The 111,745-nt window shown below is 60.7% G+C and carries 111 protein-coding genes, 1 tRNA gene and 1 pseudogene (2 of these 113 cut by a window edge); 61 read left to right on the top strand and 52 right to left on the bottom strand.

Annotated elements, in window-relative coordinates; translation table 11 throughout:
• The 19 genes and pseudogenes from ACHPFG_RS25360 to nadA all read left to right on the top strand — a co-directional run.
• Positions 1-39, top strand: the final stretch of a protein-coding gene (locus tag ACHPFG_RS25360; RefSeq protein ID WP_431700738.1) for a ribbon-helix-helix domain-containing protein. It extends 303 nt beyond the left edge of the window; 39 of the gene's 342 nt are visible here — the last part of the coding sequence; the start codon falls outside the window, past its left edge; its stop codon occupies positions 37-39.
• 179 nt (positions 40-218) lie between these two features.
• Positions 219-440 (top strand): FmdB family zinc ribbon protein, encoded by a 222-nt coding sequence (locus ACHPFG_RS25355; protein ID WP_010208103.1) that lies wholly within the window; start codon positions 219-221, stop codon positions 438-440.
• A 107-nt stretch (positions 441-547) separates the two neighbouring features.
• The gene (aspS, locus tag ACHPFG_RS25350) at positions 548-2,323 is read left to right on the top strand and encodes an aspartate--tRNA ligase (protein WP_131697891.1); all 1,776 of its coding nucleotides are present in this window, start codon (positions 548-550) and stop codon (positions 2,321-2,323) included.
• Between the two features lie 135 nt (positions 2,324-2,458).
• A complete protein-coding gene (locus ACHPFG_RS25345) occupies positions 2,459-3,205 on the top strand; it encodes a YebC/PmpR family DNA-binding transcriptional regulator (RefSeq protein ID WP_027605539.1) in 747 nt (248 codons plus the stop codon).
• A 157-nt stretch (positions 3,206-3,362) separates the two neighbouring features.
• Positions 3,363-3,887, top strand: coding sequence for a crossover junction endodeoxyribonuclease RuvC (ruvC, locus tag ACHPFG_RS25340; protein WP_024077147.1), 525 nt, complete (start codon positions 3,363-3,365; stop codon positions 3,885-3,887).
• A gap of 68 nt (positions 3,888-3,955) precedes the next feature.
• The gene (gene ruvA / locus ACHPFG_RS25335) at positions 3,956-4,567 is read left to right on the top strand and encodes a Holliday junction branch migration protein RuvA (RefSeq protein ID WP_003175802.1); all 612 of its coding nucleotides are present in this window, start codon (positions 3,956-3,958) and stop codon (positions 4,565-4,567) included.
• Positions 4,568-5,626, top strand: coding sequence for a Holliday junction branch migration DNA helicase RuvB (gene ruvB / locus ACHPFG_RS25330; protein WP_003193867.1), 1,059 nt, complete (start codon positions 4,568-4,570; stop codon positions 5,624-5,626). It abuts the gene before it with no gap.
• A 140-nt stretch (positions 5,627-5,766) separates the two neighbouring features.
• Positions 5,767-6,222, top strand: a complete 456-nt coding sequence (gene ybgC / locus ACHPFG_RS25325) for a tol-pal system-associated acyl-CoA thioesterase (RefSeq protein ID WP_032890914.1) — start codon at positions 5,767-5,769, stop codon at positions 6,220-6,222.
• Between the two features lies 1 nt (position 6,223).
• A complete protein-coding gene (gene tolQ, locus ACHPFG_RS25320; protein WP_053135845.1) occupies positions 6,224-6,919 on the top strand; it encodes a protein TolQ in 696 nt (231 codons plus the stop codon).
• A 23-nt stretch (positions 6,920-6,942) separates the two neighbouring features.
• The gene (gene tolR / locus ACHPFG_RS25315; RefSeq protein WP_162276129.1) at positions 6,943-7,395 is read left to right on the top strand and encodes a protein TolR; all 453 of its coding nucleotides are present in this window, start codon (positions 6,943-6,945) and stop codon (positions 7,393-7,395) included.
• Positions 7,395-8,468: a cell envelope integrity protein TolA gene (gene tolA / locus ACHPFG_RS25310; protein WP_053135848.1), complete on the top strand. Its 1,074-nt coding sequence runs from the start codon at positions 7,395-7,397 to the stop codon at positions 8,466-8,468. The genes tolR and tolA overlap by 1 nt, the downstream gene beginning before the upstream one ends.
• A 17-nt stretch (positions 8,469-8,485) precedes the next feature.
• Complete coding sequence (gene tolB / locus ACHPFG_RS25305) at positions 8,486-9,766, top strand: Tol-Pal system beta propeller repeat protein TolB (RefSeq protein ID WP_043293513.1); 1,281 nt, start codon at positions 8,486-8,488, stop codon at positions 9,764-9,766.
• 55 nt (positions 9,767-9,821) lie between these two features.
• Positions 9,822-10,322 (top strand): peptidoglycan-associated lipoprotein Pal, encoded by a 501-nt coding sequence (gene pal, locus ACHPFG_RS25300; protein WP_003209827.1) that lies wholly within the window; start codon positions 9,822-9,824, stop codon positions 10,320-10,322.
• Between the two features lie 6 nt (positions 10,323-10,328).
• Positions 10,329-11,177 (top strand): tol-pal system protein YbgF, encoded by an 849-nt coding sequence (gene ybgF, locus ACHPFG_RS25295; RefSeq protein ID WP_431700737.1) that lies wholly within the window; start codon positions 10,329-10,331, stop codon positions 11,175-11,177.
• 163 nt (positions 11,178-11,340) lie between these two features.
• Positions 11,341-11,988 carry a 7-carboxy-7-deazaguanine synthase QueE gene (gene queE / locus ACHPFG_RS25290; RefSeq protein ID WP_131697889.1) on the top strand — a complete coding sequence of 216 codons (648 nt, stop codon included), beginning with the start codon at positions 11,341-11,343 and terminating at the stop codon, positions 11,986-11,988.
• A 110-nt stretch (positions 11,989-12,098) separates the two neighbouring features.
• A tRNA-Lys gene (locus tag ACHPFG_RS25285) sits at positions 12,099-12,174 on the top strand.
• 191 nt (positions 12,175-12,365) lie between these two features.
• Positions 12,366-12,916: pseudogene (locus tag ACHPFG_RS25280) on the top strand (NAD(P)H-dependent oxidoreductase).
• Entirely contained in the window at positions 12,855-13,238 is a 384-nt protein-coding gene (locus ACHPFG_RS25275) for a MerR family transcriptional regulator (RefSeq protein ID WP_431700736.1), read from the top strand. The pseudogene ACHPFG_RS25280 and the gene ACHPFG_RS25275 overlap by 62 nt, the downstream one beginning before the upstream one ends.
• 281 nt (positions 13,239-13,519) lie before the next feature.
• Positions 13,520-14,578 (top strand): quinolinate synthase NadA, encoded by a 1,059-nt coding sequence (nadA, locus tag ACHPFG_RS25270; protein WP_065925901.1) that lies wholly within the window; start codon positions 13,520-13,522, stop codon positions 14,576-14,578.
• 75 nt (positions 14,579-14,653) lie between these two features.
• Here the strand turns inward: nadA and ACHPFG_RS25265 are convergent, their stop codons facing one another.
• From ACHPFG_RS25265 to gcvH, 6 genes are all read right to left on the bottom strand, one after another.
• Complete coding sequence (locus ACHPFG_RS25265; RefSeq protein WP_131697888.1) at positions 14,654-15,142, bottom strand: RDD family protein; 489 nt, start codon at positions 15,140-15,142, stop codon at positions 14,654-14,656.
• 94 nt (positions 15,143-15,236) lie between these two features.
• Positions 15,237-15,449 (bottom strand): cold-shock protein, encoded by a 213-nt coding sequence (locus ACHPFG_RS25260; RefSeq protein WP_002552288.1) that lies wholly within the window; start codon positions 15,447-15,449, stop codon positions 15,237-15,239.
• 393 nt (positions 15,450-15,842) lie between these two features.
• Positions 15,843-16,967 (bottom strand): glycine cleavage system aminomethyltransferase GcvT, encoded by a 1,125-nt coding sequence (gene gcvT, locus ACHPFG_RS25255; protein WP_431700735.1) that lies wholly within the window; start codon positions 16,965-16,967, stop codon positions 15,843-15,845.
• 39 nt (positions 16,968-17,006) lie between these two features.
• Positions 17,007-18,383 (bottom strand): L-serine ammonia-lyase, encoded by a 1,377-nt coding sequence (locus tag ACHPFG_RS25250; RefSeq protein WP_065947880.1) that lies wholly within the window; start codon positions 18,381-18,383, stop codon positions 17,007-17,009.
• Between the two features lie 157 nt (positions 18,384-18,540).
• The gene (gene gcvP / locus ACHPFG_RS25245; RefSeq protein WP_431700734.1) at positions 18,541-21,381 is read right to left on the bottom strand and encodes an aminomethyl-transferring glycine dehydrogenase; all 2,841 of its coding nucleotides are present in this window, start codon (positions 21,379-21,381) and stop codon (positions 18,541-18,543) included.
• Positions 21,382-21,391: 10 nt separating this feature from the next.
• Positions 21,392-21,775, bottom strand: coding sequence for a glycine cleavage system protein GcvH (gene gcvH / locus ACHPFG_RS25240; protein WP_005790845.1), 384 nt, complete (start codon positions 21,773-21,775; stop codon positions 21,392-21,394).
• A 346-nt stretch (positions 21,776-22,121) separates the two neighbouring features.
• Here gcvH and ACHPFG_RS25235 point away from each other — a divergent pair, with 346 nt between their 5' ends.
• The gene (locus ACHPFG_RS25235; protein WP_431700732.1) at positions 22,122-26,777 is read left to right on the top strand and encodes a hypothetical protein; all 4,656 of its coding nucleotides are present in this window, start codon (positions 22,122-22,124) and stop codon (positions 26,775-26,777) included.
• A 9-nt stretch (positions 26,778-26,786) separates the two neighbouring features.
• Here ACHPFG_RS25235 and ACHPFG_RS25230 read toward each other — a convergent pair whose 3' ends face one another.
• The 6 genes from ACHPFG_RS25230 to arcD (ACHPFG_RS25205) form a co-directional block, all read right to left on the bottom strand.
• Positions 26,787-28,295 carry a sigma-54-dependent transcriptional regulator gene (locus tag ACHPFG_RS25230; RefSeq protein WP_131697884.1) on the bottom strand — a complete coding sequence of 503 codons (1,509 nt, stop codon included), beginning with the start codon at positions 28,293-28,295 and terminating at the stop codon, positions 26,787-26,789.
• A gap of 116 nt (positions 28,296-28,411) precedes the next feature.
• The gene (locus ACHPFG_RS25225) at positions 28,412-28,774 is read right to left on the bottom strand and encodes a DUF5064 family protein (protein ID WP_431700731.1); all 363 of its coding nucleotides are present in this window, start codon (positions 28,772-28,774) and stop codon (positions 28,412-28,414) included.
• Positions 28,775-28,792: 18 nt separating this feature from the next.
• Complete coding sequence (arcC, locus tag ACHPFG_RS25220) at positions 28,793-29,722, bottom strand: carbamate kinase (RefSeq protein ID WP_131697882.1); 930 nt, start codon at positions 29,720-29,722, stop codon at positions 28,793-28,795.
• Between the two features lie 158 nt (positions 29,723-29,880).
• Positions 29,881-30,891 (bottom strand): ornithine carbamoyltransferase, encoded by a 1,011-nt coding sequence (locus ACHPFG_RS25215; protein WP_015885593.1) that lies wholly within the window; start codon positions 30,889-30,891, stop codon positions 29,881-29,883.
• A 12-nt stretch (positions 30,892-30,903) separates the two neighbouring features.
• Entirely contained in the window at positions 30,904-32,160 is a 1,257-nt protein-coding gene (arcA, locus tag ACHPFG_RS25210; RefSeq protein WP_431700729.1) for an arginine deiminase, read from the bottom strand.
• A 24-nt stretch (positions 32,161-32,184) separates the two neighbouring features.
• Complete coding sequence (arcD, locus tag ACHPFG_RS25205; RefSeq protein ID WP_431700728.1) at positions 32,185-33,612, bottom strand: arginine-ornithine antiporter; 1,428 nt, start codon at positions 33,610-33,612, stop codon at positions 32,185-32,187.
• Positions 33,613-34,054: 442 nt separating this feature from the next.
• Here arcD (ACHPFG_RS25205) and arcD (ACHPFG_RS25200) point away from each other — a divergent pair, with 442 nt between their 5' ends.
• Complete coding sequence (arcD, locus tag ACHPFG_RS25200) at positions 34,055-35,482, top strand: arginine-ornithine antiporter (RefSeq protein ID WP_431700726.1); 1,428 nt, start codon at positions 34,055-34,057, stop codon at positions 35,480-35,482.
• Between the two features lie 107 nt (positions 35,483-35,589).
• Here arcD (ACHPFG_RS25200) and ACHPFG_RS25195 read toward each other — a convergent pair whose 3' ends face one another.
• From ACHPFG_RS25195 to ACHPFG_RS25165, 7 genes are all read right to left on the bottom strand, one after another.
• Entirely contained in the window at positions 35,590-36,939 is a 1,350-nt protein-coding gene (locus ACHPFG_RS25195) for a CoA transferase (protein ID WP_431700725.1), read from the bottom strand.
• Between the two features lie 40 nt (positions 36,940-36,979).
• A complete protein-coding gene (locus tag ACHPFG_RS25190; protein WP_431700723.1) occupies positions 36,980-38,323 on the bottom strand; it encodes a sensor histidine kinase in 1,344 nt (447 codons plus the stop codon).
• Positions 38,324-38,391: 68 nt separating this feature from the next.
• Positions 38,392-38,856 (bottom strand): LTXXQ domain protein, encoded by a 465-nt coding sequence (locus ACHPFG_RS25185; RefSeq protein WP_431700722.1) that lies wholly within the window; start codon positions 38,854-38,856, stop codon positions 38,392-38,394.
• Positions 38,857-38,998: 142 nt separating this feature from the next.
• Positions 38,999-39,676 (bottom strand): response regulator transcription factor, encoded by a 678-nt coding sequence (locus ACHPFG_RS25180; RefSeq protein ID WP_049711772.1) that lies wholly within the window; start codon positions 39,674-39,676, stop codon positions 38,999-39,001.
• 7 nt (positions 39,677-39,683) lie between these two features.
• Positions 39,684-40,091, bottom strand: coding sequence for a translation initiation factor 2 (locus tag ACHPFG_RS25175; RefSeq protein WP_131697874.1), 408 nt, complete (start codon positions 40,089-40,091; stop codon positions 39,684-39,686).
• 106 nt (positions 40,092-40,197) lie between these two features.
• Positions 40,198-40,497, bottom strand: a complete 300-nt coding sequence (locus tag ACHPFG_RS25170; RefSeq protein ID WP_090400541.1) for a YciI family protein — start codon at positions 40,495-40,497, stop codon at positions 40,198-40,200.
• Position 40,498: 1 nt separating this feature from the next.
• Entirely contained in the window at positions 40,499-41,095 is a 597-nt protein-coding gene (locus ACHPFG_RS25165; RefSeq protein ID WP_090400540.1) for a septation protein A, read from the bottom strand.
• Positions 41,096-41,182: 87 nt separating this feature from the next.
• Here ACHPFG_RS25165 and ACHPFG_RS25160 point away from each other — a divergent pair, with 87 nt between their 5' ends.
• From ACHPFG_RS25160 to rluB, 5 genes are all read left to right on the top strand, one after another.
• The gene (locus tag ACHPFG_RS25160; protein WP_027605570.1) at positions 41,183-42,046 is read left to right on the top strand and encodes a PHP domain-containing protein; all 864 of its coding nucleotides are present in this window, start codon (positions 41,183-41,185) and stop codon (positions 42,044-42,046) included.
• A gap of 13 nt (positions 42,047-42,059) precedes the next feature.
• On the top strand, positions 42,060-42,689 hold the full coding sequence (locus ACHPFG_RS25155; RefSeq protein ID WP_027605571.1) for an L-threonylcarbamoyladenylate synthase: 630 nt from the start codon (positions 42,060-42,062) through the stop codon (positions 42,687-42,689).
• A gap of 120 nt (positions 42,690-42,809) precedes the next feature.
• A complete protein-coding gene (locus tag ACHPFG_RS25150; RefSeq protein WP_169898658.1) occupies positions 42,810-43,508 on the top strand; it encodes a segregation and condensation protein A in 699 nt (232 codons plus the stop codon).
• Positions 43,509-43,520: 12 nt separating this feature from the next.
• A complete protein-coding gene (gene scpB, locus ACHPFG_RS25145) occupies positions 43,521-44,441 on the top strand; it encodes an SMC-Scp complex subunit ScpB (RefSeq protein WP_131697873.1) in 921 nt (306 codons plus the stop codon).
• A gap of 206 nt (positions 44,442-44,647) precedes the next feature.
• Positions 44,648-45,895, top strand: a complete 1,248-nt coding sequence (gene rluB / locus ACHPFG_RS25140; RefSeq protein WP_092488924.1) for a 23S rRNA pseudouridine(2605) synthase RluB — start codon at positions 44,648-44,650, stop codon at positions 45,893-45,895.
• Between the two features lie 189 nt (positions 45,896-46,084).
• Here the strand turns inward: rluB and ACHPFG_RS25135 are convergent, their stop codons facing one another.
• Both ACHPFG_RS25135 and ACHPFG_RS25130 read right to left on the bottom strand, forming a co-directional pair.
• A complete protein-coding gene (locus ACHPFG_RS25135) occupies positions 46,085-47,044 on the bottom strand; it encodes a leucyl aminopeptidase (RefSeq protein WP_431700719.1) in 960 nt (319 codons plus the stop codon).
• A gap of 73 nt (positions 47,045-47,117) precedes the next feature.
• Positions 47,118-47,255: a hypothetical protein gene (locus tag ACHPFG_RS25130; protein WP_003175756.1), complete on the bottom strand. Its 138-nt coding sequence runs from the start codon at positions 47,253-47,255 to the stop codon at positions 47,118-47,120.
• 637 nt (positions 47,256-47,892) lie between these two features.
• Between ACHPFG_RS25130 and ACHPFG_RS25125 the strand changes: the two genes are divergently transcribed.
• Both ACHPFG_RS25125 and arfB read left to right on the top strand, forming a co-directional pair.
• The gene (locus ACHPFG_RS25125) at positions 47,893-49,320 is read left to right on the top strand and encodes an amino acid permease (protein WP_145337874.1); all 1,428 of its coding nucleotides are present in this window, start codon (positions 47,893-47,895) and stop codon (positions 49,318-49,320) included.
• Between the two features lie 68 nt (positions 49,321-49,388).
• Complete coding sequence (gene arfB / locus ACHPFG_RS25120; protein ID WP_431700718.1) at positions 49,389-49,802, top strand: alternative ribosome rescue aminoacyl-tRNA hydrolase ArfB; 414 nt, start codon at positions 49,389-49,391, stop codon at positions 49,800-49,802.
• Here arfB and ACHPFG_RS25115 read toward each other — a convergent pair.
• From ACHPFG_RS25115 to ACHPFG_RS25105, 3 genes are all read right to left on the bottom strand, one after another.
• Positions 49,799-50,995 carry an MFS transporter gene (locus ACHPFG_RS25115; protein ID WP_431700717.1) on the bottom strand — a complete coding sequence of 399 codons (1,197 nt, stop codon included), beginning with the start codon at positions 50,993-50,995 and terminating at the stop codon, positions 49,799-49,801. The genes arfB and ACHPFG_RS25115 overlap by 4 nt on opposite strands.
• A 104-nt stretch (positions 50,996-51,099) precedes the next feature.
• Positions 51,100-51,273, bottom strand: a complete 174-nt coding sequence (locus tag ACHPFG_RS25110) for a hypothetical protein (protein WP_172681534.1) — start codon at positions 51,271-51,273, stop codon at positions 51,100-51,102.
• 366 nt (positions 51,274-51,639) lie between these two features.
• Positions 51,640-51,951 (bottom strand): Mpo1-like protein, encoded by a 312-nt coding sequence (locus ACHPFG_RS25105; RefSeq protein ID WP_431703521.1) that lies wholly within the window; start codon positions 51,949-51,951, stop codon positions 51,640-51,642.
• Between the two features lie 163 nt (positions 51,952-52,114).
• On the opposite strand from ACHPFG_RS25105, the gene ACHPFG_RS25100 reads away from it, so the two are divergent.
• Positions 52,115-53,173, top strand: a complete 1,059-nt coding sequence (locus ACHPFG_RS25100) for an AraC family transcriptional regulator (protein ID WP_131697867.1) — start codon at positions 52,115-52,117, stop codon at positions 53,171-53,173.
• On the opposite strand, the gene ACHPFG_RS25095 is transcribed toward ACHPFG_RS25100, so the two are convergent.
• The 6 genes from ACHPFG_RS25095 to ACHPFG_RS25070 all read right to left on the bottom strand — a co-directional run bounded on the left by ACHPFG_RS25095 (position 53,130) and on the right by ACHPFG_RS25070 (position 60,613).
• Positions 53,130-54,584 carry a TrkH family potassium uptake protein gene (locus tag ACHPFG_RS25095; RefSeq protein WP_131697866.1) on the bottom strand — a complete coding sequence of 485 codons (1,455 nt, stop codon included), beginning with the start codon at positions 54,582-54,584 and terminating at the stop codon, positions 53,130-53,132. The two genes, ACHPFG_RS25100 and ACHPFG_RS25095, sit on opposite strands and share 44 nt — an antisense overlap.
• A 173-nt stretch (positions 54,585-54,757) precedes the next feature.
• Positions 54,758-56,101, bottom strand: coding sequence for an imelysin family protein (locus tag ACHPFG_RS25090; protein ID WP_281112800.1), 1,344 nt, complete (start codon positions 56,099-56,101; stop codon positions 54,758-54,760).
• A gap of 126 nt (positions 56,102-56,227) precedes the next feature.
• Positions 56,228-58,279: a putative bifunctional diguanylate cyclase/phosphodiesterase gene (locus tag ACHPFG_RS25085; RefSeq protein WP_431700716.1), complete on the bottom strand. Its 2,052-nt coding sequence runs from the start codon at positions 58,277-58,279 to the stop codon at positions 56,228-56,230.
• A gap of 550 nt (positions 58,280-58,829) precedes the next feature.
• Entirely contained in the window at positions 58,830-59,426 is a 597-nt protein-coding gene (locus tag ACHPFG_RS25080; protein WP_003212997.1) for a superoxide dismutase, read from the bottom strand.
• Positions 59,427-59,603: 177 nt separating this feature from the next.
• On the bottom strand, positions 59,604-60,206 hold the full coding sequence (locus ACHPFG_RS25075) for a LysE/ArgO family amino acid transporter (protein WP_131697863.1): 603 nt from the start codon (positions 60,204-60,206) through the stop codon (positions 59,604-59,606).
• A gap of 5 nt (positions 60,207-60,211) precedes the next feature.
• The gene (locus ACHPFG_RS25070) at positions 60,212-60,613 is read right to left on the bottom strand and encodes an ACT domain-containing protein (RefSeq protein ID WP_027605586.1); all 402 of its coding nucleotides are present in this window, start codon (positions 60,611-60,613) and stop codon (positions 60,212-60,214) included.
• A gap of 100 nt (positions 60,614-60,713) precedes the next feature.
• Between ACHPFG_RS25070 and ACHPFG_RS25065 the strand changes: the two genes are divergently transcribed.
• The 10 genes from ACHPFG_RS25065 to ACHPFG_RS25020 all read left to right on the top strand — a co-directional run bounded on the left by ACHPFG_RS25065 (position 60,714) and on the right by ACHPFG_RS25020 (position 71,808).
• Positions 60,714-61,607: a LysR family transcriptional regulator ArgP gene (locus ACHPFG_RS25065; RefSeq protein ID WP_131697862.1), complete on the top strand. Its 894-nt coding sequence runs from the start codon at positions 60,714-60,716 to the stop codon at positions 61,605-61,607.
• Positions 61,608-61,659: 52 nt separating this feature from the next.
• Positions 61,660-62,658, top strand: a complete 999-nt coding sequence (locus tag ACHPFG_RS25060; RefSeq protein ID WP_137212661.1) for an NAD-dependent epimerase/dehydratase family protein — start codon at positions 61,660-61,662, stop codon at positions 62,656-62,658.
• Between the two features lie 127 nt (positions 62,659-62,785).
• Positions 62,786-63,631, top strand: coding sequence for an ATPase (locus ACHPFG_RS25055; protein ID WP_431700715.1), 846 nt, complete (start codon positions 62,786-62,788; stop codon positions 63,629-63,631).
• Between the two features lie 152 nt (positions 63,632-63,783).
• On the top strand, positions 63,784-65,043 hold the full coding sequence (locus tag ACHPFG_RS25050) for an AGE family epimerase/isomerase (RefSeq protein WP_431700714.1): 1,260 nt from the start codon (positions 63,784-63,786) through the stop codon (positions 65,041-65,043).
• Between the two features lie 104 nt (positions 65,044-65,147).
• Positions 65,148-66,434, top strand: coding sequence for an ABC transporter substrate-binding protein (locus ACHPFG_RS25045; protein WP_131697858.1), 1,287 nt, complete (start codon positions 65,148-65,150; stop codon positions 66,432-66,434).
• A 79-nt stretch (positions 66,435-66,513) separates the two neighbouring features.
• On the top strand, positions 66,514-67,422 hold the full coding sequence (locus ACHPFG_RS25040) for a carbohydrate ABC transporter permease (RefSeq protein ID WP_003175732.1): 909 nt from the start codon (positions 66,514-66,516) through the stop codon (positions 67,420-67,422).
• Positions 67,415-68,260, top strand: a complete 846-nt coding sequence (locus tag ACHPFG_RS25035) for a carbohydrate ABC transporter permease (protein ID WP_034115702.1) — start codon at positions 67,415-67,417, stop codon at positions 68,258-68,260. The genes ACHPFG_RS25040 and ACHPFG_RS25035 overlap by 8 nt, the downstream gene beginning before the upstream one ends.
• 2 nt (positions 68,261-68,262) lie before the next feature.
• A complete protein-coding gene (locus ACHPFG_RS25030) occupies positions 68,263-69,423 on the top strand; it encodes an ABC transporter ATP-binding protein (protein WP_431700713.1) in 1,161 nt (386 codons plus the stop codon).
• Positions 69,424-69,510: 87 nt separating this feature from the next.
• Complete coding sequence (locus ACHPFG_RS25025) at positions 69,511-70,860, top strand: carbohydrate porin (protein ID WP_431700711.1); 1,350 nt, start codon at positions 69,511-69,513, stop codon at positions 70,858-70,860.
• Positions 70,861-70,962: 102 nt separating this feature from the next.
• Complete coding sequence (locus tag ACHPFG_RS25020) at positions 70,963-71,808, top strand: D-hexose-6-phosphate mutarotase (protein ID WP_431700710.1); 846 nt, start codon at positions 70,963-70,965, stop codon at positions 71,806-71,808.
• Between the two features lie 69 nt (positions 71,809-71,877).
• Here the strand turns inward: ACHPFG_RS25020 and ACHPFG_RS25015 are convergent, their stop codons facing one another.
• The gene (locus tag ACHPFG_RS25015) at positions 71,878-72,738 is read right to left on the bottom strand and encodes a MurR/RpiR family transcriptional regulator (RefSeq protein WP_169898656.1); all 861 of its coding nucleotides are present in this window, start codon (positions 72,736-72,738) and stop codon (positions 71,878-71,880) included.
• Positions 72,739-72,957: 219 nt separating this feature from the next.
• On the opposite strand from ACHPFG_RS25015, the gene zwf reads away from it, so the two are divergent.
• The 3 genes from zwf to ACHPFG_RS25000 are packed head-to-tail and all read left to right on the top strand — an operon-like array spanning position 72,958 to position 75,807.
• Entirely contained in the window at positions 72,958-74,424 is a 1,467-nt protein-coding gene (zwf, locus tag ACHPFG_RS25010; protein ID WP_431700709.1) for a glucose-6-phosphate dehydrogenase, read from the top strand.
• Positions 74,411-75,124 carry a 6-phosphogluconolactonase gene (gene pgl, locus ACHPFG_RS25005; RefSeq protein WP_431700708.1) on the top strand — a complete coding sequence of 238 codons (714 nt, stop codon included), beginning with the start codon at positions 74,411-74,413 and terminating at the stop codon, positions 75,122-75,124. Before zwf ends, pgl begins: the two co-directional genes overlap by 14 nt.
• A 17-nt stretch (positions 75,125-75,141) precedes the next feature.
• Positions 75,142-75,807, top strand: coding sequence for a bifunctional 4-hydroxy-2-oxoglutarate aldolase/2-dehydro-3-deoxy-phosphogluconate aldolase (locus ACHPFG_RS25000; RefSeq protein ID WP_026067364.1), 666 nt, complete (start codon positions 75,142-75,144; stop codon positions 75,805-75,807).
• A 101-nt stretch (positions 75,808-75,908) separates the two neighbouring features.
• Here the strand turns inward: ACHPFG_RS25000 and ACHPFG_RS24995 are convergent, their stop codons facing one another.
• Complete coding sequence (locus ACHPFG_RS24995; protein WP_431700707.1) at positions 75,909-77,084, bottom strand: aminotransferase class V-fold PLP-dependent enzyme; 1,176 nt, start codon at positions 77,082-77,084, stop codon at positions 75,909-75,911.
• A gap of 10 nt (positions 77,085-77,094) precedes the next feature.
• Positions 77,095-77,331, bottom strand: coding sequence for a DUF3820 family protein (locus ACHPFG_RS24990; RefSeq protein WP_017139191.1), 237 nt, complete (start codon positions 77,329-77,331; stop codon positions 77,095-77,097).
• Between the two features lie 206 nt (positions 77,332-77,537).
• Between ACHPFG_RS24990 and ACHPFG_RS24985 the strand changes: the two genes are divergently transcribed.
• Positions 77,538-78,005 (top strand): ferritin-like domain-containing protein, encoded by a 468-nt coding sequence (locus ACHPFG_RS24985; protein ID WP_032891010.1) that lies wholly within the window; start codon positions 77,538-77,540, stop codon positions 78,003-78,005.
• A gap of 135 nt (positions 78,006-78,140) precedes the next feature.
• On the opposite strand, the gene ACHPFG_RS24980 is transcribed toward ACHPFG_RS24985, so the two are convergent.
• Positions 78,141-78,611: a MaoC family dehydratase gene (locus ACHPFG_RS24980; protein ID WP_003175719.1), complete on the bottom strand. Its 471-nt coding sequence runs from the start codon at positions 78,609-78,611 to the stop codon at positions 78,141-78,143.
• A 57-nt stretch (positions 78,612-78,668) separates the two neighbouring features.
• On the bottom strand, positions 78,669-79,613 hold the full coding sequence (locus ACHPFG_RS24975; RefSeq protein ID WP_431700706.1) for a lysophospholipase: 945 nt from the start codon (positions 79,611-79,613) through the stop codon (positions 78,669-78,671).
• A gap of 223 nt (positions 79,614-79,836) precedes the next feature.
• Between ACHPFG_RS24975 and fadD2 the strand changes: the two genes are divergently transcribed.
• Together fadD2 and fadD1 are read left to right on the top strand one after the other, a co-directional pair.
• Positions 79,837-81,525 (top strand): long-chain-fatty-acid--CoA ligase FadD2, encoded by a 1,689-nt coding sequence (fadD2, locus tag ACHPFG_RS24970; protein WP_431700705.1) that lies wholly within the window; start codon positions 79,837-79,839, stop codon positions 81,523-81,525.
• 398 nt (positions 81,526-81,923) lie between these two features.
• Positions 81,924-83,615: a long-chain-fatty-acid--CoA ligase FadD1 gene (fadD1, locus tag ACHPFG_RS24965; RefSeq protein ID WP_431700704.1), complete on the top strand. Its 1,692-nt coding sequence runs from the start codon at positions 81,924-81,926 to the stop codon at positions 83,613-83,615.
• A 52-nt stretch (positions 83,616-83,667) separates the two neighbouring features.
• Here fadD1 and ACHPFG_RS24960 read toward each other — a convergent pair whose 3' ends face one another.
• Positions 83,668-84,045: a hypothetical protein gene (locus tag ACHPFG_RS24960; protein ID WP_431700703.1), complete on the bottom strand. Its 378-nt coding sequence runs from the start codon at positions 84,043-84,045 to the stop codon at positions 83,668-83,670.
• A gap of 199 nt (positions 84,046-84,244) precedes the next feature.
• On the opposite strand from ACHPFG_RS24960, the gene ACHPFG_RS24955 reads away from it, so the two are divergent.
• The 3 genes from ACHPFG_RS24955 (at position 84,245) to def (ending at position 86,106) form a co-directional block, all read left to right on the top strand.
• A complete protein-coding gene (locus ACHPFG_RS24955; protein ID WP_122541624.1) occupies positions 84,245-84,430 on the top strand; it encodes a CsbD family protein in 186 nt (61 codons plus the stop codon).
• A 182-nt stretch (positions 84,431-84,612) separates the two neighbouring features.
• A complete protein-coding gene (locus ACHPFG_RS24950) occupies positions 84,613-85,563 on the top strand; it encodes a YihY/virulence factor BrkB family protein (protein WP_431700702.1) in 951 nt (316 codons plus the stop codon).
• Positions 85,564-85,566: 3 nt separating this feature from the next.
• Positions 85,567-86,106, top strand: coding sequence for a peptide deformylase (gene def, locus ACHPFG_RS24945; RefSeq protein ID WP_145337891.1), 540 nt, complete (start codon positions 85,567-85,569; stop codon positions 86,104-86,106).
• 89 nt (positions 86,107-86,195) lie between these two features.
• On the opposite strand, the gene ACHPFG_RS24940 is transcribed toward def, so the two are convergent.
• From ACHPFG_RS24940 to ACHPFG_RS24910, 7 genes are all read right to left on the bottom strand, one after another.
• The gene (locus ACHPFG_RS24940) at positions 86,196-87,014 is read right to left on the bottom strand and encodes a class I SAM-dependent methyltransferase (protein ID WP_431700701.1); all 819 of its coding nucleotides are present in this window, start codon (positions 87,012-87,014) and stop codon (positions 86,196-86,198) included.
• 72 nt (positions 87,015-87,086) lie between these two features.
• Positions 87,087-87,512 (bottom strand): GNAT family N-acetyltransferase, encoded by a 426-nt coding sequence (locus tag ACHPFG_RS24935; protein ID WP_431700700.1) that lies wholly within the window; start codon positions 87,510-87,512, stop codon positions 87,087-87,089.
• Positions 87,513-87,799: 287 nt separating this feature from the next.
• Complete coding sequence (locus tag ACHPFG_RS24930) at positions 87,800-88,300, bottom strand: hypothetical protein (protein WP_431700699.1); 501 nt, start codon at positions 88,298-88,300, stop codon at positions 87,800-87,802.
• Between the two features lie 134 nt (positions 88,301-88,434).
• A complete protein-coding gene (locus ACHPFG_RS24925; RefSeq protein ID WP_431700698.1) occupies positions 88,435-89,844 on the bottom strand; it encodes an MFS transporter in 1,410 nt (469 codons plus the stop codon).
• Positions 89,845-89,856: 12 nt separating this feature from the next.
• Positions 89,857-90,207 carry a hypothetical protein gene (locus ACHPFG_RS24920; RefSeq protein WP_431700697.1) on the bottom strand — a complete coding sequence of 117 codons (351 nt, stop codon included), beginning with the start codon at positions 90,205-90,207 and terminating at the stop codon, positions 89,857-89,859.
• Between the two features lie 10 nt (positions 90,208-90,217).
• Positions 90,218-90,850: a glutathione S-transferase family protein gene (locus tag ACHPFG_RS24915; protein WP_131697839.1), complete on the bottom strand. Its 633-nt coding sequence runs from the start codon at positions 90,848-90,850 to the stop codon at positions 90,218-90,220.
• Positions 90,851-90,939: 89 nt separating this feature from the next.
• Positions 90,940-91,971 (bottom strand): LacI family DNA-binding transcriptional regulator, encoded by a 1,032-nt coding sequence (locus tag ACHPFG_RS24910; protein ID WP_431703520.1) that lies wholly within the window; start codon positions 91,969-91,971, stop codon positions 90,940-90,942.
• A 212-nt stretch (positions 91,972-92,183) separates the two neighbouring features.
• On the opposite strand from ACHPFG_RS24910, the gene ACHPFG_RS24905 reads away from it, so the two are divergent.
• On the top strand, positions 92,184-92,717 hold the full coding sequence (locus tag ACHPFG_RS24905) for a gluconokinase (RefSeq protein WP_145337900.1): 534 nt from the start codon (positions 92,184-92,186) through the stop codon (positions 92,715-92,717).
• Between the two features lie 84 nt (positions 92,718-92,801).
• On the top strand, positions 92,802-94,154 hold the full coding sequence (locus tag ACHPFG_RS24900) for a GntP family permease (protein ID WP_131697836.1): 1,353 nt from the start codon (positions 92,802-92,804) through the stop codon (positions 94,152-94,154).
• A 97-nt stretch (positions 94,155-94,251) separates the two neighbouring features.
• Here ACHPFG_RS24900 and alaC read toward each other — a convergent pair whose 3' ends face one another.
• Positions 94,252-95,463 (bottom strand): alanine transaminase, encoded by a 1,212-nt coding sequence (gene alaC / locus ACHPFG_RS24895; RefSeq protein WP_431700696.1) that lies wholly within the window; start codon positions 95,461-95,463, stop codon positions 94,252-94,254.
• 196 nt (positions 95,464-95,659) lie between these two features.
• On the opposite strand from alaC, the gene ACHPFG_RS24890 reads away from it, so the two are divergent.
• Entirely contained in the window at positions 95,660-96,139 is a 480-nt protein-coding gene (locus ACHPFG_RS24890) for a GyrI-like domain-containing protein (protein WP_339453283.1), read from the top strand.
• Between the two features lie 257 nt (positions 96,140-96,396).
• Here the strand turns inward: ACHPFG_RS24890 and ACHPFG_RS24885 are convergent, their stop codons facing one another.
• On the bottom strand, positions 96,397-96,906 hold the full coding sequence (locus tag ACHPFG_RS24885) for a GNAT family N-acetyltransferase (protein ID WP_431700695.1): 510 nt from the start codon (positions 96,904-96,906) through the stop codon (positions 96,397-96,399).
• 145 nt (positions 96,907-97,051) lie between these two features.
• Here ACHPFG_RS24885 and ACHPFG_RS24880 point away from each other — a divergent pair, with 145 nt between their 5' ends.
• The 4 genes from ACHPFG_RS24880 to ACHPFG_RS24865 are packed head-to-tail and all read left to right on the top strand — an operon-like array spanning position 97,052 to position 99,598.
• Positions 97,052-97,471 carry a YybH family protein gene (locus ACHPFG_RS24880; RefSeq protein WP_167655086.1) on the top strand — a complete coding sequence of 140 codons (420 nt, stop codon included), beginning with the start codon at positions 97,052-97,054 and terminating at the stop codon, positions 97,469-97,471.
• A gap of 43 nt (positions 97,472-97,514) precedes the next feature.
• Entirely contained in the window at positions 97,515-97,859 is a 345-nt protein-coding gene (locus ACHPFG_RS24875; protein ID WP_431700694.1) for a YciI family protein, read from the top strand.
• A 39-nt stretch (positions 97,860-97,898) separates the two neighbouring features.
• Entirely contained in the window at positions 97,899-98,378 is a 480-nt protein-coding gene (locus ACHPFG_RS24870) for an SRPBCC family protein (RefSeq protein WP_131697831.1), read from the top strand.
• Positions 98,375-99,598 (top strand): RNA polymerase sigma factor, encoded by a 1,224-nt coding sequence (locus ACHPFG_RS24865; protein WP_431700693.1) that lies wholly within the window; start codon positions 98,375-98,377, stop codon positions 99,596-99,598. Before ACHPFG_RS24870 ends, ACHPFG_RS24865 begins: the two co-directional genes overlap by 4 nt.
• A gap of 123 nt (positions 99,599-99,721) precedes the next feature.
• Here the strand turns inward: ACHPFG_RS24865 and ACHPFG_RS24860 are convergent, their stop codons facing one another.
• Complete coding sequence (locus ACHPFG_RS24860) at positions 99,722-100,576, bottom strand: LysR family transcriptional regulator (protein WP_431700692.1); 855 nt, start codon at positions 100,574-100,576, stop codon at positions 99,722-99,724.
• A gap of 88 nt (positions 100,577-100,664) precedes the next feature.
• Here ACHPFG_RS24860 and ACHPFG_RS24855 point away from each other — a divergent pair, with 88 nt between their 5' ends.
• Positions 100,665-101,177: a multidrug/biocide efflux PACE transporter gene (locus tag ACHPFG_RS24855; protein WP_431700691.1), complete on the top strand. Its 513-nt coding sequence runs from the start codon at positions 100,665-100,667 to the stop codon at positions 101,175-101,177.
• On the opposite strand, the gene ACHPFG_RS24850 is transcribed toward ACHPFG_RS24855, so the two are convergent.
• Positions 101,076-101,834, bottom strand: coding sequence for an SDR family NAD(P)-dependent oxidoreductase (locus tag ACHPFG_RS24850; protein ID WP_431700690.1), 759 nt, complete (start codon positions 101,832-101,834; stop codon positions 101,076-101,078). The two genes, ACHPFG_RS24855 and ACHPFG_RS24850, sit on opposite strands and share 102 nt — an antisense overlap.
• A 106-nt stretch (positions 101,835-101,940) precedes the next feature.
• Between ACHPFG_RS24850 and ACHPFG_RS24845 the strand changes: the two genes are divergently transcribed.
• Positions 101,941-102,837, top strand: coding sequence for a LysR family transcriptional regulator (locus ACHPFG_RS24845; protein ID WP_431700689.1), 897 nt, complete (start codon positions 101,941-101,943; stop codon positions 102,835-102,837).
• Here the strand turns inward: ACHPFG_RS24845 and ACHPFG_RS24840 are convergent.
• A complete protein-coding gene (locus tag ACHPFG_RS24840) occupies positions 102,834-103,751 on the bottom strand; it encodes a LysR family transcriptional regulator (protein WP_092488890.1) in 918 nt (305 codons plus the stop codon). The two genes, ACHPFG_RS24845 and ACHPFG_RS24840, sit on opposite strands and share 4 nt — an antisense overlap.
• A 104-nt stretch (positions 103,752-103,855) precedes the next feature.
• Here ACHPFG_RS24840 and ACHPFG_RS24835 point away from each other — a divergent pair, with 104 nt between their 5' ends.
• The 3 genes from ACHPFG_RS24835 to ACHPFG_RS24825 are packed head-to-tail and all read left to right on the top strand — an operon-like array spanning position 103,856 to position 106,520.
• Complete coding sequence (locus ACHPFG_RS24835; RefSeq protein ID WP_431700688.1) at positions 103,856-104,614, top strand: 5-oxoprolinase subunit PxpA; 759 nt, start codon at positions 103,856-103,858, stop codon at positions 104,612-104,614.
• Positions 104,615-104,670: 56 nt separating this feature from the next.
• The gene (locus ACHPFG_RS24830; RefSeq protein WP_184743861.1) at positions 104,671-105,549 is read left to right on the top strand and encodes a 5-oxoprolinase subunit B family protein; all 879 of its coding nucleotides are present in this window, start codon (positions 104,671-104,673) and stop codon (positions 105,547-105,549) included.
• A complete protein-coding gene (locus ACHPFG_RS24825) occupies positions 105,546-106,520 on the top strand; it encodes a biotin-dependent carboxyltransferase family protein (RefSeq protein WP_431700687.1) in 975 nt (324 codons plus the stop codon). The genes ACHPFG_RS24830 and ACHPFG_RS24825 overlap by 4 nt, the downstream gene beginning before the upstream one ends.
• Before the next feature lie 62 nt (positions 106,521-106,582).
• Here ACHPFG_RS24825 and ACHPFG_RS24820 read toward each other — a convergent pair whose 3' ends face one another.
• The 4 genes from ACHPFG_RS24820 to ACHPFG_RS24805 form a co-directional block, all read right to left on the bottom strand.
• A complete protein-coding gene (locus tag ACHPFG_RS24820) occupies positions 106,583-108,199 on the bottom strand; it encodes an inorganic phosphate transporter (protein ID WP_431700686.1) in 1,617 nt (538 codons plus the stop codon).
• A gap of 411 nt (positions 108,200-108,610) precedes the next feature.
• Positions 108,611-109,630, bottom strand: a complete 1,020-nt coding sequence (locus ACHPFG_RS24815; RefSeq protein ID WP_431700685.1) for a transporter — start codon at positions 109,628-109,630, stop codon at positions 108,611-108,613.
• A 146-nt stretch (positions 109,631-109,776) separates the two neighbouring features.
• Positions 109,777-110,085, bottom strand: a complete 309-nt coding sequence (locus tag ACHPFG_RS24810) for a PepSY domain-containing protein (RefSeq protein ID WP_431700684.1) — start codon at positions 110,083-110,085, stop codon at positions 109,777-109,779.
• Between the two features lie 100 nt (positions 110,086-110,185).
• Positions 110,186-111,313 (bottom strand): glycerophosphodiester phosphodiesterase family protein, encoded by a 1,128-nt coding sequence (locus ACHPFG_RS24805; RefSeq protein WP_431700683.1) that lies wholly within the window; start codon positions 111,311-111,313, stop codon positions 110,186-110,188.
• 232 nt (positions 111,314-111,545) lie between these two features.
• On the opposite strand from ACHPFG_RS24805, the gene ACHPFG_RS24800 reads away from it, so the two are divergent.
• Positions 111,546-111,745, top strand: partial view of a DUF2025 family protein gene (locus ACHPFG_RS24800; protein WP_027605634.1) — the 5' portion only. Its footprint extends 124 nt past the window's final position; only the first 200 of its 324 coding nucleotides appear in the window; its start codon is at positions 111,546-111,548; its stop codon lies off the right edge, out of view.

The following is a 111,745-nucleotide window of genomic DNA, read 5'->3' as shown; positions in this document are numbered from 1 at the left end:
CTGTTAAAAGGCCGTGCTGCCTCACCGAGCCCTGAGTAATCGGCAGGCCCCGGGGCTGGTTCGCCGTCGAGGTGGACCAGGCTCCGGGCAGAAAGCCGGCTGCGCTGCCTTGATTTACCAGATATAATCCCGCGCTTTGCTGCTGCCGGGGCTTTCTCCCTCTGCTCTCTATCAAGAGCGGGCGCGGCACAGTAACGATCGATCGCCGAGACATCGCCATGCCCATGTACGACTATCAATGTGCTTCCTGTGGACATCAGTTGGAAGCCATCCAGAAGATCAGCGCAGCGCCGCTGGTCGATTGCCCTGCCTGCCAGGCGCCGGAGCTCAAGAAGATGTTGTCCATGCCGGGCTTCCGCCTGAGCGGCAGCGGCTGGTACGAGACCGACTTCAAGACCGGCTCGAAGAAGAACCTGGCGGGCGGCGACAAAGCAGACTGAGTTGAACTCTACGCGCAGGCTCCTGCATTATCCGTCCCCTGCTTTAATGTACGGTGACGAGGCAGGCCTCCACCGAATTTCGAATTACGAGAAGTGAAACCACTACCATGATGCGCAGCCACTATTGCGGCCAACTGAACGAGACCCTGGATGGTCAGGAAATCACCCTTTGCGGATGGGTTCACCGTCGCCGCGACCACGGCGGGGTGATCTTCCTCGATATCCGTGATCGTGATGGTCTGGCCCAGGTGGTGTTCGACCCGGACCGCGCCGAGAGCTTCGCCGCCGCCGACCGCGTGCGCAGCGAGTACGTCGTGAAGATCACCGGCAAGGTTCGCCTGCGTCCGGCCGGTGCCGTGAACGCGAACATGGCGTCCGGTGCAATCGAAGTGCTGGGCTACGAGCTGGAAGTACTGAACGAATCGGAAACCCCGCCGTTCCCGCTGAACGAATACTCCGACGTCGGCGAAGAAACCCGCCTGCGCTACCGCTTCCTGGACCTGCGTCGTCCGGAAATGGCCGAGAAGCTGCGCCTGCGTTCGCGCATGACCACCAGCATCCGCCGCTTCCTCGACGAGAACGGCTTCCTCGACGTCGAAACGCCTATCCTGACCCGGGCCACCCCGGAAGGCGCGCGTGACTACCTGGTGCCTAGCCGTACCCACGCCGGCAGTTTCTTCGCCTTGCCGCAATCGCCGCAGCTGTTCAAGCAACTGCTGATGGTGGCCGGCTTCGACCGTTACTACCAGATCGCCAAGTGCTTCCGCGACGAAGACCTGCGCGCCGACCGTCAGCCGGAATTCACCCAGATCGACATCGAGACCAGCTTCCTCGATGAAAAAGAGATCATGGGTATCACTGAGCAGATGATCCGCAACCTGTTCAAGGAAGTGCTGGACCTGGAGTTCGGCGAATTCCCGCACATGACCTTCGAAGAAGCCATGCGCCGCTACGGTTCCGACAAGCCAGACCTGCGTAACCCGCTGGAACTGGTGGACGTGGCCGACCAACTCAAGGATGTCGACTTCAAGGTGTTCAGCGGGCCGGCCAACGACCCTAAATGCCGCATCGCCGCCCTGCGCGTGCCTGGCGGCGCGAGCATGCCGCGCAAGCAGATCGACGACTACACCAAGTTCGTCGGCATCTACGGTGCCAAGGGCCTGGCGTACATCAAGGTCAATGAGCGCGCCAATGGCGTTGACGGCCTGCAATCGCCGATCGTGAAAAACATACCGGAAGCCAACCTGAACGTGATCCTGGATCGCGTCGGTGCGGTCGATGGCGACATCGTGTTCTTCGGCGCCGACAAAGCCAAGATCGTCAGCGAAGCCCTGGGCGCGCTGCGGATCAAGCTGGGCCACGACCTGGACCTGCTGACCTGCAAGTGGGCACCGATGTGGGTCGTCGACTTCCCGATGTTCGAAGAAAATGACGACGGCAGCTTCAGCGCCTTGCACCACCCGTTCACCGCGCCGAAGTGCTCGCCTGAAGAGTTGGAAGCCAACCCGGCAGGCGCGCTGTCCCGCGCGTATGACATGGTGTTGAACGGTACTGAGCTGGGTGGCGGTTCGATCCGTATCCACCGCAAGGAGATGCAGCAAGCGGTGTTCCGCCTGTTGGGCATCAACGAAGCGGAACAGGAAGAGAAATTCGGCTTCCTGCTCGACGCCCTGAAATACGGCGCGCCGCCCCACGGTGGCCTGGCTTTCGGTCTGGACCGCCTGGTAATGCTGATGACCGGTGCCCAGTCGATCCGTGAAGTGATTGCCTTCCCGAAAACCCAGAGTGCTGCGGACGTCATGACCCAGGCTCCAGGTGTGGTGGATGCCAAGGCGCTGCGCGAGCTGCATATCCGCCTGCGCGAGACGCCGAAGGCTGAGTAAGGCTGCGGCGTGAAAGCGCACTGAGGTTTACGCAGTCAAAAAAGGCGCATCTTCGGATGCGCCTTTGCGTTACAAGGGGTGTATCCCACCCAGGGTGGGGTTGATAAGGTTTCTAGAGAATTTCGGAGTTGTGTTATGGCTGGCCATTCCAAGTGGGCGAACATCAAGCACCGCAAAGAGCGTCAGGATGCCAAGAAAGGCAAGATCTTCACCAAGTGGATTCGCGAGCTGACGGTCGCTGCCCGCCAGGGCGGCGGTGACCCGGGCTCCAACCCGCGTCTGCGCCTGGCGCTGGACAAGGCTCTGGGCGCCAACATGAGTCGTGACATCATCGACCGTGCCGTGGCCCGTGGCGCGGGCGCTGCCGACACCGACGATATGGTCGAGCTGACCTACGAAGGCTACGGCCCAGGTGGCGTGGCAGTAATGGTCGAATGCATGACCGATAACCGCAACCGTACCGCCGCCGCCGTGCGTCATGCGTTCAGCAAGTGTGGCGGCAACCTGGGGACTGACGGTTCGGTGGCCTACCTGTTCGAACGCAAGGGGCAGATCTCCTTCGCGCCGGGTGTGGATGAAGATGCGCTGATGGAAGCGGCGATGGAGGCGGATGCCGACGACGTGGTGACCAATGAAGATGGCTCCATCGACGTGTTTACCTCGTTCGCCGGCTTCTACGCCGTGCGTAACGCCCTGGAAGCGGCCGGTTTCAAAGGCTCCGACGCCGAGATCGTGATGCTGCCAACCACCAGTGCCGAACTGGACCTGGACGGTGCGCAGAAGGTGCTGAAGATGCTCGACATGCTCGAAGACCTGGATGATGTGCAAAACGTGTACTCGAATGCCGACATCCCGGAGTCAGTGGCCGAACAGCTAGGCTGAAGAATGACGTAGATCCAAATGTGGGAGGGGGCTTGCTCCCGATGGCAATCGTCCAGTTAGACATTAGCTGACTGATACACCGCCATCGGGAGCAAGCCCCCTCCCACATTGGAACTACGGTGTATCAAAAATTGTGTTTACCCAACCTGCAGGCGTTATGACTTTAATCCTAGGTATCGACCCCGGTTCGCGCATCACCGGTTTTGGCGTGGTGCAACACACCCCGCGTGGTTGCGTGTATGTGGCCTCGGGCTGTATCCGTACCGGCGCGGGCGAGTTGGCTGAGCGCCTGCAGATCGTCTATCGTGGCGTGCGTGAAGTGATCCAGACCTACGGACCGGTGACCATGGGCATCGAAAAGGTGTTCATGGCAAAAAACGCTGATTCGGCGTTGAAGCTTGGCCAGGCCCGTGGCGCCGCCATCGTCGCCGGCGCCGAGGAAGGCATGGAGATCGCCGAGTACACCGCGACCCAGGTCAAGCAGGCCGTGGTCGGCACCGGAGCGGCAAATAAAGAGCAGGTGCAGATGATGGTCATGCACATGCTCAAGCTCACCTCAAAACCGCAGATCGATGCCTCCGACGCCCTGGCCATTGCCATTTGCCATGCGCATACCCGTTCCAGCCTTCTGCCTCACGGCTTGGGTACCGCACGCAGTCGTGGCGGGCGCCTGCGTCTCTGATAGCATCAGCGCAATCGTTATTTCCGGTCAGGCCTCGCTCTGACCCCCAAGCTTTAAGGATCTGAACCGTGATTGGACGCTTGCGCGGCACCCTGGCTGAGAAACAGCCGCCGCACCTGATTCTGGATGTAAACGGGCTGGGGTATGAGCTGGAAGTGCCCATGACCACCCTGTACCGCCTACCGTCGGTCGGTGAACCGATAACGCTGCATACCCATCTGGTGGTGCGCGAAGACGCGCAACTACTCTATGGTTTCATTGGCAAGCGCGACCGCGACTTCTTCCGCGAACTGATTCGCCTCAATGGCGTGGGGCCTAAATTGGCCCTCGCGTTGATGTCGAGCCTGGAAGTGGATGAACTGGTACGTGCTGTTTCGGCCCAGGACACCTCGGCGTTGACCAAGGTGCCGGGCGTCGGCAAAAAGACCGCCGAGCGCCTGCTGGTGGAGCTCAAGGACCGCTTTAAGGCCTGGGAGGTGGTGCCGAGCATGTTTGCCCTGGTGCCGAACCAGCCGGACATGCCGGCGGGCCAGGTCGCGAGTGCTGAAAGCGACGCCGTCAGTGCGCTGATCTCCCTGGGCTACAAACCCCAGGAGGCCAGCAAGGCCGTCTCGGCCATCAAGGACAAGAACCTGAGCAGCGAAGACATGATCCGCCGCGCCCTGAAGGGAATGATTTAAGTGATTGAAGCTGATCGTCTGATCGCGGCCACTGGCCCGCGCGACCGTGAAGAAGTCCAGGACCGCGCCATCCGCCCCCTGAGCCTGGCCGAATACATCGGCCAGCCCACTGTGCGCGAGCAGATGGAGTTGTTTATCCAGGCCGCGCGCGGGCGCAGTGAGTCCCTGGACCACACCCTGATCTTCGGCCCGCCGGGGCTGGGTAAAACCACCCTGGCCAACATCATTGCCCAGGAAATGGGCGTGTCGATCAAGTCCACCTCCGGCCCGGTGCTGGAGCGGCCAGGTGATTTGGCGGCGTTGCTCACCAACCTCGAACCGCACGATGTGCTGTTTATCGATGAAATCCACCGGCTCTCGCCAATTGTCGAGGAAGTGCTGTACCCGGCGATGGAAGACTTCCAGCTCGACATCATGATTGGTGAAGGCCCGGCGGCCCGCTCGATCAAGCTCGACTTGCCACCCTTCACCCTGGTAGGCGCGACCACGCGTGCGGGCATGTTGACCAACCCGCTGCGAGACCGTTTCGGTATCGTTCAGCGTCTTGAGTTCTATAGCACGGCAGACCTGGCGACCATCGTCAGCCGTTCGGCGAGTATTCTCGGCTTGCCCCTGGACCCGGAGGGCGCGTTTGAGATCGCTCGTCGGGCCCGGGGCACGCCACGGATTGCCAACCGCCTGCTGCGTCGCGTGCGTGACTTTGCCGAAGTACGGGCCAAGGGGCATATCACCAAAGCCGTGGCGGACCTGGCCTTGAACCTGTTGGATGTGGACGAGCATGGCTTCGATCATCAGGACCGACGCCTGCTCTTGACCATGATCGAGAAGTTCGACGGTGGCCCGGTGGGTGTCGACAGCCTGGCGGCGGCCATCAGTGAAGAGCGTCATACCATCGAAGATGTGCTGGAGCCATACCTGATCCAGCAAGGCTATATCATGCGCACGCCAAGGGGCCGGGTGGTGACGCGCCATGCCTATCTGCACTTCGGGTTAAACATTCCGTCACGATTGGGTGAGATGCCCGTGGTAGACGAATTCCTTGATGCAGTGGACGATTAAAAGCTTCACGCCAGTCGATTTATTCGATGTTTGTGCTGTCCTAGTGGCGGGCGTCGTCATTCAGTCACTGGATATGTTTTTCGAGAATGAAAAAACAGTTGCCCGACCGGATTGGCAACCTGAGGAGTAAGCACTAGAGTATGCGCGCGCAAAACGGGGATCAGTCGTTCGCACATCGCTGTCGCGTTTATTACGAGGACACCGATGCTGGCGGCATCGTGTATTACGTCAATTACCTCAAGTTCATGGAGCGGGCTCGTACCGAGCGGCTACGGGAGCTGGGCTTTGCCCAATCCCAGCTGGCAGGGGAGGACCTGTTATTCGTCGTGCATTCCAGCGAGGCGCGTTACCACGCACCGGCGCGACTGGACGACGAGTTGCTGGTCAGCGCTGAAGTAATCGAATTGAACCGTGCCAGCCTGCGTTTCAAGCAGCAGGTCAGGCGGGCAACGGATGCAACGCTGCTCTGTGAGGGGCAGTTTCTGGTGGCGTGTGTGCGCACCAACAGTTTGAAACCTCGGGCCATTCCCGAAACTCTACGTGCGGCCTTTGCCGCCGTGAGCGGCGCGGGTAAACAATCAAAGCAGGAGATTTAGCGTGGAACCTACCGTCGTCGACCATTCCTCCATGTGGAGCCTGGTCAGCAATGCCAGTGTTGTGGTTCAACTGGTGATGCTGACCCTGGTAGCCGCATCGGTTACCTCTTGGGTCATGATTTTTCAGCGCAGCAACCTGCTGCGTGCCGGTCGACGTGCCCTGGAGAGCTTTGAAGAGCGCTTCTGGTCGGGTATCGACCTGTCCAAGCTGTACCGCCAGGCCGGCAGCAACCCGGACCCGGACTCGGGCGTCGAGCAGATCTTCCGCGCCGGCTTCAAGGAGTTCTCGCGCCTGCGCCAACAGCCGGGTGTTGATCCGGAAGCGGTCATGGAGGGCGTGGCCCGTGCCATGCGCGTCGCCATTTCCCGTGAAGAAGAGAAACTGGAGCAGAGCCTGCCGTTCCTCGCTACCGTCGGTTCCGTCAGCCCGTACATCGGCCTGTTCGGTACCGTGTGGGGGATCATGAACTCGTTCCGCGGCCTGGCCCAGGCCCAGCAAGCGACCCTGGCCACCGTGGCCCCGGGTATTGCCGAAGCCCTGATCGCCACCGCGATCGGCCTGTTCGCCGCTATCCCCGCAGTAATTGCCTACAACCGCTTTGCTGCCACCAGCGAAACGTTGATCAGCCGTTACTACACCTTCGCCGATGAATTCCAGGCGATCCTGCACCGTAAAGTGCACACCAGCGAAGAATAAGCAGGTAATTTCCAATGGCTTTAATCGCTCGAGCTCGCAAAAAGCGCAAGCCGGTCGCCGAGATGAACGTAGTGCCCTACATCGACGTGATGCTGGTGCTGCTGGTGATCTTCATGGTGACCGCGCCGATGCTCAACCAGGGCGTGAAGGTTGATCTGCCCAAGGTTTCCAGTGAAGCCTTGCCGCAAGACAACAACACCCAGGTCCTGACCATTTCGATCAAGTCTGACAAGACCTATTACTGGAACCTTGGCAGCGAAGTCGACACCCAGAAGCAGCAGGACAAGGCTCTGACCCTGCCGGCGATGACCGATGCGGTGACCAAGATCATTCGCTCCGGTAACGAAGGCGGCAAGCACACCCAGGTGTTCATCCGCGGCGACAAGTCGGTCGACTACGGTTCCGTCATGGGCGCCATGGGCGGGCTGCAGAAGGCCGGCGTCGGTAACGTTGGCTTGATTACCGAGGCGCCCTGATGCACCAACAGCGAGAGCCGTCCGCCTCGGAAAGCTTCTTCTGGCCTAGCGTCTGGGCGATTGCCCTGCACGTCCTGGTCTTTGGCATGCTGTTCGTCAGCTTTGCCATGACCCCGGACCTGCCGCCAGCCAAGCCGATCGTGCAGGCGACCCTGTATCAGCTGAAATCGAAAAGCCAGGCCACCACCCAGACCAATCAGAAGATTGCGGGTGAGGCCCAGAAGTCGGCCGCGCGCCAGACTGAAGTCGAACAGATGGAACAGAAGAAGGTCGAGCAGGAAGCGGTGAAGGCTGCTGCGGAACAAAAGAAAGAAGAGGCGGCTCAAAAGGCCGAGGAATCGAAAAAGGCTGACGAAGCCAAGAAGGCCGACGAGGCGAAAAAGGCTGATGAAGCCAAGAAAGCCGAGAAAGCTGCCGAAGCTAAAAAAGCTGAAGAGAAACAATTGGCTGATATAGCCAAGAAGAAGTCTGAAGAAGAAGCCAAAAAGGCTGCCGAAGAAGAGGCCAAGAAAAAGGCCGCTGAAGACGCCAAGAAGAAAATAGTCGAAGACGCGAAAAAGAAAGCCGCCGAAGACGCCAAGAAAAAAGCTGAAGCAGACGAGGCGAAGAAGAAAATCGCCGACGACGCGAAGAAGAAAGCTGCCGCCGATGCCACCAAGAAAAAGGCCCAGGAAGCAGCGCGCAAATCCGCCGAAGAGAAAAAGGCCCAGGCCTTGGCAGATTTGCTCTCCGACACGCCGCAGCGTCAGCAAGCCTTGGCCGATGAGCGTGGCGATGAAGTCGCGGGCAGTTTCGACGACCTGATTCGGGCGCGGGCAGCAGAAGGCTGGACACGTCCACCTTCGGCACGCAAAGGCATGACAGTAGTGCTGCAGATCGGCATGTTGCCGGACGGTACGGTGACTTCGGTCAGCGTGGCCAAGTCCAGTGGTGACGGTTCGTTCGACAGTTCGGCGGTTGCCGCGGTCAAGAATATTGGCCGGTTGACCGAGATGCAGGGAATGAAACCAAGCGACTTCGCTCCCTATCGTTCATTCAAGATGACATTCACACCTGAGGATCTAGCCTTGTGAGAAACCTTCTTCGAGGAATGCTTGTCGTTATTTGCTGTATGGCAGGGATAGCGGCGGCGGATGAAAAGAACATCCTGGTCACCAGCGGCAGCGATCGGGCCACCCCGATCGCGGTAGTACCGTTTGGCTGGCAGGGCGGCAGCGTGCTGCCGGACGACATGGCTCAGATCGTCAGTGACGACCTGCGCAATTCCGGTTACTACGCACCGATTCCGAAAGGCAACATGATCAGCCAGCCGACCCAGGCCAGCGAAGTCATCTTTCGTGATTGGAAAGCGGTGGGCGCGCAGTACCTGATGGTCGGCAGCATCACGCCGGCCGGCGGTCGCCTGCAGATCCAGTACACCTTGTTCAACGTGGCCACCGAGCAGCAGGTCTTGACCGGCAGCGTATCGGGTACCGCCGAACAACTGCGTGACATGGCCCACTACATCTCGGACCAGTCGTTTGAAAAACTCACCGGCATCAAGGGGGCGTTCTCGACGCGTCTGCTTTATGTAACGGCCGAGCGTTTCTCCGTAGACAACACTCGCTACACCCTGCAGCGTTCGGACTACGACGGTGCGCGCGCTGTTACCTTGCTGCAATCGCGTGAACCAATCCTGTCGCCGCGCTTCGCGCCGGACGGCAAGCGTATTGCCTACGTGTCTTTCGAACAGAAGCGTCCGCGTATCTTCGTCCAGCACATCGATACTGGCCGTCGTGAGCAGATCACCAACTTCGAAGGCCTCAACGGTGCACCGGCCTGGTCGCCGGATGGTTCGCGCTTGGCATTCGTACTGTCCAAGGACGGTAACCCGGACATCTACGTGATGAACATGGCTTCGCGCCAGATCAGCCGCGTGACCAGCGGTCCAGGCATCAACACCGAACCGTTCTGGGGTAAGGATGGTTCGACCATCTACTTCACCTCCGACCGCGGCGGCAAGCCACAAATCTACAAAACGAGCGTTGGCGGTGGGGGCGCGGAGCGCGTGACCTTTATCGGTAACTACAACGCCAATCCTAAGCTTTCAGCTGATGAAAAGACGTTGGTGATGATTCACCGTCAGGATGGTTTCACTAATTTCCGGGTTGCGGCCCAGGATTTGCAGCGTGGAACGGTAAAAATCCTCACAGATACCAACCTTGATGAGTCAGCCACTGTTGCGCCCAACGGCACCATGGTAATCTACGCCACCCGCCAGCAGGGCCGGGGAGTCTTGATGCTCGTGTCCATTAATGGACGCGTAAGGCTCCCGCTTCCTACCGCACAAGGCGAAGTCAGAGAACCGTCCTGGTCCCCTTACCTGAACTGACGCGGCGCTACAAAAAGAAGTACTTAACACACTGGGGTTCATTAGGAGTTTCACGATGGAAATGCTGAAGTTTGGTAAGTTTGCTGCTCTGGCTCTGGCTCTGTCCGTAGCCGTTGGTTGCTCGTCTAAAGGCGGCGACAATGCCGGTGAAGGCGCAGCTGTTGATCCAAACGCTGGTTACGGCGCTAACACTGGTGCAGTTGACGGCTCCCTGAGCGAAGAAGCTGCTCTGCGCGCTATCACCACTTTCTACTTCGAATACGACAGTTCGGACCTGAAACCAGAAGCCATGCGCGCTCTGGACGTTCACGCGAAGGACCTGAAAGCTAACGGCGCTCGCGTTGTTCTGGAAGGTAACACTGACGAACGTGGTACTCGTGAGTACAACATGGCACTGGGCGAGCGTCGTGCGAAAGCCGTTCAGCGCTACCTGGTACTGCAAGGTGTTGCTCCAGGCCAACTGGAACTGGTTTCCTACGGTAAAGAGCGTCCAGTTGCTACTGGCCACGACGAGCAGTCCTGGGCTCAAAACCGTCGCGTCGAACTGCGTAAGTAATTCGTCATGCGAACGTGCCGTCGTGCTCTAACTGTATTGGCTCTCAGCCTCGCTCCGCTTGCGGTGTGGGCTGCGGTTCCTGTGGAAGATAGCAACTCTGGCTATAACAATAGCGGGAGCAGCTATCCGCCAGCGGGTTATGGCACGAACGGCGCCTATGCTGGGGGGGCGGCTACGTCCGCTCCCTCGGCACAGGGCGAACTGTTCAACCAGCTGCAACGCATGCAGGATCAATTGGCGCAGCAACAAGGCACCATTGAAGTTCTGCAAAATGAGGTGCGTCAGCTGAAGCAAGAAGGCCTGGAGCGTTACCAGGATCTTGATCGACGTATAGGAGCCGGTGTTACACCTGCCGCTACTCCTGATAATTCTTCTGCCGGTGGCGCGCCCAGCGCGGCTATCGGTGGTGCCGCTGCCGGTGCAGCAACGGGGGGCTCGGCTGCGAGCCAGGCCCCTGCCGCCAGCAGTGAACCGGGTGATCCGGCGAAGGAAAAACTGTATTACGATGCAGCCTTCGACCTGATCAAGGCCAAGGATTTCGATAAGGCCAGCAAAGCCTTTACCGCTTTCCTGGGCCGCTACCCAAACAGCCAGTACGCGGGCAACGCCCAGTACTGGTTGGGCGAGGTGAACCTGGCCAAGGGTGATCTGCAGGGGGCGGGCCAGGCATTTGCCAAGGTCAGCCAGCTGTACCCCAAGCATGCCAAGGTGCCGGACTCGCTGTATAAACTCGCTGACGTGGAGCGCCGCCTGGGTCATACCGATAAGGTCAAAGGCATTCTGCAGCAGGTCGTAGCCCAATATCCGGGTACCTCCGCTGCACAGTTGGCTCAACGGGATCTGCAACGCTTGTAAGCGATGCAGCCGTTTAGAAGAAACCCGCGCCTGTCGCGGGTTTTTTCGTTAGAATCCACGCCCTTTTATGACACACGCTTCCTGGGACCTGCGCGTTGGCGGGGTTCCTTGAAGTGCCTGACGGAGGCGGACAGCCTGTTTAGCTGTTACGCCCGTGGCGACTATGCAAGACACATTACGTATTACCGAAGTTTTTTACTCGTTACAGGGTGAAACGCGAACCGCTGGGCTGCCTACTGTCTTCGTGCGCCTCACCGGTTGCCCTTTGCGTTGCCAATACTGTGACAGCGCCTACGCCTTCAGTGGCGGTACCCTGCGCACCCTCGACGACATCCTCGAGCAGGTTGCCGGCTTCAAGCCTCGCTATGTCTGCGTGACCGGTGGCGAGCCCCTGGCCCAGCCCAATGCCATCCCATTGCTTAAGCAATTGTGTGATGCCGGTTATGAAGTGTCCCTGGAAACCAGCGGTGCCTTGGACATCTCCGCAGTCGACTCACGCGTCAGTCGCGTGGTCGACCTCAAGACCCCAGGTTCCAAGGAAGCTCATCGCAACCGCTACGAGAACATCGAGCTGCTGACGCCCAACGATCAGGTCAAGTTCGTCATCTGTTCCCGTGAGGACTACGACTGGGCCAACTCCAAGTTGATCCAATACGGTCTCGACCGTCGAGCCGGCGAAGTGCTGTTTTCCCCAAGCCACCACGACCTGAACGCGCGCGACCTGGCGGACTGGGTGGTGGCGGACAACCTGCCGGTACGCTTGCAATTGCAGTTGCACAAGTACCTGTGGAACGACGAGCCGGGTCGCTGAGAGGTCGCACAAACGACCGCAATTGCGGCCCCAACGCGTTATTTCAGATTTTTTAAAATAAGGTGTTGAATAATCCTTAGAAATCAGTATTATACGCGCCACCACACAGCGGGTCGTTAGCTCAGTTGGTAGAGCAGTTGGCTTTTAACCAATTGGTCGTAGGTTCGAATCCCACACGACCCACCATTTTTGGCGGTTTAGAAAATCCGGAAGGCCCACGCAAGTGAGGATTTCCGGGTTTTTTTTTGACCGCGATTTGGTGCTTACCTACCGGTGCGCAATGCACCCAGCTACACCAGCATTTGGCAAACCTCCCTGTTGACTCTCCTGTTACGGGCACACCCTATCCTGCCCGCTCAACTTTTCAGGATGCGGTGATGATGAGTAAGCGAGTACTGGTGATTCTGGGGCATCCCTCCGCCGACAGTTTCTGTGGGGCATTGACCGACACCTATGTGAAGGCAGCCACAGATGCAGGGCACGATGTGCGTTTGTTGCGCCTGGATGCATTGAACTTTGATCCAGTGCTGCACGATGGCTACAAACAGGTTCAGTCGCTGGAACCCGATCTGCTCAAGGCTCAGGCCGATATCACATGGGCTGAGCACCTGGCGTTTGTCTATCCCATCTGGTGGGGCGGAATTCCCGCCCTGATGAAAGGCTTTTTCGATCGGATATTCCTGCCTGGTTTTGCCTTCAAATACCGCGAAGGCAAAGCCTTTCCCGACAAGCTTTTGAAGGGGCGCACCGCTCACCTGCTGGTCACGATGGATACCCCGCCGTGGTACTACAAGTGGGTCTACCGCATGCCGGGCGTGCACCAGGTGCGCAAGACCACCCACTCTTGTGCCAAAAAAGGACTTTTCATGTATATCGGCAAAGCCGCCCAGCTATCGGGCACTACCATCAAGACGATCCGTCACTATGAAGACATTGGCTTGCTGCCGCCGCCCGTGCGCGAAGGTAAGTATCGGGTCTATAACCAGCAATGCGTTGAGCTGTTGACGTTCATCAAGTGTGCTCAGCAGCTGGGTTTCAAGCTTAAGGAAATGCAGGTGATTCTTCAGGACCATCGGGGCCTGGAGCTGCCGTGGGATTTGGCCAACCAGGCCATTGCCGATAAAAAGCTCGAGCTGAAAGCCCAGATCGAAGGGCTGCAAAACATCTACGACGGTCTTGAGCAGTTCGAAAGCAACCTCAAGGACGCCCGGTACCAATGCCAGTTTGAGCCTCTTTCCAAAACGCTTTGAACGAACTTGCTGCATGAACTCTGCCCGCTGACGGCTATGTGCTTGAGGTGATTTCTGAAGGCGGGGGAGACCCAAGGTACCATTGCGGTTTTTTAATCGACGGGCGCACGCGTCAAAGTCAGATTAGGCTTTTGAAACCATTGGATATTCTGTAGCCTTGCGCAGCTTCACTTTTAGCCGTGCTTGATGAACACAATCACTTCGTCCGGCGGCGCCCGAAGGGCTCCAGAGCCGGTGGTACACTCGACTTTCGCGCAACTGCGCCTGCAGGTCTTGCGAACATGACGCACATTTCCGAACGCCTACTGGTTCAAGCCCACCTCGACGCCAAGCAGCCCAAGGCCCTCAGCGCCGAGGAAGAAGCGAGCCTGCGTGCCGCCATCGCCGCCGAGCTCAAGGCTCAGGACGCGGTGCTGGTTGCCCATTTCTACTGTGATCCGGTGATCCAGGCCCTGGCCGAAGAAACCGGTGGCTGCGTCTCCGACTCTCTGGAAATGGCCCGCTTCGGCGCGGCCCATCCGGCCAAGACCGTATTGGTCGCCGGTGTACGTTTCATGGGCGAGACCGCCAAAATCCTCACCCCCGAAAAACGCATCCTCATGCCGACCCTGGAAGCCACCTGCTCCCTGGACCTTGGTTGTCCGGTGGATGAGTTTTCAGCGTTCTGCGACCAGCATCCCGAGCGCACCGTGGTGGTGTATGCCAACACCTCGGCGGCGGTCAAGGCCCGGGCCGATTGGGTGGTGACCTCCAGCTGCGCGCTGGAAATTGTCGAAAGCCTGATGGACAACGGCGAGACCATCATCTGGGGCCCGGACAAGCACCTGGGTACCTACATCCAGCGCCAGACCGGCGCCGACATGTTGCTGTGGGACGGTGCGTGCATCGTCCACGAGGAGTTCAAGTCCAAGCAGTTGGAGGACATGAAGGCGCTGTACCCGGATGCAGCGATCCTGGTGCACCCGGAATCGCCGACCTCGGTGATCGAACTGGCCGACGCGGTGGGCTCCACCAGCCAGTTGATTGCGGCGGCACAGCGTCTGCCGAACAAGACCTTCATCGTGGCGACCGATCGCGGCATCTTCTACAAGATGCAGCAGCTGTGCCCGGACAAGGTCTTCGTCGAAGCGCCCACAGCCGGCAACGGCGCCGCGTGCCGCAGTTGCGCACACTGCCCGTGGATGGCGATGAATACGCTGGAGCGCACGCTGCAGTGCCTGCGTGAAGGCAGTAACGAGATATTCGTCGAGCCTTCGGTGATTCCTCACGCCGTGCGGCCGCTCAAGCGCATGCTGGATTTCACCCAGGCTGCGCGCCTGAGGCTGGCCGGTAACGCTTGAACGGAGGCGAACTCGGTTAAAAATGTGGGAGGGGGTAAGCCCCCTCCCACATTTTGATCTCGTTCAGGCAGTGGGTTATTTCTTTTGCTTCGGAATCCGCACCAACTGCGTGTCCGAATAGATGTCATGCCAGCTGCGTTTCTGCTTGTCGAACAACGACCAGACAAACCCCAGCCCCACGCACAACCACGATGCAATCGACACCACAAAGCGCAACAGCGCCTGCCACAGGCTGATTCGCGAGCCGTCGGCGTTTTGCACGCGTACGCCCCAGACCTGCATGCCCAGGGTTTGCCCGGAATGGGTCCAGAACTTGGCAAAGAAACCAAACAGCACAAAGAACAGAATCGTCGACAGCAGCGGGTCACCGTCCAGCGCGCCGGATTCGGTGAGGGTGCGCATCTTGGCTTCGCCCACGAACGCGATCCACACCAGCTTGTAGATAAACGCGGTGACAATCAGCAGGGCAGTGCACAACAGGAAGTCATAGAACATCGCTGCCAGGCGACGGCCCAGGCCAACGGCGGGGAACTCGCCTTGGGGACTCAGCAAGGGTTTGGGCATGGCAGGGCTCTCTGAGGAAAAAATCCATTTTACGGAATAGCGCCCATAAAAAAGCCCCTGATGTCATCTCAGGGGCTTTTTGTTGCAGAAAGGATCAGGCTTCTGCTTGTACTTCGTCAGCCTGCATGCCTTTCTGGCCTTGCACCGCAACGAAGGTGACCTTCTGGCCTTCCTTCAGGCTTTTGAAGCCGTTGCCTTGAATAGCGCGGAAATGCACGAACAGATCCGGACCGCTTTCTGGAGTGATAAAACCAAACCCTTTCTCGTCGTTAAACCACTTGACGGTACCGCTCTGACGATCAGCCATTTTCTTATTTCCTTGACGCTAAAAATTAATGACAGCCCCTTTCGCATGAAAGAGTACTGGGCTGGGTTGCAGGAAAGTAAGAGACGTCGAACGGGTTGTAGCACAACTACTTCAGCTACTGCCCAGGTCCAGGTTCCAAGCGACCCATGCAAACACAGTGGGCAAACTCTACGCCAACTAATGGAGAAAAAACAAGCCCTGCCAAAAGCCCAGCGTTTACTCGGCCACAGGGCACTTCGCTGAATAATGGGAGGCTTGCTTATTCGATAGAATGGGTCACTTGTTATAGGTTAATTCCTATAATAATGCCTATCGTTGCTGCACTATTTTATGGCGGTTGCGTTACAGATTAGTGCACGTTAATGCAACCGCGTTACTTATAGGAACAGTCAATCAGCCACGATAGTAACGTTGCGGCACAAATGGCATTTTGCTTACACGAAGTGGCACTTTTTTCCCACGCACCAACGCAGAGACCTCGGTGTCCAGTGCGATGAATGCACTGTCCAGATAACCCATGGCCAGTGGGCCACCCAGGCTCGGGCCAAAGCCACCGCTGCACACGCTGCCGATCACGGTGCCGTGTTCATCGACTATCTCTGCGCCTTCACGTACAGGCGTGCGCTCCTGGGGCAGCAGGCCTACGCGCTTGCGGCTCACACCGGTTTGCTGCTGGGTGAAGATGCGGTCGGCACCCGGGAAGCCACCGGCACGCACACCGTCGGCGCGACGGGCCTTGGAGATCGCCCACAGGAGGCTGGCTTCGATCGGGGTGGTCTCGGTGTTCATGTCGTGGCCGTACAGGCACAGGCCGGCTTCCAGGCGCAGCGAGTCACGGGCGCCCAGGCCGATGGCCTGCACTTCGTCCTCGGCCAGCAGGCTGCGCGCCAGGCTTTCGGCGTTGGCGGCGGGCACGGAGATTTCAAAGCCGTCTTCACCGGTGTAGCCGGAGCGGCTGACGTAGCAGTCCACGCCCAGCAGGCGCAGTGAGGCGAACTGCATGAAAGTCATCCGGGTGACTTCCGGTGCCAGGCGCGCCAGCACCTTAACCGCGGCCGGGCCTTGCAGGGCGAGCAGGGCGCGCTCTTCGAACAGCGGCTCGATGCTGCACTGGTCGCCGAGATGCTGGCGCAGGTGCGCCAGGTCCTGGTCCTTGCAGGCGGCGTTGACCACCAGGAACAGTTCGTCGTTACCCAGGTTCGCCACCATCAGGTCGTCGAGGATGCCGCCTTGGTCATTGGTGAACATCGCGTAGCGCTGCATGCCGACCGGCAGGTCGATGATGTCGACCGGTACCAGGGTTTCCAGAGCCTTGGCGGCGTTGGCGCCGGTGAGGCGGATCTGGCCCATGTGGGACACGTCGAACAACCCGGCCTGTTCACGGGTGTGCAGGTGTTCCTTCATCACGCCCAGTGGGTATTGCACCGGCATGTCGTAGCCGGCGAAGGGCACCATGCGTGCACCCAACTCGAGGTGCAGGGCGTGCAATGGGGTTTTCAACAGGGTTTCGGTGGACATATTCAGCTCCTGAAAAACGTGCTGGCGCGCCTTTAGGCGTCAGCACTCGATAATGTTGACCGCCAAACCGCCACGGGCGGTTTCCTTGTATTTGCTTTTCATGTCGGCGCCGGTCTGGCGCATGGTGCGGATGACCTTGTCCAGCGAGACGAAGTGTTGCCCGTCGCCACGCAAGGCCATGCGCACCGCATTGATGGCCTTCACCGAGCCCATGGCATTGCGCTCGATGCAGGGCACCTGCACCAGCCCGCCAATCGGGTCACAGGTCAGGCCGAGGTTGTGTTCCATGCCGATCTCGGCGGCGTTTTCCACCTGGGAAACCGTACCGCCCAATACTTCGCACAACGCGCCGGCGGCCATGGAACAGGCCACGCCGACTTCACCCTGGCAACCGACTTCGGCCCCGGAGATCGAGGCGTTTTCCTTGTAGAGAATGCCGATGGCGGCAGCGGTGAGCAGGAAGCGCACCACGCCGTCTTCATTCGCGCCGGGGATAAAGCGCATGTAGTAATGCAGCACCGCCGGCACAATCCCGGCCGCGCCGTTGGTGGGCGCCGTGACCACGCGTCCGCCGTTGGCGTTTTCTTCGTTGACGGCCAGGGCGTACAGGTTGACCCAGTCCAGGACCGACAGCGGGTCGCGCAGGGCCGACTCCGGGTTCTTGCACAACTGGCGATGCAAGGCGGCAGCGCGACGCTTGACCTTCAAGCCGCCGGGCAAGATGCCTTCGTTGCGACAGCCGGCTGCCACGCAGTCCTGCATCACTTGCCAGATCTTCAGCAGGCCGGCGCGGGTTTCCGCTTCCGGGCGCCAGGCACTTTCATTGGTCAGCATCACCTGGCTGATGGACAGCCCATAGGTGGTGCAATGGCCAAGCAAGTCCTTGGCATGCTTGAACGGGAACGTCAGTGGAGTGGCGTCTTCGACGATCCGGTCGGCGCCGGCAGCGTCTTCATCCACCACAAAACCGCCGCCCACCGAGTAGTACTCGCGGCTGCGGATCTGGATACCCGCCGCATCAAAGGCACGAAAAATCATGCCGTTGGGATGATAGGCGAGGGGTTTGCGAATCATCGCCAGGTGTTCTTTCTCGTTGAACGCAATGCTGTGTTCGCCGAGCAGGTTCAAGCGACCGTCGCCGCGCATCTGCGCCAGACGTGCGGCAACAGTTTCGGTGTTCACGGTGTCCGGGTGTTCGCCTTCCAGGCCCAGCAGCACGGCCTTGTCGCTGCCGTGGCCTTTACCGGTGGCGCCGAGGGAGCCATAGAGTTCCACCTTGATGCCGGTGGTGGCGCTCAGCAGGTTGTCACGCTTGAGGCCCTCGACGAACCGAGCGGCCGCACGCATGGGGCCAACGGTGTGGGAACTGGAGGGGCCGATGCCAATCTTGAACAGGTCGAACACGCTTAAAGACATGAGTTGTTCTCCGGTTTCTTGTTATGTATTGGGTGTACTCGGTCAATGTGGGAGGGGGCTTGCTCCCGATGGCAGTGTGTCAGTCAACAGAGATGTTGAATGTAAAACCGCCATCGGGAGCAAGCCCCTCCCACATTTGATTGAGTTCAGCCTCAGGTTACGCGTAGCTCTCGATTGAAGGGCATGCGCATACGAGATTGCGGTCACCAAACACATTGTCGACCCGGCCAACCGGCGGCCAGTACTTGCTCTCGATCAGCGAGGCTACCGGGTACACCGCTTGTTCACGGCTGTAGGGGTGGCTCCATTCGCCCACCAGTTCCGCTGCGGTGTGCGGGGCGTTTTTCAGTGGGTTGTCGTTCTTGTCCAGGGTGCCGTTTTCCACCGCACGGATTTCTTCGCGGATGGCGATCATTGCGTCGCAGAAGCGGTCCAGTTCTTCCTTGGATTCGCTTTCGGTCGGCTCGATCATCAGCGTGCCGGCCACCGGGAACGACATGGTCGGTGCGTGGAAACCAAAGTCGATCAGGCGCTTGGCCACGTCGTCCACGCTGATGCCGCTGCTGTCCTTCAGCGGGCGCAGGTCGAGGATGCATTCGTGGGCCACCAGGCCGTTGCTGCCGGTGTAGAGCACGGGGTAGTGCTCTTCGAGGCGACGGGAAATGTAGTTGGCATTCAGGATCGCCAGCTGCGATGCGCGCTTGAGGCCTGCGCCGCCCATCATGCTGATGTACATCCAGGTGATCGGCAGGATGCTCGCGCTGCCGAACGGTGCGGCACAGACCGCGCCTTCCTTGCGTTCCATGGCCGCATGGCCTGGCAGGAATGGCGTGAGGTGGGACTTGACGCCAATCGGGCCAACGCCCGGGCCGCCACCGCCGTGGGGGATGCAGAAGGTCTTGTGCAGGTTCAGGTGGGACACGTCGCCGCCGAACTTGCCTGGGGCGCAGAGGCCGACCATTGCGTTCATGTTGGCGCCGTCGATGTACACCTGGCCGCCGTTGTCGTGAATGATGCCGCAGATTTCGCGGATACCTTCCTCGAACACGCCGTGGGTGGACGGGTAGGTAATCATCAGCGCGGCGAGGTGTTCGCGGTGCTCGATGGCCTTGGCGCGCAGGTCTTCGATGTCCACGTTGCCACGGGCATCGCAGGCCGTAACTACCACACGCATACCGGCCATGTTGGCAGTCGCCGGGTTGGTGCCGTGGGCCGACGACGGGATCAGGCAGATGTCGCGGCGTTCTTCGCCACGGCTCTGGTGATAGGCACGGATCGCCAACAGGCCGGCGTACTCACCCTGGGAACCGGCGTTCGGCTGCAGCGAGATCGCGTCGTACCCGGTGGCCGCGCAGAGCATGGCTTCCAGGTCGGAGGTCAGTTGCAGGTAGCCGGTACTTTGCTCGGCCGGGGCGAACGGGTGCAGGGCACCGAATTCGGCCCAGGTCACTGGGATCATTTCGCTGGCGGCGTTGAGCTTCATGGTGCACGAGCCCAGCGGGATCATGGTGCGGTCCAGGGCCAGGTCTTTGTCCGCCAGCTTGCGCAGGTAGCGCATCAGCTCGGTTTCGGAGTGATAACGGTTGAACACCGGGTGGCTGAGGATCGGCGACTCGCGCAGCAATGCGGCGGGCAGGCGGCTGTCCACTGCGGCGTTGAAGTCCGGCAGGGCTTTGTCAGCGGCGAAGATCGCCCACAGGGTTTCGATATCGGCTTGGGTGGTGGTTTCGTCCACCGACAGGCCAACCCGCTCGGCGTCCACCACACGCAGGTTGATGCGCTGGGCGCGGGCCTTGTCGTGCAGCGCGGCAGTGTCGGTACCGGTGTGCAGGGTCAGGGTGTCGAAGAAGTGTTCCTGCTCGACCTTCAGGCCCAGCGCGGTCAAGCCCTTGGCGAGGATCGCGGTCAGGTGGTGAATACGGTTGGCGATCTGGGTCAGGCCCTTGGGCCCGTGGTACACGGCATACATGCTGGCGATGTTGGCGAGCAGTACTTGGGCGGTGCAGATGTTGCTGGTGGCTTTCTCGCGGCGGATATGTTGCTCGCGGGTCTGCATGGCCAGGCGCAGGGCCGGCTTGCCGAAGCGGTCTACCGACACACCGACCAGACGCCCCGGCATGTCGCGCTTGAACGCATCCTTGGTGGAGAAGTACGCCGCGTGCGGGCCTCCGAAGCCCAGCGGCACGCCGAAGCGTTGCGCGCTGCCGATGGCCACGTCGGCGCCGAACTCACCCGGAGGGGTCAGCAGGGTCAGGGCCAGCAGGTCCGCAGCCACGGCCACCAGGGCATTGGCGGCGTGGAAACGCTCGGTCAGTGCGCGGTAGTCGAACACGTCACCGTTGCTGGCCGGGTACTGCAGCAGCGCGCCGAAGAACGGGCTGACGTCGGTCAGTTCGCGCTCATCGCCCACGACCACGTCAATGCCCAGCGGCTCGGCACGGGTGCGCAGTACGTCGAGGGTTTGCGGGTGGCTGTGGATAGAGGCGAAGAAGGCGTTGCTGCCCTTGTTCTTGCTCAGGCGCTTACAGAAGGTCATGGCTTCGGCGGCGGCGGTGGCTTCATCGAGCAGCGAGGCGTTGGCAATCGGCAGGCCGGTGAGGTCGCTGATCAGGGTCTGGAAGTTCAGCAGCGCTTCCAGGCGACCCTGGGAAATTTCTGGCTGGTAGGGGGTGTAGGCGGTGTACCAGGCCGGGTTTTCCAGGAGGTTGCGCAGGATCGGCGACGGCGTATGGCAGTTGTAGTAGCCCTGGCCGATATAGGTCTTGAACAGTTGGTTCTGGCTGGCGATGGCCTTGATCTTGGCCAGGGCCTCGGCTTCGCTCAGGCCATCTTCCAGGCCGAGCACGCTGGTGCCCTTGATGCTTTCCGGGATCACGCTGGCGCTCAGGGCTTCCAGGGAATCGAAGCCCAGGCTGGCGAGCATCTGCTGCTCATCTTCCTGGCGCGGGCCGATGTGGCGGGCGATGAATTCGTTGGCGGTGCTCAAGTTGATCGTCATGGCGCGCTCCTCAGGCTTCAGCGTTGGCTTTGATCAGGCGGTCGTACGCGTCCTGATCCAACAGTTTAGCTACCGCATCGGCATCGGCCGGTTTAAAGCGGAAGAACCAGCCTTCGCCCATCGGGTCTTCGTTGACCAGTTCCGGGCTGCCATCGAGCTTGTCGTTCACTTCCAGCACTTCACCGTCCAACGGCATGTACACGCCGCTGGCGGCCTTGACCGATTCTACGGTGGACGCTTCAGCGCCCTTGTCGTAGGCCTGCAACTCCGGCAGTTGCACGAAAACCACATCACCCAGCGCGTTCTGTGCGAAAGCGGTGATACCCACGGTGACGCTGCCGTCAGCTTCGGCGCGCAGCCATTCGTGATCTTCAGTGAAACGCAACTCGCTCATGGAAACTCCTCAGGGCCAGAATCGTCTGGTGGGCGGGATTGGAATAATGGAGAGTTGCTTAGCAATATCGCGGCCAATGTTATTAAATCTTTATTAATCAATGGCTTGGTAAAAGCGGTTATAACGATAGCGCATTTGTGTGTAGCGATTTCGCTACACTCCGGCCGTCGAAAAAAAGCCTATGCGGATCAAAGCCTTGCATGGCGCGTAAAAAACAAGGTTGTAGCGATATCGTTCCACTGTAGCGCTTTCAGTACGGATGGACGTCGCTTTTGCGATTTATCTACCGTCTGGGAGGCCGGCCCGCGTTTTACCGTGCGCGCACTTCGTCATCAGGATGCGCCGCATGAGTGCTTCAAACCTTATTCCCCCGGAGATTTCCCAGGCCCGGACATCTCGCGACTATTTATCCAACGTCTTCGCCCGGCGCCTGGGCTTGGCCCAAGTGGTCCGGGAAATGATCCAGGAATGGATCGGACAGTGGTTTGCCGGTTCCGGTCTGCAGGCTGGTAGCAACTGGATCGGCGTAACCCTGCCAACCTCGACCGGCCGTCGCCACACGCCGCTTATCACCTTGAGCGATGCATTGATCAAGCGCTGCATGAGTGGCGAGGCGCTGAACTACACGGCAGGTCACCACGTATTGTTGGTGCAATCGGCACCGCAGGTGTTCCGGCCGGCGACCGGCACCATCACCGTGGACGATATCGAGTGGATGCTCAACACCCTGGCGCCCGATGTGCTGGCGGGTTTTGCCGAGCGCTTGGTGCAATACTGGAACGCGCGCGTGTCGGACGGTTCGGCCGACAGCCGTTGGCACGCGGTCAGCGGCCAGTTACGTGCATGCCTGCTCACGGCGCGGCAGAACCCGCCATTGACGCCGGAGCAGGCGCGGCTGCTGCTGGGGCTGGGCGATGAGCAGGTACAGCAGCTTTGGGGGTATCGGGCGGATCGAGAGGCCTTGGGTGATGCCGATGCGCTGCATATCTATCAAATCTATGCGGCCCAGGCCGGGGACCCGGGCGAATGGCTGCCGCTGTTGGTCTTGCAGCGTCGGGTCGCGGGGCAACAGGTCACCCTCGTCTATATCCCGGTGATGAACCTGGTGCAGCTCGAATCCCTGGACGCCTTGGGTGACCTGCTGCCGCGCTATATGAGCCGCTACCGGCCAGGGGCGCCGCTGCAATGGGTACTGCGCGAGCCTGAGGGCGATGTCTTCGATGCGTTGGCCCAGGCCTTGCTCGAACGACAACTTCGCGATGTACGGCGGGTTGACTGGTCGGCACTGCCCGATATCGGCAGCTATGAACAGCTGTTTATCACGCTCACCTCGCCACTGGCCTGGTTCGACCCGGATTACCTCGAGCAGCCTCACGAAGAACAATTGCCGGTCTGGTTGCAGCGGGCCAGCAGCGCGGATCGCCTGGCTTACGGTCAGTGGCTGGAGCGCCTGGCGCGCCTGCAACGCAGCACCGGGGGGGCAATGTTCCTCGATGGCCTTGAGCCAATCGATGTGTACGCGCGCAAGGCGTTGCAACGGCAAATGCGCCTGGATCATCCAACGCAAGCCCCCATCAACCCGGACGACTACCTCCTGACCTTCGAGCGCACCCAGGGTGGCACGGTTGGCTGGACGCAACGAACCACCCGGACGTTGACCCACTGGTCGCTGGAAAACCCCTTCGCCACCGCCTATGCCAGTGTGCACATCAGCCACCAGGCCACGCCAGGTACCGTGCCGCGCTGGGTCACGCCGGCCTATCTCAAGGGACTGATCGAGCGGGTGGACGTGGGCAAGTATTATCCGTCGTTGCTGGAGCACGCACTGATCGCCGACCCGATGCAGTCTGCACGGCGGCGCCGGTTGTTTGTCGATCAGATGGCGCTGCAACTGCCGATGCGCGCCCTTGAAAACAGCCTTCGCCAGCGCAACGGTTTCACCCGGTCAGGCGCTCGGGTGGTGCAAGCGATGCTGCGGGAAGATCCGCGTCAGCGCGTGGTCGACGATGAGGTGATTGTCGCCCGGCCCCTGGCGTTCCTGGCCCATGCAGGCGGGCTGGCCCATCAAGCGCACAACCTGTTTGTCATCGGTCCCCGCGACAACAGCACGTTGCCGCATATTCTCTATCGGCCGGATCAAACCGACGCGGTGCTGCATCAGTTCCCCAGCCGTCAGGCGTTGCTCGACGAGATCGCAACGGTGGGCGGCGATCTTCAACGCGTGGTGCTGCAGCGTTTACCGGAGAACAGCCGCGCTCTGTTTGCCAACGGCGGTTTTCTTCGTCCTCATGTCCAGCGTGTGCTGCAGGGCGATGAGTTCGACGTGCTGCCCGCATCGAGCCCGGCGTTGTTGAGTGACGAACCGGTGCATGGCGAGTTCCTTGAGAGCGTCTTCGATGAAAACGCCAGAGACCTGTGGCAGCGCGCCGTCAAACAGTCGGTTTCCAACGAGGCGCTGCGTTGGACCCTGTTCAAGAATGATCTGTGGCAAGTGTTCAATGCGCTTTTGCCGATGGTCAGGGGGCCGGTGGCGGTGGCGGGCTGGTTGTCCCAAACCTTCAGGACGTTCCGCACGGTGCTGGCGCTGCCGGTCGAGACCAGCCGCGAAGATTCCGCCAATGCCTTCGCCGAGTTGATCGGCAGCGTGGCCGGCCTGCTGATGAGCCCTGTGGTCACGCTGGATCAACGATTACGCCTGAATCCTGGCAGTGCCCAGGCCCGTGACGCGATCCCGGTCAGCCACGCGCGCCACTCGGCGTCGACGTTTACCTGGCAGCGTTCATTCGCCGACGTCACGGCAATGGATTTTTCCTGGGCCAACTCAAGGTCCAGGCTTACGACCCAGCAGCGTGCCCAGCTCGAGACGTTCCAATGGTCACCCAGGCAGGGCGAGCGCTGGCCCGACTCGCCGACGCTGGCCTCGGCGGCGAGCCCGGTGCGCGGTAGTCTGCTGGTACAGGGCGACAGTGGCGCGGCCCGTCAGGAGCCTTACACGTTGATAGACAGCAAAGTGTATGGCCTGAGCGCGGTCAAGGATGGCTGGCGGGTCGTCGATCTGCGGCAACCCCAGCGTCTCGGTCCGTGGCTGGGCAAGGATGCCCATGGGGTCTGGAAAGTCGACCAGGGCCTGCGCCTGGTTGGCGGGCAGCCAAAGAGCACGGTGGCCCAGCGGCGTGCCCACATCGAGCAGCAAAAGCTTGAGCTTGAGCGCGAGTACAGCGCAGCAAGCAACGAATTGCAGAGCCTCGAGCGTGTCGTGACTGCGGCCGAAGACCTGTGTGAGAAGGCGCACCTGACCTCCGAGGCGGCCTTCACCGAGCAGCACCGGCGCGATGCCAGGGCGCGCTACCTGCGCGAATTGGAAAAAAAGACCGATGCGCAACAGAAAAAACTCAATGTGCTTATGCGCAGAAACGCCAACAAGCCCCTGGACGGCTTTGAACGGGAACAGTGCCTGCAGTTGGAAGATATCGTGCTGAACCTGCGCCGGCAGATGTTCGTGCTGACCTTCAGTCGCCGCGAGGAGCAGTTTTCCGAAGCGCATCTCGCGCAACTGTCGGGGCAGGACGCGACCGCGGCCCAGGCGGTTATCGGAACCTTGACCGAAGAGAGCCGCAGGATCGGCGAGTTTCACGACAAGATGGTCAACCTGAGCTTCTGGGAGCGGGTCAATTACGAGCGGTTGCTCAGCATTCCGGCCTACAAGTCATACACCGGGGAGTTGCAACCGTCCTCGTACGGGCAGCCATTGGGCTGGCGGACCGTGCAGTTGCAGGTGCTCAAGGAGCAGCTGTGGCGCCGGCAGCCCCTGCCTGAAGAGCAGGACGACTTCAGTCGGATCGACGCGGCCATGGATGAGGCAATCCAGTCGGCCCAGTCCCAGAAAACCATCGATGAGCCAGGCGTGCTGAGTGTGCAGCAGCGTATCGAGGGCACCCGGGCGGTGCTGCACGAATACGCCAAAACCCTGGCGCTCCTGGATGAATACCGTTCCGCCGCGCCGGAATTGATCCATGGGGATGTCGAGGTGCCGGTGGAAGCCACGATCCTCAGCCTGGAACAGGAGTCGAGAATCGCCCTGGCGAAGCTGCTGCGTGAGCACGAGCGCAACCCTCAGCCCGGCCGGGTACGCCCCCTTGAAGCCGATCAACGGCTGATCCGCGATTCGAAGAAGCGCTATCAATTGGGGCGGGTTCGCGCCCGCACGCCGGAAGCGACCGAAGACATCGTTGATGTCATCAACCCGATTGACCAGGCCGTGGTGGTGAGCCTGCATCAGCAGCCGGGCTCGGATGCCTTCGAAGCGATCACACCGGCTGGCGCCGTGGTGCCGCGGCCGACGCGCTCCCTGGAAAACCTCAAGGCCGACGCGCGCCGCTTGTTGGCCAGAGCACCGCTGGTGCTGCAGCAGACCCGCGACGAAGCGCGCAGTGCCAAGCTGCCGGCCAGCGTCGAAGCCCGGTTGACGCGGCAGTCCGAGGGCATCAAGGCCGTTGCCGAAAAGATTCGCAAGGCGCTGCCGTCAACGCCGGATACCGCGGCCCAGGCGCTGCTCGATGAACTGGAACAGGCCGCCAGCCACTCTCTGGAGCAGGGTCGAGCGTTGCGCATCGAGATGATCAAGCGCTTGCCGCCCGATGAGGATGGGATTGCCTGGCTCCAGGCCCGGGATCAGGTGCAGATACTGCGCATCGAGGGGCGTATTGCGCTCAAGCGGGTGGATGATTTCCTGCAGGAGTATGTGGTCAAGGACAGGCAGGGCAAGGTCCTGGCTTATGCGCACTTTCATTATTCATCGCCCACGGACCCTGATTTACCCTACAACGCCGGCCATCTGAAAAGGCCGGAGCAGCGCTTCATGAGTTTTCGCAGCCTGCTCGACAAAACCGACAACGAGGCCATCGCGATCTACTATTCGCGCATCAGCCCGCCCATGGCCGCGCAGCTGTTTTTCAGCGCCGCCGGCGTTATCAAGCATCGTGGCCGGCGTGCGTTCTGGTGATGCAGGCGCTCAGGGTTTTCCGGGAATGCCGTACTTGCGCAAGCGGTGAGCGATGGCGGTGTGTGAGGTTTGCAGGCGGCTGGCCAACTGCCGGGTCGAGGGGTAACTGACGTAGAGCTTCTCCAGCAGGCTGCGCTCGAAGTCCTCGACGGCCTGTTCCAGGCTATCGACTTCGCCGTCGTTCTGGCGGGCCACGGAGGTGCCGGCGATGTCCAGGTCACCGATGTCCACCAGGCTGCTTTCGCAGATGGCGGCGGCGCGGAAGATCACGTTCTGCAACTGGCGCACATTGCCCGGCCAACGGTTGCCCAACAGCGCCGGATAGGTGCCGGGCGCCAGGCGGCACACCGGGCGCTGGATCTGCGCACAGGCCTGCTGCATGAAGTAGCGGGCCAGCAGCAGGATGTCCTGGCCGCGTTCACGCAGGGGCGGTACTTCGACGTTGAGCACGTTGAGGCGATAGAACAGGTCTTCGCGGAAGGTGCCTTCGCTGACCATTTTTTCCAGGTCGCGGTGGGTGGCGCTGAGGATGCGCACATTGACCTTCACTTCGCGGTCGCCGCCCACCCGGCGGAAGCTGCCGTCGTTGAGGAAACGCAGCAGCTTGGCTTGCAAATAGGGCGACATTTCGCCGATTTCATCGAGAAATACCGTGCCCTGGTTGGCCAGCTCCATCAACCCTGGCTTGCCGCCGCGTTGGGCGCCGGTAAAGGCGCCGGGGGCGTAACCGAACAATTCACTCTCGGCGAGATTCTCCGGCAGCGCCGCGCAGTTCAACGCCAAAAACGGCGCACTGTGACGTGCGCTGATGGCGTGGCAGGCCCGCGCCACCAACTCCTTGCCGGTGCCGGTTTCGCCCTGGATCAACAGCGGAGCATCGAGTGCGGCCACCCGTTGTGCGCGTGCCTTGAGCGTGCGGATCACTGGGGACTCGCCCAGCAGCGCATCAAAGCCTTCGGCATGATCGTGGTGCAGCGCCGACAGTTGTTCGCCGATGCGGTTGGGTTGGTACAGGGTGAGCAGGGCGCCGGCATCGGTGATCGGCGTGGCGTCCAGCAAGAGGGTCTGGCCGTTGACGCTGATCTCGCGCAGGGGCAGGCGAAAGCCCTGTTCCAGCAAGGTGTCCAGCAATGCCGGGTCATTGAACAGCTCGGCGATGCTTTCCCCCGCCGGCTCGCGCCCGTACAGCGCAATCATTGCCGGGTTGGCCAGCAGGATCTTGCCCGCACTGTCCAGGGCGAGCACCGGGTCGGTCATGGCCGCCAGCAGGGCGTCGAGTTGCAGGTGGCGGCGTTGGCCGGGAAGGATATCCACCACCGTTACGGCTTGTACGCCGTGTACGCTGAACAGCGCGTCGCGCAGCTCTTCGAGCACCTCGGCACTCAGCGTCGGGGCGTCGATGTAGACGTTGGGTGGCACCATTTCCACCGCATCCAGGTTGAGATTGCGCCCACCAAGCAAGGCCAGGACTTCCTGGGTAATGCCGACGCGGTCGATGAAGCTGACGTGGATACGCATGGGGCGCTAACAATTCTGGGGAGCGAGAGGCGGCAAGTATGCCTGACAGGCGATAGAGATCAAAAAATGTGGGAGGGGGCTTGCCCCCTCCCACAGTTGGAGCAGAGTTTTGTCAGTTATCCCAGGTGTTCGGGTTTGACCGGATCGCCCGATTTCACATCCAGCTGATGCCGCACATCCTCGAACATCTGGTCGTACTGCTTGTGCATCGAACCATTGAGCACGGCCGTCTTCGGCATCCCATACTTCTGCGCGATGTTCATCGCATGCCGGGCGAAGTCGAATGCCTGGTCCTTGGGCAAGAAGAACTCCTCCTTGAGGTCCTTTCCCTGCACCGAGCCGTGCAGCTTGAACAGCATGCCCTTGCCTTCCTTTGGGTCCTGGCTGACTTCGTAATCGATGCACAGGTTGTAGCTGTAGTCGTCCTTGTTAAGGGCGTGACGTTCGACGTGCAGGTGACCGGGTTCAAAGGTGGCCATAGGCGTATCTCCTCTACTTCACAGATAGGTGATGCCAGGTGTTGCCGTGCTGATGCGTGTGCCGGCGCTGCCCTGGACGATGGCTTCGATGTCGGAGAGTGAACCGATCACCGCGGTTTTGCCAGTCTGGCGGGCGAACTCGCAGGCGGCTTGCACCTTGGGCCCCATGGAGCCGGCGGCGAAGCCGAGTTTTTCCATGTCGTCGGGGTGGGCCTGGCCGATGGCTTTTTGCGTCGGCTTGCCGAAGTCGATAAAAGCGGCGTTGACGTCGGTGGCGATCACCAGCAAATCAGCGTCCAGTTGCGAGGCCAGCAACGAGGAGCACAGGTCTTTGTCGATCACGGCTTCGATGCCTTTGAGTTTGCCGTCTTCACCGTACATGGTCGGGATACCGCCACCACCGGCGCAGATCACGATGGCATTTTTTTCCAGCAGCCACTTGATCGGGCGAATCTCAAAGATGCGTTTGGGCCGTGGGCTGGCCACGACGCGGCGATATTTGTCGCCATCCGGGGCGATGGCCCAGCCTTTCTCGGCGGCGAGTTTTTCCGCTTCGGCCTTCGAGTACACCGGGCCGATGGGCTTGGTCGGGTTCTGGAAGGCCGGGTCCTTGGCGTCCACTTCCACCTGGGTGAGCAGGGTGGCGAATGGCACTTCGAAGTCCAGCAGGTTGCCCAGTTCCTGTTCGATGATGTAGCCGATCATGCCTTCGGTCTCGGCACCCAGCACGTCCAGCGGGTAAGGCGAAACACTGGTGTAGGCGGCCGCCTGCAACGACAGCAGGCCGACCTGCGGGCCATTGCCGTGGGCGATGACCAGCTCGTTGCCGGCATGGATCTTGGCGATCTGTTCGGTGGCGATACGGATATTGGCGCGTTGGTTGTCTGCGGTCATGGGTTCACCACGGCGCAGGAGGGCGTTGCCGCCCAAAGCTACGACGATGCGCATAATGCAATCCTTCTATGGGTATGAACACAGAGGCCAATGTGGGAGGGGGCTTGCTCCCGATAGCGGTATGTCAGGCAACTTATCTGTAGCTGATCCGCCGCCATCGGGGGCAAGTCGAATCGTCGCACCGCCCCTCCCACACTTAACCCGTGTAGCCTTTAGATATCCGCGAGTGCCGACACCAGGATCGCCTTGATGGTGTGCATGCGGTTTTCCGCTTGCTCAAAAGCGATGTTGGCCGGCGACTCGAAGACTTCCTCGGTCACTTCCACCCCATTGGCCAGGTTCGGATAACGTGCGGCGATGTCCTTGCCGACCTTGGTTTCGCTGTTGTGGAACGCCGGCAGGCAGTGCATGAATTTCACCCGAGGGTTGCCCGAGGCTTTCATCATCTTGGCGTTGACCTGGTACGGCAGCAGTTGCTCGATGCGTTCGTCCCACGCTTCCACCGGCTCACCCATGGACACCCAGATATCGGTGTGGATGAAGTCCACGCCTTTGACGGCTTCTTTCGGGTCTTCGGTGATGGTGATGCGTGCGCCGCTTTCCTCGGCGAATGCCTGGCACTGTTTGATGAAGTCTTCGTGGGGCCACAGGGCTTTTGGCGCGCCGATGCGCACGTCCATGCCGAGCTTGGCGCCGATCATCAGCAGCGAGTTACCCATGTTGTAGCGCGCGTCACCCAGGTAGGCGTAGCTGATGTCATGCAGCGGCTTGTCGCTGTGCTCGCGCATGGTCAGGGTGTCGGCAATCATTTGGGTCGGGTGGAATTCGGCGGTGAGGCCGTTGAACACCGGCACGCCGGCGAACTTGGCCAGCTCTTCGACGATTTCCTGCTCGAAGCCACGGTACTCAATAGCGTCGAACATGCGGCCAAGGACGCGGGCGGTGTCTTTCATGCTTTCTTTGTGGCCGATCTGCGACGACACCGGGTCGATGTAGGTGACGTGGGCGCCCTGGTCATGGGCTGCCACTTCGAAGGCGCAACGGGTGCGGGTCGAGGTTTTTTCGAAGATCAGCGCGATGTTCTTGCCTTGCAGGTGCGGACGCTCGGTGCCGGTGTATTTGGCGCGCTTGAGGTCGCGGGACAGGTCCAGCAGGTAATTCAGTTCGCGGGTGGTGTGGTGCATCAGCGACAGTAGGCTGCGGTTGCGCATATTGAAAGCCATGATGGAATCTCCTTAATAGTCGATAGGGTCGCGGATGATCGGGCAGGTCATGCAGTGGCCGCCGCCACGGCCACGGCCGAGTTCACCGGCGCTGATGGTGATGACTTCCACGCCAGCCTTGCGCAACAGGGTGTTGGTGTAGGTGTTGCGGTCGTAGCCGATCACCACGCCAGGCTCCAAGGCCACCACGTTGTTGCCGTCGTCCCACTGCTCGCGTTCGGCGGCGAAGCTGTTGCCGCCGGTCTCCACCACGCGCAGGGCCTTGAGGTTGAGCGCGGCGGCCACGGTCTCGAGGAAGTTGGTTTTCTCCCGCTGAATGTCGATGCCGTGGGGCTTGCTCTCGTCAGGGCGCAGGGTGAAGGGCACGATCTGGTTGACCACTTCGGGGAAGATGGTCACCAGGTCGCGGTCGCAGAAGCTGAACACGGTGTCCAGGTGCATCGCCGCGCGGGATTTCGGCAGGCCGGCAACGATCACCCGTTCCACGGCTTTGTTCTTGAACAGGTTGCGCGCCAGTTGGCCGATGGCCTGGTGGGACGAGCGCTCGCCCATGCCGATCAACACCACGCCATTGCCAATCGGCATGACGTCACCACCTTCGAGCGTGGCGGCACCGTGTTCCTGGTCGGGGTCGCCGTACCAGATCTGGAAGTCCGCGTTGGTGAACTCAGGGTGGAATTTGTAGATGGCGCTGGCCAGCAGGGTTTCCTGGCGTCGCGCCGGCCAGTACATCGGGTTGAGCGTCACGCCGCCGTAGATCCAGCAGGTGGTGTCGCGGGTGAACTGGGTGTTGGGCAGCGGCGGCAGAATAAAACTGGCGTGGCCGAGGAAGTCGCGAAACATCTCGATGGTCTTGCCACCGAAGCTGCTCGGCAGGTCATCGGCCGACACGCCGCCGATCAGGAACTCGGCGATCTTGCGCGGTTCGAGGCTGCGCAGCCAGGAGCTGACTTCCCCGACCAGGCCCAGGCCCACGGTGTTGGAGGTGATCTTGCGTTCCAGGATCCAGTCCAGGGCCTCGGGGTTGGCAACGATATCGGTCAGCAGGTTGTGCATTTCCAGCACATCAATATCCCGCTCGCGCATCTTGGTCACGAAGTCGAAGTGGTCGCGCTTGGCCTGGGCTACCCACAGCACGTCATCGAACAGCAGTTCATCGCAGTTGTTAGGGGTCAGCCGTTGGTGGGCCAAGCCTGGGGAGCACACCATGACTTTGCGCAGTTTGCCGGCTTCGGAATGTACGCCGTACTTCACTTTTTCCGTGGTCATTACAGATCCTCCAAGGAACAACAATTACAGAGTCAGGAAGCCGTCGTAGAGGCCATAGGCAGCCACCAGGGCGCCAATGACCACCGCAGCGAAAATCAGCTTCTCGACGTTGGTGAAAATCGGTTTGCCCAGTTCATGCTTGGCCTTGGCGAACAGGATCGCGCCGGGGGCATAGAGCAGGGCGGACAACAGCAGGTACTTGGTGCCGCCGGCATAGAGCAGCCAGACCGCGTAGATCAGCGAAACCGCGCCGATGAACAGGTCTTTCCTGCGCTCCTTGAGGGCGTTTTCGTAGGTTTCGCCGCGCACCGCCAGCAGCAGCGCATAGGCCGCCGACCACAGGTAAGGCACCAGGATCATCGAGGTGGCGAGGTAGATCAGCGACAGGTAGGTACTGGCGGAAAACAGCGTGATCACCAGGAATATCTGGACCATGGCGTTGGTCAGCCACAGGGCGTTGGCCGGCACGTGGTTGGCGTTTTCCTTGCGCAGGAACTCCGGCATGGTGTGGTCCTTGGCGGCGGCGAACATGATCTCCGCACACAGCAGCACCCACGACAGCAGCGCCCCCAGCAACGAGATGATCAAGCCGACGCTGATCAGCACCGCACCCCAGTGGCCCACCACATGTTCCAGGACGGCGGCCATCGACGGGTTCTGCAGCTTGGCCAATTCCGGTTGGGTCATGATGCCCAGGGACAGCACGTTCACCAGCATCAGGAACAACAGCACGGTGATAAAGCCGATCACCGTGGCCTTGCCGACGTCGCTGCGTTTTTCAGCACGGGCCGAGAAGATGCTCGCGCCTTCGATACCGATGAACACCCACACGGTGACCAGCATCATGTTGCGCACCTGGTTCATCACGCTGCCCAGGTCGGGGTTTTTCACCCCCCAGATGTCAGCGGTGAAGATGTCCAGCTTGAACGCGAACACGGCGATCAATACGAACAGCACCAGCGGCACCACCTTGGCGACCGTGGTCACCAGGTTGATGAACGCCGCTTCCTTGATCCCGCGCAGCACCAGAAAGTGCACGGCCCACAGCAAGACCGACGCGCCAATCACCGCCGCAGGCGTATTGCCTTCGCCGAAGATCGGGAAGAAGTAACCGAGGGTGCTGAACAGGAGGACGAAGTAACCGACGTTGCCAAGCCAGGCGCTGATCCAGTAACCCCAGGCTGACGAAAAGCCCATGTAGTCACCGAAGCCGGCCTTGGCGTAGGCGTAGACGCCGCCGTCCAGATCAGGTTTGCGGTTGGCCAGGGTCTGGAAGACGAAGGCCAGGGTCAGCATGCCCACGGCGGTAATTATCCAGCCGATCAATACCGCGCCAACATCGGCACTGGCGGCCATGTTTTGCGGCAGAGAGAAGATCCCGCCGCCAATCATTGAGCCGACGACAAGTGCAACCAGTGCACCCAATCGAAGTTTTCCGGGAGATTCAGACATTGCATAACTCCAATGCAGGAGAAGAGAGACCACAGAATAATTCCGTGTGCTAATCAAACAGCTGACTCAGATCACTTCATTGGCACATTCCATTGTGAATTAATGAGTTAGGAGGAAAGCAGCGAGCAATACCTCTCCCTCGCAAAGTCGCGTTCCAGAGCGATTTCTGCGGTTTTATTAATTATTTAGTCTGCCGTGTGGACGTTTGAAACTAGACCCTTTTACTGAATGCGCAAGTTTTTCCAAAAGGCGACAATAAATGACCTGGAAACGACAAAGTAGTGGCCATATTTAAATTCTAAATACGTCTGAACTGGATAAACTGTCATGCCGTTGAGTTATGAGCGTGGCGGTTTTATCGCTGTCTTTAATAAACGCTACACTCGCTGAGTTAATTAGTTGAGTGCACGGTTGTCCGCTCAAATTTTATTCAGGAGTCTGCATGTCTCAACCGGCCCAGAAACTTCGGCTTGGCGCCCTGATTGCCCTGGTGGTGGGGTCGATGATCGGCGGCGGGATCTTCTCGTTGCCGCAGAACATGGCCGCGCGCGCCGAGGTGGGCGCGGTGTTGATCGGCTGGGCGATCACGGCCGTGGGCATGCTGACCCTGGCCTTCGTCTTCCAGACCCTGGCCAATCGCAAGCCGGAACTGGATTCCGGGGTGTACGCCTACGCCAAGGCGGGTTTCGGCGACTACATGGGTTTCTCATCGGCCTGGGGTTACTGGATCAGCGCGTGGATGGGCAACGTCGGTTATTTCGTGTTGCTGTTCAGCACCCTGGGCTATTTTTTCCCGGTGTTCGGCCAAGGCAACACGCCGGTGGCCATCGGCTGCGCATCGTTGCTGCTATGGGCCGTGCACTTCCTGGTGATGCGCGGGATCAAGGAAGCCGCGTTCATCAACCAGATCACCACCGTGGCCAAGCTGGTACCGCTGCTGATGTTCGTGGTCATCGCCGCCGTGGCGTTCAAGGCCGATATTTTCACGGCTGACATCTGGGGCCTGGGCAAGCCGCAATTCGGCAGTGTGGTGGACCAGGTGCGCAACATGATGCTGGTCACTGTGTTTGTGTTTATCGGCATCGAAGGCGCCAGTGTGTATTCGGCGCGGGCCGAGAAGCGCGCGGACGTGGGGCGGGCCACGGTGATCGGCTTTCTTGGCGTGCTGTTGCTGCTGGTGCTGGTGAATGTGCTGTCCCTGGGCATCATGAGCCAGGCGGAGCTGGCCGGCCTGCAAAACCCGTCCCTGGCCGGTGTGCTCGAGCATATCGTCGGGCCCTGGGGCGCGGTGCTGATTAGCATCGGCCTGGCGGTTTCATTGCTGGGCGCCTTGTTGTCCTGGGCGCTGCTCTGTGCCGAAATCCTCTACGCCACCGCCCATGACAAGACCATGCCGGCCTTCCTGAAGAAGGAAAATGCCAACCAGGTGCCGGTCAACGCCTTGTGGCTGACCAATGTGATGATCCAGGTCTTCCTGGTGATCACGCTGTTTTCCCACAGCACCTACACCACCCTGATTTACCTGGCGTCGTCGATGATTCTGGTGCCGTATCTGTGGTCGGCGGCGTATGCCGTGCTGTTGAGCGGGCGGGGTGAAACCTATGAAGGTGTCCACCGCCATCGCATCAAGGACTTGCTGGTGGGGTCGATCGCCCTGGGCTACGCCGTATGGTTGCTCTACGCCGGGGGGCTGAAATACCTGCTGTTGTCGGCGCTGTTGTATGCGCCAGGCGTGATCCTGTTCGCCCTGGCCAAGCGCGAACAGGGCCAGCCTTTGTTTACCCACGTTGAGAAAGGCATTTTCAGCTGTGTAATCGCCGGTGCAGGGCTGGCGGCGTATGGGTTGTACAGCGGGGTATTGTCGTTGTGATGGGGTGAGGGGACTGGCCTCATCGGGAGCAAGCGCCCTGCCACATTTTGAATATGTTCACCCATCAAAGTGTGGGAGGGGGCTTGCTCCCGATAGCGGCAGTCAAGTCACCATTGAGGCCTGTGCGAGCCCAATTCTCCAGCCGGCAAATCCCATTGCAATGGCGTTCCGCCGATGGTCAGCGGGGGCAGCAGCCGGTGGGCCTGGCCCCAGGCGGTCTGTTCGACGACCAGGCCTTGATCCCCTGGTTCTTCCTCACGCAACGCCGGCTGCTCGGGCACTTGCCCCGCGTCCACCAGTAGCTTCGCCGTACGCGCCAACGACAACCGCGCCGAACCACCGCGCCCGGACTGCAGCCGTTCGCTCAGCGCCTGAATCGCACTGGCTGCCATCAGGTACCCGGTCGCGTGATCCAGCGCCTGCAAGGGCAGCGGCTGCGGTTTATCGGCGTGTTTCCAGAACATGCCTGCCGCGGCGATCCCGCTGCTCATCTGCACCAGGCTGTCGAAGCCCCGGCGATTACGCCACGGGCCGCTCCAGCCGTAGGCGTTGAGGCTGACGTCGATCAGGCCTGGGGCGATGTGTTGCAGTTCAGCGGCGGTGTAGCCCAGGTGCTCCAGAGCGTCAGCGCGGTAACCGTGGAACAGGATGTCGGCGTCCTTGAGCAACCTCTCGAAAATCAGCCGGCCTTCGGGCGTTTTCAGGTCCAGGCGCGCGCAACGTTTGCCCAGGGTCATTTCCGGGATTACGCCGGGTTCGTTCCAGGTGGGTGAGTCGATGCGCAGGACATCCGCGCCGAGACCGGCCAGAAAACGACTGGCCACTGGGCCGGCCAATACGCGGGTCAGGTCCAGCACCTTGAGGCCGGCCAGCGGGCGTGCCACCGAGCCGCGCCAGGGTTTATCGGTGGTGGTTTCGAAAGTCTGGCGTTGGACCAGCGCCTCGGCGTTCACCGCCAACCCTTGCGGATGTTGCTGCCAGGCCTGCCATGTACGCATCTGCGCCGCGCAGCCACCGTGGTCGACAATCGCCTGTTCCAGTTCTGCGGCGTTCCACGCCGAGACCTTGCTGGCCATCTCGGCGCGGTCGGCGACCTTGCCCAGCACCCGCTCGGCGGCGGCACGGTGATGAGGTGCGTTGGTATGCAGGCGAATCCAGCCATCGGCGCTGGCGTAGTCGCCGGCCACCGGGTCCCACAGGGGCGGCACTTGCCAGCCCAGCGGGCGGATCGAGGAAGAAAACCAGAAGGAGGCGAGGCGTCGGTCCACACTCACGCTGGGTAAGCGCCCGGTCTGTTGCTGGATCAGTTGGGCGACGGCCTGCCCGGCGGCGCCGATGCTGGCACTGGCCAGTTCGGTGACGGCGTAGGTCGAGGGCAGGGCGCCCGCCTCGGTGAAGCTAAGCGGGGTGTGGGGTAGATCGAGTGCGGCTTGGATGGGAGTCAGCAGGTCTATCATCAAAGGCCCTCCTTAAGAGAAGGGCCACTATAGAAGATCATCACACCGGCGTGACAACCCCTGGTACCAACGGCAGGTCGATGCTGGCGATAAAACCACCGTCGGGGTGATTGGCCAGGATCAGGCTGCCACCGTGGCGTTCGGCCGCGCGTCGGGCAATCGCCAGGCCCAGGCCGTGGCCTTGGGCCGTCTGGCCGGGAGCGCGGTAGAACGGTTCACCAAGTTGGCTCAAATGTTCGGCCTCCACACCGGGGCCATGGTCGCGCACGCTGATCACGATACGTTCGCCCTGGCGCTGGGCGTGCAAATCGATCGGTTGCCCCGGCGGGTTGAAGCGCTGGGCATTGCGCAGCAGGTTATCCACAGCCCGTTCGATCATGGTCGGCCAGCCCTTCAGTTGCAGGTCCGGGTCGGTGCTCAGTTGCACCACTTGGTCCGGCGCGCTGAGCTGGGCGTCCTTTTGCAGGGTTTTGAGCAGTGGGATGAGGTCGACGTCTTCGGCGCTGGCATTGTCGGCATCGACGCGGGCCAGTACCAGGATCTCGCTGATCAGGGCTTCCAGGCGGTCGCATTCGCGGGTCAGGCGTGGCCAGAGTTTTTCCCGTTCTTCGGAGCTGGCGCGTTCGGCCAGGGCCAGGGCGATGCGCAGGCGGGCGAGGGGCGAGCGCAGTTCGTGGGACACATCGCGCAGCAATTGGCGCTGGCTGCCGATCAGGCTTTGCAGGCGTGCGCCCATGCGGTTGAAGTCGGTGGCGAGTACGCCGAATTCATCGCGACGGTTGGCCAACTGCGCCAGGCTGTTTTGCTGGTAGGTGGCCTGGCCGAGGTCATGCACCGCACCGCGCAGGCGGCTTAAGGGGCGCGTGATGGACAAGGTGACAAACAGACTGAACAGGGTCAGCACCACCAGCGCAATCACCAGCGCGCTCAAAGGCCACGCCAGGCTGCTGCGATGCCATTCGTCGAGCTCCGGGTGGGGGATGCGGTAGATCAACAGGTACGTGTCGCCGGTCTTCTCGCTGGTGTACTCGGCGGTCAGGCGCCGCCAGGGCAGATGGCCCTCTTTGCTGTCGTTCTGACGGGCTTCGAAGGCGGCGGCGCGGCGCGGGAAGGTGCCGCGCACCACCGGCTCGCCGCTTTCGTTGAGCACTTGCACGTCGATGTGGTACTGGCGCTTGCGCTGTTGCAGCAGGTCTTGGGCAGCATCCTCGCCCTGGGCTTCGTAGATTTGAGTCCACTCCTGCGCCAGGTTATTGAGGCCGGGGTGACGGCTGAGAATCCAGGCATCCTGGTTAAGCATGTGCCCAAGCAGGATCGACAGCCCGGCAACCAGGGCGATGGCCAGCCAGAAACTGGCCAGGATGCGCCAGAACAATGAACGCACAGGAAACCCTCAAACAGGAAAAGCCCAGTGGCGGGGGCCACTGGGCTGGGAGCTTTAACGCTGGGGCATTATTGCGCTTTTTGCGGCTGTTGCGCTTTCCAGGCTTGGAATTCCTTCCATTCGGCACGGCGCTGTTCTTGCTTCTTGACGATCTCGTCGAACTTCTTCTGTTGGTCAGGCTTGAGCACGGCACGGATGTCGGCCTGGGTTTTCTGCTTGCCGGCGGCGATTTCATCCTGCATGGCTTTCTGGTCGGCGGCCGGGAGCTTGTCCAGGTACTTTTTGACCAGGTCCTTGCGAGCGTGCCATTGATCGCCCATCAGCTTGCCGATCTGCTCGCGCTGTTCGCGGTTCAGGTCCAGTTGGCTGAAGGGGCCGCCTTTGCCACGCGGACCGTGTTCACCGCCGTGGCCCGGGCCACCCATCATGTGACCTTCAGGGCCGCCCATCGGGCCTGGGCCTTCGGGCATAGCGGCCATGGCAACGGTCGGCAGGGCGGCGGCGAACATCAAAGCGATAAGGGTCTTGCGCATGGTGATTCTCCTGTCTCTATTCCGGCGAGTCCGGATGTGAGTAGATTACGGAGATCAAGGTCAGCGGCGGTCAGGTGTGGGTAAAGCTTGGGTAAAGAGGGTTTTGTTGCGAACTGACAAAACCCTGTAGGCGCGGTGGGGGTTAAAGGCTGTAGTAGTAGCCCCGGCTACGCAACGCCACGATCCGTGGCCGGCCATCCGGGTGCGGGCCGATCTTCTTGCGCAGGTTGCTGACGTGCATGTCCAGGCTGCGATCGTAAAGGGTCAGCTTGCGGCCCAGGGCGATCTGCGCCAGTTCCTGCTTGTCCAGTGGCTCGCCGGGCTGGCGCAATAACGCTTCCAGCAGGCGGCTTTCGGAGACGGTGAGGGTGAATTCCTGCTCATCGATGCTGACCACGCCGCGCACCGGGCTGAAGCACAGGTCGCCCAGTTCCAGTTGGCTGGACACGGCGGCCGGGTGGCTGCGGCGCAATACCGCGCGCAGGCGGGCGGTAAGTTCGCGTGGGTCGCAGGGCTTGGCCAGGTAGTCGTCGGCGCCCAGTTCCAGGCCGAGGATGCGGTCCAGGGGTTCGCCCCGCGCCGAGAGCATCAGCACCGGCAACTCCGGGTGGTCGTTACGCAATTGCTTGAGCAGCTCCAGGCCGCTGCCGTCGGGCAGCATCACGTCGAGCACCACCGCCGCCGGGGCGCTGTCGGCCAAGGCCTTGCGCGCGCTCAAGCCATCGTGGCAGGCGCGCACCTGGAAACCTTCCTGGCTCAGCCAGCTGGTCAGCAGCTCGCAGAGCTCCTGGTCATCATCTATCAGTAACAGCTCGCTCATGACTCACTCAATTTAGCCATTGTCGACGACGACGGTGTCCACCGCTGGCGAAGATCCCGCACAGCAGGGCGATCAGTGCGACGGCCCCACCGGTGACGAACCATTGTTGCTGCTCGGTCAGCCATCGGGTCAAGGCGCCGCCCTGTGCATCTTTGAGTTGCTGGGCCAGGCGTTGGTTCTCCTGGCGAAGGCGACTCAATTGAGCGCTTTCGCGGGCAGCATCCGCGCTCTGCAGTTGCTTGCTCAGTTCTTCACGCTGCCGTTCGCTTTCTTTCAAGCGTTGCTGCAACTCGGTGATCTGGGCGCCGGCACTCAAGGACAGGGGCGTGGAACTGCCGGTGTTCGAGGTTTCTTCAGCGTGGGCCGTAGCCCCGATCATTAACACTGCCAACAGACACAACTGACGTAAGCGCATCGGAACTCCTGATTCCACACGAATATTCAGAACGTTGTCGGCAGGTTGCCGAAAATAATGAGCAATTAGGCGTGCGCCGCACTCAATAGGTTCGGCGCAACCAGGATCAGGGCAGGACTTGCTTGAAGGGTTTGACCGCCACGTCGGCGTAGACACCGGCTGCGACATAGGGATCGGCCTTGGCCCAGGCCTGGGCATCGGCCAGTGACGCGAACTCGGCGACGATCAGGCTACCGGTAAAACCAGCGTCGCCCGGGTCGTTGCTGTCCACGGCCGGGTGCGGGCCGGCCAGCACGATGCGGCCTTCGGCTTGAAGGACTTTCAGGCGCTCGACATGGGCCGGGCGCACGGACAGGCGTTTTTCCAGCGAGTTGGCAACGTCGGTGGCAATGATGGCGTAGAGCATGTCAGTCCTCGGTTTTCGGCGTAGTAGGCTCGGTGTCATGCAGGTGGCGCGACAGGTAGATGCCCTGGGCGACCAGGAACAGCACGGTCATGCCCAGGCTGCCGAACACTTTGAAGTCGACCCAGTAGTCCTGGAAAGTAAACGCCACGAACAGGTTGGCGGCGCCGCAGAAGATGAAAAACGCGATCCAGGCCACGTTCAAGCGTGTCCACACCGGTTCCGGCAGAGTCAGCGCGTGGCCCATGATCCGCTTGATCAGCAGGCGATCACCGATGAAGTGGCTGCCGATGAACGCCAGGGCAAACAGCCAGTTCACGACAGGCGCTTTCCATTTAAGGAAGGTTTCGCTGTGGAAGGCCAGGGTCAGGCTGCCGAAGACCAGGCAGGCGACCAGGGTCAGCCACTGGCTTTTTTCCAGTTTGCGCTGGGAAATGAAGATGGCGCCGTAGACCACGACGGAGCTGATGATGAGCACGGCGGTGGCACTGTAGATGCCGCCGAAGGTCAGCTCATGGCCGGCCAGATCGATGACCCTGGGGTCGAGTTTGTAAACGATGAAAAACAGCAACAGCGGGATGAAGTCGATGAATTGTTTCACAGTAAGAGCCAGAAGCTGGATGTGGCGGCATAATAACAAACATCCTTGGTTGCGATAGCGCCAGCTGACTTGAGGTAACACCCCCCCGTGAATGTTGATTTGCACTGCCACAGCACGGCCTCCGACGGCGCCCTGGCGCCCGCGGTACTGGTTGCGCGTGCGTTTGAAAAAGGCGTGCGAGTCCTCTCGTTGACCGACCACGACACCCTTGAAGGCCTCGACGAAGCCCGTACAACGGCCCATGCCCTGGGCATGCAGCTGGTCAACGGGGTGGAATTGTCCTGCACCTGGGGCGGCGCCACCATTCATGTGCTCGGCTACGGTTTTGATCAAAAGGCGCCGCCGTTGGTGGAGGCTATCGCGCAATTGCACGATGGCCGCTGGCTGCGGTCCGAAGAAATAAGCCGAAAACTCAGCCTCAAAGGCATGCCCAACGCCCTCGACGGCGCCCGCGCCATCCAGCAGGAACTGGGCGACAGCGGCAACGCGCCCGCCCGTCCGCACTTTGCCGACTGGATGGTGCGTGAAGGTTTTGTCAAAGACCGCGCCGAAGCTTTTCGCAAATGGCTGGGCGCCGGCAAGTTGGGCGATGTAAAGCAACATTGGCCGACCCTTGAAGACACCGTCGAGACCCTGCGGGCCTCCGGGGCCTGGGTCAGCCTGGCGCATCCCTGGCATTACGATTTCACCCGCAGCAAGCGTCGCAAGCTGATTGGCGACTATATTGGAGCGGGCGGGCATGCGATTGAGGTGGTCAACGGCTTTCAACCCGCCGAACAGGTGGGCAGCCTGTCGATCCTTGCCCGCGAATTTGGTCTGCTGGTCAGCGCCGGCAGTGATTTTCATGGCCCTGGCGGCTGGTCCGAGATCGGCGAGTACCGCGCGGTCCCGGAAGATTTGCCGCTGTTGTGGGGGAGATTCAAGCATGACCCCATTATTGCCACCGTCTGAACAGGTAGAACCCGTGAGTCAATTCTTCCAGATTCATCCGGAAAACCCCCAGGCGCGCCTGATCAAGCAGGCCGTAGAGATCATTCGCGCCGGTGGCGTGGTGATCTACCCAACCGATTCGTCCTACGCCATCGGTTGCCAGATCGGCGACAAGGGCGCAGTCGAACGTGTAAGACGCCTGCGTCAGCTGGATGACAAGCACAACTTTGCGCTGATCTGCAGCGACTTGTCCCAGTTGGGTCTGTTCGCCAAGGTCGACACCGGCACCTTCCGCCTGCTCAAGGCCCATACGCCCGGGCCCTACACCTTTATCCTCAACGCCACCCGCGAAGTGCCGCGCCTGCTGCTGCACCCGAAAAAACGCACCATCGGCCTGCGGGTGCCGGAGCATCCCATCGCCTTGGCGTTGCTGGCCGAGTTGGGTGAGCCGTTGATGAGTGTGTCGTTGATCATGCCCGGCGATACCGAGCCGCTGGAAGACCCATACGAAATGCGCCAATTGCTGGAAAAACAGGTCGACCTGATCATCGACGGCGGTTTCGGCGGCAACAAGGCCTCCACCGTGATCAACCTGGCCGACGGCGAACCTGAAGTGATCCGTGTCGGTTGCGGCGATCCTGCGCCCTTTATGGCCGAGGCCTGAATGTCAGACGTGGAAACCGTCGACAGCCAGGCGGGCGCCCAGCAGGAACTGCCGTTTGCCATGGTCTATGGCCAGGCGGTGCTGGAAATGCCGCTGGACCTGTACATTCCGCCGGACGCCCTGGAAGTCTTCCTTGAGGCTTTCGAGGGCCCGTTGGACTTGCTGCTGTACCTGATCCGCAAACAGAACATCAACATCCTCGACATCCCGGTGGCGGAAATCACCCGCCAGTACATGGGCTATGTCGAGTTGATGCAGTCGGTACGCCTGGAACTGGCTGCCGAGTACCTGGTTATGGCCGCCATGCTCGCCGAGATCAAGTCGCGCATGCTGTTGCCGCGCGCGGAGACGGTCGAGGCCGAAGAGGACGACCCGCGCGCCGAACTGATCCGCCGCCTGCAAGAGTACGAACGCTTCAAGGCCGCCGCCGAAGGCATCGACGGCCTGAGCCGTGTGGGCCGCGACGTTGTGGTACCCAAGCTCGATGCTCCTGAGGCGCGCGCGCGCAAGCTGCTGCCGGACGTGAGCCTGGAAGAGTTGCTGATGTCCATGGCCGAGGTGCTGCGCCGGGGCGATATGTTCGAACACCACCAGGTCAGCCGCGAGGCCCTGTCCACCCGCGAGCGCATGAGCGATGTGCTCGAACGCCTCAAAGGCGGCGGATTTGTGCCGTTCGTCGAGCTGTTCACGGCAGAAGAAGGGCGCCTGGGGGTGGTGGTGACCTTTATGGCGGTCCTCGAACTGGTCAAGGAATCCTTGGTCGAGCTGGTCCAGAATGAGCCTTTTGCGGCTATCCACGTGCGGGCGCGAGCCGAATAAAGAGCTGAATCGATGAATCTGACTGAACCCCGCGAACTGGCCCCGTTGCTGGAGGCCTTTCTCCTGGCCTCGGGTAAACCGCAATCCCTGGAGCGCCTGTTCGAACTGTTTGAGGAAGCCGAGCGCCCTGAACCGCCGGTGTTCAAGAAGGCGCTGGAAATTCTGCGCAAGTCCTGCGACGGCCGCGCCTTTGAACTGCGCGAGGTGGCGTCGGGTTATCGCCTGCAGATCCGTGAGAAATTTTCCCCGTGGGTCGGCCGCCTCTGGGAAGAGCGCCCGCAGCGCTATTCACGGGCAATGCTGGAGACCATGGCGCTGATCGCCTATCGCCAGCCCATCACCCGTGGCGAAATCGAGGACGTGCGGGGCGTGGCGGTCAACAGCCATATCGTCAAGACGCTGCTGGAGCGCGAGTGGATCCGCATCGTCGGCTACCGCGACGTGCCCGGCAAACCGGCGATGTTCGCCACCACCAAGGTGTTCCTTGACCATTTCAACCTGAAGAACCTCGACGACCTGCCGCCGCTGGCCGAATTGCGCGAGATGGAGGCCGAGCCGGTCCTCGACTTCGACGACGCCCCGGTCCCGGCGAGCTTGCAGGAACTGGCCGACGCCACGGCCGAGCTGGAAGAGCCGAAGGACGAAACCAGTTTCCACACGTTGTTGCTGGAACTGGACGACATGGAGCAGGGCATCAAGACCGACTTTGACGACTTGCTGCGTGATGGTGCGGCCGAGCCGGAAGCCCAGGTGAGTGTTGAACCTGAGCCTGACGTCGAAGCCGAAGACGATGTCCTCGGCGTGGCCGAAGCCCGCGAAAAACTCCTGGCCGCTGTTGCCGCCCTCGAACAACCGCCCCTGAGTGACGAGGAAGACGAAGCCAGGGCACTGGCCGAGGCCATCGAGGCCGAACGCCGCCAGTTCGAAGACTGACGCTATCCCACATGGGGTCATGTGTTGCCCTGGGCACCACCGGTCGGCGGAAAAACCACTGACCTGGCGCTTATCGACTAGTCTCTGATGCGCAACGCGCGCCATGCGCGTATGATTCGCGACCCTTTGCCGACCTATTCGGCCAAAGCCCCGCTTTCAACACTCTTCAGGCCACGCCTGAATCGACCCACCGGGAGGTGCTTAAGATGAACGATAAAGACCAGAACGACAGCCAGGAAATCGGCCCTGCAGGCGAAAAGCTGCAAAAGGTGCTGGCGCGTATCGGCGTGGGCTCGCGCCGCGACGTCGAAGCCTGGATCACCCAGAAGCGCATCAAGGTCAACGGCGTCGAGGCCACCCTTGGCCAGCGCGTCGACCTGCACGACGCAATCACCATTGATGGCAAGGTCATCAAGCGTGAAGAGGCCGCCGAATCGGTGCGCCGCGTGATCATGTACAACAAGCCCGATGGCGAGATCTGCACCCGTGACGACCCGGAAGGCCGTCCGACCGTGTTCGACAAGATGCCCAAGCCCAAAGAAGGCCGCTGGATCAACATCGGTCGTCTCGACATCAACACCACTGGCTTGTTGATGTTCACCACCGACGGTGAACTGGCCAACCGCTTGATGCACCCGTCCTACGAGATGGACCGCGAATACGCCGTGCGTGTACGTGGTGAAGTCGATGACGAGATGATCGAACGCCTCAAGGCCGGCGTGGTGCTGGAAGACGGCCCGGCCAAGTTCACCGATATCAAGCAGGCGCCGGGCGGTGAAGGTTTCAACCACTGGTACCACTGCGTGGTGATGGAAGGCCGTAACCGTGAAGTGCGTCGCCTGTGGGAATCCCAGGGCCTGGTGGTCAGCCGCCTGAAGCGCGTGCGTTTTGGCCCGGTGTTCCTCAACTCCGACCTGCCGATGGGCCGCTGGCGCGAAATGAGTCAGTACGAAGTCGACATCCTCAGCGCCGAAGTCGGCCTGACGCCGGTCGCCATGCCGCAGATGAACGCCAAGAGCAAAGACAAGCTCGATCGTATGCAGCGTAAATCGTCGCGCCCTGTGGCGCGCACCGAACGCGTTGCCCGCACCCTGCGCCCGGCGCTGGATGCACCGGCTACCGGCGGGCGTATCTCGCGTCAGCCGCACATCGAAGGCGAGCGTCGCCCAACCGCGCCATCGCGTCAGGAAGGCGAGCGTGCTCCCCGCACCCCGCGCCCGGCCGGTCGTGGCGAAGCGCCAAGCGGTGGTCGCAGCAACCGTGGTGACGCCGGTCGCGGTGCTCCGGCATCCGATCACCCAGCCGACAGCGCCAACACCAAGCGCCCAGCCAAGCCCGCGCCGAAAAAGCGTCCAGGCTTGAAGTTGGTTGCGGACGAGCCATCGGGCAAGCGCCGTGGCGCACCGGCCGGTTCGGGTCAGCGTCCAGGCTTCGGTCGCAAGAAGCCGCAGTGATGTAAACGCTGCACACAAACGCCAACCCTAGGGTTGGCGTTTTTTTGCCTTGGAATAGAGGTAAAACATGTGGGAGGGGGCTTGCTCCCGATAGCGGTGTATCAGCTTGCCAATCCGGCGACTGACGCACCGCTATCGGGAGCAAGCCCCCTCCCACAGTTGGTTCTCCATCATTTTCAAGGTCGATGTTCAGAACGCAAAGGTGCCGTCAAAGACGGGTTTGTCATCCAACGCCAACACCCCGCTGGCAAAGATCAGGTCCAGGTGATGACTGCCTTTCTGCCCGCCACCCAAGCCCAGGTGCAAGCCGCAATGGCGCTCTTCGAACCCGGCATTGCGCGCATACAGGTCCTTCACCCCTTCATTGGTGCCAATCCCCAACTCCTCCACCCGGCGGTTGGACGGGTTGGCATTCAGGTATTTGTTGAAGTCGTCGGCCAGCCCCGGCACGTCACTGGCCACGCTGCAGATGGTTGAGTTCTCGATCCACAGTTCCAGCGGTGACTGCAGCACGCCGTACTTGCGTGCGAAGGGGATGGTGCTGAGAAAGGTGCCGACAAACCGCACCTGGCCATTGATGGCCTCGCTGTGGGTAGCGATTTCGCCGGGGGCCAGGTCGTGGTTGCCGATGCCGTTGATATTGGTCCACTTCTTGATGCTGTTCATGGGCGCCTGCAGGCGTGAGCCGTGTTTGTCGGTAAAGCTCAGTACAGCGGCTTGGGACATGCGCCGGATCAGTGTGGCGTTGAGGTCGGCGATGCGCTGCGGCTCGACGCTGAAGGTGTCGTAGAAATAGTCGCCGTAATCCTTGAACAGCAGGGATTTCTTCCAGTGTTCGGCCATCACGCCTTGCAGGGCACGGATAAAGTCCGGGCCTTCGGCGCGCGGGTTGGGCAGAGTGGAGGAGTCGTAGAGGAACAGGTACAGGTCGCAGGCTTCGATGGCCTGCGCCAGGCGGTCGCTGTCGGCCAGGTCCAGGCGCTGCACCTGGAAGTTGAAACGGGCCGCGCTGCTTTGGGTGATCGCCTGGGCGATGGCGTCGTAGCGCTCGGTGTGGCCCAGCAGCACGGTGGGGCAGCTCAGGCCGCTGAGGGCCGGATGGTGTGCAAGGTAGTAGAGAAAGTGTTCAACGGCGCGGGCCTTGTCCATGACGTGTGTCCTTGTGTGCCTTGGGTAAGGAGGCAGGTGCCGTGCACAGCACCTGCCGAATACGTGCCGGGTGTCAGAAAGGCCACATCGCCGTGCCAAAGGGCACAACGGCATCGGCTTGCATCATTTCAACGGCGGCCTCGTGGGTCGGCGCTTCAAACCAATCGTCGAGTTGCAGTTCGGTTTCCAGGTCGTTTTCCAGTGCTTGCATGGTGTATCTCCTAGAGGACGTTGTTTGAGAACGGCTTGCCAGCGGGCTTCGCTGGGCAAGTGAAAGAACCTAGGTGAGAGTGTTTGGGAATGCAAAAATTTTATTGACACGGTCTCATTTGGATTTTTTCTTCTGTTTTTTCGCCAGCTTTTTTTCTTCAGGAAATACAGCGAGCTGGCGTCGCTAATGTTGATGAATTTTCCTACCGCCATTTTTTCAAAAACTTACAGCTGTAACGCCGATTTTCCATGCTGTAACGATTAATTTACGTCTATCTCACGGCATGATTGGCCTATTTACCGCTGTAAGGAATACCTGACAGATCGTCGCACGCACATTGCAGGTACGGCTTGAAGCTGGCGAGCGGTGTACAATGCGCCGCGTTTTACTGTGACCCCCTTGCGTAACCGCGCAAAAGGCCAAGACCTCAGGGTTTACCCACCCTGATCACTCCGCCTGGCCACGAGCCCGGCGGGTTCGATTTCGTCACAGATAAAAACAAACAGGTGACGCATGACCGTTAGAAAGACGCTGTACTCCTGGTGCCTGCGCTGGGGTTTGAGCGGCGCTGCTTGAGTCGGTAATTCAAGGCAGCACCTGCATTCAACATCATCAAACCTTGCGTGAGACCCTTTTCATGAGTGAACCCCATTCCTCTTCAGGCGAGCTGAAACGCGGCCTGAAAAATCGGCATATCCAGTTGATCGCCCTCGGTGGCGCCATCGGCACCGGCCTGTTCCTGGGCTCGGCCGGCGTGCTCAAATCCGCCGGCCCGTCGATGATCCTGGGTTATGCCATCTGCGGCTTCATTGCCTTCATGATCATGCGCCAGCTCGGCGAGATGATCGTCGAAGAGCCGGTCGCCGGTTCCTTCAGTCACTTTGCCCACAAGTACTGGGGCGGTTTCGCCGGCTTCCTGTCGGGCTGGAACTGCTGGATCCTGTACATCCTGGTGGGGATGTCCGAGCTGACGGCCGTTGGCAAGTACGTGCATTACTGGTGGCCGGAGATCCCGACCTGGGTCTCGGCGGCGGCGTTCTTCGTGTTGATCAACCTGATCAACCTGGCCAACGTCAAAGTCTTTGGTGAAGCGGAGTTCTGGTTTGCCATCATCAAGGTGGTGGCTATCGTCGGCATGATCGCCCTGGGCAGTTACCTGCTGGTCAGCGGCAGCGGCGGCCCACAAGCCTCGGTGAGCAACCTGTGGGAACACGGCGGGTTCTTTCCCCATGGCGTGGGCGGCTTGGTGATGGCCATGGCGATCATCATGTTCTCCTTTGGCGGCCTGGAAATGCTCGGCTTTACCGCCGCCGAAGCCGACCAGCCACGCACCGTGATCCCCAAGGCGATCAACCAGGTGATCTACCGCATCCTGATCTTCTACATCGGCGCCCTGGTCGTGCTGTTGTCGCTGACGCCATGGGACAGCCTGCTAGCCACCCTCAACGCCTCCGGCGATGCCTACAGTGGCAGCCCGTTCGTGCAGGTGTTCTCCATGCTGGGCAGCAACACTGCCGCGCATATCCTCAACTTCGTGGTGTTGACGGCGGCGTTGTCGGTGTACAACAGCGGCACCTACTGCAACAGCCGCATGCTGCTGGGCATGGCCGAGCAGGGTGATGCGCCCAAGGCGCTGGCCAAGATCGACAAGCGCGGCGTGCCAGTGCGTTCGATCCTCGCTTCGGCGGCGGTCACGCTGGTGGCGGTGTTGATGAACTACTTCATCCCGCAACACGCCCTGGAACTGCTGATGTCCCTGGTAGTGGCCACGCTGGTGATCAACTGGGCGATGATCAGCTTCTCCCACTTCAAGTTCCGCCAGCACATGAACCGCACCGGCCAGGTGCCGCTGTTCAAGGCGTTGTGGTACCCGTACGGCAACTATGTGTGCCTGGCGTTCGTGGTGTTTATCCTGGTGATCATGCTGATGATTCCGGGGATCCAGGTGTCGGTGTATGCGATCCCGGTGTGGGTGGCGTTTATGGCGGTGTGTTACGGGATCAAGAACAAGCGCAGTGCTGACGCCGCGTTGAGCGCAGCGAGTGCGGGTTCAAAGGCGCCGTGATTTCCAAGGCCCAGGCGTCGATGTTGTTGTCCCGGTCGGGCTTATCCGTTGCCTGAGGTTTTTGATTGATGCTGGTAATTTCCGATAACGTGCACCTGCCCGACGCCGAAGTCGAGTTGACCGCCATCCGCGCCCAGGGCGCCGGCGGGCAGAACGTCAACAAGGTGTCGAGCGCGGTGCACCTGCGGTTTGATATTCCGGCGTCGTCGCTGCCGGCGTTCTACAAGGAGCGACTGCTGGCACTGCGTGACAGTCGTATCACCAGCGAAGGCGTGCTGGTGCTCAAGGCCCAGCAGTACCGGACCCAGGAACAGAACCGTGCTGATGCGCTGGAGCGGCTGGTGGAGCTGATCCTCAGTGCCACCAAGGTCGAGAAGAAACGCCGCCCGACCAAACCCACCCTGGGCTCGAAAAAACGTCGCCTGGAATCCAAGACCAAGCGCGGCAGCATCAAGGCCGGGCGCGGCAAAGTCGACTTTTAGGCGTCGCGCGCTGCACGGGCCAGGGGTGCTTGGCGGTACAGGTACACACTCAGCAGCAAACCGCCAAGGGCGGCGAGGGCGGCGAACAGGAAGATCGAGGCAAAGCCGAAGCCTGCCGCCACGGCCCCCGCCAGCGGCCCGGTAATGCCCAGTGACAAGTCGATAAACAGCGAGTAAGCCCCCACCGCCGAACCTCGGCTGGACGCGGGCACCAGATTGACCGCCTCCACCCCCAGCGCCGGAAACACCAGGGAAAAGCCGAAGCCGCTCAACGCCGCGCCGGCCAGGGCCAGGTTGGCGTCTGGCGCCAACCACAGCAACAGCAGGCCGAGGATCTCCACCGACAGGCACGCGATCGCCACGCGAAAGCCGCCGATACGGTTGATCAAGTTGCCGAACAGCAGGCGCGCACCGATAAAGCTGGCACCGAACAGGCTCAATGCCCACACCGCGTTATCCCAATGCTGAGTGGTGTAATACAGGGTGATAAAGGTGGCGATGGTGCCAAAGCCGATGGAGCCCAGGGCCAGCGCGCAGCCGTGGGGCAACACCCGGCCCAGCACATTCATGAACGGCAGGCGCACGCCGGCGACGATGGGGGCGGCCACTTTGTTCCAGGCCAGCAACACGCCTACTACTGCCAGCAGGATAATGCTGACACCCATGCTCCACAGTCCGAAATTCCTCACCAGCAGCACGCCCAACGGCGCACCGACCGCCAGCGCGCCGTAACTGGCGATGCCGTTCCACGAAATGACCTTGGCGGTATTGGCCGCGCCCACCCGGCCAATGCCCCAGCCGATGGCACCTGAGCCCACCAGGCTTTCTGCGCTGCCCAGTACCAATCGACCGATGAGCAGGCTGACCAGGCTGACGGCCGGCAAGCTTGAAAACCACGCCGCAAGCAACATGAACACGCCGCTCACGCCGCAGCCCACCAGGCCGATCAGCACCGCACGCTTGCTGCCCAGGTTATCGATGATTTTGCCGGCATACGGACGGCTCAACAGCGTGGCCAGGTACTGCACGCTGATCACCAGCCCGGCGATCACCGCGCCGTAGCCCAGTTCGCTGTGGACATAGCCCGGCAGTACGGCCAGGGGAATGCCGATATTCAGGTAGCCGATAAAGGTGAACAACACGATGGAAACAACTTGCAGCGTTACCGCCAGGGGGCGCTGGGTATCGGGCATGGGAGAGGTCCACTGTCGCAGCAGGTAAAGATAGGCTGCTAATGATACCGGGGCTTGGGCGTGCGCAGGGCGGTAAAACGCAAAAACGTCAGATCAAAAAGACGTCAGGCTTGAAGGGGGGCGAGTAATTGGGTGGTAACCAGAGCGGCCAGGGCGTTTTCCTGGGTGCCGAAGCGCTTGAGCAGCAAGGCTTGTTTGTCCGCGCTGAGGCGGTTCCACACTTCGACCATCTGCAGGGCGGTGTCGAGTACGGCGGTGTCCGGGAGGGTGTCTGTCATGGCGGGGACCTCGGGGTGATTCAGGCAGTGTGGAAAGCGTTTAAAGGTACGCTTTCCACACGGTCTGGTACGGCGTCAGTCCTGGCTCTTGCTGTCGACTGGTTTTGCTTCTTTGGCCTCAGGCTGCTGTGCGCTGGCCTGCTGCGGTGTTGGCTGCTCAGTTTCGTGCAGGCTTGGGAAGGGGAGATTAGGTATCTCGTGCATCGTCGTCGCTCCTCGCAAAGTCTGTTTTTTCAATCGCAGGTGATTCCGCGCTCTCAAAAAGCCTTGGCAGGATACAGCACTGTAAATGACAAAAAGACTTTTATATCGCCGGGTGTACGAACCTTTTATCGTTTTTACGCAAGTGACAAGAGGTCACACAGTTTAGAACGGCACCTTGCCCAGGATCATGTCGCGGTACATCACAAAATCCCCCAGCAGGCTGTAAAACGGGTGCTGAAACGTCGCCGGACGGTTCTTTTCGAAGAAGAAGTGCCCGATCCAGGCGAAGCTGTAACCGGCAATCGGCACGGCCAACAACAGGCCCAGCGAACCTCTGCCGATGGCATAGGCCAGGATGCCGATCACCAGGGTAGTGCCGATAAAGTGCAGGCGCCGGCAGGTGCTGTTGCCGTGCTCAGTCAGGTAATAAGGGTAAAACTCGGCAAAGCTATTGAATTGCTTGAGGTTTTCCACTGTGGCCGGCCCTTTGATTGTTGTGCTGCCCAACAGATGTTCGGCGGGGAGCTTATTTGAGTCTAGAGTGATCAGTGGTAACAGCCAGTGACAATAGATGCCACTTTAGTATCCTTGGCTTTCCTGGCTGACGTTTTGAGCCTGCTTTATTCAAGAAGACGCCATGAGCGAACGAACAACTTCTGCAAGCTGGGCGATGGGGATAGTCAAGGCATTGGAAATGGACGGCCTGGATTGCCGCGCCTTGTTCAAGCAGCTGGGCCTCGACTACGCCGCGCTGAGTGACCCCGATGCGCGGTTCCCGCAAGACTCCATGACCCGCCTGTGGCAGCGCGCGGTAGAGCTGTCGGGCAACCCGGCGATTGGCCTGAACATGGGCAAGGTGGTGCGCCCGGCGTCGTTTCATGTGGCCGGTTACGCCTTGATGTCCAGCAACACCCTGGCCGAAGGCTTTATGCGGCTGGTGCGTTACCAGCGAATCATCGCCGAAAGCGCCGACTTGAGTTTCCGACTATTGCCTGAAGGCTATGCGCTGATTCTGACGGTGCATGGCGATCATCTTCCGCCGACCCGACAAAGCGCCGAAGCCTCCCTGGCCTGTGCATTGGCGCTGTGCGGCTGGCTTACCGGCCGGACCCTGCAACCACGCAAAGTATTGCTGCAGGGCGATCAACCCGAGGACCTGGCCCCCTATAGACAAGCGTTCCATGCCCCGCTGGAGTTCGATGCGCCGTATGACGCGCTGATCTTTGAGCGCGCCGACATGGACGCGCCGCTGCCCACGGCCAACGAGGCCATGGCGCTGTTGCACGATCGATTTGCCGGTGAGTACCTGGCGCGTTTCTCGGAAAGTCGTGTGACCCACAAGGCCCGGCAGGTGCTGTGCCGGCTGTTGCCTCAGGGCGAACCCAAGCGCGAAGTGGTGGCCCAGACCCTGCACCTGTCCCAGCGCACCTTGCAGCGGCGCCTGCAGGAAGAGGGCACCAGTTTCCAGACCCTGCTCGACGACACCCGCCGCGAACTGGCCGAGCAGTACCTGGCGCAGCCGAGCATGACCCTGTTGGAGATTGCCTACCTGCTGGGCTTTGCCGACCCGAGCAACTTCTTTCGCGCGTTTCGCCGCTGGTTCGATGCCACACCCGGCGAATACCGGGCGCGACTGCAGGATGCGTCGACGGTCAGTGACGCCAGAACGCAGGAATGCACAGAACAAAGACTGTGATGATTTCCAGCCGGCCCAGCAGCATGCCCAGGGACAGGATCCACTTGGCCGCATCCGGCAGGCTGGCGAAGTTGCCGGCCGGGCCAATGGTTTCCCCCAGGCCGGGGCCGACGCCGGACACGGTGCTGGCGGCGCCGGTGAGTGCGGTCATCCAGTCCAGGCCCAGCAGCGACAAAGCCAGGGCGATGGCGCAGATGGTGATGGCGAAGAAAAACGAAAAGGTCAGGATCGAACGCACAATCTCTTCGTCGAGGCGGTGCCCGTTGTACTTCTGCTTGATCACCGCGCGCGGGTGAATCAGCTGGTTCAAGTTGGCCTTGAGCAGGATATAGGCGACCTGGAAGCGGAAGATCTTGATCCCTCCCGCCGTGGAGCCGGAACAGCCACCGATGAAGCCCAGGTAGAAGAACAGCATCAGTGAGAAATTGCCCCACAGGCTGTAGTCCCCCAGTGCAAAACCAGTGGTGGTCACTATCGACGTGACGTTTAACGCCACATGGCGCAAGGCATCCAGCCAGTGCAGATTGGTGGTCCACCAGTACCAGGTGCCGAGCACCAGCCACGTCACGATCAACAAACCGAGTAAGCCCTGTACTTGCTGATCCTTGATCAATGCCTTGCGATTACCCCGCAAGGTGGCCACGTACAGGGTGAACGGCAGGCTGCCGAGGATCATCACCACGACCGCCACCCAGTGCACCGCCGGTTGTTTCCAGTGCGCCAGGGATTCGTCGGAGGTGGAGAAGCCGCCGGTGGAAATCGCCGACATTGCGTGGTTGATCGCATCGAACAGGCCCATGCCGGCCCACCAGAATGCCAGGCTGCCGAGGATGGTGATGCCGACGTAGGCCGCCACGATCAGTCGCGCCACCATGTGCGAGCGAGGCATGACCTTCTCCGAGCGGTCCGAGGATTCGGTCTGGAACAGGCGCATGCCACCGATGCGCAGCAGCGGCAGGATCGCCACCGCCATGCCGATAAAGCCGATGCCGCCGAGCCAGTGCAGCAGCGAGCGCCACATCAGAATGCCGGGTGACAGGGTGTCCAGGCCGCTCAGCACCGTGGAGCCGGTAGCGGTGATGCCGGACATGCTTTCGAAAAACGAGTCGGTGTAGCTGATGTGCTGGGTCAGCAAGAACGGCAGCGCGGCGAATACGCACACCACCACCCAACTGCTGACCGTGAGCAGGTACATGTCTCGCGGACGCAGGTGCACGTGTTCGGGCCGACCAGGAATCACCAGGGCGAGTCCGGCGACAAAGGTGATCAGGCTGGCCCAGAGGAACGACGGCAGGTCGCTGGTGCGTTCGAAAAACACCAGGGTGGCCATGGGCACGACCATGGCGATCGCGAGAGTGATCAGGAAGATGCCGATGATGAAACCGATGATGCGGAGGGTCGGCAACGCCATGAAGTGAGCTCGAAAGAGGGCAGAGACGCCATTCTACCTGGGGTGCAGGGCATGTAAACCGGGCCTTGAAAGCGACGCCAATCAAATGTGGGAGGGAGCAGGCCCCCTCCCACATGGATTCCGGGGGGTAAAAAAAGGCGACCCGAAGGTCGCCTCATTCAACACCGCACTGATCAGAACTCGTGATCAGCGTTATCCGGGTTCAGGTCGCTGATGCCCAGCTTGCCTGCAGCGGCCTCGATCGAACCGGTCTGCTTGACCAGGGCGGCGATGGCGTCACGTACGATCTGGTTGCCCGCGTCGTTACCGGCTGCGATCAACTGATCGTAGTGCTCACCCTTGTTGGCGTGATCAACCATCACCTGGATCTTCGCTTCGGTCGCCGCCAGGTCTGCTTTCAGCGCGGTATCGGCAGCCGGGTCGGCCTTGGCCACCAGGGACGACAGGCTGGCGCCGGTCATTTTGGTGCCGTCGACGCGGGTGTACTCGCCCAGGTAGACGTTGCGGATGCCCTTGGCGTCGTAGAAGTGCGAGTAGTGGGTGTTGTCACTGAAGCAGTCCTGTTCGTCTTCCGGCGAGTTGGCTTCCAGGGAAACCTTCATGCGCTCACCGGCCAGCTCGCCCAGGGACAGGCTGCCCATGCCGAACAACATTTTGCGCAGGCCGTCGGTGGCAGGTTCTGCCTCCAGGGTGGCGCGGTAGTTGTCTTCGACGTTGGGTTTCCAGTTGCCGACCATTTCCTGCAGGTCGCTGACCAGCAGTTGGGTCACGGCGGTCAGGTAGGCGCGGCGGCGCTCGTTGTGGCCGCCGGTTGCGCCGTCGCCGGTCAGGTAGTCCGACGCAGGGCGGTTGCCGGCGCCTGGGCCGGTGCCGTTCAGGTCTTGGCCCCAGAGCAGGAATTCGATGGCGTGGTAGCCGGTGGCGACGTTGGCTTCGGAACCGCCCAGCTCATTGAGGCTGGCGAGTTTTTCCGGGGTGATGTCCTTCACGTCGACCTTGTCTTCGCCGACCTGAACTTCGGTGTTGGCGATGATGTTGGCGTTAGCGCCAGGGTTACCCAGGGCGTGCTCGTAGGATTTGTCGACGTAGTCGATCAGGCCTTCGTCCAGAGGCCAGGCGTTAACCTGACCTTCCCAGTCATCGATGATGGTGTTGCCGAAGCGGAACACTTCGCTCTGCAGGTATGGAACGCGAGCGGCAACCCAGGCGGCGCGGGCGGCTTTCAGGGTTTCGTCGTTGGGCTTGGCGAGGAAGGCGTCGATCGCGGTTTGCAGGGTTTTTGCGGTGGATTCGGCATCGCTGTACACCGCGAAGACCATGTCGGCGTAATGCGCGACCACGGCCTTGGCGGCCGCTTCGTCGACCTGGCCGGCAGGGGTGGCAGCCGCTGGAGCGGTAGTGCTGGCAGCCGGGGTCGGCGCCTGGTTGGCTGCGGGCTTGTCTTTACCTTCGCCGCAACCGGCGAGAGAAATGGCAATGGCCAGCAGACTGGCGGTGGCCAGGGGCATACGAATCATGGCGAACATCCTGCTTCGGTTGTTGATGGGCGCGCGGGGGTCGCGCAAAACTGCGACATAATGCGAAAGATTTGCATTTTGTGTAAAGGGTTATACGCGGGAAATATTCAGTATCGTTCTACCAGATCAGAGAATGGCCGCGCTATTGCGCTCGGCCTGCTTCAAAAAAGCCGCCAACTCCCGGGCCGGCAGGGGTTTGCTGTAGTAGTAGCCCTGACCTTCATGGCAGCCTTCGGAGATGATGTAAGCCTCCTGCTCCGCGGTCTCCACGCCTTCAGCGATGACCTGCATGCCCAGGCTTTTGCCCAGTTGGATAATCGCGCGAACGATGGTGGCGTCGTCATCGTCGTCCAGCAGGTCCTGGACGAAGCTTTTGTCGATCTTGATCTTGTCCAGCGGCAGGCTTTTCAAATAGCTCAAGGAGGAATAGCCGGTGCCGAAGTCATCAATGGCGATCAATGCCCCGGAGCGGCGCAGGCTCAACAGGTGCTGGGCGGCGGTGCTGATGTCTTCCATCAGGCCGGTTTCGGTGACTTCCAGTTCCAGGCTGCGTGGCGGCAGGCGGTAGATCTGCATCAGGTTGTTGACCACCCGTGGCAACTCGGTGTGGTGCAGTTGCACGGTGGACAGATTGACTGCCATGCGCAGTTCGGTGAAACCCAGGTCATGCCATTCGCGCAATTGTCGACAGGCCTGGTCCAGCACCCATTCGCCAATCGGAATAATGGTGCCGTTCTGTTCTGCCAGCGGGATGAACAGGTCCGGCGGCACCAGGCCGTGTTCCGGGTGCTGCCAGCGGATCAGAGCTTCCACGCCTACCACACGCTGGTCGCGATAGCTGATCTGCGGCTGGTAGACCAGGTGAAACTGGTCGCGACCCAGGGCATCGCGCAGGTCTTTTTCCAGTTCGCGGCGGCGGCGCATTTCGCTGTCGACGCTGGCGATATAGAACTGATAGCGGTTGCGTGAGCGGCTCTTGGCCAGGGTCATGGTCTGTTCGGCTTTTTGCAGCAGCTTCTCGGTGCTGTCGCCATCTTCGGGAAACAAGGTGATGCCGATGGTGGCGCGCAGGCGAATTTCCTCGTGGTCGAGGGCGAACTCCGCCTCCAGGTCGTCGAGGATGCTTTGCGCCAGTTCGGCCGCTTCGTAGGGCTGGTCGATATCGGCCTGTACCAGCGCGAACTGGTCGCCCCCCAGGCGGGCGAGGGCGCCGAGGCGACCGCTGTGGGCGCGCAAGCGATCGGCCAGGGCCAGCAACAATTTGTCGCCGGCCTGGTAGGTGAACTGCTCGTTGACGCTCTTGAAGTCATCCAGCCCCACGCATAACACGGCGACGCGGCGCTGGCGGCGGCCGGCGTCGATGAGGATCTTGTCCAGTTGCTCCTGCAGTTTCTGGCGGTTCGGCAGGCCGGTGAGAAAATCGTACTGGGCCATGCGCAGCAGGCTGGATTCCGCCTCATGGCGCAGGTGGGTGTTACGCTCGATGGATTCGAGCAACTGGTTGGCGGTGTTGATCCACAACCCCAACTCGTTGCGCTCGTGCCCCTTGAGTTGCGGGATCTTGTGCTCGCTGGGACGGTCCGGGTTGATCGATGTCAGGTGCTCGATAATCCGCGACAGCGGTTTGGTCAGCAGCCAGTGGTAAACCAGGTACAACACCAGGCCCATGGCCAAGGCGCGTAACACGCCGGAAATGAAGATGATCACCGAACTGACGAGAAAGCCCTGGCCGTAAGTGGCGGTGTCGAGGGTAATGCTCAGGTCGCCGTAATACTCGCTGTAGGGGCCTTTGCCGACCAATGAAGTGGTGAAGGTGCGTTCCTGGCCAAGAATCAGGTCGGTGAGCCAACGGCTGGTGGAGTGCTGCAAGGCGCGGCTTTTTTCCGCCAGCATGGTTTCGTTGGGATGGCCGATGGAGGCCATGCGCACCGCCTCGTCCTGGAACAGCCCTTCGATCACCTGCATGCCCATCTCGCGGTCCAGGCTATAGACGGCCTGGGTCGAGGGGTCGCGAAACATGTCGAGAATGCGCTGGGCATCACCGGCCACGGCCTGGCGCGTCTTGTAGGCATCGAAAACGATCTGCGCCACGCTCAGCGTCACGCCCACGATCAACGCCGAGAGCAGCACAACCCGTAGCAACTTCACCGACAAGCTGTTCTTGAGTTCCAGCTTCAAAGGGGCATTCCTTGTCTCATGCGGGTGGCCTTCAATATGCCATGAGTATTGGCAATCTGAGGTTGGCAGTCAAAGGAACATTGCGGCTGGCGATGGTTTGGGAGAATTGTCGAGGAGCGTTGTGGCTTAGCGTCGCGTGGGGTTAGAAATAAAACTGGGACGCGAGGGGGAGGGGAGGCGGATTGAGATCCACCATTCCCTCTTTATGCTCCTATCTTCGGCAGTACATCTGCGGCGGAAGATGCAAAATTGATTGCCCCTTTGAGCGCTTGTCCTGCGCCCGGTGCAGCGCTGTCCAGTACAGGAGCGACTACATCAGCGACTGCGGGGGCCACGGTTTGAGCCACTTGGGTGGCGAGCCCGACGGTTAATCCGATTGCTGCGGTTTCTGCTATTGGCATGGGAACTCTCCGACATTGGATAAGAGGGGCATTCCTCTCGCCGTATAGGTGGCACGTTCCCATTGCTGAGTTCCATCATTCCCGCCAAGCCCAGCCTCGCATAAAAAAGCCCGGCACATTCGCCGGGCTCTTTTTACTGCAAGGGTTGCTTAGGCAGTGAAGGTCTTGCCTTCGAACTGCTCAGCCACGAACTTCCAGTTGACCAGGTTCCAGAACGCTTCCACATACTTTGGACGCACGTTGCGGTAGTCGATGTAGTAGGCGTGTTCCCACACATCGCAGGTCAGCAGCGGGGTGTCGCCGCTGGTCAGCGGGTTGCCGGCGCCGATGGTGCTGGCCAGGGCCAGGGAACCGTCAGCCTTTTTCACCAGCCAACCCCAGCCGGAACCGAAGGTGCCGACGGACGTCTTGGTGAATTCTTCCTTGAACTTGTCGAACGAACCGAACGCAGCGTTGATGGCTTCAGCCAGCGCGCCGGTAGGTTGGCCGCCGGCGTTTGGTGCCAGGCAGTTCCAGTAGAAGGTGTGGTTCCAGACCTGAGCGGCGTTGTTGAAGATGCCGCCCGAAGAAGACTTGACGATCTCTTCCAGGGTCTTGCCTTCGAACTCGGTGCCTGGCACCAGGTTGTTCAGGTTCACGACATAGGTGTTGTGGTGCTTGTCGTGGTGGTATTCCAAGGTTTCCTTGGAGATGTGCGGCTGCAGGGCATCGTGTGCGTAGGGCAGCGGCGGCAATTCGAAAGCCATGATGATTCTCCTAATCAGGTCAGTTGCGGTGAGCGCAAGGCCGATCACGGGCGGCCAAACAAGCGCCGGGGAGTTTGTACTCTTTGCGGCGCAGGGTCCGGATCATAGCACCGGGGGTGCGGCAAAACCACGCAACAACTGTGTGGGATAGAGGTTCCAGAGCCTTTTGGAATAAGTTCACTGTGCGCTTATTAATTGGTAGGCCACGCTGAACATCATCCCCGCCACCAGCAAGTCCAGCAGGCGCCATGTCGCCGGGCGTGCCAGCCACGGCGCCAGCCAGGCCGCGCCGAGCGCCAGGGTGGCGAACCACAGCAATGATGCACTCGCGGCCCCGGCCACGTAGGCGCCGGGTTCGGTCTGTTGTGCGCCCAGTGAGCCGATCAGCAGCACCGTGTCCAGGTACACATGAGGATTGAGCAACGTGACCGCCAAGGCACTGAGCAACACGGCACGCAGTGAGCGGACCTTGAGGTTGCCCCCTTGCGCCAGGCCCTGTGTCGAAAACGCCCGGCGCAGCGCCAGGGTGCCGTACCACAGCAGGAACGCAGCGCCGCCCCAGCGGGCAATCGCCAATAAGAGCGGGCTTTGTGCCAGCACCGTCGCCAGGCCGAATACCCCGGCGGCCACGAGCAAGGCGTCGCACACCACGCACAATGCCGCCACCGGCAGGTGATGTTCACGGCGCAGGCTTTGCGCCAATACAAATGCGTTTTGCGTGCCGATGGCCATGATCAGCCCCAGGGCCACCAATAATCCGTTCAGATAGCTTTGCCACATAACCCTTACTCCGAAGTTGCTGCCAGTTGGCGCAATACGTCCATGGCCCGCTCGGCATCCGCGCGGCCGACGAACAGGTGGTCGTGGTAGTAACCGGCGATTACGTTGCAACTGATCCCTGCCTTACCGAGCGCACTGGCAAAGGCGGCCGTCAGGCCCACGGCTTGCAACGCTGAATGCACATTCAGGGTGATCCACGCGGCGATGTAGTCGAACGCCAGGCCGGCCTGTTCCGCCTGCCGTCGTTCCAGGATCAGGGTCAACCCTTCCTGTTCGCGAAAGCTGCCGATGGCCTCGCAACCGGCCGGGATACGATGGTCAGGCAGGGTGCAGAACACGTAGTCACCGTCATTGAGCTGCGGGCTCATGCTGCGCAGCAGGGTTGCCAGGGCGGTTTCGCCAGCCATGATGGAGGGTCCTTATAAAGAGAGAAGCAATGCTGGCTATTCTCATGGCGCAGGCTGTATAAGAAAAACCAATATTGCTGATCGCTCATTAGAGAAACTGATGTTCGACTATAAATTGCTTTCCGCCCTGGCGGCGGTGGTGGAACAGGCCGGCTTCGAGCGCGGTGCCCAGGTATTGGGGCTGTCGCAATCGGCAATTTCCCAGCGCATCAAGTTATTGGAAGCACGCATCGGCCAGCCGGTGCTGGTGCGGGTTACGCCGCCGGCGCCCACCGATATTGGTCGGCGTTTGCTTAACCATGTGCAGCAAGTGCGGCTGCTGGAGCGCGACCTGCAAAGCCAGGTGCCGGCGCTGGACGAAGAAGGCATGCCTGAGCGCCTGCGCATCGCCCTGAATGCCGACAGCCTGGCCACCTGGTGGGCCGAGGCGGTCAGTGACTTTTGTGCCGAGCAGCATTTGCTGCTGGATCTGGTCGTAGAAGACCAGACGGTGGGGCTCAAGCGCATGCGTGCCGGCGAGGTAGCGGCCTGCATTTGCGCCAGTGAACGCCCGGTGGCCGGTGCCCGCAGCCTGTTGCTCGGCGCCATGCGATATCGGGCGCTGGCCAGCCCGGCGTTTGTTGCACGGCATTTCCCGGAGGGCGTCCGCGCCGACCAACTGGCCCGCACACCGGCGCTGGTGTTTGGCCCGGATGATTTCCTGCAGCACCGCTACCTGGCGTCTCTGGGCGTGGACGGTGGTTTCGAACACCACTTATGCCCATCGTCCGAAGGCTTTATACGCCTGGCGGAAGCCGGGCTCGGCTGGGGGCTGGTGCCTGAGTTGCAGGTGCGCGACCAGCTGGAAAAGGGCGTACTGATCGAGTTATTGCCAGATAAGCCCATTGATGTGCCTTTGTACTGGCATCATTGGCGCAGCGGCGGGCAGCTGTTGGGTTTGTTGACCGACCATCTGGCCCAAGCCTGTGGACAATGGTTGGTGCCGTTGGACTGATGGCGGTCGTCAAGGCAACAGCGATGAAAAATGAAAGGACACGGGGTAATACATGAAGATTCTGGTCACCGGCGCAAGCGGCTTCATCGGCGGGCGCTTTGCGCGTTTCGCCCTGGAGCAGGGCCTGGACGTGCGGGTCAACGGGCGGCGCGCCGAGGGTGTGGAGCACCTGGTTCGGCGTGGTGCCGAGTTTATCCAGGGTGACTTGAGTGACGCCGACCTGGTGCGCGATCTGTGCCGCGATGTCGAAGCCGTGGTGCATTGTGCAGGTGCCGTGGGCTTGTGGGGGAGGTATCAGGACTTCCATCAAGGCAATGTGCTGGTGACTGAAAACGTCGTGGAAGCCTGCCTCAAGCAGCGCGTGGGCCGTCTGGTGCACCTGTCGTCGCCGTCGATCTACTTCGACGGGCGCGATCATCTCGGGTTGACCGAAGAGCAAGTCCCCAAGCGCTTCAAGCACCCTTATGCCGCCACGAAGTACCTGGCCGAGCAGAAAGTGTTCGGCGCCCAGGAGTTCGGTCTCGAGGTGCTGGCCCTGCGTCCGCGTTTTGTTACCGGTGCCGGTGACATGAGTATTTTTCCGCGCCTGTTGAAAATGCAGCGCAAGAACCGCCTGGCCATCGTCGGCGACGGTCTCAACAAAGTCGACTTCACCAGTGTGCACAACCTCAACGAAGCGCTGCTCAGCAGTTTGCTGGCCACCGGTTCGGCGCTGGGCAAGGCCTACAACATCAGCAATGGCACGCCGGTGCCGGTGTGGGATGTGGTGAATTATGTGATGCGCCAAATGGAGTTGCCCCAGGTGACCCGTTATCGCTCCTACGGCTTGTCCTACAGCGTCGCGGCGCTTAACGAAGCTTTTTGCGCGATGTGGCCCGGTCGTCCGGAGCCGGCGTTATCGCGCCTGGGCATGCAGGTAATGAACAAAGATTTCACCCTTGACATCAGCCGGGCCAGGCATTATCTGGATTACGAGCCCAAGGTCAGCCTGTGGACCGCCCTCGACGAGTTCTGCAGTTGGTGGAAGGCCCAGGATCCGGGGTTCAAATAAGGTCACAACAGGCAACACATCGGGAACCGAATTCCAGGTTCCGGGTCGATCAACGCGATGGGGTTGGGGTTTATACTCCCGTCGCTCGGCTTTCCGGCCAGCTAACTCACCGATTCAGGGTTGATTCATGCGCAACGATGCTAAAGACGATTTCGACAACATTCCCAGCCTGCGGGCCGATCTTGGGGATGACGATGATTTCGAACCTTCCCCGGCCACCTCGGTGCGTTCGCGTAACACGCCCGTGGTCAAGGTCAAGGGGGCCAGCACCGGCCCGCTGTGGGCACTGATCGGTGCGCTGCTGATCGCCTTCGCCGGCCTGGCCTGGTGGAGCTTCCAGCAGATCTCCCTGATGGGCCAGCAGTTGGTTGCCACCCAGGAGAGCTTTGCGCGCATCAGCGAAGAAGCGGCAGGGCGTCTGCAGGACATTTCCGGCAAGGTCGTAGCCAGTGAAGCCAACGTGAACAACGGCAGCGAAGCATTGAAACTGCAGATCAAACAGCTGGAAAACCAGTTGCTGGAGCAGGGCAAGCAGCAGCTCGGCGTTGCCGGCCAGGCCACCGAGCTGGACACGCGGCTGGCGCAAATGACTGCCAGCACCACTGAGTTGTCGAGCGCCAATGCCAAGCTGCAAGGCCAGGTGCAGGTCTTGACCGATGCAGTGGCCACCCTGAAGGCAGCGCAGGGCGATGCCGGCAAGCGCGATACCGAGATAAAGGAATTGGTCGCTGATGTGGCTGCCTTGAAAAAACAAGCTAACCCAAGCGCAGCCATCGCCCGTCTTGAGCAGGACCTCGTGGTACTCAAAAGTGCGCAGGACAGCCAACCGGCTAACAGCGATGCGCCGACCAATAAAGAGTTCGACGTGTTCCGCATCCAGACCACGCGCAATATCACCACCTTGCAGAGCCAGGTGCAGAACCTGAATCAGCGCCTCAACGCGCCAGCGGCTGTCACGCCGCTCGGCCAGTAATATACGGGCCTGTGGCAAGCCCGCTCGCCACAGGCCGCCTAAGCGGCTTGAATGTCACCGTCTGGTGACATTTCCCATCCCCTTCGTTACTTGCCCCCACCTCGCCCTTGTTTAGACTCCGGTCATCCCACAAAAAATAATAAGGGCCACCCATGACCACGCAACCACTGCCTGCCAGCAGTTGGCTGAATGCACCTGCCCATCACGCTTGGCTCGCCGCCGAAGGCCAGCGCCTGCTGGCATTCGCCAAGGCCTCCCGTCTGCCTGAGGGTTTTGGCAACCTCGACGACAAAGGCCAGTTGCCGGCCGATGCCCATGCCGAAACCATGAATACCGCGCGCATGACCCACAGCTTCGCCATGGCCCATGCCATGGGTTTGCCGGGTCATGCCGAGCTGGTGGCGCACGGTATTGCGGCCCTGGGCGGACCTTTGCGCGATAGTGAACACGGTGGCTGGTTCGCCACGCCCCAGGCCCTGGACGGCAACACCGGCAAGGCGGCCTATCTGCATGCCTTTGTCGCCCTGGCCGCCAGCTCGGCCGTGGTGGCGGGCGCGCCCGGTGCGCAAAACCTGCTGAGCGACGCCATCTCTATCATCGACCAGTTCTTCTGGAGTGAAGAGGAGGGCGTGATGCTCGAGTCCTTCGCCCGGGACTGGAGCGGCGTCGAAGCCTATCGCGGCGCCAACAGCAACATGCACGCCACCGAAGCCTTCCTGGCCCTGGCCGATGTCACCGCTGACACGCGTTGGCTGGACCGCGCCCTGCGTATCGTCGAGCGAGTGATTCATACCCACGCCGCCGCCAATCAGTTCATGGTGATCGAGCATTTCGACGCTCAGTGGAAACCCCTGCTCGATTACAACGAAGACAACCCCGCCGATGGCTTCCGCCCCTACGGCATCACCCCCGGCCACGGTTTTGAGTGGGCGCGGCTGGTGCTGCACCTGGAAGCCGCGCGCCTGCAGGCCGGGCTGGCCACGCCGGACTGGCTGCTGAGCGCCGCCAAGGGCCTGTTCGCCAGCGCCTGCGAATATGCCTGGGCCGTGGATGGCGCCCCCGGCATCGTCTACACCCTGGACTGGAACCACCGCCCGGTCGTGCGCGAGCGTCTGCACTGGACCCACGCTGAAGCCAGCGCCGCTGCCCAGGCCTTGCTCAAACGCACGGGTGAGCTGCATTACGAAACCTGGTACCGGCGCTTCTGGGAGTTTTGCGACACCCATTTCATCGACCGTATCCACGGCAGCTGGCACCACGAACTCAGCCCCCACAACCAGCCCAGCAGCACCATCTGGGGTGGCAAACCGGACCTGTACCATGCCTGGCAAGCGGTCGTGCTGCCTGCACTGCCCTTGGCGCCGAGCATGGCCAGCGCTTTAGGCGCTGGGTGTTATGTCACCAGATGGTGACATTTGTGCATCCCTTTGTTACCTGCGCTCGAAAAAACCATGTTTAAACTCCGTGCAGCGCAAGCTCTAGACTTGCATGCATAACAACAAGAAAAGGTATTCAGATGAACGCGATTAATCGCCTCGCCGTAGCTATTTCCGTTGCCTCGTTGTTTCCCCTCAGTGCATTTGCCGCCGACTCCAAAGGGACGGTTGAAGTTGTGCATTGGTGGACCTCGGGTGGCGAAAAAGCGGCTGTAGATGTCCTGAAGGCCCAAGTAGAGAAAGACGGCTTCACCTGGAAAGACGGTGCCGTCGCAGGTGGCGGTGGCGCCACTGCCATGACCGTGCTGAAAAGCCGCGCGGTCGCCGGCAACCCACCAGGCGTTGCCCAGATCAAAGGCCCCGACATCCAGGAATGGGCGTCCACCGGCCTGCTCGACACCGACGTTCTGAAGTCCGTCGCCAAAGACGAGAAATGGGATTCCCTGCTCGACAAGAAAGTCTCCGACACCGTGAAGTACGACGGTGACTACGTTGCCGTACCGGTCAACATCCACCGCGTGAACTGGCTGTGGATCAACCCGGAAGTCTTCAAGAAAGCCGGTATCACCAAGAACCCGACCACCCTCGAAGAATTCTACGCAGCCGGCGACAAGCTCAAGGCCGCGGGCTTCATTCCGCTCGCCCACGGTGGCCAGCCTTGGCAGGACAGCACCGTGTTCGAAGCGGTGGTCCTGTCGGTAATGGGCGCCGATGGCTACAAGAAAGCCCTGGTCGACCTGGATAACGCTGCGCTGACCGGCCCGGAAATGGTCAAGTCCCTGACCGAGCTGAAGAAAGTCGCGACCTATATGGACGTCGACGGCAAAGGCCAGGACTGGAACCTCGAAGCGGGCAAGGTCATCAACGGCAAGGCCGGCATGCAGATCATGGGTGACTGGGCCAAGTCCGAATGGACCGCCGCCAAGAAAGTCGCCGGCAAAGACTATGAGTGCGTAGCCTTCCCAGGCACCGACAAAGCCTTCACCTACAACATCGACTCCCTGGCGGTGTTCAAGCAGAAAGACAAAGGCACTGCCGCTGGCCAGCAGGACATCGCCAAAGTCGTGCTGGGTGAAAACTTCCAGAAGGTGTTCAGCATCAACAAGGGGTCGATCCCGGTTCGTACCGACATGCTCAATGAAATGGACAAGCTCGGCTTCGACTCCTGCGCCCAGACCGCTGCCAAGGACTTCCTGGCAGACGCCAAGTCCGGCGGCCTGCAGCCAAGCATGGCGCACAACATGGCCACCACCCTGGCTGTGCAAGGTGCGTTCTTTGATGTCGTGACCAATTTCATCAACGACCCGAAAGCCGACCCGGCCGACACCGCCAAAAAACTCGGCGCTGCGATCAAGTCAGCCAAGTAACAGCTGACCTTGTGAGGGGGACCCCTGACCCCTCACAAGGCCTGTTCCTGTAGTCCTTTTACCTGTATTGGATTTCCCCATGAGTTCTGTTGCTGTGTTCAGCAAAGCCTCGCCGTTCGATGCACTGCAGCGCTGGCTACCCAAATTGGTGCTGGCGCCCAGCATGTTCATCGTGTTGGTGGGCTTCTACGGCTACATCCTGTGGACGTTTGTGCTCTCGTTCACCACGTCTACGTTCCTGCCGAGCTACAAATGGGCGGGTCTTGCTCAATACGAACGGTTGTTCGACAACGACCGCTGGTGGGTGGCGAGCAAGAACCTGGCGCTTTTCGGCGGGATGTTTATCGGTATCACCTTGGTGATCGGCGTGACGCTGGCGATTTTCCTCGACCAGAAAATCCGCCGCGAAGGCTTTATCCGCACCATTTACCTGTACCCGATGGCGCTCTCGATGATCGTCACCGGTACCGCGTGGAAATGGCTGCTCAACCCGGGCATGGGCCTGGACAAACTCCTGCGTGACTGGGGCTGGGAAGGCTTCCGTCTCGACTGGCTGATCGACCCGGACCGCGTGGTCTACTGCCTGGTGATTGCCGCCGTGTGGCAAGCCTCCGGTTTCATCATGGCGATGTTCCTCGCCGGCCTGCGTGGCGTTGATCAGTCGATCATCCGTGCCGCCCAGATCGACGGCGCGAGCCTGCCGCGCATCTACTGGAGCGTGGTGCTGCCCAGCCTGCGTCCGGTGTTCTTCAGTGCGGTGATGATCCTGGCGCACATTGCCATCAAGAGCTTCGACCTGGTGGCGGCCATGACGGCCGGTGGCCCGGGCTACTCGTCCGACCTGCCCGCCATGTTCATGTACTCGTTCACCTTCAGCCGTGGCCAGATGGGCATGGGCTCGGCCAGTGCAATCCTGATGCTCGGTGCGATCCTCGCGATCATCGTGCCGTACCTCTACTCCGAGCTGAGGACCAAGCGTAATGACTAGTCTCGCTGCCAAACCTGCCATCAGCCTGAGCCGCATCGCGATCTACGCGGTGTTGATCCTTGCTGTGCTGCTGTACCTGGTACCGCTGGTGGTGATGTTGCTCACCAGCTTCAAGACCCCGGAAGACATCAGCACCGGCAACCTGCTGAGCTGGCCGACCGTGGTCAGCGGCATCGGCTGGGTCAAGGCCTGGGCCACCGTGGATGGCTACTTCTGGAACTCGATCAAGATCACTGTGCCGGCCGTGCTGATTTCCACCGCCATCGGCGCGTTGAACGGTTATGTGCTGTCGTTCTGGCGCTTCCGTGGTTCGCAGCTGTTCTTCGGTTTGCTGTTGTTCGGCTGCTTCCTGCCGTTCCAGACAGTGCTGCTGCCCGCGTCGTTCACCCTCGGCAAGATGGGCCTGGCCAGCACCACCACTGGCCTGGTGTTTGTGCATGTGGTGTACGGCCTGGCGTTCACCACGCTGTTCTTCCGTAACTACTACGTGAGCATTCCGGATGCGCTGATCAAGGCGGCACGCCTGGACGGTGCCGGTTTCTTCACCATCTTCCGTCAGATCATTCTGCCGATGTCCACGCCGATCATCATGGTCTGCCTGATCTGGCAGTTCACCCAGATCTGGAACGACTTCCTGTTCGGCGTGGTGTTCTCCAGTGGCGACTCCCAGCCCATCACGGTGGCGCTGAACAACCTGGTCAACACCAGCACCGGGGCCAAGGAATATAACGTGGATATGGCGGCGGCGATGATCGCCGGGCTGCCGACCCTGCTGGTCTATGTGATCGCAGGCAAGTATTTCGTGCGCGGCCTGACGGCCGGCGCGGTCAAGGGGTAATCATGGCTACGCTTGAACTTCGCAATGTAAACAAGACCTATGGCGCCGGCCTGCCCGACACCTTGAAGAACATCGAACTGTCGATCAAGGAAGGGGAGTTCCTGATCCTGGTCGGCCCTTCGGGCTGCGGTAAGTCCACGTTGATGAACTGCATCGCCGGCCTCGAGACCATCACCGGCGGCGCGATCATGATCGGTGACCAGGACGTCAGCGGCATGAGCCCCAAGGACCGTGACATCGCCATGGTGTTCCAGTCCTACGCGCTGTACCCGACCATGAGCGTGCGCGAGAACATCGAGTTCGGCCTCAAGATCCGCAAGATGCCCCAGGCTGATATCGACGCCGAAGTGGCGCGCGTGGCCAAGCTGCTGCAGATCGAACACCTGCTCAACCGCAAGCCGGGCCAGCTCTCCGGTGGCCAGCAACAGCGCGTGGCCATGGGCCGGGCCCTGGCGCGTCGGCCGAAGATCTACCTGTTCGACGAACCGCTGTCGAACCTCGACGCCAAGCTGCGCGTCGAGATGCGTACCGAAATGAAGCTGATGCACCAACGTCTGAAAACCACCACCGTCTACGTGACGCACGACCAGATCGAAGCGATGACCCTGGGCGACAAGGTGGCGGTGATGAAGGACGGCATCATCCAACAATTCGGCACGCCGAAAGAAATTTACAACGACCCTGCTAACCTATTTGTGGCAAGCTTTATCGGTTCACCACCGATGAACTTCGTTCCTATGCGCCTAAAACGCAAGGACGGGAGGCTGGTGGCGCTGCTCGACAGCGGCCAGGCGCGTTGCGAATTGCCGCTGGGTATGAACGACGCCGGTCTGGAAGACCGTGATGTGATTCTGGGCCTGCGCCCGGAGCAGATCGTGTTGGCGGCGGGTGAGGGTAATGGTTCATCGAGCATTCGTGCCGAGGTCCAGGTCACCGAGCCGACCGGTCCGGACACGCTGGTGTTTGTGCAACTCAATGACACCAAGGTCTGCTGCCGTTTGGCGCCTGATGTGGCGCCGCAGGTGGGCGAGACCCTGACACTGCAATTCGATCCATCCAAGGTATTGCTGTTCGACGCCAACACGGGCGAGCGCCTCGGCACTGCTTCTTCATTGCCCGCACAGGGGCATGCGGACAACGTGGCCCAATTCAAAGGTCGCTGAAGTAGATAACTTGTTGTTTTAGATGAAAAAAAAGCAAGCCGCGTTAGATAAAAACAGTTTAATAACAATAAAGACGAGGATGTAGGGATGAAAAAGCAACACAACAACACCCGGCTGATCTGCCAACTGTCAGCAGTTGCAGCCCTGGTTTTGTCCGCCAATGCGATGGCGGACGAAGCATTCAGCGCCGATTCCAAATGGATGACCGGCGATTGGGGCGGCGAGCGTACCAAGCTGATCGAGCAAGGTATCGATATCAAGGCTGACTACGTAGGGGAAGTGGGCGCCAATCTGCATGGCGGCTACAACGACGACAAGACTGCCCGTTACGCCGACCAGTTTGGCTTGGGCGTAGCGCTGGACCTGCAAAAGCTGTGGGGCTGGGACAACACCCAGGCCAAGATCCAGTTGACCAACCGTAATGGCCAGAACATCTCCAATGACCGCATTGGCGACCCGCGTGCCGGCACACTCAGCTCGTCACAAGAGGTGTATGGACGCGGCCACATGGTGCGTCTGACCCAACTGTGGATTCAGCACCAGTTCCTCGACGGCAAGCTGGACGTGAAAGCCGGTTACTTCGGTGAAGGCGAAGACTTCAACACCTTCCCGTGTGAGTTCCAGAACCTGACGTTCTGCGGTTCCCAGGTGGGTAACTGGGCAACCAACATCTGGTACAACTGGCCAGTCATGCAGGCCGCGTTGCGCGTGAAGTACCACATCACGCCTGAGCTGTACGCGCAAATCGGTGCTTACAACCAGAACCCATCTCAAACCGAGCATGGCAATGGCTTTAAACTCAGTGGCAGCGGCACCAAGGGCACTTTATTGCCGGTGGAATTGGTCTGGTCGCCGAAGGTCAATGGCCTGCCGGGCGAATACCGTGTGGGCTACTACAAGAGCACGGCCGATGCCAACGACGTTCGTGAGGACGTGAATGGCCTGGACGCTGGCTCTACTGGCAGCGCCTTCCGCGTTCGTAGCAGCAAGAGCGGATACTGGGGCGTCCTGCAACAGCAGCTTACTACCCACAATGGCGACGCATCCCGCGGTCTGAACATTGCGGCTAACGTGACCTTCCACGACAAAGACACCAACTTTATCGACAACTACCAGTCGCTGATGTTTGTGTACAAAGGCCCATTCGACTCGCGTCCAAAAGATGACGTCGGCATTGGTTTCGGGCGCATCCACGTTAACGATGATGTGAAGAAAACCGCTGAGCTCGTCAACGCGGCAAATGGCATCAGCGACTATGACAACCCGCTGTACTCGCCACTGCGCACTACCGAGTACAACTACGAAATCAACTATGGCTTCCACGTCACCAACTGGCTGACCGTACGTCCTAACCTGCAGTACATCACCCATCCGGGTGGTGTTGATCAAGTCGACAACGCGCTGGTTGCCGGTCTGAAAATTCAGTCGGTGTTCTAACGCTGTTGCGATAAGCTCCTTCTCTCTGTGCGCATTTGCGGGTAGCCATGGCTATCCGCTTTTTTTTGGGCCGCATTGTGAAGACATTCAGGACCGTGGCACATGCATGAGCAACCGCTGCAACGCTTTTTCAAATCCCTGCGCGAGCGTCCGGTGTTCGCCTGGGAGCGCTTTCAGATGCGCGACGTGTTGGTGATCGACCATCCGCTGTGCCAGGCGGTGTTCAGTCGCCAGGGTGCGCAACTCCTGCACTTTCAGCCCCGTGGCCAGAAACCCTGGCTGTGGTGCGCGGCCAAGTGGCCGCAAGTCGGCGCCATCCGTGGCGGCGTGCCGGTGTGCTGGCCGTGGTATGGCCGCCATCCGAGCGAAAACGCGTGGCCGTCCCATGGTTGGGCGCGATTAATCGACTGGAAACTGCTCGACAGCAGCACCGACGACGACGGCGTGCGCCTGCATTGGCAATTGCAGCTGTGCGACTGGCAGGTCGACCTGCACGCGCACCTGGGCGAGACCCTGGAGCTGCGCCTGAGCACCGAGCATCAGGACGAGTTGCCATGCCAGTTGAGCCATGCTTTGCACGCTTACTGGCGTATTGGTCACGTTGATGAGATAGCGCTGTCTGGGCTCGACGGTGCGCACGGTTACGACCAGCTCAATCGCCAGGCGTGCCAGCAGGAAGGCGAGTTGCGCGTGGACGGCGGGTGCCAGCGGGTGTTCCAGCACGACGGCGAACTGCACCTCAAGGATCACGCCTGGCAGCGTGAATTGTGCATCGACACCGGCGACAGTGCCGACACCGTGGTATGGCATCCCGGCAGCCGGCCGCTGCTGGGGGTGAGCTTCAACGAAGCGGCGGGGTTTGTGTGCGTGGAGTCGGCGATGGCCGGGGCGAGCCTGGCGCCGGGGGAGCGGGCGCATCTCAGTTTGCAGGCGCGGGCTGGGGTTTAGCGGTGTGGGCGATGGCCTCATCGGGGGCTTGCCACCGATGAGGCCAGTGAGGCCAACGCACAGGCTGGCTTAGTTAAACTCATCCCCCACCGGATACCGGCTGTCATTCAAACTCTCTTTGATCTTGCGCAGATGCGGCTGGAAATCCACGCCACGGCGCAAGGTCATGCCGGTCGCCAGTACATCCAGCACCGTCAACTGAATGATCCGAGAGGTCATCGGCATATAGATGTCGGTGTCTTCAGGCAACGGAATATTCAGGCTGACGGTACTGGCCTTGGCCAGCGGCGAGTTCTCGGCGGTTACGCCCAGCACCGATGCACCGTTTTCCCGGGCGATACGCGCCACTTCCACCAGCTCGCGGGTGCGCCCGGTGTAGGAAATGATCACGAACAACTCGCCCGTGTGGGCCACCGAGGCGATCATGCGTTGCATCAGCACGTCGGCGTGGGCGGTGACCGCCAGGTTGAAGCGGAAAAACTTGTGCAGCGCATCCATGGCCACCGGTGCCGAAGCACCCAGGCCGAAGAAGTGGATCTGCCGCGCCTGGATCAACAGGTCCACGGCCTTGCTGATCAGGGCTGGATCCAGGGCCTGGCAGGCGGCGTCCAGCGAGGCGATGGCGCTGCCGAAGATCTTCTGGGTGTAGGCCTCAGGGTTATCATCGGCCTCTACGGCGCGGCTGACGTACGCTGCGCCACTGGCCAGGCTTTGCGCCAACTGCAATTTAAGTTCAGGGTAACCGCTGACGCCGAACGAACGGCAGAAACGGTTGACCGTCGGTTCACTGACCGAAGCGGCTTGGGCGAGGGCTGCGATGGAGAAGCGGGTCGCCTGCTGCGGGTTGAGCAGGATGACCTCGGCCACTTTTTTCTCAGCCTTGTTCAATTCTTCGAGGCGGTTCCGGATCTGTTCCAGAAGATTTCGCACGCGGTCCATTCAGTCTTTCCTTCGGGCGACGATGCAAATAAAGGGCGGCAACCAATCGACGAGTGGCCCTTTGCGGTGGCCTATCCTACTGAGGGTAGCTGAACACCACCACTCGGAATGCGTATTTCGGGAAAATGTTGTGGTTATTACTACATTTTTCCTTGAGTGATGCCTTGAAAAAAGGTATTTGTAGCTTAACTTGATAAAAGAACAAACATCATGCCTTCGATAACCGTAGAACCCTGCACCTTTGCCCTGTTTGGCGCCTTGGGTGATCTGGCGCTGCGCAAGTTATTTCCTGCCCTCTATCAACTCGATGGCGCCGGGCTCCTGCACGACGACACCCGCATCCTGGCCCTGGCCCGGGAAGCCGGTTCCGAACAGCAACACCTGGCCCATATCGAAAAAGAATTGCGTAAATATGTCGGCAAGGAACTGGACGAGAGCATCGCCCAGCGTTTCCTGGCGCGCCTGACCTATGTCCACGTCGACTTCATGAAAGCCGATGACTACGTGTCTCTGGCGGAAAAGGCCGGCACCGAACAACGCCTGATCGCCTACTTCGCCACGCCTGCGTCGGTGTATGGTGCGATCTGCGAGAACCTGTCCAAGGTCGGCCTGGCGGAAAACACCCGCGTCGTGCTGGAGAAACCCATCGGTTCGGACCTGGAATCCTCGCGCAAGGTCAACGACGCCGTGGCGCAGTTCTTCCCGGAAAACCGCACCTACCGCATCGACCACTACCTGGGCAAAGAGACCGTCCAGAACCTGATTGCCCTGCGTTTCGCCAACAGCCTGTTCGAAACCCAGTGGAACCAGAACTACATCTCCCACGTGGAAATCACCGTGGCCGAGCAGGTCGGTATCGAAGGCCGTTGGGGCTATTTCGACAAGGCCGGCCAGCTGCGCGACATGATCCAGAACCACTTGCTGCAGTTGCTTTGCCTGATCGCCATGGACCCGCCGGCCGACCTGTCCGCCGACAGCATCCGTGACGAGAAGGTCAAGGTGCTCAAGGCCCTGGCGCCGATCAGCCCGGATGGCCTCACCACACAGGTGGTGCGTGGCCAGTACATTGCCGGCTACAGCGCCGGCAAGCCGGTGCCCGGTTATCTGGAAGAAGAGAACTCCAACACCCAGAGCGACACCGAGACCTTCGTCGCCCTGCGGGCCGATATTCGTAACTGGCGTTGGGCCGGGGTGCCGTTCTACCTGCGCACCGGCAAGCGCATGCCGCAGAAACTGTCGCAGATCGTCATCCACTTCAAGGAACCGTCCCACTATATCTTTGCCCCCGAGCAGCGTTTGCAGATCAGCAACAAGCTGATCATCCGCCTGCAACCGGACGAGGGCATTTCCTTGCGCGTAATGACCAAGGAGCAGGGCCTGGACAAGGGCATGCAACTGCGCAGCGGGCCACTGCAACTGAATTTTTCCGACACCTATCGCAGCGCACGGATTCCCGATGCCTACGAGCGGTTGTTGCTGGAAGTGATGCGCGGCAATCAGAACCTGTTTGTTCGCAAAGATGAAATCGAAGCCGCGTGGAAGTGGTGTGACCAATTGATCGCCGGGTGGAAAAAATCCGGTGATGCGCCCAAGCCGTATGCGGCGGGGTCCTGGGGGCCGATGAGCTCGATTGCACTGATCACGCGGGATGGGAGGTCTTGGTATGGCGATATCTGAATTGAAGCTGCCTCGGGGCGTGACTGCCCACGAGTACCGCACGCCCGTGCTGCTGGCGGACGGCCTGGCCAACGACGTGGCCGAACAACTGCGCGAGGCCATCAGTGCCCGTGGCGAGGCAATCCTGGTGGTGTCCGGTGGCCGCAGCCCCGTGGCGTTTTTCCAGAACCTGGCCAAGCAAGGCGTGGACTGGTCCAAGGTCACCATCACCCTGGCCGATGAGCGTTGGGTGCCGGTCGAACACGCCGACAGCAATGCCGGCCTGTTGAAGCAGCACCTGTTGCAAGGCCCGGCGGCCAAGGCCAGGTTCCTCAGCCTGTACAGCGCCGCCGCCACCCTTGAAGTCGCTGCCGAGCAGGCCGATCGCCTGCTGGCCGAGTTGCCGGCTATTGATGTGCTGGTGCTGGGCATGGGCGATGACGGCCACACCGCATCGCTGTTTCCCAACAGCCCGAACCTCGCTGAGGCATTGCAGGCCGACGGTACGCGCCGTTGCTGGCCGATGCTGGCGCCGACCGTGCCGCACCAGCGCCTGACCATGAGTCGCGCGTTGCTGGCCACGGCCCACTACACCGCGCTGTCGATTTCCGGCAGTTCGAAATTGACCACCTTGAGCGCCGCCCTGGCCAGTGACGACGTTGCTGCCATGCCGATTCGCGCGTTTTTGCAACCTACATTAGAGATTTACTGGTGCCCATGAGCCAAGGATCAGCCGCTATGAAAAGCCCTCAACCGACCGTGTCCATGGCGGATAAAGTTGCCCTGATCGACAGCCTCTGCGCCAAGGCGCGGATCCTGCCGGTGATCACCATCGCCCGCGAACAGGACATCCTGCCGCTGGCCGATGCCCTGGCAGCCGGTGGTTTGACCGCATTGGAAGTGACCCTGCGTTCCGAGTTCGGCCTCAAGGCCATTCAGGTGCTGCGTGAGCAGCGGCCTGAGCTGTGTACCGGCGCCGGCACCGTACTCGACCGCCACATGCTTGAAGCGGCGGAAGTCGCCGGTTCGCAATTTATCGTTACTCCCGGCATTACCCGCGACCTGCTGGAAGCCTCGGTACACAGCCCGATCCCGCTGCTGCCAGGCATCAGCAACGCCTCCGGCATCATGGAAGGCTACGGCCTGGGCTACCGCCGCTTCAAACTGTTCCCGGCCGAAGTCAGCGGCGGCGTTGCCGCGATCAAGGCCCTGGGCGGCCCGTTCGGCGAAGTGAAATTCTGCCCGACCGGCGGCGTCGGCCCGGCCAATATCAAAAGCTACATGGCGTTGAAAAACGTGATGTGCGTGGGTGGTAGCTGGATGCTGGACCCGGAGTGGGTCAAGAACGGCGACTGGGCCCGCATCCAGGAAGTCACCGCGCAGGCGCTGGCGCTGCTGGATTGAGCTGATTCATCGAATCGTTGTTGCTGTGCTTAACGGCATTTTTGCGGTGCACTTGGTCGGTGTACCGCTTTTTTTTGCCTGCAAAAAACTGAGACCCCCATTTAATCGCTGCTTAGCTCGGTAATGGCGTTGACCAGGACATTGATGTCCGCTGCTGACGTCACCAACCCCGGTGTCACGCGGATACAGGTACCAAACGCAGCACCCGTGCGCGTGGTGGTGAACAGGTCGTAGTCCTCGAGCATGCGGTCCACCATCACCAACTGATCCCGCCCGCTGAACTTGAACGCCGTAATCCCGCAATACAGCCGTGGATCATCCGGCGTCAGCACCTCGATCCCCGGCAACGGCCGTACTTGGCTCACCCATAAATCCCGCAGGTAATTGATCCGCGCGCCCTTGGCCGCCGCGCCACCCAGCGCGCGATGTTCTTGCAGTACCAGCGGCAAGGTCATCAGTGCCGGAAAGTTCGGCGTGCTGTACGACGTGCGCGCACGCACGTCATTGACGGGATAGTGGAACTCGCCCATGTCCGGATCAATGTCAGCCAGGCGTTCGGGGGCGATATAGAGGAACCCCAGGGTCAGCGGCGCGCCGATCCATTTGTGCAGGTTGAATCCGGCGAACGCAATGTCCAGTTCGGCGAGGTTGAACTCGATCTGGCCCAGGGCATGGGCACCGTCAAGGATCACGTCGATGGCATGCTCACGCGCAGCCCTGGCGATGGCTTCAACAGGCATCACCAGGCCGGTGCGGTGGGTCACATGGGTAAGTGCCATCAGCCTGAGGCGCGGGTACCGGGCGAACGCATCGCGATAGGTCTGCACCAGGCTGTCGAAACTGGCCGGATGAGTGTGGGACAACTCGATCACTTCCACACCGCGAACACCCGCCAACCAGCGCATCGCACCTTTGACGGTGTCGTATTCCAGGTCACTGATCAGCACCTGATCGCCGGCTTGCAGGCGGTTGTAGTTGCGGATCAGTGATTGCAGGGCTTCGGTGGCGTTGCGGGTAAAGGCGACTGCCTCGGGGTCGACGTCGATGAGGCCCGCCAGTTGGCGACGGATCTCGACGTTTTCACCTTGCTCGAAGCGCTGGCGCACATACAGCGAGTTGCTGCGGTTGATAAACGCCACGTGTTCCAGGTACTGCGCCTGCACGTCGCGGCTCATGCGCCCGAAGTAGCCGTTCTCCAGGTTGATCGGGCCGGGCTCCAGCGCATAGCGCTGGGCGATGGCCTGCCAGTGAAGTTCGTTGTCAGCATTCCTTGGCATGGCGAGTCTCTTAATGGCGGGGGGCGGGTTTACCGTGTTTAACGCGCAGCGGTTCCAACAGTTCAGACAAACCGTTGTGGTCGATTTCCTGCATCAGTGCCAGCAACCCGCCCAACTCGCCGTGGGGAAAGCCTTCGCGGGCGAACCAGTTCAAGTAGGGACCCGGCAGATCGGCGATGATCCGGCCCTTGTACTTGCCGAAGGGCATTTCGCGGGTGATCAGCAGTTCGAGTTTTTCGGGATTCATGGGCTTCGTGTGAGTGAGGCGATATCTTCGAAAATACAGGCATTCTGCATGAAGGCCAAATGACAGATCATGCAAATAACGTACATACAGATGGTTCAAATATTTTTAAGTTATTGAAAATAAACATAAAAGTACTTTTTAAAAACCTGGCATGGGCGCTGCAATCATTAAGGCAACCCTTCTTCACCTGCCTAAGGAATTGAAAAATGACTGACATCAACAAAGAATCGATCTCCGTACTGAACGACCTGATCGAAACCAGCATCGACGGCCAGAAAGGCTTCAAGGAATGCGCTGAAGACATCAAGCATCCGGAACTCAAGGCTTTGTTTGCCAAGCGCTCCGCTGACTGCGCCACTGCCGCCGCCGAACTGAAGACGGCTGTACGTGCCCTGGGCGGTGATCCGGAAGATTCCGGCAGCGTTGCCGGCGCCCTGCACCGTGGCTGGGTCGACGTTAAGTCGATGGTTACCGGTAAAGACGAAGAGGCTGTGCTGAACGAAGCCGAGCGCGGCGAAGACCACGCACTTAAGGCTTACAAAGAAGCCATCGAGAAGATCAACAAGCACAACCTGCTGGGCATTCGTGACCTGGTTGAGCGTCAGTATCACGGCGTACAACGCAATCACGATCAGGTAAAAGCCTTGCGTAACCAGGCTCGCGCTCAGTCGTAAGCCCTGCGTAACAAATTGTGGGAGGGGGCTTGCTCCCGATAGCGGTGGATCAGTCGATATTTCAATGACTGACCCACCGCAATCGGGAGCAAGCCCCCTCCCACATTTTGTATGGTGTTGGCCTTGAAACCGTACTCAGCCAATGCTGATCGGCGGCAGCTCGGTCAAGGTCACGACCTGTTGTTTGCGTGGTGCGAGGATTTCCGCTTCGCCATCCACTACCAGCTCATCGCGCTGGTTGAACACACGGGTGGCAATGCGTACGCGAAACTTCGGCAGTTTCTCGAGGATTTCCAGGCGCACAGTCAGGGTATCGCCGATTTTCACCGGCTTCTGGAAGCTCATCTGCTGGCCGATATAGATAGTGCCCGGCCCGGGCAGCTCACAGGCAACGGCCGCGCTGATCAGGGCGCCGCTGAACATACCGTGGGCGATACGCTCCTTGAACATGGTCGCCTTGGCGTATTCGGCATCCAGGTGCACCGGGTTGTGGTCACCGGACATAGCGGCAAACAGCTGAATATCACGCTCTTCGACGGTCTTGCTGTAGCTGGCGGTCTGGCCGACTTCAAGGGCTTCGTACGGGGTGTTGGTTACCTGGGTCATCTAAAGGTGCATCCTGTGGCTAATCGGTAATTTAACTATCTGATTTTAAAAGAAAATCTATTCGCAGTGGGCCGGCCTGCGCAACGTCAGGGCCTGGTCGAGCCACGTCAGCACATCGGCGGTGACTTCATCGCGATTGGTTTCGTTGAACACTTCGTGACGTGCCTGCGGGTAGATATTCAGTTGCAGGTGCTGGCTGCCGGCCTCACGCAGGGCATGGGCCAGGCTTTTGAGACGCTTGCCCTCACTCACCGGATCACATTCGCCGCCCATCACCAGAATCGGCAGGCCCGGATCGATCTGGGCGAGATTGGACGCTTTGCTGATTTGCTGCAAGCCGCCGAGCAGGTCGATCCACAGTTGGTTGGTACAGCGGAAGCCGCAGAGTGGATCGTTGATGTACTTGTCGACTTCATTCGGGTCACGGCTGAGCCAGTCGAACGCGGTGCGATTGGGTTTGAACGCCTTGTTGAATGAGCCGAATGACAGGAATTCGATCAACGCACTGCGCCCCCGTAGACCCTGGCGCAGGCGTTCGGCGCGAGCGATCAGCCGTGCGGCGCGGTACAGCGCCACCGGCTGGAAATTCGAACCGCTGAGAATCGCTCCATGCAGGCTGGCGCTGTGGTGCAGCAGGTAGGCCTGGGCGATGTAGCTGCCCATGCTGTGGCCCAGCAAAATGATCGGCAATCCCGGCTGCTGCTGGCCGATGTGCTGGTTGAGGCTGGCCAGGTCGCCCACCACTTTGTTCCAGCCATCCTTTTCGGCATACAGGCCCAGCGTACCTTCGTCGGCGGTGCGGCCGTGGCCACGCTGGTCCGGCGCATACACGCCATAGCCCGCACTGCACAAGGCTTCGGCCAGCCGCTCATAGCGCCCGCTGTGCTCCGCCATGCCATGGGACAGCATGACCACCGCCTTGGCCGGGCCGTCGGGCATCCAATGATTGACGTACAGGCGGCTGCGGTCATTCGCGGTCAGCCAGAAGGTGCTGTGGTTCATGGGGTTCCCTTTCTCAAGGTCTGCTCAAGGTCTGCTCGACGTTGTTGCAGTGTATAGCTCATCTGTCAGGTGGCGGGGTATCTGCCTGCGCATCAGGGACAAGATTCATACAATCAATGACGCAATTTGCTGTATTTGCCTGTTTGGCCATAGCTGCTAACGTCCCCCAAGCTCCGCTTTCTATAAAAGCGGCCGGACACCTTCAGGTAAGGGGACAAGAATAATGCAACCTGATTTCTGGAATGACAAACGCGCGGCGGGCGTTCCCAATGACATCGACCTTTCGGCCTACAAGTCGGTAATCGAAGTCTTCGAGCGCTCGTGCAAGGCCTTTGCCGACCGTCCGGCATTCAGCAACATGGGCATCACCCTGACCTACGCCGAGCTTGAGCGCCAGAGTGCGGCGTTCGCCGGCTACCTGCAGCAGCATACCGACCTCAAGCCCGGCGAGCGCATCGCCGTGCAGATGCCCAACGTGCTGCATTACCCGATTGCCGTGTTCGGTGCACTGCGTGCCGGGCTGATCGTGGTCAACACCAACCCGCTGTACACCCCGCGCGAGATGCGCCACCAGTTCAAGGACGCCGGCGTGCGTGCCCTGGTCTACCTCAACCTGTTTGGTTCGCGGGTGCAGGAGGTATGCACCGACATCGAGATCGACTACCTGATCGAAGCCAAGATGGGCGATTTCCTGCCCGCCGCCAAGGGCTGGCTGGTCAACACCGTGGTCGACAAGTTCAAGAAGATGGTCCCAGCCTACCAGTTGCCGCGTGCGGTGTCGTTCAAGCGCGCCTTGCGCATGGGCGCGGGCCTCAGCGTGACGCGCCACCCGGTGAGCCTGGACGATATCGCCGTGCTGCAATACACCGGCGGCACCACCGGCCTGGCCAAGGGCGCGATGCTCACCCATGGCAACCTGGTGGCGAACATGCAACAGGTGCGCGCCTGCATGTCCCAGACCGGCGATGACGGCCACCCACTGATCAAGGAAGGGCAGGAAGTGATGATCGCGCCCCTGCCGCTGTACCACATCTATGCCTTCACCGCGAACTGCATGTGCATGATGGTCTCGGGTAATCACAACGTGCTGATCACCAATCCGCGGGACATCGGTGGGTTTATCAAAGAGCTGAAAAAGTGGCGCTTTACCGGGTTGCTGGGGCTCAACACGCTGTTTGTGGCGCTGATGGACCACCCGGAGTTCAAGAACCTGGATTTCTCCCACCTCAAGCTCACCAACTCCGGTGGCACGGCACTGATCAAGGCCACGGCCGAACGCTGGGAGCAAATCACCGGCTGCTCGATCGGCGAGGGCTACGGCCTCACGGAAACCTCGCCGGTCGCCAGCACCAATCCCTACGGCAACAAATCACGGCTGGGTACCGTGGGTATCCCGGTGCCCGCCACGGCGATGAAGGTGATTGATGACGAAGGCACCGAGCTGCCCCTGGGCGAGCGCGGCGAGTTGTGCATCAAGGGCCCGCAGGTGATGAAGGGCTACTGGCAGCAACCGGCCGCCACCGCTGAGGCTCTGGACGCCGAAGGTTGGCTGAAGACCGGTGACATCGCGGTGATCGACGACGATGGGTTTGTGCGCATTGTCGACCGCAAGAAGGATTTGATCATCGTCTCGGGCTTCAACGTGTACCCCAATGAGATCGAAGACGTGGTAATGGCCCACCCGGCCGTGGCCAACTGTGCGGTGATCGGCGTACCGGATGAGCGCACGGGGGAGGCGGTGAAGCTGTTTGTGGTGGCGCGTGCAGAAGGGGTGAGCCTTGAGGAGTTGAAGGCGTACTGCAAGATCAACTTCACCGGGTACAAGGTGCCCAAGCACATTGTGTTGCGCGACTCGTTGCCGATGACGCCGGTAGGGAAGATCCTGCGCAGGGAGCTACGCGACATCGCCTGATGTGAAATGCGGTAAAAATGTGGGAGGGGCGGCGCGACGATTCGACTTGCCCCCGATAGCGGAGAATCAGTCACCCGATATATAGACTGAGCCACCGTTATCGGGGGACAAGCCCCTCCCACATTTGTCGTGTGTCGTCCTGAAGGCCTATTCCAGAGCCTTTCATCAAGGGTTTTCACTTCCGTTTAAAGTGTGACCAGATATTGTAGGACAGTCATGATTATGACTGTAGGGCCCTCTTTAGGCTCTAGTCGGCCCTTGGCAAAGCTGCTACTCTCGGCGCGCTTTGTGACGTCTAGGCCTGCTTGAAAGCGCCAGATTCACCAAAAAAAAACATACACCAATAATAATCGCATCAAATGTGATGATGAATTCGCGTCGCTGAGGAGTGGGCTTCCATGCACGAAGACTTTTGGAAGGATAAGTACCCCGCCGGGATTGCTGCAGAAATCAATCCAGACGAGTATCCGAATATTCAGGCGGTATTGAAGCAGTCCTGCCAGCGCTTCGGCAACAAACCGGCTTTCAGCAACCTGGGCAAGACACTCACCTACGGTGAATTGTACGAACTGTCCGGCGCCTTCGCCGCGTACCTGCAACAGCATACTGACTTGAAGCCTGGCGATCGAATTGCCGTGCAGTTGCCCAACGTCCTGCAATACCCGGTCGCCGTGTTCGGCGCCATCCGTGCCGGCCTGATCGTGGTCAACACCAACCCGCTGTACACCGCGCGGGAAATGGAACACCAATTCAATGATTCCGGTGCCAAGGCGCTGGTCTGCCTGGCCAACATGGCCCACCTGGCGGAAAAGGTCGTACCCAAGACCGCCGTCAAGCATGTGATCGTCACCGAAGTCGCCGACCTGTTGCCGCCGCTCAAGCGCCTGCTGATCAACAGCGTCATCAAATACGTGAAGAAAATGGTCCCGGCCTACCACTTGCCCAAGGCGATCAAGTTCAACGACGTGCTCGCCAAGGGGCAGGGGCAAGCGGTTAACGAAGTCAGCCCGGCCAGCAGCGATGTGGCCGTGCTGCAATACACCGGTGGCACCACCGGCGTGGCCAAGGGCGCGATGCTCACCCACCGCAATCTGGTCGCCAACATGTTGCAATGCAAGGCGCTGATGGGCTCCAACCTCAATGAAGGTTGCGAGATCCTGATCACGCCGCTGCCGCTGTACCACATCTACGCGTTCACCTTTCACTGCATGGCGATGATGTTGATCGGCAACCACAACATCCTGATCAGTAACCCGCGCGACCTGCCGGCGATGGTCAAGGAACTGTCGAAGTGGAAGTTCAGCGGCTTTGTCGGCCTGAACACTCTGTTCGTGGCGCTGTGCAACAACGAAGCTTTCCGCAAGCTGGACTTCTCCGCGCTGAAAGTCACCCTCTCGGGCGGCATGGCCCTGCAACTGGCGGCGGCCGAGCGTTGGAAAGCCGTGACCGGTTGCGGCATCTGCGAAGGCTACGGCATGACCGAAACCAGCCCGGTGGCCACGGTGAACCCGATCCAGCATATCCAGATCGGTACCATCGGCATTCCGGTGCCGTCGACCCTGTGCAAGGTCATCACCGACGACGGTGTCGAACTGGCCCTGGGTGAAGTCGGAGAGCTGTGCGTCAAGGGCCCGCAGGTGATGAAGGGCTACTGGCAGCGCGAAGACGCCACTGCCGAGATGCTCGACAGCGAAGGCTGGCTGAAGACCGGCGACATCGCGATCATCCAGCCGGATGGCTACATGCGCATCGTCGATCGCAAGAAGGACATGATCCTGGTCTCCGGCTTCAACGTGTACCCCAACGAGCTGGAAGACGTGCTGGCGGGCCTGCCGGGCGTGCTGCAGTGCGCGGCCATCGGTGTGCCGGATGAAAAGTCCGGGGAACACATCAAGCTCTTTATCGTGGTCAAGCCGGGTGCCACCCTCACCAAGGAACAGGTGATGGAGCATATGCGCGCCAATGTCACCGGCTACAAAGTGCCAAAGGCCGTGGAATTCCGCGATGCGTTGCCGACCACCAACGTGGGCAAGATCCTGCGCCGCGAATTGCGCGATGAAGAGTTGAAGAAACTCGGTCTTAAAAAGTAACGCAGTCCAAAGGTGGGAGGGGCTTGCCCCCTCCCACCTTTAAATCCGGTGCTTACACGGCGAACTGCGCGAAACTGATTCCCGCACCCGCCGGCCGCACATCCTTCAAGAACGAATCCTTGTCCGCACTCAGCTCCAGGGTAATCTCCGGCTTGCGCTTGCCCGCGTTGCGCACCACCAGCCCTTCGAGCTTTTCACGCAGGAACGCTGTCGGCACCTTCAGGTGCAGCAGCTGGTCGGTCTCGGCGTTGTGCATCAACAGGTGAATCCACTCGTACTGGCCGACGGCAATACGACCCACCGGCAGATCGAACCACCAGATGTTGCGTTTGCGGTCCAGGTCGGTGAAGTGGCAGTTGTTGACGCCGAGTATGGCACCGCCCAGTTCCTGGTTTCTGCGGGCGATGGCCTGTGCTTTATTGAGTTTCATAACCTTCCTACGGGATCTGTTATTCAGCGTTAGAGCCTGAATGTGCCGGGCATTCTCGTGGGTTGGCTGCAAAACATAAAGCCAAACCTGCGGCTGGTGATGAAATGCGCACTGAAAAATAATTGAAACTCTGCCGAACGGCCTCGGGTCAACCTCTACGTAATGACCAAAATCCTTGATTGTTCCCAGGAGAGATACCATGAGTAGCACATCGGATAAGGCAAAAGGCGTAGCGAATGAAGCGGTCGGCAACATCAAGCAGGGCGTCGGCAAGGTAACGGGCAACGACAAGCTGCGTGCTGAAGGCGTTGTTCAAGAAAAGAAAGGCGAAGTTCAAAAAGCGGTTGGCGACACCAAGGACGCGGTCAAGAAAGCGACCAAATAGTCCTGACCCGGCTGACGGCAATTGCCCAGTCTTGCGGCCATCCACGGATGGCCGTTTTTATGTCATGTGTTGCAACTAAAGTTTCGAAATTGTTTCAAAGTCGCCAGATGGGCTACTTTGATGTAAAAAACGGCCCCTGAGTCGCCCACGAACTTACCCTCTTTGCGGCGAAAGGAGACGCTATGATCTTTCCGGTTCTCGATGGTCTCAAGCTGCACAAGGTGCTGGTGCGTACCGTCAAGGAATTCGTCGATGACGAGATGTCCACCTACGCCTCGGCACTGGCCTACCAGATGCTGTTCTCGTTGTTTCCCTTCTTGCTGTTCCTTATCGCCCTGATCGGTTTCCTGCACCTGCCGGACTTTTTCACCTGGCTGCGCCTGCAGTCGGAGCTGGTGTTGCCGCCCCAGGCCCTGGAGCAGGTCAACCCGGTGATCGACCAGTTGCAGCAATCCAAGGGCGGCTTGCTCTCGGTGGGTATCGTGATTGCCCTGTGGACCGCCTCCGCTGGCGTGCGCCTGATGATGAGCGCCATGAACGCTGCGTACGATGTGGTGGAAGGCCGGCCGATCTGGAAGCGTTTTCCGTTATCGATTTTCTACACCATCGGCATCGCCGGCATGCTGCTGGCCGCCGCCGCGCTGATGGTGCTCGGCCCACAGGTGATGGAGTGGCTGGCCGGCCAGATTGGCATGCAGGAGTTCGTGGTCACCCTGTGGACCATCGTGCGATGGCCGCTGATTGTGATCCTGCTGATGTTCGCCGTGGCCCTCATGTATTACGTGATGCCGGACGTCGAGCAGGAGTTTCGCTTTATCACCCCGGGTTCGGTGCTCGCGGTGGTGGTGTGGATCGTCGCCTCCCTTGGTTTTGGCTATTACGTCAAAACCTTTGCCGACTACAACGCCATGTATGGCAGCATCGGTGCGATCATCGTGCTGCTCCTGTACTTCTACATTTCCGCCGCCGTGCTTTTGCTGGGGGCGGAGATGAATGCCGTGATCGAGCACATGTCGGCCGAAGGCAAGGCGCCAGGCGCAAAGGATTTCGATGAGCCCGCGCCCGCGCACGAAAAACAACATGTCTCCGGCCTTGGCCGCGACCACTCCAAACCCACTCCCGACGAAGTCTGATCGATGATCCGTGAAATCCTGAAAATGGGCGATGAGCGCCTGCTGCGTATCGCCCCGCCTGTACCGCCGGAAATGTTCGACAGCCCCGAACTGTGGCAATTGATCGACGACATGTTCCAGACCATGGAGCACGTGGGCGGCGTCGGCCTGGCCGCCCCGCAGATTGGCGTCGACCTGCAACTGGTGATCTTTGGGTTCGAAGCCAGCGAGCGCTACCCGGATGCGCCGCCGGTGCCGCAGACCATCCTGATCAACCCATTGATCACGCCGCTCAGTCCGGTGTTGGAAGAAGGCTATGAAGGCTGCCTGTCGGTGCCCGGACTGCGTGGCGCGGTGGACCGTTACCAGCAGATTCGCTACGAGGGTTTTGATCCGAAGGGTGAGCCGATCGTACGTTTTGCCGATGGCTTCCACGCGCGGGTGGTGCAGCATGAATGCGATCACCTGATCGGCCGGCTGTACCCCTCGCGGATTACCGACTTCAGCAAGTTCGGCTTTATTGAAGTGATGTTTCCCGATCTGGACCCAACCGCTGACGAGTAATCGCCGACCCGTTGAGATCAAAATGTGGGATGGGGCAAGTCGAATCGTCGCACCGCCCTTCCCACATTTGATTTGCATTTGAGGCCAGGTTATTTGGCCGGTTTGACGAACCGCAACGTCATCCGGTCCGACTCGCCAATCGCCACATATTTCGCCTTGTCCTGCTCCCCCAACTTCAACGTCGGCGGCAACGTCCACACACCAGCGGGATAATCCTTGGTGTCCTTCGGGTTGGCGTTGACCTCACTCTGGCCAGCCAGCTTGAACCCCGCATCGGTGGCCAGTTTCACCACCTGGGCGGTGGTCAGGTAACCGCTGTCCTTGATCGCCTCCAGCTCGGCCCCGTCCTTGGCCCGGTGATCTTCCACACCCAGCACGCCACCCGGTTTCAACACCTTGTAGAACCCGCGGAACGTGGCCTCGGCGGTATCGGCCAGCACCCAGTTATGCACATTGCGGAACGTCAGCACGGTATCCGCCGAAGCAGGTTTGCCGAACACCGGTGCCTTGGGGTCGAACTCGACCACGTCGGCCTTGGCATAGCGCGTCGGGTCGGCGGCGAATTTGTTTTTCAGGTTCTCTTCGGACGTGCGCGCATAGGCGCTGCTGCTCGGCGCTTGCACGGCGGCGATGTAATGCCCGTGATCCTTGAGCAACGGCGCCAGCAGTTCGCTGTACCAACCGCCCCCTGGGGTAATTTCGATCACGGTCTGCCTGGCGCCCAGGCCAAAGAATTCCAAGGTCTGCTGCGGGTGGCGATAACCATCGCGAGCGCTGTTGGCCGGGTCGCGCCAATTGCCGGCCAACACGCTGGCGTATTGCTGGGCGCTGATCGGTGTGTCGGCGGCCTGGCTGAAAGTGGGGACGAGGAGGGCGGTAAGGGACAGAGCTGCAAAGGTCGCTTTCATGATCATCCGAAAAATGGGCCACTGTGTCGCCGAGGCTAGCATAGGGTCCATACGGGGCGATCACACATTATCCTAGGACGACCTCACTAAACGATCTAAGCCCATCGCGATCATGGGTTTGTTGCGCTTGTAGCGCACCAGCCGCTCGCTAAGCGATTGCGGCAATAGCGTGTCCTGGGTGAAACCCATGCGCTGATACAAACCCTCCAGGTCCGGATGGCACAACAACCACAGCGTGCCTTGCACCTCGGCCGCCGCCGAAGCTATCAATCGCCCCGCCAACCCTTGACCGCGATACGCCGGGTCGACAAACACGCCGGTCAACCACTGTCCGCCGACCACGGGCGTCAGGCACAGACCGGCGACAATTTCGCTGTCGCGCGCTACCCATAAACGCCCGCCCTTGAGCGCCTTCATCGGTGAGTGATGGCTGCGATAAAACTTGTTCAGCAGCGGCCACAGTGGCTCAGCCAGGGGTTCGATGTGCAGTTCGGGCATGGTGTGTGGGCGACATAATCAAGGGCCGGGGATTATAAGCGCCTTCTGTGCGGCAATAGGTGGTATACCCAGTGTTACATCCCCTGTAAGTGGAGCATGCATCATGGCCAAAGGTATGGATTCAAAGAAAGCCGCGAAGAAGAAACCGGCAAAGACCGCCGACGAAAAACGCGCCGACAAGAAAGCCAAGAAAACCGAGACAGGCCTGTTCGGTCACTGAGTTAATGATCATTCCCACGCACCCGCGTGGGAATGCCGCCAGGGACGCTCGGCGTCCCGCCTGTGACTTAGATTGCAGCCAGGGTTTCTTTTACAGTTCGCGCCTGCGGCTCAACAGTCTTCGCCGCTACCTGCTGCTCTTGCTGCTGCTTCAAGCGCTCAGCCACTTGCTTGGAAATGGCGTCCTGTTTTTCCTGCGACATGTTCTGCACATCCGCCTCGGTCAACCCCTGCTCCTTGAGCAATTGCTCACGGATTCGCTCGGCCGGGGTTTTGCTCATGTAATCGGTGAAGTCTGCACGGGCGGAGCTGGTGGCGGGTACATCCGTCGTCGCCGTGGTGGCCGCAGTGCTGGCCTGCAACTGCACGCGGGTCTTGGCGAAAGCTTCGTCGATGCGATCGCCCGCTTTGTCCAGATCCTTCTGGGCGGCCGGCAGGGTCACGCTTTGCTGCGCCGCTTGCAGGGCACCGCTGTACAGCGTGCTGGCGGCGGCGTTGGCAGGGTCCATGTCGGGCCGCGTGATCTTTTGAATGGTCGACACGGCTTGGGTGTTGTTGTTAACCAGCATGATCGGTCACCTGGGAAAATGTTCGGTGCCATAGCGGGAGCAAATAACATGCCGGGTCCGATAACCCCCGGTTTTACTGGATTTGGCCTGGCCGCCGCGGCAAACATTGTCCCGCAGGCGGCCAACCGTTGCCGTCAATGGGCGATATTTTCCAAGGCCAGGTTGCGCGTACGCGGGCCGAACCAACCGATGGTGATCATCACGATCAGCATGCTGCTGGCAATAAACGCCAGCACACCGGGTGTGCCCAGGTGTTCGAGGATAAAACCGATCAACAGGCTGCTGAACACCGTCGACAAGCGGCTGAACGAATAGCAGAACCCCACCGCCCGCGCGCGGATATTGGTCGGGAACAGCTCGCTCTGGTAGGAGTGGTAACTGAAGCTCAGCCAGGCGTTGCAGAAGGTGATCATCACCCCGCAGGTCACCAGCCCCACCGCCGTGGTCTGCAACGCGAACAGGCTGCCGAAGATCACCGCGCCCATGGCCGAGCCGACGATCTGCCATTTGTTTTCAAAGCGGTTGGCCACCTTCACGAACAGCAACGGCCCCAGCGGGTAGGCGAGGGTGATGATAAAGGCGTACAGCAAGCTGTGGGTCACGCTGACGCCTTGCCCCGAGAGCAACGCCGGCAGCCAGTTGCCGAAACCGAAAAAGCCGATAGCCTGGAACACATGGAACACAATCAGCATCAACGCGCGGCGGCGGTATGGCGGTTGCCAGATGTCGGCAAAACGGCCGCTGCCTTGCACGCTGACCGCTTCGGGTTCGGGTTCATCCAGCGGTTTGCCGTGGTCTTTCCGGCAGCGCGCCTCAAGGCTGTCCATGATCGTACCGGCTTCTTCGAAGCGGCCTTTCTGCGCCAGCCAGCGCGGTGATTCCGGCAGACGCTTGCGCAGTTGCCAGATAAACAGCGCAAACACCGCACTGCTCAACACCACCCAGCGCCAGCCCGATACCCCGAACGGCGCCTGGGGCACCAGCCACCACGACATCAACGCCACGGCCGGCACCGACAGGAACTGGATGAAAAACGCAAAGGCAAACGCCGAGCTGCGCATGCGCTTGGGCACCAGTTCAGACAGATAGGCGTCGATGGTCACCAGCTCGATACCCAGGCCGATGCCCACCAGGAAACGCATGCCGATGATGCCCAGCGCCGACGTCTGAATGCCCATCAACACCGTGGCGACGGTGTACCAGATCAGCGCGAAGGTAAAAATCGCCCGGCGTCCGAAGCGGTCGGCGATGGGGCTGAGCAGGCTGGCGCCGAGGAACAGGCCGAGGAAGGTCGCCGAGGCGAATGCCGCCTGGTCCGAGAAGCCAAACACGCCCTCGCTGCCGGTGTGGAAAATCCCGTCACTGATCAGGCCGGGGCTGATGTAGGCGGTCTGGAATAAGTCATACAGCTCGAAAAAACCGCCGATCGACAGCAGCGCCACCAGGCGCCAGACCGTGGCGACGGCGGGCAGGCGGTCGATACGCGCGCTGATATGGGCGGCGCGGATCGGGTCGATGCCGTCTAGAGCGGGGAGTGCAGGCATGGCGGGAAAAACTCAGTCAGTGATGGGGATATCGAAGGTCTGAAATGCATCGTCCAGCGGATGGTAACCCAACACCCGAGTGGTTTCGCTCAGGTCCAGGCGCTTGAAACGGTTATTGGAAATGCCGTGGGCGATCAGGTGTTTCACGCCTTCGGCCTCCACTGAACGCTGCAGCAGGTGCACCGCATCCCGCGGGCTGAGCCAGGCGCTGAGGTCGGTGTGCAGGAAGCGGTGTTTGCCCAGGTCGAAATCCGCCGCGATGCGGTCTGTGAGGGTGAAACGGTAGCGGTCTTTCGAGGCGTCGAAAAACGTCTTGCCGATTCTGCCGCAGGCGCCGGTGAGCAGTACGGTGAGTCCTTTCACGTGCATGTCCTTAGTTATGCCCGTCGAGGGCGAAGAGCTGGAAGCCCTGGTGCTGGCCGAGGCGCTGGTAGTAGGCGGCAATCGCGGGGTAGGCCGGGCGCTCCATGGGCGTCATCTGCCAGCGGTGCACCGAGAGGCCGATGAGGATGTCGGCGAGGGTGAATTCATCGCCGGCAACAAAGGCGCCGGTCCTCGCCAACTGTTGCTCGAGGATGCCCATCTTGTCGTTCCAGAGTTGCACGGCGGCAGCAATCTGTGCCGCGTCCAGGCCGTCCGGGTTATTGCGTACCAGGGCGGTGAAGGCATCGCCCCAGGCACGATTGAGTTCGACGGCCTGCCAGTCGATCCACTGCTCGACCCGGGCCCGTGGTGCGGGCTCGACGGGCAGCAGGTCGTGGCGTTGGTAAAGCCCCACGAGGTAGCGGCAGATGGTATTGGATTCCCACAGCACGCCGTGGTCGTCGATCAGCACCGGTATCTGCGCGTTGGGGTTCAGGGCGAGGAATTCGGCGGACTGGGTGGGCTGGAAGCCGATGCCCCAGTCTTCGCGCACATAGTCGATGCCCAGTTCCTGACAGGTCCAGAGCACTTTGCGTACGTTGATGGAGGACGTGCGACCCAGGATTTTCAGTGAGTGTGCCATGGTGCTTTCCTTGCGGTGGAGAACAGCCAATCTAGCAGGAGGGAGAAGCTACGGCGATGCCACCGAGCGGGCAGGCTCGAAATGTGGGCCTACGTGCTTTCCCGCACCTGCAACTCAAACCCCATATCCACCACCGGCTTGGCGATCTTGTTGCCCGCCATTATCGTCAACAAATGCTCCGCCGCCCGTCGCCCAATCGCTTCCCGGGGCGTGCTGATACTGCTCAGGCGCGGCACCATGAAAGACGACGCCGGCAAGTCGTTGAAGCCCAGCACCGCGACGCGTTCTGGCACTTTTATGCCGTGGCGCATGGCTTCGAGCAGCGCGCCCTGGGCCAGGTCATCGTTGCCGAAGAAGATCGCATCCACATCCGGATGGGCAGCGAGCAGTTGCAGGAACAGTTCGCCGCCCAGGCCCACCGAGGAGGGGCGTGGTGTCAGCAGTTCCAGCGCCGGGTCGTACAGGCCGGCCTGTTGCAGTGCCCGGCGGAAGCCTTCGCCACGCAGCAGGGTGCGTTGGTCCAGTTGCGCGCCGATATACGCCAGGCGCCTGCGCCCCCGTGAGATCAAATGCGCGGCGGCCGTTTCACCCGCCGCCAACTGCGAGAAGCCCACGCAGTTCACGCCGGCGTTGGGGTCGAGGTCCATCATGTACACACACGGCACATTGCTGGCCTCGACCATCCGTCGGGCGCTTTCGGTGCGATCGAAGCCGGTCAGCAGCAACCCGCGGGGCTGGTAGGCCATGTAGTTGCGCAGCAGGTTTTCTTCTTCGTCGCGCGAATAGTGGGAGTTGCCGATCAGCACTTCAAAGCCCTTGGGCCGCAGTACCTGGTGAATAGCTTCAAGGGTTTCGATAAACAGCAGGTTGGACAACGACGGCACCAATACCACCACCGAATGGCTCTGGGCCGACGCCAGGGCGCGGGCGGCGGGGTTGACCACGTAGTTGAGTTCTGCAGCGGCGTGCTGGACTTTTTCCACCAGTTCGATGGCGACGGTGCTGATGCCGCGCAGCGCGCGGGAGGCGGTAATCGGGCTGACGCCGGCCAGGCGCGCGACTTCATTGAGGGTAGGGCGACCGGTGGTGCGGGTATTTTTATCGTTCTTAGAGGTCATCAGGCGGCTTGCCAAACAAAAATCGAGGCACTAAGGTAGCGCTGTCTCCAAAAGGCTGCAAATTATTGAACTTTGGGTTGCCTGATCCGGTTCAAATGATTGGAGCGGATGCACGCGTCACTCCATAAAAATGACAAGACGGCGCGGGAAAAGCCTGTTTTTGCACTCGCCTTACAGCGTGCAAAGGTAGCGCTATCTGCGTCTTGAGGTGTTCCATGAGTCAACCTGTTACCGCCCTGGTCATCATGGGTGTTGCCGGCTGTGGCAAGACCAGTGTCAGCGAGGCCCTGTGCCAGTTGAACGGCGCCACCGCCATTGAAGGCGACAGCTTTCACCCTGCCGCGAACATCGAAAAGATGAGCGCCGGCCACCCCCTCAACGACGACGACCGCGCCGGTTGGCTCGACATCCTGTGCGATGAACTGCGCCGTTCGCTCAAAGCCGGTGAACACCCGGTACTCACCTGCTCTGCGCTGAAAAAGAAATACCGCGACCACCTGCGCGAAGCCGCGCCGGGCCTGGGGTTTGTATTCCTGGAGTTGACCCGTGAAGTCGCCGCCGACCGCGTGTCTCATCGGCCCGGGCATTTCATGCCGGCCAGCCTGATCGACAGCCAGTTCGCCACCCTTGAATCGCCCAAAGGCGAGCCGCTGACCCTGGCCCTCAATGCCAGCGAAGACAGCGTCGAGGAACTGGCCGAGCAGACCAACGCCTGGTGGCTGAAGCACGGTTTTGAACCATCCAACTGATTTTTTGCCGGAAGAGATAGCGCTATCCCCGGCAGGAAATTCAACACCCGCTTTAATAACAACAACAAACAGGAGAGACCCCCCATGTTTGGCATGTCCCACGAGTCGTACCTGCTGTTAGATGCAGTCGTCACCATCATCGGGCTGATCGTCTTGATTACCCGGTTCAAGGTTCACCCGTTCATTGCGCTGATCATCGCGGCAGGCTTCCTCGGCCTGACCTCGGGCATGCCGGTGGACAAGATCATCAAGGCGTTCCAGGACGGCTTCGGCGGGGTGCTCGGCTTTGTCGGCATCATCCTCGCGCTGGGCACCATGCTCGGCAAAATGATGGCCGAATCCGGTGGTGCCGATCAGATCGCCCAGACCCTGATCCGCGCCTTCGGCAAGGACAAGGTCCAGTGGGCCATGATGTTCGCCGCGTTCCTGGTGGGCATTCCGCTGTTCTTCGAGATCGGCTTTGTGCTGCTGATCCCGCTGGTGTTTATCGTTGCGCGCCGCACCGGCGTGTCGCTGATCAAGATCGGCATCCCGCTGCTCGCCGGCCTCTCGGCAGTCCACGGCCTGGTGCCGCCGCACCCGGGCCCGCTGCTGGCCATCGGCGTGTTTGGCGCCGACATCGGCAAGACCATCCTGTACGGCCTGATCGTCGCACTGCCGACAGCCATCATCGCTGGCCCGATCTTCGGTACGTTTATCGCCAAGTACATCCCGGGCAACCCGTCCCAGGAACTGGTCGACCAACTGGCCCGCGAGCCTGAGAACAAAAACCTGCCGAGCTTCAGTATCACCCTGGTCACCGTGCTGTTGCCGGTGTTCCTGATGCTGCTCAAAACCTTCGCCGACATCGCCTTTGCCGAAGGCAACGTGGTGCGCAACTGGATGGACATGATCGGTCACCCGATCACCGCCTTGCTGCTGGCGTTGCTGCTGTCGCTGTACACCTTTGGCAGCCGCCAGGGCATCCACTCCAAGCAGATCCTCAAGCTGCTCGATGCCAGCCTTGCGCCGACCGCCGCGATCATCCTGATCATCGGTGCCGGTGGTGGCTTCAAGCAGATGCTGGTGACCAGCGGCGTGGGTGACGTGATCGGCCATATGGCGGTGAACGCGCAGATCAACCCGATCCTGCTGGCGTGGCTGGTGGCGGCGGTGATTCGTGTGGCGACCGGTTCGGCCACCGTGGCGACCATTACCGGTGCGGGCATCGTAGTGCCGGTGGTGGGGATGATTCCCGGGGTTAACCGTGAGCTGCTGGTGTTGGCGACGGGGGCGGGTTCGTTGATCCTGTCTCACGTCAACGATGCGGGGTTCTGGCTGGTGAAGCAGTACTTCAACATGACTGTGGCTGAGACCTTCAAGACCTGGACGGCGATGGAGACCATCCTGTCCATTGTGGCACTGATCTTTATCATGCTGCTGTCGTTGGTGGTCTAACCGACACACCACAAGGCAAGGGTGAAAGCCCAATGCAAATGTGGGAGGGGGCAAGCCCCCTCCCACATTTTGAACGCATTTGTTCAGGTTAGTCGGGTCAGGCTTTAGCGACCAGCCCATCCGCCCGGAACATCCCGCGAATCCCCCGCACCGCCTGGCGAATCCGGTCCTGGTTCTCGATCAGCGCAAAGCGCACATGATCATCCCCATACTCGCCAAACCCAATCCCCGGCGACACACAGACCTTCGCTTCCAGCAGCAGCTTCTTGGCAAACTCCAGCGAACCCATGGCGGCATACGCTTCCGGGATCTTCGCCCAGACGTACATCGACGCCTTGGGATTCTCCACCATCCAGCCCAGCTCATGCAGGCCCTTGACCAGCACGTTGCGGCGCTGGCGGTACTGCTCGGCGATGTCCTTCACGCACTGCTGGTCGCCTTCCAACGCAGCAATCGCGGCGACTTGCAGCGGGGTGAAGGTGCCGTAGTCGTGGTAGCTCTTGATCCGTGCCAGGGCGTTGACCAGTTCCGGGTTACCTACCATGAAACCGATGCGCCAGCCGGCCATGTTGTAGCTCTTGGACAGGGTGAAAAACTCCACCGCAATGTCCTTGGCGCCCGGCACTTGCATGATCGATGGGGCTTTCCAGCCGTCGTAGACGATGTCGGCGTAGGCCTGGTCATGCACCACCAGCACGTCGTACTGCTTGGCCAGGGCGATCACCCGTTCGAAAAAATCCAGCTCCACACACTGCGCGGTCGGGTTGGACGGGAAGCCGAGGATCATCATCTTCGGCTTGGGGATCGAGCCGCGGATCGCCCGTTCCAGCTCGGCGAAGAAGTCCACGCCAGGAATCAGCGGTACCGAACGCACCTGGGCGCCGGCAATCACGGCACCGTAGATATGAATCGGGTAGCTCGGGTTGGGCACCAGTACCGTGTCGCCCTGGTCCAGGGTCGCCAGCATCAAATGCGCCAGGCCTTCCTTGGAACCGATGGTCACGATGGCTTCGGTTTCGGGGTCGATGTCCACTTCGTAGCGGTCTTTGTACCAGCGCGAAATCGCCCGGCGCAGACGCGGAATGCCTTTGGAGGTGGAGTAGCCGTGGGTGTCTTCACGCTGGGCGACGGTAACCATTTTCTCCACGATATGGGGAGGCGTGGCGCCGTCGGGGTTACCCATGCTCAAGTCGATGATGTCTTCGCCGCGCCGACGCGCAGCCATCTTCAGCTCGGCAGTGATATTGAAAACATACGGGGGGAGTCGATCTATGCGCGCAAAGCGGCGCGGCGAACCTTGGTCGGCCATTGTTGCCTCGAGAGTACGTAAGCGCCCGGAACCGTCCGAGCGACGTCGGCCACTGCGGTGGCCTGCGGGGCAGACAATACGGTCGATGATGGCCAGTTGTCCAGATGCGTAGGAAAATTTTCTGCATGGAGTACTGCAAGGATATGCCCCTATACTCGATACGGGTTTGTTCCCTCATAAGAAGGAGACTGTTCAGATGGATCAGCAGACAAAACAACCGTTAGAGCCACGCATGGAAGAGGGCAAGGCCCTGGTGATCGCCGGGGTACAAGGGCGTTATTCGAAGGCGACCGTGGGGGATATCCCCAAGTTGTGGAGTGTGTTCGACGAAAGCGTAAAACACATCAAGAAACGCGTTGGCGGGGTGAGCTACGGCGTTTGCCATAACCCCAGCCACGGTGAGTTCGATTACATGGCCGGGGTGGAAGTACCGTCCAAAGGCGATGTGCCGAGCAACTTCGAGTTCGTCGAACTGCCTGCGCACCACTACGCCGTGTTCCCGCACTATGGCCCGGTGCAGGCACTGGAGCAGACCTACGAGCGCATCATGTTCGAGTGGTTGCCGCACTCGGGCTACAAGGTGGCGGGGGCGGATTTCGAGCGCTATAGCGCGGATTTTGATGGGCGCAAGGGCACGGGCACGGTTGAGATCTGGTTGCCTGTGGAAGCCAAGTAACCGGCTGGCTGAACACGTCCCTCTGTGGCGAGCGGGCTCGCCCCGCGTTGGGCTGCGCAGCGGCCCCAAAATCTACCGCTGCGGTTCACCCGGAAGAATGCGGCAGCACTGAATAGGGCTGCTGCGCAGCCCATCGGGAGCACGCCCCTCGGCAGAGCCATGGTTAAGACGCATGGCGCGAGCTTGGCTGTCGGGTTGCTGAGCGACAACTGAAATATTCATTACTTTTTATCGGGTAAGTCATCTATACGTGACATTTAAAGCAGGCCAACACCGTTTCGACCCAACACCCACCTCAACCTCCGCTCATACCCAATCCGTCCCTTATACGCCTCCCCGCTGTCCACCCATCCAGCCCCCAGATACAGCCCCATCGCCGCCACATTGTCCGTGTCCACCGACAACTCCAGCGCCTTGATCTGCGGCCACGCCTGCAATGCCGCAGCCGGCAGCGCCTGCAAGCACGCCTTGCCGAATCCACGCCCTTGCTGCTGCCGATCCACCTGCAACGCATGCAGCGTCGCGCTGTGTTCATCGGCCCAATGGGGCAGGCAGGGCGGGCGTTTAAGCAGGAGGAAGGCCACCGGAATGTCGTCGGCCAGCAGGGCAAAGCCCTTGACGCCGGGGCTGGGCTTGGCCAGCAGCGAGTTGAGGGCGCAATACATGTCGCCGCAAAACGGCAACTGCTCAGGGTGAACTTCGATGGCGCTGACGTGCTGTTGTTGCACAGCATTCAGCGTCTCGTAGGCGACAAGGCGGGTTTGCATCGGCGTGTCCGAACAGCTGCAAAGAAGGGCGCAGTCTAGCGGTTTTGTGCTGCACGACATTATTTTTCAACGGGCTGTCGATTTGCCCGCAGGCCGTTCGACTAAGGGTGTCTTCCGTGATTTTCCAACCCGAAGGAGTATCGCCATGAGTACCGCAATCAACACCCTGATCGAAGAATGGAAGCACGCTGTGCTTTCGCGGAATATCGATAAGATTGTCAGCTATTACGCCGACGATATCGTCTCGTTCGACGCCGTGACCGCCCTGCAATTCAAAGGCAAGGCCGCCTACCGTGCGCACTGGGAAGCCTGCATGGAGCACTGCCCTGGCCCAGGTATTTTCGAGTTTCACGAACTGCGTATCGTCGAGTCCCGGGACAGCGCATTCGCCCACTGGCTGGCCCACTGCGGCGGCGCCGGGCCGGACGGTGAAGTGAAGGCCTGCTGGATGCGGGTGACGGCCGGTTATCAATGCTTTAACGGCGACTGGAAGGTGGTGCATGAGCATTGGTCGGCGCCGTTTGACATGGCAAGTGGCACGGCACTGTTCGACCTGAAACCTTGAGTGCCGCGAACTATAGTCAATAGTTGCGAAAACGGAGACGCACATGAAATACCTCTGCCTGATCTACAGCAACGAACAGGTGCTGCACACCTCGCCGGACAGCCCCGCAGACCCGGAGTGTTTCGCCTACGCGCAGGCCATCCAGGACAGCGGCCGGATGCTCGCCGCTGAGCCGTTGGAGTCGGTAAGCAGCGCCACCACCGTGCGCATGCGCAACGGCAAGCTGTCGATCACCGACGGGCCGTTTGCCGAAACCAAGGAACAGCTCGCCGGGTTCTACCTGATCGAGGCGCGGGACTTGAATGAAGCGATCCAAGTGGCCGGTGGCATTCCGGCCGCCCGGGTCGGCAGTGTGGAAGTGCGCCCCGTGCGCGAATTGAATCTCTGAACTCAACAACCATAAGCATAAGACTCAGGAGGTTTACCCATGCCTACGCAACCTGCCGAATTTGAACTGTCCATCAGCCGTGTGATCGATGCCCCGCGCAGCCGTGTATTCCGCGCCTGGACCGAGCCCGCCTTGCTGCAGCAATGGTGGGGACCCCATGGCATGACCACCCCCGAGTGCGAAATGAACCTGTGGGTCGGTGGCCTGTTTCGCACCCTGATGCGTGCGCCGGATGGCAGTGAGTACCCGACCCAGGGCGTGTTCCTGGAAATCGTCGCCCCTCGACGCTTGGTGTTTACCGACGCCTATACGCCGGGCTGGATCCCTTCGGGCAAACCGTTCATGACCGCCGAAGTGACCCTGCAGGAAGTCGAGGGCAACAAGACTCTCTACACCGCCCGCGCCATGCACTGGAGCGCTGAAGACAAACAGGCCCACGAGGCCATGGGCTTTCACGACGGATGGGGCCAGAGCCTGGACCGCCTGGTGACTTTGGTGACCCAGGGCATGCCTGATTGACGTCTGCAATCGAGGCCATTTACCGCAGCGAATCCCGGCGCGTCCTGGCTACGCTGATCCGCCTGCTCGGTGATTTCGACCTCGCCGAAGAGGCCTTGCACGAGGCCTTCTTCGTTGCGGTCGAACGCTGGCAGCAGGACGGTGTACCGGACAACCCGCGGGCCTGGCTGGTGTCGACCGGGCGCTTCAAGGCCATCGACCGCCTGCGCCGCCAAGCCCGTTTCGCGCCCTTGTTGCAGGCGCAGGCCGACGCACTGGAAGCCGCCGACTGGAGCGTTGAGGACGTGGAAGACGACCGCCTGCGCCTGATCTTCACCTGCTGCCACCCAGCGTTGGCGGCCGACGCCCAGGCGGCGCTGACCTTGCGTGAGATCTGCGACCTCACCACCGAAGAAATCGCCCGCGCCTTTCTGGCCACCCCGGCCACCATCGCCCAGCGCATCGTGCGCGCCAAGGGGAAGATTCGCGAGGCCAAAATCCCTTATCAAGTGCCGTCACTGGCCGAGCTGCCCGAGCGCCTCGATAGCGTGCTGCGCGTGATTTACCTGGTCTTCAACGAAGGCTATTCGGCGTCCATGGGCGCGGACCTCACGCGCGAGGAATTGACCCGCGAAGCCATTCGCCTCGGCCGCCTGCTCCTGGAATTACTGCCGGAGCCGGAAGTGATGGGCCTGCTGGCGCTGATGCTGTTGCACGAATCCCGCCGCGCGGCGCGCACCTCGGCCAGCGGCGAACTGGTGTTGTTGGATGAACAGGACCGTTCGCGGTGGGATGTGTGCTTGATGGCTGAAGGTTGTGCGCTGGTGGAGCAGGCACTGACCCAACGGGGTTTTGGCCCGTATTGCCTGCAGGCGGCGATTGCAGCGGTGCATGCCGAGGCACCCAGCGCCGGGGAAACGGATTGGCCGCAGATTATCGGGCTCTACGATGTATTGCTCAGGGCCATGCCGTCGCCGGTGATCGAGTTGAACCGCGCCGTGGCGGTGGCCATGCGCGAAGGGCCGCTGGCGGGGTTGCAGTTGGTGGAAGGCATTCTGGCGCGCGGGGAATTGCTGGATTACCACCTGGCGCATTCGGCGCGGGGCGAGTTTTGCCGGCAGTTGGGGCGGGTGGAAGAGGCCCGGACAGCCTACGAAAAAGCCCTGTCACTGACCCGGCAAATCCCGGAAAAGCATTTCCTTGAACACCGCCTGGCCGAACTCAATCCCCCCAAGCAATGAAGATCAAAAATGTGGGAGGGGGCTTGCCCCCGATAGCAGGGTGTCAGTCGCTGCATTGGGTGACTGACCCACCGTCATCGGGGGCAAGCCCCTCCCACATTAATCTCAATTGTCTGAAAAAAATCACTCCAACATCTTCCCCAACAACCAGCTCCCCGCCGGCCCCGGCGGATGGTGGCGTGACCACAGTGCATCCACGGCCACCGAACGCGGCCAACCGCGAGCCTTGAGTTCGACCAGTTGCCCGCCACCAAAGCGTTCCACCAGCCAGCGCGGAATCGGTGCCCAGCCGAAACCCAACTGGGCCATCTCCAACAGCATCAGGTAACTGGGGGCCGACCAGACGCGGCCGTTGGCACGGATTTCATTCGGGTTGATGATGCTTGCCAGGCGCAATTCGCGGTACTGTTGCAGGGCGTGCGCGGTGAGGGTATCAACGCCCGCCAGCGGATGTTTCGGTGACACGAACAGGGCGATTTCCGTGCGCTCGTCCACGGGCGCGCGGGTCAGGTCTGGCGGGTACGCTTCCTGGTGTTCAATAAACGCGATCTGCGCCCGACCACTTTGGACCAGGGCGATCAGGTCTTCGCATTCGGCGATCAGGCATTCCAGTTCAAGGTCCGGGTAGCGTTGTTCAAACGCGCTGAGGGCGACCTCGAAACGGTCGGACTGATAGGTATCGGACATGGCGATACTCAGCTTCGGCTCCAACCCCTGGGCCAACTGACTCGCCGCCAATTCCAGCCGACTACTGGCCTCCAGCACCTGCTCGGCCCGTTGCAATAACACATGGCCCGCTGGCGTCAGTGTCGGCTTACGGCTGCTGCGATCAAACAGCACCACATCCAGGTCAATCTCCAGGCCCGCCACGGCTGCGCTGACGGTGGACTGGCTCTTGCCGAGCTTGCGCGCCGCCGCCGAAAACGAGCCTTGGGTGGCCGCCTGCACAAACGCCTGCAGCACTTCGTTAGAGGCCATGACTATCGCCTTGATCGATGGTTATTGGTTATGAAGTATCGAGTCAAAGGCTAATGATGGCAACCATCGTCACTCACGGAGCCGGGTCATGAACCCCACCAAGTCGATTACTGAACGCGTTTGCCAGGCCATTGGTTTCGAAGCCCTGGCGTTGTTGATCTGCACCCCATTACTGGCGTGGATCATGGACAAGCCTGCCCTGGAGATGGGCATGGTCACCCTGGCGATCAGCCTGTTGGCGCTGACCTGGAACGTGATTTTCAATGGCCTGTTCGACCGCCTCAAGGCGCGCCTGCAACTGGCCAACAACGGCTGGACCCGAGTGCTGCATGCCTTGATGTTTGAAGGTGGGTTGATCCTGGTGTGCGTGCCGCTGATTGCCGCCTGGCTGAACATCAGTCTGGTGCAGGCGTTTATCCTCGACATAGGCGTACTGCTGTTTTTCCTGCCGTACACCTATGTGTATCACTGGGGGTATGACGTGCTGCGCGACAAGCTCCTACAGAAACATGCCGCCCGACGCCTCGATACGCTGGCCGGTGATCCAGGCGCTACCGTCGGCGAGCAGGCTGGCGATGGCTCCGCCAATATCATCCGGTAACCCCGCGCGGCCCAAGGCAGTATTGCTGGCGACCATGGCGTTGAGCTCGGCATTATCGCGCACGGCACCGCCGCCGAAGTCGGTTTCAATCGCGCCGGGGGCCAGGATGTTAACGCTGATGCCACGGCCGCCCAGTTCTTTGGCCTGATAGCGGGTCAGCACTTCCATCGCGCCTTTCATCGCGGCGTAGGCGGCGTAGCCAGGCAGGCTGAAGCGCGCCAGGCCACTGGAGACATTGAGGATGCGCCCACCGTCGCGGATCAACGGCAACAACTGCTGGGTCAGGAAAAACGGGCCCTTGAATTGGATTGCCACCAATTGGTCGAACTGTGCTTCGGTGGTCTCGGCAAAGCTGGCGTGAATGCCGATACCGGCGTTGTTGATCAGGAAATCGAAGTGGTCCTGTGCGAAAACTTCCTTGAGTACCCCAGCAACGTCGTCGACAAAATCACCGAACGTGGCGCTCTGTCCCACATCCAGTTTCAGCATGGCAGCACGGCCGCCCAGCTGTTCGATCTGTGCGACCAATGCCTGCGCTTCGTCGGCCTTGCTGTGATAAGTGCCGATGATGTCGACGCCTTTTGCCGCCAGGTGCAGCGCGGCATTTTTGCCCAGGCCGCGGCTGGCGCCGGTGATCAATGCGATCTTACGGGTCATGGTGTTTTCCTCGGTGAGTGACTGGGGGAAGAAGTGTATTTGTCCGCTCATAACGTGATAAATAGCGCTAAACCGGAATCACTGGCCGAATAAGGCGAACAATCCCATGAACAAACTGGAGCTGCTGCGCACTTTTGTGCGCGTCACCGAGCTGTCGAGTTTCACCGGCGCCGGCGAGAGCCTGGGCCTGCCGCGCTCCACCGTGTCGGAGCATGTGCAGGCACTGGAAGAACTGCTCGGCGCACGCCTGTTGCAGCGCACCACGCGCAAGGTGCAGGCGACCCAGGACGGCCGCGTGCTGTATGAGCGCAGCAAGGATTTGCTCGCGCACATGGAAGAACTCGAAGGGTTGTTTCGCCAGGACGAAGCGCAACTGGCCGGGCGGGTTCGGGTGGACATGCCCAACGTGATGGCGCGGGACTTGATCCTGCCGCGTTTGCCGCAATTCATGGACGCGCACCCGCTGATCGAGCTGGAGATCAGCACCACCGACCGCCAGGTCGACCTGCTCGCCGAGGGCTTCGATTGTGTGCTGCGCGTGGGGGCGCAGCCGGACCAGAGCGTGGTGGCGCGGCTGCTGTGCAGCATGCCGATGATCAACTGCGCGAGCGCCACCTACCTGCAACGCTACGGCGTGCCGCAGACCCTGGCCGACCTGGCCGATCACCACCTGGTGCATTACGTGCGGCCGTTGGGGTCACGCTCGGCGGGGTTTGAGTACGTGCAGGGCAACAAGGTGCTGCGCATTCCCATGGCCGGGCGGGTCACGGTCAACAGCACTGATGCTTACAAGTCTGCCTGCCTGGGCGGTTTCGGGATTATTCAGGCCCCGGCCCTGGGCATGGGCGAAGAATTGGCGAGCGGGGAGCTGGTGGCGTTCCTGCCGGACTATCCGGCCCCGTCGCTGGATGTGTCCCTGCTCTACGCCGGACAACGGCATTTGCCGCTGCGGGTGCGGGTGTTCATGGACTGGCTGGCGGCCATCCTGCATTCGCAGCTTTAACGCCGCGCCGACAGCTGTTGCGGCGCCAGGAACGCGTCGTGAAAGTAATCGCGAAACGCCTGCATTGCCGGGGTAAAGGCGCGCTCGCGGTGCCAGGCCAGACCGACGCTCATGGGCGTGACGGGGTCGGTGACGGTCAGGGTTTCGATGCGCTTTCCTTCCAGCGACCAGGGCCGGTGCACCAGGTCCGACAGGATCGCCACGCCGCTGCCATTGGCGACCATGCTGCGCACCGCCTCCACCGAACTGGTGCGCAGCCGCACCTTGGGCGCTTGCCCGGCCTGTTCCCAATAACGCATGGCGCTGTGTTCGGCCTCATCGACGGTGAGCAGGATGTACGGCTCCTGCGCCACATCCGCCAGGCTCACGGCGCCGCGTTCGCACAATGGGTGATGGCTGGGCAGCCATAAACGACGTTCCGAGTTGAACAGGATCTCCGAGACGATCGCCGGGTGGGTGAGGTTTGCGGTGAGGACCACGGCCATGTCGAACTGGCCGTCGAGCAGGCCCTGTTCGATGGCCTGGCGCTCCTGCTCGAATACCTCCAGCGTCACATCCGGGTGCCAGTGCTCCATGCGCTGCAAGTGGTGCGGCAGGAAGTAACCCAGCACCGTGTAGCTGGCCGCCAGGCGCAGCACGCCGCTGGCGCGGTAGTCGGGCAACGGGCTGTTCAGCGCGTCGTCGACACTGCGCACAATCACGTAGGCGCGGTTGAGAAAGTGCCGCCCGGCATCCGTCAGGTTCATGCCCTGGGCCGAGCGCACAAATAGCTGCACGCCAAGCAGGGCTTCCAGCTCCTTGATCGCCGTGGTCACCGCAGACTGAGAGATGTTCAGGTGAATCGCCGCCTGGGAAATCTGGCCGATTTCGGCGGTGGCGACGAAGTAGCGGATTTGGCGCAAGGTCAGGGACATGGCTTTATCTGATTTTCAGAAGATAGGCCATCTGATAATAGATCTTCCCAAGGGGTCAAGCCGCAGCCTACTTTCGAGCATTACCTTTTGGCGGAGCGTCCCCGATGCAGGCAGTGGATTTCAATTCAGACATGGGCGAAGGCTTCGGTCCCTGGACCATCGGCGACGGCGTCGACGCGGAGCTGATGGCCTATATCAGCTCGGCCAATATCGCCACCGGCTTCCATGCCGGCGACCCCGGCACCATGCGCCGCACCGTCGCGCGCGCCAAGCAACTGGGCGTGGCCATCGGCGCACACCCGGGCTTTCGCGACCTGGTGGGCTTCGGTCGTCGGCATATCCATGCGCCGGCCCAGGAGCTGGTCGACGACATGCTCTACCAACTGGGCGCCCTGCGCGAAATCGCCCGCGCCCAAGGCATGACGCTGCAACATATCAAGCCTCACGGCGCGCTCTACATGCACCTGGCCCGCGACGAAGAAGCCGCGCGCCTGCTGGTACAAAACCTGCAGATCATCGAGCCGACGCTGTTGCTGTACTGCATGCCCAACTCGGTGATCTGGCGCGTGGCCAAGGAACTCGGGCAACCGGTGGTGCGCGAATTCTATGCCGACCGTGAGTACGATCTGACCGGCTCCATTGTGTTTACCCGCAACGTACGTGCGCTGGATCCGGCCACGGTCGCGGCCCGTGTCCTACGGGCGTGTCAGACGGGGCTGGTGCGTACCGTAGAAGGCGAAGACCTGTTTATCGAATTCGATTCCATCTGCCTGCACAGCGACACCCCCGGCGCGCTGGAGTTGGTGGAAGCCACCCGTGAAGCGTTGGACCAGGCCGGCATCACCGTCAAAACACCCGAATAAGATCGTACATTTACTTTTTTGCCTGCCTTTCTATAACGATTCCAAGAGGAACAGACATGGCTGAAACGTCCCCCATCCGCTACAGCTTCGGCGGTGATGAGCACCTGTTTGCCGAAGTCAGCGAGAGCATGTCCCTGCAGGCTTTTTTCAAGGGCATGGCCGTGACCCGTGCCGTGGAGCGCCTGGCGCTGGACGGCGTGCTGGATGTGTGCCTGGCCAATGCATCGTTCCAGATTCGCTTCGACCCCGACCGCATCGCCCCCCATGTGCTGCTCGACGCTGTGCAAAGCGCCGAAGCCCAGGCCGTGGCCGAACGCACCCTGCACACACGCATCATCGAAATCCCGGTGCTCTATAACGACCCCTGGACCCATGAAACCCTGATGCGGTTTCGCGACCGCCATCAAGACCCCAGCGCCACCGACCTGGAATACGCCGCCCGCATCAATGGCCTGGCCGATGTCGAAGCGTTTATCGCCGCCCACAGTGGCGCGCCGTGGTTTGTCTCGATGGTCGGCTTTGTCGCGGGCTTGCCGTTCATGTTCCAGATGGTCGAGCGCGAGCGGCAGTTGCAGGTGCCCAAGTACCTGCGCCCGCGCACCGACACGCCGAAGCTGACCCTCGGCCATGGCGGTTGCTTCGGCTGCATCTACTCGGTGCGCGGCGCCGGCGGCTACCAGATGTTCGGCGTGACCCCGGCGCCGATCTACGACCCGGCCCAGCAGTTGGCCTACCTCAAGGCGCATATGGTGTTCTTCCGGCCGGGTGACATTGTGCAATTCAAACCCATCGACCGGGACGCCTACGACCTGGCCGTTGCCGAGGTGGAGGCAGGCCGTTTCGACCTGCGCATTCGCCCGGTGGAATTTTCCCTCGATGCGTTTCTCGCCGACCCCATTGGTTATCCGAAAACTCTGCAGGAGGCGCTGGCATGATCAAGGTCCTCAAACCCGGCCTCGCCACCTCTGTGCAGGACCTGGGCCGCGAAGGCTATTACCACCTGGGCATTCCGCCATCGGGTGCATTGGACCAATACGCCTTGAGTGCAGCCAACCATCTGGTGGGTAACCCGGTGGGTGCGGCCGGCCTGGAGTGCACCTTGATCGGGCCGGAACTGGAGTTTCAACGAGATACCCTGGTCGCGCTCAGCGGTGCGTTGATGTCGCCGCGCCTCGACGGTGAAGTGGTTCATCAGGACACCGCGTTCCAGGTGCGTGCCGGGCAGGTGCTGCGTTTCGAATTTCCCAAGGCAGGTGCCCGCACTTACCTCGCCGTCGCCGGTGGCATTGACGTGCCGTTGGTGCTCGGCAGCCGTTCCACTTACACCCTCGGTGCACTCGGAGGTTTCCACGGCCGACGCTTGCAGGAGGGCGATGAATTGCCCATCGGCAACGCCAGCGGTCTCGGACGTGCGGGCAACAGTTTGCCGATGGCGTTGCGCCGCTCGGTGGGCGGTGATGTCACGTTGCGCGTGGTGCCGGGGCTGTATTACGAGCGCTTGACCGCAGGAGCCAAGAGCAGTTTTTTTGCGGAGCCGTGGACGGTCGGTTCCGAGGCGGACCGCATCGGCTATCGCTTCAAGGGCGGCAGTGCGCTGAGCTTTGAACCGCGTGAGCAGCCGTTTGGCGCGGGGTCGGATCCGTCGAATATCGTCGACAGTTGCTACCCGATTGGCTCGATCCAGGTACCGGCCGGGCTGGAGCCGATTGTGCTGCACCGCGATGCGGTATCCGGCGGTGGTTACGCGATGATCGGCACGGTGATCAGTGCCGACCTGGACTTGATCGGGCAGATGCAGCCGAACCAGCGGGCAGGGTTTGTGGCGGTGACCTTGGAGGAGGCGCTGGAGGCGCGGCGGGTGTACAAGAAGCGCCTGAAAGCTATGGCTGGGTTGTTCACTTGCTGACACACAGCAATTCAAACTGTGGGAGAGGGCAAGCCTCCTCCCACAGTTGGATGTGTGTTGTGTCAGAACAGTTTGGTGAACAGCCAGTACAGGCTACCGGATAGCAGAATCGCCGCCGGCAAGGTGAGCACCCACGCCATCAGCAAATTGCGGATCGTCCGCATCTGCAACCCACCCCCATTAGCCACCATGGTCCCCGCCACACCCGACGACAACACATGGGTGGTCGACACCGGCAGCCCGAACATATCCGCTGCACCAATGGTCAGCATCGCCACGGTTTCGGCCGAGGCGCCCTGGGCGTAAGTCAGGTGGGTCTTGCCGATCTTCTCGCCCACGGTGACCACGATGCGCTTCCAACCGACCATGGTGCCAAGCCCCAGGGCGATGGCCACGACAATCTTCACCCACAACGGAATAAAGCGTGTGGCATCGTCGATCTGTTGCTTGAACAGTTGCAGCTTGTCTTGGGTGTCAGCGTCGAAATTGCCGACCTTGCCTTTGTCCATCAGGCGAATGGTTTCGCTGCTCAGGTACATATCGTTACGCACGTTGCCCACGGCTTCGGCGGGAACTTTGGCCAGGGAACCGTAGCCTTTGACCTGGTCACCGATCTGGCCGGCGAGGGCGGCGAGGGCCGGAATCAACTCGGGCGTGGCTTCCTTGGTGCGCATGTAGGTCGAAAGAACCGGCCGAGGGTCTCCCGCCAACGCCAGCGGCGCCGTTTTCATCAGCGCCACCTGGGTCACTTCGGCGACTGCGGCAAATTGCAACGACTGCTCGGCCGGCATGGCACGGTTCAGCGCATAGGCCATCGGCAGCGTGCCGACCAGGATCAGCATGATCAGGCCCATGCCTTTTTGCCCATCGTTGGAGCCATGGGCGAAGGACACGCCGGTGCAGGTGACGATCAGCATGCCGCGGATCCACCACGGCGGCGGAGTGTCGCCTTTAGGGGCTTTGTACAGCGCGCGGTTTTTCACAAAGGCGCGCAGGGCCAGCAACAGCAAGGCGGCGAAGGCGAAGCCGATCAGTGGCGAGAGCAGCAGTGCATAACCGATCTTGATCGCCTGGCTCCAGTCCACACCGCTGGTGCCGTCACGGCCGTGCATCAAGGCATTGGCCACGCCGACGCCGATGATCGAGCCTATCAGGGTGTGGGATGAAGAGGCCGGCAAACCCAGCCACCAGGTGCCGAGGTTCCATAGGATCGCGGCGATCAGCAAGGCGAAGATCATGGCGAAACCGGCCGATGAACCCACCTGCAAAATCAGCTCCACCGGCAGCAAGGCAATGATGCCGAACGCCACCGCGCCGCTGGACAGCAGCACACCGAGGAAGTTGAAAAAGCCCGACCACACCACCGCAAACTGCGGCGGCAGCGAGTTGGTGTAGATCACCGTCGCGACGGCGTTGGCGGTGTCGTGGAAGCCGTTGACGAACTCGAAACCCAGGGCGATCAACAGCGCCACACCCAGCAGCAGGAACGGTGTCCATGTGGTGAGCTGGGCGCCCATTTCGTGCATGTCGTGCATGAGGCTGTAGGCGGTAAACAACAGGCCCATGGCCAGCACGGCGAAGAAAACGATCACTGTCACCAGGCCGGGTTTCTTGTCCAAGCGCGGTTTTGAATCGACGGAGGATGAGTGCGTGGAGGCAGTCAGGGAAGGGGTGGCCATGCCGGGGCATCCGTGTGGAGAGGATGCCGTTCATGTTCGTTGCAGAATGTTACAGCGATGCTGCCGCAAGTCATTGTTTAGGTAATTGGGTGTGTCACTGGTCTATAAATCGCTGGGGAGCCAAGGGTATCTACACAACGTTTCAGACCCAGGCACATCTCCCTGTGGCGAGCGGGCTTGTCCCGCGTTGGGCTGCGTAGCAGCCCCAGTCAAGAAGAACGCGGTGTATCAGACACTCTGTAGAGGCTGGGTTTGGGGCTGCTTCGCAGCCCAACGCGGGACAAGCCCGCTCGCCACAACAGCCCTGTCTGCCAGGCGTTCAGCGTTGAGCCAACGTTGTGTAGATAACTGGCTATCGGGGGGGCTATCGGGGGGCTATCGGGGGCAAGCCGCTCCCAAAATTGTCGCATTTCAATTTGAAAACTTACGAAACGCCCAGCGCCCGGCAATCAATGTGAAGGTCGCCACCAGCGCCACCAGAATCCAGAACCCCTCCGGGTCCTGGGAAAGCGGCACACCGCCCACGTTCATGCCGAAAAAACCGGCGATGATGTTGATCGGCAACGCCAGTACCGTCACCACGGTCAGGGTGAACAGCGTGCGGCTGCTCTGCTCGTTGAGGTTGGCGGCGATCTCTTCCTGCAGCAGCTTGATCCGTTCGCCCAGCGCCGTCAGGTCGTTGATGATCAGCGCAAACTCCTCGGTGGATTTGCGCAACTCCTTTACGTCTTCCTTTTGCAGCCATTGCGGCGGGCGGTTGAGCAGGCGCAGCAGTGAACCCGGCTCCAGCGCGAGCAGGCGTTGCAGGCGCACCAGCACCCGGCGCGCCGCCCCCAGTTCCGCGCGGTTGGTGGACAGGCGCGAGGACAGCAACTGGTCCTCGATATGGTCGACGCTGATGCTGGTCTTGCGCACGATCTGCGTCAGCACTTCACCCTGGTCGCGCAGCAGGTGCACCAGCAGTTCCAGCGGCGAGCGAAAGTGTTCGCCGGCCTTCACCGACGAGCGCAACTTGTCCACCGAGTGCAAGGGTTGCAGGCGTGCGCTGATCAACAGCCGACTGCGGGCGCAGACCCACAGCGTGGAAATATCCGACGAGACCATGCTGCTGAAGTTGAACACCACGTCGTTGACCACCGCCAGCAGGGCTGAGTCGACGTGTTCGATACGCGTGGAGCGCGAGCCTTCGTGCAGGGCTTCGAAGAATTCTTCGGGCAAATCCAGGTTTGCCTGCATCCAACGCTCACAGGCGGCGTGGGCCAGGTTCAGGTGCAGCCATAGGAACTCTTCCGGATCGGCGGGTTGCTGCAAGGCCTGGAGCGCGGTGGCCGAATCAATCTGTTCACCCTTTTCACCGGGGCGAAAACGAAAACCGTAAAGCAAGCCAAACAGATCGGAATCCTGGTGGCTGTGGTCGAGGCTGTGGTTCATGGAGGCTCGCAGAGAAAGCGCCTGTAGGACGTTTCACAGGTTCGCGTGGGCGAATCATTGCAAGGTGGTATGACAGTTAGATGACGTTTTGATGCGCCCCATAAAAAACGCCACCCGAAGGTGGCGCGTTTACTTAAGGAGTCAACTCAAGTGTCTTGCTTGTCTTCCAGCACTGCGCCGGTCTTGGCGTCGAGCTTGACTTCAAACTTCTTGCCGGCGGTGTCGGTCAGCTCAACTTCGTAGACCAGTACGCCGCTGTTGTTGTGGTCCAGCTCGGTGTCGTGGATGGTGGCACCGGCGTGTTTGGCCACGGCAGCGGCGTTGAGCTTGTCGAAAGGCATCACCGCGCCGGACTTGAGCAGGCCTTCAATGTGGTCCGGGCGAACATCAGCCTGGGCCAGGCCGGCGGTCAGGGTCAGGGCGGTGGCAGCGAACAGGGCGGTCAGGGTTTTCATAGTGAGTGTCCTTCTTCGGTGAGCTGTTTAAGTGGCGCCAGATTAACCGGCGCAACTTAACTCATCCTTAATGGCGCACTGACACCAATGCGCGACGCTCTCAGTACTTGTAGTCGTTCAGCAGGTCTTGCACGCTGGACGACGGCCAGCGTTTGTAGAACTTCAGCAGTTCGGCGGCGCGGTTGGTGAAGATGCCGTCGACGCCGGCTTTCATCACCTTTTCGAAGTCGACCGGTTCATCCACGGTGTAGACGTGCACCAGCAGGCCCTTGTCGTGGGTCAGCTTGTTCATTTCAGGCTTCACCAGGTCGGTATAGCTCTGGTCGCCGTGGTCGGTCAGCTCAGCCGATGGGCCGGTACCGATGGCGCCGAGGCTCTTGGCTTCGTCGACCCACTTTTCGAACTCGGCGGCGTCTTTTGGCTCTTGCTTGGCGTAGTAGGCGGCCTTGGTGGTTTCGCCGGATTCGGCGAAGGTCTGCGTGGATTTCGGCTCGATGCTGCCCGGGCCAACCCACAGCAGCAGGATTTTCGGGGTGTTCGGCATTTCTTTCTGCAGCTCTTTCAAGCTGTCTTTTTCAAACGTCTGCAGCACCACACGGCCCTTGCCCTGGCCGACGCCGGTGTTGCTCTTGCCCAGCTTTGAGCCGGCGGAGCTCAACCAGCCTTTATCCAGCAGCTTGTTTTTCAGGTCGGTTTCGATGCCTGGGAATTGCTTGGGCTCCTTGGTTTCGATGTACAGGCCGGGTTTGTGCTGCGGGTTGCCTTCGGCGATCTTGATGATGTCGTCCAGGCTCTGGATCTTCAGGCCGACGAAGCCAGGACGCGCGCGGTCCGGGTAGGCGGCGTTGAACCAGCTGCCGGCGTCGAGGGTTTGCAGTTCTTTCCAGGTGAACTCATTGGCCGGGGCGTCTTTGCGCTCGGGGAACTTGGTGGCCACGTCGGTGGTGCGCTGCAGGTTGTTGTCGTGCAGGGCGAACAGCACGCCGTCCTTGCTGCGCTGCAGGTCCATTTCCAGGTAGTCGGCACCCAGGTCGCGCGCGACTTTGTAGGCGGCGGCGGTGGATTCCGGCGCGTCGTAGGACGCGCCACGGTGAGCGATCACGGCGGGGTAGGGAATGCCTTCGTTTGTCGCCAATTCAGCCGGGCTGATCGGTTCGGCAGCCTGTGCCTGGCCGAAGCCAAGCGCCAGTGCGAGCAGCAGGGCGCTCTTGGAAAACGTGACAGGCATATGCGAAGTCCTTTCGTGGAGGTAGCTTTGAGAAGGCCTCCTTTTTAACAATTGATTGCGAAAGGCGCCATCACCAAACCGACATTAACGTGCGCATGTGCCAATTTCCTCGGTTTTTTTGCGTGGCATTGCAGTATTCTTGCTCGCAGCCGTCCCGCTAGAGGACGGTACTTTCCGCCACGCGTGTAAACCATCTTTCCAGTCCCTGTGGGACTTTTCAGTGAGGTTTACCATGCGCATCACCTCCGAGCTTATCTGCCAGGCCGCCGACCAACTCCACGGTTTTGTTGGTCTCAACCGCAAGACCGGCCAGTACATCGTGCGTTTCAGCGAAGATTCCTTCGGCATGGACGTGGCCGACGACGGCATCATCCCCACCGCTGAATTTGTCTGGCTGCCGGCCCCCGAGCAGACCATGACCCTGTCGCGCGA

Source organism: Pseudomonas sp. BR20 (genome assembly GCF_050780135.1).
In the GTDB taxonomy this organism is placed as follows: domain Bacteria; phylum Pseudomonadota; class Gammaproteobacteria; order Pseudomonadales; family Pseudomonadaceae; genus Aquipseudomonas.
The sequence above is the reverse complement of the archived record's forward strand: the minus strand, read 5'-3'. Positions and strand labels throughout refer to the sequence as shown.

Bases quoted from the DNA above. Each gene is read 5' to 3' on its own strand.
- ACHPFG_RS25020 (WP_431700710.1), top strand. From the start codon at position 70,963: ATGCATGAGCAACCGCTGCAACGCTTTTTCAAATCCCTGCGCGAGCGT.
- ACHPFG_RS24815 (WP_431700685.1), bottom strand. From the start codon at position 109,630: ATGAACCACAGCCTCGACCACAGCCACCAGGATTCCGATCTGTTTGGC.
- ACHPFG_RS25265 (WP_131697888.1), bottom strand. From the start codon at position 15,142: ATGCCCAAACCCTTGCTGAGTCCCCAAGGCGAGTTCCCCGCCGTTGGC.
- ACHPFG_RS25100 (WP_131697867.1), top strand. From the start codon at position 52,115: ATGAGCGAACGAACAACTTCTGCAAGCTGGGCGATGGGGATAGTCAAG.
- ACHPFG_RS25055 (WP_431700715.1), top strand. From the start codon at position 62,786: ATGCGCAACGATGCTAAAGACGATTTCGACAACATTCCCAGCCTGCGG.
- arcA (WP_431700729.1), bottom strand. From the start codon at position 32,160: ATGACCACGGAAAAAGTGAAGTACGGCGTACATTCCGAAGCCGGCAAA.
- fadD2 (WP_431700705.1), top strand. From the start codon at position 79,837: ATGCAACCTGATTTCTGGAATGACAAACGCGCGGCGGGCGTTCCCAAT.
- ACHPFG_RS25215 (WP_015885593.1), bottom strand. From the start codon at position 30,891: ATGGCTTTCAATATGCGCAACCGCAGCCTACTGTCGCTGATGCACCAC.
- ACHPFG_RS24810 (WP_431700684.1), bottom strand. From the start codon at position 110,085: ATGAAAACCCTGACCGCCCTGTTCGCTGCCACCGCCCTGACCCTGACC.
- ACHPFG_RS25095 (WP_131697866.1), bottom strand. From the start codon at position 54,584: ATGGCGTTGCCGACCCTCCGCATCATCGGTTTCATCATCGGCATCTTC.
- ACHPFG_RS24915 (WP_131697839.1), bottom strand. From the start codon at position 90,850: ATGGCACACTCACTGAAAATCCTGGGTCGCACGTCCTCCATCAACGTA.
- ACHPFG_RS24985 (WP_032891010.1), top strand. From the start codon at position 77,538: ATGACTGACATCAACAAAGAATCGATCTCCGTACTGAACGACCTGATC.
- ACHPFG_RS24875 (WP_431700694.1), top strand. From the start codon at position 97,515: ATGAAATACCTCTGCCTGATCTACAGCAACGAACAGGTGCTGCACACC.
- ACHPFG_RS24955 (WP_122541624.1), top strand. From the start codon at position 84,245: ATGAGTAGCACATCGGATAAGGCAAAAGGCGTAGCGAATGAAGCGGTC.
- ACHPFG_RS24860 (WP_431700692.1), bottom strand. From the start codon at position 100,576: ATGGCCTCTAACGAAGTGCTGCAGGCGTTTGTGCAGGCGGCCACCCAA.
- ACHPFG_RS25225 (WP_431700731.1), bottom strand. From the start codon at position 28,774: ATGGCCACCTTTGAACCCGGTCACCTGCACGTCGAACGTCACGCCCTT.
- ACHPFG_RS24975 (WP_431700706.1), bottom strand. From the start codon at position 79,613: ATGAACCACAGCACCTTCTGGCTGACCGCGAATGACCGCAGCCGCCTG.
- ACHPFG_RS24900 (WP_131697836.1), top strand. From the start codon at position 92,802: ATGTTTGGCATGTCCCACGAGTCGTACCTGCTGTTAGATGCAGTCGTC.
- arcD (WP_431700728.1), bottom strand. From the start codon at position 33,612: ATGTCTGAATCTCCCGGAAAACTTCGATTGGGTGCACTGGTTGCACTT.
- ACHPFG_RS24805 (WP_431700683.1), bottom strand. From the start codon at position 111,313: ATGCCTGTCACGTTTTCCAAGAGCGCCCTGCTGCTCGCACTGGCGCTT.
- arcD (WP_431700726.1), top strand. From the start codon at position 34,055: ATGTCTCAACCGGCCCAGAAACTTCGGCTTGGCGCCCTGATTGCCCTG.
- ACHPFG_RS25135 (WP_431700719.1), bottom strand. From the start codon at position 47,044: ATGGACAAGGCCCGCGCCGTTGAACACTTTCTCTACTACCTTGCACAC.
- ACHPFG_RS25040 (WP_003175732.1), top strand. From the start codon at position 66,514: ATGAGTTCTGTTGCTGTGTTCAGCAAAGCCTCGCCGTTCGATGCACTG.
- ACHPFG_RS24930 (WP_431700699.1), bottom strand. From the start codon at position 88,300: ATGCTGGTTAACAACAACACCCAAGCCGTGTCGACCATTCAAAAGATC.
- ACHPFG_RS25090 (WP_281112800.1), bottom strand. From the start codon at position 56,101: ATGATTCGTATGCCCCTGGCCACCGCCAGTCTGCTGGCCATTGCCATT.
- ACHPFG_RS25000 (WP_026067364.1), top strand. From the start codon at position 75,142: ATGAAAAGCCCTCAACCGACCGTGTCCATGGCGGATAAAGTTGCCCTG.
- arfB (WP_431700718.1), top strand. From the start codon at position 49,389: ATGCTGGTAATTTCCGATAACGTGCACCTGCCCGACGCCGAAGTCGAG.
- ACHPFG_RS25230 (WP_131697884.1), bottom strand. From the start codon at position 28,295: ATGCGTATCCACGTCAGCTTCATCGACCGCGTCGGCATTACCCAGGAA.
- ACHPFG_RS24990 (WP_017139191.1), bottom strand. From the start codon at position 77,331: ATGAATCCCGAAAAACTCGAACTGCTGATCACCCGCGAAATGCCCTTC.
- ACHPFG_RS24940 (WP_431700701.1), bottom strand. From the start codon at position 87,014: ATGAAAGCGACCTTTGCAGCTCTGTCCCTTACCGCCCTCCTCGTCCCC.
- ACHPFG_RS24980 (WP_003175719.1), bottom strand. From the start codon at position 78,611: ATGACCCAGGTAACCAACACCCCGTACGAAGCCCTTGAAGTCGGCCAG.
- ACHPFG_RS25080 (WP_003212997.1), bottom strand. From the start codon at position 59,426: ATGGCTTTCGAATTGCCGCCGCTGCCCTACGCACACGATGCCCTGCAG.
- gcvH (WP_005790845.1), bottom strand. From the start codon at position 21,775: ATGAGCGAGTTGCGTTTCACTGAAGATCACGAATGGCTGCGCGCCGAA.
- ACHPFG_RS25125 (WP_145337874.1), top strand. From the start codon at position 47,893: ATGAGTGAACCCCATTCCTCTTCAGGCGAGCTGAAACGCGGCCTGAAA.
- queE (WP_131697889.1), top strand. From the start codon at position 11,341: ATGCAAGACACATTACGTATTACCGAAGTTTTTTACTCGTTACAGGGT.
- fadD1 (WP_431700704.1), top strand. From the start codon at position 81,924: ATGCACGAAGACTTTTGGAAGGATAAGTACCCCGCCGGGATTGCTGCA.
- ACHPFG_RS25130 (WP_003175756.1), bottom strand. From the start codon at position 47,255: ATGCAAGCACTGGAAAACGACCTGGAAACCGAACTGCAACTCGACGAT.
- rluB (WP_092488924.1), top strand. From the start codon at position 44,648: ATGAACGATAAAGACCAGAACGACAGCCAGGAAATCGGCCCTGCAGGC.
- ybgF (WP_431700737.1), top strand. From the start codon at position 10,329: ATGCGAACGTGCCGTCGTGCTCTAACTGTATTGGCTCTCAGCCTCGCT.
- ACHPFG_RS25115 (WP_431700717.1), bottom strand. From the start codon at position 50,995: ATGCCCGATACCCAGCGCCCCCTGGCGGTAACGCTGCAAGTTGTTTCC.
- zwf (WP_431700709.1), top strand. From the start codon at position 72,958: ATGCCTTCGATAACCGTAGAACCCTGCACCTTTGCCCTGTTTGGCGCC.
- pal (WP_003209827.1), top strand. From the start codon at position 9,822: ATGGAAATGCTGAAGTTTGGTAAGTTTGCTGCTCTGGCTCTGGCTCTG.
- ACHPFG_RS25025 (WP_431700711.1), top strand. From the start codon at position 69,511: ATGAAAAAGCAACACAACAACACCCGGCTGATCTGCCAACTGTCAGCA.
- ACHPFG_RS25110 (WP_172681534.1), bottom strand. From the start codon at position 51,273: ATGACAGACACCCTCCCGGACACCGCCGTACTCGACACCGCCCTGCAG.
- ACHPFG_RS24995 (WP_431700707.1), bottom strand. From the start codon at position 77,084: ATGCCAAGGAATGCTGACAACGAACTTCACTGGCAGGCCATCGCCCAG.
- ACHPFG_RS25260 (WP_002552288.1), bottom strand. From the start codon at position 15,449: ATGGCTGATCGTCAGAGCGGTACCGTCAAGTGGTTTAACGACGAGAAA.
- ACHPFG_RS25185 (WP_431700722.1), bottom strand. From the start codon at position 38,856: ATGCGCAAGACCCTTATCGCTTTGATGTTCGCCGCCGCCCTGCCGACC.
- ACHPFG_RS24950 (WP_431700702.1), top strand. From the start codon at position 84,613: ATGATCTTTCCGGTTCTCGATGGTCTCAAGCTGCACAAGGTGCTGGTG.
- ACHPFG_RS24880 (WP_167655086.1), top strand. From the start codon at position 97,052: ATGAGTACCGCAATCAACACCCTGATCGAAGAATGGAAGCACGCTGTG.
- alaC (WP_431700696.1), bottom strand. From the start codon at position 95,463: ATGGCCGACCAAGGTTCGCCGCGCCGCTTTGCGCGCATAGATCGACTC.
- ACHPFG_RS25030 (WP_431700713.1), top strand. From the start codon at position 68,263: ATGGCTACGCTTGAACTTCGCAATGTAAACAAGACCTATGGCGCCGGC.
- ACHPFG_RS24870 (WP_131697831.1), top strand. From the start codon at position 97,899: ATGCCTACGCAACCTGCCGAATTTGAACTGTCCATCAGCCGTGTGATC.
- ACHPFG_RS24960 (WP_431700703.1), bottom strand. From the start codon at position 84,045: ATGAAACTCAATAAAGCACAGGCCATCGCCCGCAGAAACCAGGAACTG.
- ACHPFG_RS24905 (WP_145337900.1), top strand. From the start codon at position 92,184: ATGAGTCAACCTGTTACCGCCCTGGTCATCATGGGTGTTGCCGGCTGT.
- ACHPFG_RS25075 (WP_131697863.1), bottom strand. From the start codon at position 60,206: ATGTGGCAAAGCTATCTGAACGGATTATTGGTGGCCCTGGGGCTGATC.
- def (WP_145337891.1), top strand. From the start codon at position 85,567: ATGATCCGTGAAATCCTGAAAATGGGCGATGAGCGCCTGCTGCGTATC.
- ACHPFG_RS25070 (WP_027605586.1), bottom strand. From the start codon at position 60,613: ATGGCTGGCGAAACCGCCCTGGCAACCCTGCTGCGCAGCATGAGCCCG.
- ACHPFG_RS25175 (WP_131697874.1), bottom strand. From the start codon at position 40,091: ATGCGCTTACGTCAGTTGTGTCTGTTGGCAGTGTTAATGATCGGGGCT.
- ACHPFG_RS25195 (WP_431700725.1), bottom strand. From the start codon at position 36,939: ATGATAGACCTGCTGACTCCCATCCAAGCCGCACTCGATCTACCCCAC.
- ACHPFG_RS25060 (WP_137212661.1), top strand. From the start codon at position 61,660: ATGAAGATTCTGGTCACCGGCGCAAGCGGCTTCATCGGCGGGCGCTTT.
- ACHPFG_RS24935 (WP_431700700.1), bottom strand. From the start codon at position 87,512: ATGCCCGAACTGCACATCGAACCCCTGGCTGAGCCACTGTGGCCGCTG.
- ACHPFG_RS24855 (WP_431700691.1), top strand. From the start codon at position 100,665: ATGAACCCCACCAAGTCGATTACTGAACGCGTTTGCCAGGCCATTGGT.
- scpB (WP_131697873.1), top strand. From the start codon at position 43,521: ATGAATCTGACTGAACCCCGCGAACTGGCCCCGTTGCTGGAGGCCTTT.
- ACHPFG_RS25345 (WP_027605539.1), top strand. From the start codon at position 2,459: ATGGCTGGCCATTCCAAGTGGGCGAACATCAAGCACCGCAAAGAGCGT.
- ACHPFG_RS25275 (WP_431700736.1), top strand. From the start codon at position 12,855: ATGTATATCGGCAAAGCCGCCCAGCTATCGGGCACTACCATCAAGACG.
- gcvT (WP_431700735.1), bottom strand. From the start codon at position 16,967: ATGTCCACCGAAACCCTGTTGAAAACCCCATTGCACGCCCTGCACCTC.
- ACHPFG_RS25045 (WP_131697858.1), top strand. From the start codon at position 65,148: ATGAACGCGATTAATCGCCTCGCCGTAGCTATTTCCGTTGCCTCGTTG.
- ACHPFG_RS25050 (WP_431700714.1), top strand. From the start codon at position 63,784: ATGACCACGCAACCACTGCCTGCCAGCAGTTGGCTGAATGCACCTGCC.
- ACHPFG_RS24845 (WP_431700689.1), top strand. From the start codon at position 101,941: ATGAACAAACTGGAGCTGCTGCGCACTTTTGTGCGCGTCACCGAGCTG.
- ACHPFG_RS24925 (WP_431700698.1), bottom strand. From the start codon at position 89,844: ATGCCTGCACTCCCCGCTCTAGACGGCATCGACCCGATCCGCGCCGCC.
- ACHPFG_RS25065 (WP_131697862.1), top strand. From the start codon at position 60,714: ATGTTCGACTATAAATTGCTTTCCGCCCTGGCGGCGGTGGTGGAACAG.
- ACHPFG_RS24890 (WP_339453283.1), top strand. From the start codon at position 95,660: ATGGATCAGCAGACAAAACAACCGTTAGAGCCACGCATGGAAGAGGGC.
- ACHPFG_RS24830 (WP_184743861.1), top strand. From the start codon at position 104,671: ATGGCTGAAACGTCCCCCATCCGCTACAGCTTCGGCGGTGATGAGCAC.
- ACHPFG_RS25250 (WP_065947880.1), bottom strand. From the start codon at position 18,383: ATGTCTTTAAGCGTGTTCGACCTGTTCAAGATTGGCATCGGCCCCTCC.
- gcvP (WP_431700734.1), bottom strand. From the start codon at position 21,381: ATGACGATCAACTTGAGCACCGCCAACGAATTCATCGCCCGCCACATC.
- ACHPFG_RS25355 (WP_010208103.1), top strand. From the start codon at position 219: ATGCCCATGTACGACTATCAATGTGCTTCCTGTGGACATCAGTTGGAA.
- nadA (WP_065925901.1), top strand. From the start codon at position 13,520: ATGACGCACATTTCCGAACGCCTACTGGTTCAAGCCCACCTCGACGCC.
- ACHPFG_RS24835 (WP_431700688.1), top strand. From the start codon at position 103,856: ATGCAGGCAGTGGATTTCAATTCAGACATGGGCGAAGGCTTCGGTCCC.
- ACHPFG_RS24885 (WP_431700695.1), bottom strand. From the start codon at position 96,906: ATGCAAACCCGCCTTGTCGCCTACGAGACGCTGAATGCTGTGCAACAA.
- ACHPFG_RS25035 (WP_034115702.1), top strand. From the start codon at position 67,415: ATGACTAGTCTCGCTGCCAAACCTGCCATCAGCCTGAGCCGCATCGCG.
- ACHPFG_RS25235 (WP_431700732.1), top strand. From the start codon at position 22,122: ATGAGTGCTTCAAACCTTATTCCCCCGGAGATTTCCCAGGCCCGGACA.
- ACHPFG_RS24825 (WP_431700687.1), top strand. From the start codon at position 105,546: ATGATCAAGGTCCTCAAACCCGGCCTCGCCACCTCTGTGCAGGACCTG.
- ACHPFG_RS24820 (WP_431700686.1), bottom strand. From the start codon at position 108,199: ATGGCCACCCCTTCCCTGACTGCCTCCACGCACTCATCCTCCGTCGAT.
- ACHPFG_RS24840 (WP_092488890.1), bottom strand. From the start codon at position 103,751: ATGTCCCTGACCTTGCGCCAAATCCGCTACTTCGTCGCCACCGCCGAA.
- ybgC (WP_032890914.1), top strand. From the start codon at position 5,767: ATGCGCGCGCAAAACGGGGATCAGTCGTTCGCACATCGCTGTCGCGTT.
- arcC (WP_131697882.1), bottom strand. From the start codon at position 29,722: ATGCGCATCGTCGTAGCTTTGGGCGGCAACGCCCTCCTGCGCCGTGGT.
- tolB (WP_043293513.1), top strand. From the start codon at position 8,486: ATGCTTGTCGTTATTTGCTGTATGGCAGGGATAGCGGCGGCGGATGAA.
- tolA (WP_053135848.1), top strand. From the start codon at position 7,395: ATGCACCAACAGCGAGAGCCGTCCGCCTCGGAAAGCTTCTTCTGGCCT.
- ACHPFG_RS24850 (WP_431700690.1), bottom strand. From the start codon at position 101,834: ATGACCCGTAAGATCGCATTGATCACCGGCGCCAGCCGCGGCCTGGGC.
- pgl (WP_431700708.1), top strand. From the start codon at position 74,411: ATGGCGATATCTGAATTGAAGCTGCCTCGGGGCGTGACTGCCCACGAG.
- ACHPFG_RS25170 (WP_090400541.1), bottom strand. From the start codon at position 40,497: ATGCTCTACGCCATCATTGCCACCGACGTTGCCAACTCGCTGGAAAAA.
- aspS (WP_131697891.1), top strand. From the start codon at position 548: ATGATGCGCAGCCACTATTGCGGCCAACTGAACGAGACCCTGGATGGT.
- ruvC (WP_024077147.1), top strand. From the start codon at position 3,363: ATGACTTTAATCCTAGGTATCGACCCCGGTTCGCGCATCACCGGTTTT.
- ACHPFG_RS25180 (WP_049711772.1), bottom strand. From the start codon at position 39,676: ATGAGCGAGCTGTTACTGATAGATGATGACCAGGAGCTCTGCGAGCTG.